Raw genomic sequence first — 114,363 nt, 5'->3', positions numbered from 1 at the left:
CCGCCCCTGCAGGTCGATCCGGCAAGCCCGGTCTTCCGCCGTGTCGCCGCCGACACCCATGCCGACTGCTTCACGCTTGAGCCGAACACCGGCGATCGCGGCGTGAAACGCATCCTGCGCGTCGAGGATGCGCGGGAGGCCGTGCGCTTCCTGACCCAGACGGCGGCCGAGGGCGGCTGGCGTGTGGTGGTGATGGATGAGGCGGAGCGCGCAGACCAGGCCGCCGTGCAGAACACGCTGCTGAAGACGCTCGAGGAACCGCCGCCGAAGACCGTGCTGCTGCTGGTCTGCTCGGCGCCGCAGAAGCTGCTGCCGACCATCCGCAGCCGCTGCCGGCGGCTGGATCTCAATCCGCTGTCAGGGCCGGATATGGAGGCGCTGCTCGCGCGCCTGCTGCCGGATGCATCAAAGGCTGAGCGGGCGCGCCTTGCGACACTGTCGGCCGGATCGCCCGGGCGGGCGATGGCGCTGATGGAGGCGGGAGGCCTTGCCCTGCAGGATGCCGTGGAATCGAGCCTCGCGGCACTGACGAAGGGAGAGCCACGGGACCACGCGCTGGCGGACCGCCTCGCGATGGATCGGACCGGCGGAGCCTTTGGCATCTTCTTCGGGTTGCTGCGCGCGGCGATTGCCGCGGCGCTGCGCGATGCGGCGCGCGGACGACCGGCGCCGCCCTGGATGGACCGCCATCCGCTTGCCGTCTGGGCGGGGCTGTGGGATAGGCTCGGCACTCTCGCGGACGATACCGAGCGGTTGAATCTTGACCGCAAGCAGGCCGTGCTCACGGGCCTTTCCTGGCTCGCGCGCCCCTGAGACGGAGCGTCCGGAGCGTTTTCAGATCCGGCGGCGACGCCGGATGACTCGGAAAACGCGACCAGCAAAGTTCCTGACCGGACATCCCATGGCGAAGCCACCGATCTACTACACGACGCCGATCTACTACGTGAACGACAAGCCCCATATCGGGCATGCCTATACCTCGCTGGCGACCGACGTGCTGGCGCGCTTCAAGCGCCTGGACGGGCATGAGGTCTTCTTCCTGACCGGCACCGACGAGCACGGCCAGAAGGTGGAGAAGGCGGCGAAGGATGCGGGGGAGGACCCGCAGGCCTTCACCGATCGCGTCAGCCAGGCCTTCCGCGACCTGACGACCACGATGGGCTTTTCCAACGACGACTTCATCCGCACCACGGAACCGCGCCACAAGGCGGCCTGCGTCGCGCTGTGGAAGGTGCTGGCGGAGAAGGGCGAGATCTACCTCGGTGACTACGAAGGCTGGTACGCCGTTCGTGATGAAGCATTCTACGGCCCGGACGAGCTGACCGAGCGGGACGGCGTGAAGTATGCGCCGTCAGGGGCGCCGGTGGAGTGGGTGAGGGAGCCGTCCTACTTCTTCCGCCTGTCCAAGTGGCTGCCCGAGTTGCTGCGCCGCTACGACCTGCCGGAGGGCCATCCGGACCGCATCGACATCCAGCCGGAATCCCGACGCAACGAGGTGCGCGCCTTCGTCGCCCAGGGCCTCAAGGATTTCGGCGAAGGATCCCCGAAGCTGGATCTTTCCGTCTCCCGCACGTCCTTCACCTGGGGGGTGAAGGTGCCGGGGGATGAGAAGCACGTGATGTATGTGTGGGTCGATGCGCTGACCAACTACATCACCGCCGCCGGGTATCCGGATGAAGGCGCGGCGCGCTGGAAGTTCTGGCCGGCGGATGTGCATTTCGTCGGCAAGGACATCGTCCGCTTCCACACCATCTACTGGCCGGCGATGCTGCTGGCGGCCGGGCTGGAGCCGGCGAAGCGCGTCTTCGCCCATGGCTGGTGGACCAATGAAGGCCAGAAGATCAGCAAGTCGCTGGGCAATGTGATCGACCCGGTGGCGCTGGTCGAGGAATACGGGCTCGACCCCGTGCGCTACTTCCTGCTGCGGGAAGTGCCCTTCGGGCAGGACGGAGATTTCTCCCGCAAGTCATTGGGGAATCGACTGAATGGGGAACTGGCAGATGCGCTGGGGAACCTCGCCAACCGGACTCTGTCGCTGATCCAGCGCAATTGCGAAGGGAAGCTGCCCGAGGCCGGTGACGCGGTGGTTGGCCGGGAGTTCCTGGAAGGCGTCGTGGCGCTGCCCGCACAGGTGCGGGAACGGCTCGACCGGCAGGAATTCCACCTGGCGTTGGAAGCCGTGATGGCCTCGGTGCGTGATGCCAATGGCTACATCACACTGGAAGCCCCCTGGGCGCTGAAGAAGACCGATCCCGTTCGGATGGCGGTGGTGCTTCGCCATCTGCATACCGCGCTGCGCTGCTACGCCACGCTGCTGCAGCCCTTCATGCCGGAGACGGCGGGGAAGATGCTGGATCAGCTCGGCGTCCCGGTCGCCGCGCGGGACATCGCCGCCCTGGGTACGGCACTGCCGGCCGGCATTGCCCTGCCGGCCCCCGCGCCGCTGTTCCGCAAGATCGAGTTGCCGGCCGCCTGACCATGCTGATCGATAGCCATTGCCACCTCGACTACTACGTCGAGGCCGAGATCGAGCAGATCGTCGCGCGCGCCAGGGAAGCCGGCGTCGCCCGCCTGGTCACCATCGGCGTGCGCATGTCCCAGGCCGCCAAGGTGAAGGAGCTAGCCGAACGCTTCCCCGAGGTCTGGGGCACCGTCGGCATCCATCCGCACAATGCCGGGGAAGGGCCGCTGCCGACCTCGGAGGAGATCGCGGCGGCCGCCGACCACCCGCGCATCATCGGCATCGGGGAAAGCGGGCTCGACTACTTCTACGACAAGGCGCCGCGCGAGGCGCAGGCTGAGAATTTCCGTCGCCACATCCGCGCCGCCCGCCTGGCTGGCCTGCCTCTCGCGATCCATGCCCGCCAGGCGGATGACGACATCCTGGCGATCCTGCGGGAGGAACGTGACGCCGGCGGCTGCTTCGATTTCCTGCTGCATTGCTTCAGCAGCGGGCGGGAACTTGCGGAAAAGTCGGTCGAAATGGGCGGCTACGTGTCGTTCTCCGGCATCCTGACCTTCCCGAAATCCCAGGACATCCGCGACATCGCCCGCGACCTGCCGGCCGACCGGCTATTGGTGGAGACCGACGCGCCCTACCTCGCCCCGGTGCCCTTCCGGGGCAAGCGCTGCGAACCGGCCATGGTCGCCCATACCGCCAAGGTGCTGGCCGAGGTCCGCGGCCTGGAGATGGCGGCACTCGAGGATCTGACCACCGCGAACTTCCAGCGCCTGTTCAAGAAGATGGCCTGAGCCCTTGCTGAAGGTGACTCTTCTGGGTTGTGGCGGGTCCGGTGGCGTGCCGCAGATCGGTGGGGAGGACGGAAGGGGCTGGTGGGGCGCCTGCGACCCGGCCAACCCGCTGAACCAGCGCACCCGCTCCTCCATCCTGGTCGAGGGCAATGGCGGCGGGCGGCTGCTGGTCGATACCGGGCCGGACCTGCGGACCCAACTGCTCGCCTGTGGCGTGGCGGGGGTGGATGCCATCCTGTTCACCCATGACCATGCCGACCACGTCATGGGCATGGATGAGGTGCGGATCCTCAACCGCATCATCGGCCGGCCGCTCGAAGCCTTTGGGATGGAACGGACGCTCGAGACGCTGAAGCAGCGTTTCGATTATGCCTTCCTGCCTTCCACCGGGCCGATCTTCTACCGCCCGGCGGTGGACCCGGTGCGGCTGCAGGCGGGGGATACCGTGGCGATGGCCGGCCATGCCGTGCAGACCTTCAGCCAGGACCACGCGGTGATGGAGACGCTGGGCCTGCGCATCGGCGGCTTCGCCTATTCCACCGACCTGGTGCGGCTGCCGGAGGAGAGCATCCGGCACCTTCACGGCCTGGATACCTGGGTCGTGGGATGCTTCCAGCGGCGGCCCCACAAGGTGCACGCCAATCTGGACCAGGTACTGGAATGGGTGGAGATGTTGCGCCCGCGCCGCACCGTGCTGACGCATATGAGCCCCGACCTCGACCACGGCTGGCTGCGGGCCCACCTGCCGCCGGGGGTGGAGCCGGGACACGACGGCATGGTCCTGACGCTGCCCTGAAACGGGCGGGGCTTTCACGCCGGCGGGGGATGCCCCACATTCGCCACGAAGACGGCGGGCTGATTCGGCCCAGCCGGGACGAAAGGACATCATCATGATTCGGGATCGCGACCCGGTCGAAGTCTACAACAATACCCTTGTTCCCATGGTCATCGAACAGACCGCCCGGGGGGAGCGCGCTTTCGACATCTATTCGCGGCTGTTGAAGGAACGCATCATCTTCCTGACGGGCCCGGTCTTCGATCAGGTTTCTTCTCTGATCTGCGCCCAGTTGCTGTTCCTGGAAAGCGAGAACCCGTCGAAGGACATTGCCTTCTACATCAATTCTCCGGGCGGCGTGGTTTCGGCAGGGCTCGCGATGTACGACACCATGCAGTACATCCGGGCCCCGGTCAGCACGGTCTGCATTGGCCAGGCGGCGTCGATGGGCTCGCTGCTGCTCACGGCCGGGGCCAAGGGCAAGCGGTATGGCCTGCCGAACAGCCGGATCATGGTCCACCAGCCCTCCGGCGGCGCGCAGGGCCAGGCGACGGACATCGAGATCCAGGCCCGCGAGATCCTGAAGCTGCGCCAGCGGCTGAACGAGATCTACGTGAAGCACACCGGCCAGCCGATCGAGGCGATCGAGCGCAAGCTGGAGCGCGACACCTACATGTCGGCCGAGGAAGCCCGGGATTTCGGCCTCATCGACCACGTCGTCGAGGAGCGCCCCGTCCCAGCCAGTGAGACGACCAAGGCGTGACCTGCCTGGCCGGCCGGCCCGTGTTTCACTTTCCCCCCGGGCCACCGGGGGCTACATTCCTGTTGCAGTTTCCCGCACTTCCGGGGAACACGGAGACCGCATGAGCAAGTCCGGCGATTCCAAGAACACACTCTACTGCTCGTTCTGCGGCAAGTCGCAGCATGAGGTCCGGAAGCTGATCGCCGGGCCGACGGTCTTCATTTGCGACGAGTGCGTCGAACTGTGCATGGACATCATCCGCGAGGAGCACAAGACAACTCTTGTGAAGTCCCGCGATGGCGTGCCGACGCCCAAGGAGATCTGCAAGGTCCTCGATGACTACGTGATCGGGCAGGACCACGCGAAGAAGGTCCTCTCGGTCGCGGTGCACAACCATTACAAGCGCCTCGCCCATGGCGGGAAGAACCCCGACATCGAGATCGCCAAGTCGAACATCATGCTGGTCGGGCCGACGGGCTCGGGCAAGACGCTGCTGGCGCAGACGCTGGCCCGCATCCTCGACGTGCCCTTCACCATGGCGGATGCGACCACGCTGACCGAGGCCGGCTATGTCGGCGAGGATGTCGAGAACATCATCCTCAAGCTGCTGCAGGCCGCGGACTACAACGTGGAACGGGCGCAGCGCGGCATCGTCTACATCGACGAGGTCGACAAGATCAGCCGCAAGTCGGACAACCCCTCGATCACGCGCGACGTGTCGGGTGAGGGCGTCCAGCAGGCGCTGCTGAAGATCATGGAAGGCACCGTGGCCTCGGTGCCTCCGCAGGGCGGCCGGAAGCATCCCCAGCAGGAGTTCCTGCAGGTGGACACCTCCAACATCCTGTTCATCTGCGGCGGCGCCTTCTCGGGGCTCGAGAAGATCATCGGCGCGCGCGGCAAGGGCTCGGGCATCGGCTATGGCGCCGACGTCCGCGACCCGGATGAGCGCCGCACCGGCCAGATCCTGCGCGAGGTCGAGCCCGAGGACCTGCTGAAGTTCGGCCTGATCCCGGAATTCATCGGCCGTCTGCCGGTTGTCGCCACGCTCGACGATCTGGACGAGAAGGCGCTGATCGAGATCCTGACCAAGCCGAAGAACGCGCTCGTCAAGCAGTACGGCCGGCTGTTCGAGATGGAGGGGGCGAAGCTCACCTTCACTGAGGACGCGCTGAAGGCCGTCGCCACCCGTGCCATCCACCGCAAGACCGGTGCGCGCGGGCTTCGTTCGATCATGGAGGCGATCCTGCTCTCCACCATGTTCGACCTGCCGGGTCTTGAGGCGGTCGAGGAAGTGGTGGTGAACCGGGAGGTCGCGGAAGGCCGCGCCCAGCCGCTGTTCATCTATGGCGAAAGGCCGGCCGAGCAGACCTCGGCGTGAGCCACCGGCAAGGCGCCCCGCCGGGGCGCCTTGTCAAGATCTTGAGCGGGTGCCGACCGGGTCCCACATCCCGGTATAACCGTGGCGCCCCACCCGTGCCGCTTTCGGGCGGGCCGGGCGCCGACTGTCCCTTGTGAGGTCACATGACGGATACCATCCGCGGCGAATTGCTTCCGGTGCTCCCCCTGCGGGACATCGTGGTGTTCCCGCACATGATCGTCCCCCTCTTCGTCGGCCGCGAGAAGTCGGTTCGCGCGCTTGAGGCGGTGATGAAGGACGACAAGCAGATTCTGCTCGTCGCGCAGAAGAACGCTGCGCAGGACGACCCGGGTGCGGATGACCTGTACCAGGTCGGCACCGTCTCAACGGTCCTGCAACTGCTGAAGCTGCCGGACGGCACCGTGAAGGTACTGGTCGAGGGCGGCCGCCGCGCCAAGATCACCGCCTTCAAGGAGACCGCGAACTACTTCGAGGCCTTCGCCGAGCCGGTCGAGGAAGCCGCCGCCGAGCCGCGCGAGGCCGAGGCGCTGGCGCGCACCGTCGTCTCCCAGTTCGAGCAGTACATCAAGCTCAACAAGAAGATCGCCCCCGAGGTGCTGGTCTCGATCAACCAGATCGAGGAGCCGGCTAAGCTCGCGGATACGGTCGCCTCGCATCTCGGGCTGAAGATCCCCGAGAAGCAGGAACTGCTGGAGACGCCGTCCGTGACGGCGCGGCTCGAGCGCGTCTTCGCCCATATGGAGGGCGAGATCGGCGTGCTGCAGGTGGAAAAGCGCATCCGCAACCGCGTGAAGCGGCAGATGGAGAAGACGCAGCGCGAGTACTATCTGAACGAGCAGCTCAAGGCGATCCAGAAGGAGCTGGGCGAGGGCGAGGACGGCAAGGACGAGGCCGCCGAGCTGGAGGCCAAGATCAAGGCCACCAAGTTCAGCAAGGAAGCGCGCGAGAAGGCGATGCAGGAGCTGAAGAAGCTCCGCTCGATGTCGCCTATGTCCGCCGAGGCGACGGTGGTGCGCAACTACCTCGACTGGATGCTGACCATCCCCTGGAAGAAGCGTTCCAAGGTCCGCAACGACATCATCGAGGCGGAGAAGGTGCTCGATGCCGACCATTTCGGCCTGGAGAAGGTGAAGGAGCGGATCATCGAGTATCTGGCGGTGCAGTCGCGCTCGCCGAAGATCCGTGGCCCGATCCTGTGCCTGGTGGGCCCGCCCGGCGTGGGCAAGACCTCACTTGGCAAGTCGATCGCCAGGGCCACGGGGCGCAACTTCGTGCGCATGTCGCTCGGCGGCGTGCGGGACGAGGCCGAGGTGCGCGGCCATCGCCGGACCTATATTGGGTCCATGCCCGGCAAGGTGATCCAGGGCATGAAGAAGGCGAAGACCAGCAATCCGCTGTTCCTGCTCGATGAAATCGACAAGCTCGGCGCCGATTGGCGCGGGGATCCGTCCTCGGCGCTGCTGGAGGTGCTGGACCCCGAGCAGAACAGCACCTTCGCCGACCACTACCTGGAAGTGGACTACGACCTGTCGGACGTGATGTTCGTGACGACCGCCAACAGCCTGCGCATGCCGCAGCCGCTGCTGGACCGCATGGAGATCATCCGCATCCCCGGTTACACCGAGGATGAGAAGGTCGAGATCGCCAAGCGCCACCTGATGAAGAAGGTGAGCGAGGCGAACGGCCTGAAGGATGCCGAGTGGTCGGTTTCCGACACCGCGATCCGTGACCTGATCCGCTATTACACGCGCGAGGCCGGGGTCCGGAACCTCGAGCGTGAGATCGCGGGGCTGGCGCGCAAGGCGGTGAAGGAGATCGTCTCCAAGCAGTCGAAGAAGGTCGCGATCACCCACAAGAACCTCGAGAAGTTCGCCGGCGTGCGGAAGTTCCGCTACGGCGAGGCCGAGGCGGAGGACATGGTGGGCGTCGTCACCGGCCTCGCCTGGACCGAGGTGGGCGGCGAGATCCTGACCATCGAATCGGTGCTGCTGCCCGGTAAGGGCAATGTGAAGACCACCGGCAAGCTCGGCGACGTGATGCAGGAAAGCGTCTCGGCCGCGATGTCCTATGTCCGCTCCCGCTCGACGACCTTCGGCATCAAGCCGACGGTGTTCGAGAAGCGCGACATCCATGTGCACGTGCCGGAAGGTGCGACGCCCAAGGATGGGCCTTCGGCGGGCATCGCGATGGCGACCTCGATCGTCTCGGTGCTGACCGGCATCCCGGTGCGGCGCGACATCGCCATGACCGGCGAGATCACGCTGCGCGGGCGGGTGCTGCCGATCGGCGGGTTGAAGGAGAAGCTGCTGGCCGCGCTGCGCGCGGGCATCAAGACGGTCTTCATCCCGAAGGAGAACGAGAAGGACCTCGCCGAGATCCCCGACAACGTGAAGAGGAACCTCGAGATCCTCGCGGTGTCGCACGTCGATGAGGTGATCAGCCGGGCGCTGGTGAAGAAGCCCGAACCGATCACCTGGGCGGAGCCGGAGGAAACCCCGGCGCCGCGCGCCGGGGAGGGAACGGCGGCCGGGACCGTGCTGCCGCACTGACCCGATTCGCGCCATTCGGGTGACCAAAAAGCCCCGGCGGAGCATGGCTTCGCCGGGGTTTTCTGTGGAAAACTGAGGCCAGCGTTGCATTCCTGCCGCATGATGCGGCGCAAATGGCGGTTTTCCGCCGCGAATCGAGCGGTCTGTCGTTGACGCTACGAAACCCAGCCTCCTAGTCTCCGCCCCGACCCGGTCGGCCGACTCGCCGGCCTGTCATCCGCACCATCGGAGGGGATACCCAGTGAACAAGCAGGACCTCATCACCGCCGTCGCCGAGGCGACCGATCTCCCGAAGGCGAAGGCCGGCGACGTCGTGGACGCCGTGTTCGAGGCCGTTCAGAAGGCGCTCAAGAAGAAGCAGGAAGTCCGCCTGGTCGGCTTCGGCACCTTCTCGACCTCCAAGCGCAAGGCCGGCAAGGGCCGCAACCCGCGCACGGGTGAGGAGATCAAGATCCCGGCCAGCACGACCGTTCGTTTCAAGGCCGGCAAGGGCCTGAAGGACGCCGTGAACTGATCCTGCCGATTCCGGCAGGCGTCACGAGAGGCCGGTCCGCAAGGGCCGGCCTTTTGTGTTAGATGCGAGTCCCCTTGTGGGCGCTTAGCTCAGCGGTAGAGCGCCTGTCTTACACACAGGATGTCGGCGGTTCGAACCCGTCAGCGCCCATTCCTCCCTGGCCTGGAAGCCTGCCGCAGGCACGAAAACCGTAGCCTCGATGCCTGCTTCCGCAGCACCCCCGACACTGCGTTCCCCCAGCATCGACCGCAGCTCCGACATCAACTCCATCCTCAGGCGGAATCACTCACTTCCCCCGCTTGACTATCCCCGCGCCGGGACGTATCCCCCGGCTCCTGTCGCGGTTACGCGGGTGTAGCTCAGTTGGTTAGAGCGCCGGCCTGTCACGCCGGAGGTCGCGGGTTCGAGCCCCGTCACTCGCGCCACGCGACGGAAACGAGAAAAGCGGCGCCCTGGAACCCCGGGGCGCCGCTTTCGTTTTCACCCCTCGCGATAAACCTGACGTAACGCAAATCCTTGAAAACAAGGCGTCGCGGACTATGGCGAAGCGCGAGAAGGGCGGCTAATGTCCGCCCGCGCTGCGCTGCGGTATACCGCCGCGTGGCGCAACCATGTCCCCGCATTGCGGGCAGGGGAGAGTAAGGTTCCGATGACCCAGCCGCTGCTGGCCGAATACTTCCCCATCATCGTGTTCCTGGGGATCGCCGGGGGCATCGCGATGGCGATGGTGGGCGGTGCCTACCTCGCGGCGCGGCAGAAGCCCTATGCCGAGAAGCTGTCGACCTACGAATGCGGCTTCGCGCCCTTCGACGACACGCGCCGGCGCTTCGACGTACGCTTCTACCTGGTCGCCATCCTCTTCATCATCTTCGACCTGGAAGTGGCGTTCCTGTTCCCCTGGGCGATCGCGCTGGGTGATATCGGCTGGCTTGGTTTCGGCTCGATGATGGGCTTCCTCTTCGTGCTGACGGTCGGGTTCGTCTACGAATGGCGCAAGGGCGCCCTGGATTGGGAGTGAGCGCCCGATGAGCAGCAACAGCACCGACGTGGCCTGGAACAGCCAGGCCCTGGCGCCCGGCGCGGCGCAGGATGCGGTGATCGGTCAGGTGACGGACGAGATCACTGAGAAGGGCTTCGTCGTCGCGAATATCGACAAGGTGGTGAACTGGGCGCGCACCGGTTCCCTGTGGCCGATGACATTCGGCCTCGCCTGCTGTGCGGTGCCGATGATCCACGCCTATATGGCGCGCTACGACCTCGACCGGTTCGGCGTGATCCCGCGTGGGTCGCCGCGGCAGTCGGATGTGATGATCGTGGCCGGCACGCTGACCAACAAGATGGCCCCGGCGCTCCGCAAGGTCTACGACCAGATGTCGGAACCGCGCTGGGTGATCTCGATGGGGTCCTGCGCCAATGGCGGCGGGTACTACCACTACTCCTATAGCGTCGTGCGTGGCTGCGACCGCATCGTGCCGGTGGACGTCTACGTGCCGGGCTGCCCTCCGACGGCCGAGGCGCTGGTCTACGGCATCCTGCAGTTGCAGAAGAAGATTCGGCGGACGGGGACCATCCTTCGTGGCTGAGAACGAGATCGTGGCGGCCGAACAGGCCGCCCCCGAGAACCCGCTGCGCACGCTCGGCGCGGCGATCGCCGAGGCCGCGGGCAGCGTGGTGACGGCATTCACACTGGACTGCGCCGGTACCGAGCTGGTGCTGCATGCGCGACGCGACTCGTTGGTCGCGCTGATGACGCTGCTGCGCGACGACCCGCGATTCGCCTTCGAGCAGTGCATGGACATCTGCGCCGTGGACTGGCCCGAGAAGGCCGAGCGGTTCGAGGTCGTCTACAACCTGCTCAGCCTGTCGCATAACCAGCGCGTGCGCGTGATCGTCACCACGGACGCCGTGACGCCGGTTGCGTCGCTCGTCGGCGTCTGGCCGTCGGTGACCTGGTTCGAGCGCGAGGTGTGGGACATGCATGGCGTGGTCTTCGCCGGCCAGCCCGACCTGCGCCGCATCCTGACCGATTACGGCTTCGAGGGTCATCCGCTGCGCAAGGACTTCCCGCTGACCGGCTTCGTCGAGCTGCGCTACGACGAGGAGCTGAAGCGGGTCGCCTACAGCCCTGTGCAGTTGACCCAGGAATTCCGCGACTTCGACTTCATGAGCCCGTGGGAAGCGATGACGACGCTGCCGGGCGACGAGAAAGTCCATCTGAACCGCCTGGAGGGCCCGGCATGAGCGCGCAGCCCCTGCAGATCGGCGAGGCGCCGGCCGAGACGGTCCAGCGCACCATCGAAGGCGACAGCCACACCATCAATTTCGGCCCGCAGCATCCGGCGGCGCATGGCGTGCTGCGCCTGGTGCTGGAAATGAAGGGCGAGGTGGTTGAGCGCGCCGACCCGCATGTCGGCCTGCTCCATCGCGGCACCGAGAAGCTGATCGAGCACAAGACCTATATCCAGGCGCTGCCGTATTTCGACCGCCTGGACTACGTCGCGCCGATGAGCATGGAACATTCCTTCGCCATCGCGACGGAACGCCTGCTCGGTATCGAGGTGCCGGAACGCGCGCAGTACATCCGCGTGCTGTTCGCCGAAGTGTCGCGGCTGCTGAACCACCTGCTGAACATCACGACCTATGTGATGGATTGCGGCGGCATCACCCCGGCGCTGTGGGGCTTCGAGCAGCGCGAGACGCTGCTGGAATTCTACGAGCAGGTCTCGGGCAGCCACTACCACGCGAACTACTTCCGTCCGGGCGGCGTCGCGAAGGACCTGCCGCCGGGGATGGAGAAGAACATCGCCGACTGGGCGAACAAGTTCCCGGCCTTCATCGCCGACCTCGAGCGCCTGGTTACCGAGAACCGCATCTTCAAGCAGCGCACCGTCGATATCGGCGTGATGAGCGCCGAGCAGGCGATCGAATGGGGCTTCTCCGGGCCCTGCCTGCGCGCTTCGGGTTGCGCATGGGACCTGCGCAAGGCGCAGCCCTATGACGTGTATGACCGCATGGAGTTCGACGTGCCGGTCGGCACGCGCGGCGACTGCTACGACCGCTATCTCGTGCGCATGCTCGAGATGAAGGAGAGCCTGAAGATCATCCATCAGTGCCTGGCGCAGATGAAGCCAGGGCCGGTCAAGACGCAGGATCACAAGATCACGCCGCCGACGCGTGGCGAGATGAAGCGTTCGATGGAATCGCTGATCCACCACTTCAAGCTCTACACCGAGGGCTACCACGTGCCGGCGGGCGCCACTTACACGGTGACGGAAGCGCCGAAGGGCGAGTTCGGCGTCTATCTGGTGGCCGATGGGACGAACAAGCCCTATCGCTGCAAGATCCGCTCGCCAGGCTATGCGCATCTCCAGGCGATGGAGGTGCTGTCGAAGGGTCACATGCTGGCCGACGCCGTGGCGATCATCGGTTCGCTCGACGTGGTGTTCGGGGAGATCGACCGGTGAGTACGCATCACGAGGAACCGGCGCATTTCGCCTTCGATGCGGAGAGCGAGGCGCAGATCGCGAAGATCGTTGCACGCTATCCGGAAGGCAAGCAGGCGAGCGCGGTCATCCCGCTGCTCTACATCGTGCAGAAGCAGATGAAGCGGCAGACCGACAGCGGCTGGGTGCCGCGCGTCGGGATGGATGCGGTGGCCGAGCGGCTGTCGATGCCGCCGATCCGCGTGTACGAGGTCGCGACCTTCTACTTCATGTTCAACACCAAGCCAGTGGGGAAGTACCACCTGCAGGTGTGCGGTACGACGCCGTGCTGGCTGCGTGGTTCCGACGAGGTTCTGCGCGCCTGCAAGGATGCCGGCGGCGTGAAGCATTATGGCGACACCAGCGAGGACGGGCTGTTCACCATGACCGAGGTGGAATGCCTCGGTGCCTGTGTGAATGCGCCGATCCTGCAGGTGGACGATGACTTCTACGAGGACCTCGACTACGAGCGCACGGTCGTGTTGATCGAGGCGCTGAAGCGCGGCGAACGGCCGAAGCCGGGCAGCACGATCGGACGGCTGAACAGCGCGCCGGAAGGCGGGCCGCTGGTGCTGACGGATGGGCCGGGGGCAGGGGAATAGTCATGGCTCTGGCCGACAAGGATCGCATCTTCACCAATCTCTACGGCGCGCAGCCCTGGAACCTGGAAGCGGCGCGCAAGCGCGGCAACTGGGATGGCACGGCGGGGATCATCGCCAAGGGCCGCGACTGGATCGTCGAGGAGATGAAGAACTCCGGCCTGCGCGGCCGCGGTGGCGCGGGCTTCCCGACCGGCATGAAGTGGTCCTTCATGCCGAAGCAGTCGGATGGGCGGCCGTCCTACCTCGTCGTGAACTGCGACGAATCCGAGCCGGGGACCTGCAAGGATCGCGACATCGTCCGCCACGATCCGCACACGCTGATCGAAGGCTGCCTGCTCGCCGGCGTCGGCATGGGCGCGCATGCGGGCTACATCTACATCCGCGGCGAGTTCTACAACGAGAGCGTGACGCTGCAGGCCGCGATCGACGAGGCCTATGATGCCGGGTTGCTCGGCAAGAACGCGGCCGGGTCGGGCTGGGATTTCGACCTGTATCTGCATCGCGGCGCGGGTGCGTATATCTGCGGCGAAGAGACGGCGCTGATCGAATCGCTGGAAGGCAAGAAGGGGATGCCGCGGTTGAAGCCGCCATTCCCGGCGGCCGTCGGGCTGTATGGCTGCCCGACCACGGTGAACAACGTCGAGACCATCGCCGTGGTGCCCGAGATCCTGCGTCGCGGGGCAAGCTGGTTCAGCAGCTTCGGGCGGCCGAAGAATTCCGGTACCAAGCTGTTCTGCATCCAGGGCCATGTGAACAAGCCCTGCAATGTCGAGGAGGAGATGAGCATCCCGATGCGGGAGCTCATCGAGCGTCACGCCGGCGGCGTGCGCGGGGGCTGGGACAACCTGCTCTGCGTGATCCCGGGCGGGTCGTCCACGCCGCTGCTGCCGAAGTCGATCTGCGATGACGTGCTGATGGATTTCGACGCGCTGCGCGAGCATCGCTCGGGCCTCGGCACCGCGGCGGTGATCGTGATGGACAAGTCCACCGACATCATCAAGGCGATCGCCCGCCTCGCGGCCTTCTACAAGCATGAGAGCTGCGGCCAGTGCACGCCCTGCCGCGAGGGCATGGGCTGGCAGATGCGCCTGATGAACCGCATGGTCGAAGGCAATGCGGAGATCGAGGAGATCGACCTCCTCGAGAACGTCACGCGGCGTATCGAAGGGCACACGATCTGCGCGCTTGCCGATGGCGGCGTCTGGCCGGTGCAGGGGCTGATCCGGCATTTCCGCCCCGTGATGGAAGAACGCATCATGGCCTACAAGGCGCGGCACACGCGCATGGCCGCGGAGTAACGCGCCATGGCGAAGGTCACGGTTGACGGCATCGAGGTCGAGGTCCCGAACGGGGCTTCCGTGCTTCAGGCCTGCGAGGCAGCGGGCAAGGAGATCCCGCGCTTCTGCTACCATGAACGGCTGTCCGTCGCGGGCAATTGCCGCATGTGCCTGGTCGAGGTGGAGAAGGCGCCAAAGCCGGTGGCGTCCTGCGCCTATCCGGTGAATGACGGGATGAAGGTCTTCACCGACAGCGCCGTGGTCCGCCAGGCCCGGCGCAACGTGATGGAATTCCTGCTGATCAACCATCCGCTGGATTGCCCGATCTGCGACCAGGGCGGCGAATGCGATCTGCAGGATCAGTCCGTCGCCTTCGGCGCTGATGCGTCGCGCTACAGCGAGGCGAAGCGGGCGGTGAAGGACAAGGATATCGGCCCGCTCATCAAGACGGTGATGACGCGCTGCATCCAGTGCACGCGCTGCGTCCGCTTCTCGGCGGAGGTCGCCGGCACGCCGGAACTCGGCGGGACCAATCGCGGCGAGAGCCTCGAGATCGGTACCTATGTCGAGAAGGCGCTGACCTCGGAACTGTCCGGCAACCTGATCGACATCTGCCCGGTCGGTGCACTGACCTCGCGGCCCTATGCCTTCGTCTCGCGCCCGTGGGAGTTGAAGAAGACCGACAGCATCGACGTGCTGGACGCGGTCGGCTGCAACATTCGCGTCGATGCGCGCGGGCCCGAGGTGCTGCGCATCATCCCCCGCATCAATGAGGCGGTGAACGAGGAGTGGATGGCCGATCGTGGCCGTTTCTCCTTCGACGGGCTCAAGCGGCAGCGGCTGGACCGTCCCTGGGTCAGGAAGGACGGCAAGCTTACCGCGGCGACCTGGCCCGAGGCTTTCTCCGCCATCGCGTCGAAGCTGTCGGGGCGGCCTGGCGACCGTATCGGTGCCGTCGCCGGCGCGCTGGCGGATGCCGAGAGCACGCTGGCGCTGAAGGATCTGATGGCGGCCTACGGGTCGGCGAACCTCGATTGCCGCGACGATTTCGCCGCGATCGACGTCTCGCGGCCCGACTTCTACCGCTTCAACACGACCATCGCGGGCATCGATGAGGCCGACGCGCTGCTGATCATCGGCAGCGATGTGCGTCGCGAAGCGCCGGTGCTGAACGCCCGCATCCGCAAGCGCTGGACGCAGGGCAAATTCAAGGTTGGTTTCGTCGGACCGCGCGGGCTCGACCTGACCTATCCCGCAACCCATCTGGGCGACGGCCCGCAGGCGATGAACGCTTTCGCCGAGACGCTGAAGTCGGCCGAGAAGCCGATGATCATCCTCGGCCGTGGCGCATTGACGCGGCCGGATGGCGCGGCCGTGCTGGCGGCCGCCTGGGCGCTGGCCGCAGAAGTCGGCGCGCTGAAGCCCGACTGGCATGGCTTCAACCTTCTGCATCTGTTCGGCGGTCAGGTCGGCGCACTGGAACTCGGCTTCGTGCCGGGGCAGGGCGGTAAGGACCTCAATGCGATGCTGTCCGGCGGCGTCGATGCGCTGTGGCTGCTGAATGCGGATGGCTTCGATCCGGCGCGCATCCCGGCCAGCACTTTTGTCGTCTATCAGGGCCACCACGGCGACGCGATGGCCGGCCGTGCCGACGTGATCCTGCCGGGCGCGGCCTATACCGAGAAGGACGCGACCTGGGTCAATACGGAGGGTCGCGCGCAGCGCGGGCGCCTCGCGATCTTCCCGCCCGGCGAGGCGAAGGAAGACTGGCGCATCATCCGCGCCTTCAGCGAGGGCGTGGGCAAGACGCTGCCCTATGACGACACCGGCGCGATCCGAGCAGCACTTGCCGACGCCAGCCCCGTCTTCGGGCGCGTGGGGGAGGTGGTCCGCGCAGGCTCTACCGGTGCCACCGGCCCGGCGGCCTCCGGCATGGTGACGGGCGCGGCCTTCGTGCTGCCGCTGCCGGTCTATCACCAGGCCGATGTCATCAGCCGCGCCTCGGACGTGATGGCGCAGTGTGCCGCGATCTACGGGCCGGCGACGGCCCTGGCGGCGGAGTGACGTGATGGACTTCTTCTTCAACCATCCGATCGGGATCCTGATCCTGACCGTGGTGAAGGCGCTGGCGCTGCTGGTGCCGCTGCTGGTTGGCGTCGCCTACCTCACCTATGCCGAGCGCAAGGTGATGGCGGCGATGCAGATGCGCAAAGGGCCGAACGTTGTCGGTCCCTTCGGCCTGCTGCAGCCTTTCGCCGACGCGATCAAGATGCTGATGAAGGAAACGATCGTGCCGACCGGCGCGAACCGTGTCCTGTTCCTGATCGCGCCTATGCTGACCTTCATGCTGGCGATGCTGGCCTGGGCCGTCATTCCGGTGACTGACGGCTGGGCGATCGCGGATATCAACGTCGGCATCCTCTATCTCTTCGCGATCAGCAGCCTTGGCGTCTATGGCGTCATCATCGCGGGCTGGGCGTCGAACTCGAAATACGCCTTCCTCGGTGCGATGCGTTCGGCGGCGCAGATGGTGTCCTACGAAGTCAGCATGGGCTTCGTGATCGTGACCGTGCTGCTTTGCGTCGGGTCGCTGAACCTGACGGAGATCGTCCGGGCGCAGCAGACGGTGTGGTTCGCCATTCCGCTGTTCCCGATGTTCATCATCTTCTTCATCAGCACGCTGGCCGAGACGAACCGCGCGCCCTTCGACCTGCCGGAAGGCGAGTCCGAGCTCGTCGCCGGCTTCTTCGTCGAATACAGCTCGATGTCCTTCGCGCTGTTCTTCCTCGGCGAATACGCGAACATGATTCTGATGTCGTCTCTGACGACCATCCTGTTCCTGGGCGGTTGGCTGCCGCCGATCGACATCGCGCCCTTCAACTGGGTGCCGGGGCCGATCTGGTTCGTGCTGAAGATCTGCGTCTGCCTGTTCACCTTCGTCTGGGTGCGCGCAACCTTCCCGCGCTACCGCTACGACCAGCTGATGCGGCTGGGCTGGAAGGTGTTCCTGCCGTTCAGCCTGGTGTGGCTGGTGCTGACGGCCGCCGTTCTCAAGCTGACCGGCTGGCTGCCGGCTTGATGGGGTCCTGACCATGGCCACTCTCGACCGCGTCGCACGCAGCCTGCTTCTCTCCGAGCTCGTCTCGGGGCTGACGCTGACGCTGAAGTACTTCTTCAGCAAGAAAGCGACGCTGAACTACCCGTATGAACGCGGCCCGCTCAGCCCACGCTTCAAGGGGGAGCACGCGCTGCGCCGCTATCCCAATGGCGAGGAACGCTGCATCGCCTGCAAGCTGTGCGAGGCCGTCTGCCCCGCCCAAGCCATCACCATCGAGGCCGAACCGCGCGAGGACGGATCCCGCCGCACGACGCGCTACGACATCGACATGACGAAATGCATCTACTGCGGCCTCTGCGAGGAGGCCTGCCCGGTCGATGCGATCGTCGAGGGTCCGAACATGGAATTCGCCGCCGAGACGCGCGCCGAGCTGATCTACTCCAAGGAGAAGCTGCTCGATAACGGCGACCGCTGGGAGCCGATGCTCGCCGAGCGGCTGCGCCTCGATGCGCCCTACCGGTAAGGCCGCACGATGATCGCCGCTCTCGCATTCTACGCCTTCGCCGCCATCCTGATCGCCTCCGCGGTCATGGTGGTGACCAGCCGCAACCCCGTGCATTCGGTGCTGTTCCTGATCCTCGCCTTCTTCAACGCGGCGGGGCTGTTCCTGCTGGCCGGCGCCGAGTTCCTCGCGATGATCCTGGTCATCGTCTATGTCGGCGCGGTCGCGGTGCTGTTCCTGTTCGTCGTCATGATGCTCGACATCGACTTCACGCAGCTGCGCGAGGGCTTCCAGCGCTATGCGCCGGTCGGCGCCATCATCGGCGGCATCCTGCTGATCGAACTGTTCATGGTGCTCACCGCCTGGCGCTTCGCGCCGGAGGCGGCGACGCTGCGGCTGAACCCGATGCCGGAAGGCGTCACCAATGCGGATGCGCTCGGGCGCATCCTCTATACGGACTACCTCTACCTGTTCCAGGCCTGCGGGCTGATCCTGCTGGTCGCCATGATCGGCGCCATCGTGCTGACCCTGCGCGAACGCCCGGGCACGCGCCGGCAGAACATCGGCGAGCAGATCGCGCGCGCGGGCAGCGTCTCGCTGCGTTCCGTGCGGCTCGGCGCCGGTCTGAAGGAGATTGGAATCGTCCGTCCGCCTTCGCCGGAGGAGGCGAAGCCGAAGGAAGTGGAACACCACAGCGGTCATGGGGGGCACCACTGATGATGGCCGTCAGCCTCGCGCATTTCCTGACCGTCTCGGCGGTCCTGCTCGTCCTCGGCGTGTTCGGCATCTTCCTCAACCGGAAGAACGTCATCGTCATCCTGATGTCGGTGGAGCTCATCCTGCTGGCCGTGAACCTCAACATGGTCGCCTTCTCGGCGGCGCTCGGCGACCTCACGGGGCAGGTCTTCACCATGTTCATCCTGACCGTGGCGGCGGCCGAGGCGGCGATCGGCCTCGCCATCGTGGTCATCTACTTCCGCAACCGCGGGACTATCGAGGTCGAGGATATCTCGACCCTGAAGGGCTGAAGCGATGTTCGTCGGCGCCGTCTTCTTCCCGCTGCTGGGTGCCAGCATCGCCGGGTTCTTCGGCCGCTGGATCGGCGACAAGGCATCCCAGGTGGCGAGCGTCATCTGCATGGTGCTTGCCGCGATCTGTGGCCTGGCCGCCTTCTGGCAGGTCGCGCTCGGCCATGCGCCGCAGACGCTGGAGATCGTGACCTTCGTCGATGTCGGCGACTTCGAGGTATCCTGGGCGCTGCGCTACGACACGCTGTCGGCCGTCATGGTCGGCATGGTCACGCTGATCTCGACGCTGATCCACATCTACAGCGTCGGCTACATGTCTCATGACCCGAGCCGGCCGCGCTTCTTCGCCTACCTGTCGCTGTTCACCTTCATGATGCTGATGCTGGTGACGGCGGACAACCTGGTGCAGCTCTTCTTCGGCTGGGAAGGGGTGGGTCTCGCCTCCTACCTGCTGATCGGCTTCTGGTACGAGAAGGAGAGCGCCTGCGCGGCGGCCATCAAGGCCTTCATCGTCAACCGCGTCGGCGACCTCTTCTTCATGCTCGGCCTGGCGCTGACCTTCTGGACCTTCGGCTCGGTCGAATTCTCGACCATCTTCGTCAATGTCCAGCAGCACCGCGACGCGACCTTCGCCGGCCTGCCGGCCTATGAGGTGATCGGCGTCCTGCTGTTCCTTGGCGCCTGTGGCAAGTCGGCGCAGCTTGGCCTGCACACCTGGCTGCCGGATGCGATGGAAGGCCCGACGCCGGTTTCCGCGCTGATCCATGCGGCGACGATGGTGACCGCGGGTGTCTTCCTGGTCGCGCGCATGTCGCCGGTCTTCGAATACGCACCGACCGCACTCGCCATCGTCACGGTCGTGGGCGCGTCCACCGCGCTGTTCGCGGCGACGATCGGCTGCGTGCAGAACGACATCAAGCGCATCATCGCCTATTCGACCTGTTCGCAGCTTGGCTACATGTTCTTCGCCGCCGGTATTGGCGCCTATCAGGGTGCGATCTTCCACCTGTTCACCCATGCTTTCTTCAAGGCGCTGCTTTTCCTCGGCGCGGGATCGGTGATCCACGCGATGTCGGATGAGCAGGATATCCGCAAGATGGGCGGCATCTGGAAGAAGATCCCGGTCACCTATGCGGTGATGTGGATCGGCTCGCTCGCGCTCGCCGGCGTGCCGTTCTTCGCTGGCTACTTTTCCAAGGACTTCGTCCTGGAAGCCGCCTTTGCCGCCCATGGCTGGACCGGCCGCTACGCCTGGATCTGCGGCATGCTCGCGGCTTTCCTGACGGCCTTCTATTCCTGGCGCCTGATCATCCTGACCTTCCATGGCGCGCCACGTGCCGACCATCACACGATGGAACATGTGCATGAGGGCCCGGCCGTGATGCTGGTGCCGTTGCTGGTGCTCGCCGCCGGCGCCATCGGCGTCGGTGCGCTGTTCGCCGACGACTTCATTGGCCATCACTGGGAGCAGTTCTGGAACGGTGCCATCGTCAACGCGCCGCACAATCACATCATGCACGATGCGCATGAGGTTCCGTCCTGGGTGCCGCTGGCGCCGACCGTGGTCGGTCTGTCGGGCATCGCGCTGGCCTACATCCTCTACATGTTCGCGCCGTCGATCCCAGGCAAGCTCGCGACGACCTTCCGCGGCATCTACCTGTTCCTGCTGAACAAGTGGTATTTCGACGAACTGTACGACGCGATCTTCGTCCGCCCGGCGCAGGCGCTCGCGCGGGTGCTGTGGCAGAAGGTCGATGCCGGCGTGATCGACGGCGTGCCCAATGGCGCGGCGTCGCTGGCGGCCGAGGTCGCACGGGGCGCGGTGCGCATCCAGACCGGGCGCGTCGCCAACTATGCCTTTGTCATGATCGCGGGGCTCGCGGTCTTCGTCTCCCTGCTTGCCTTCGGAGCCGCCCGATGAACGCCGCCGGCTTCCCGCTGCTCAGCCTGCTGACCTTCCTGCCGCTGATTGGCGCTGCCTTCATCCTGTCCCTGCGCGGGGATGATGCGGTCGTCGCCAGCAATGCCCGCTGGGCGGCGCTGTGGACCAGCCTGATCGTCTTCGCCCTGTCGCTGATCCTGTGGTTCCGCTTCGACCGGACCGATGCCGGCTTCCAGTTCGTCGAACACCTCGACTGGCTGTCGGAATTCGGCATCACCTACCACATGGGCGTGGACGGCATCTCGGTGCTGTTCGTGCTGCTCTCGACCCTGCTGACGCCGATCTGCATCCTCGCCTCCTGGGAGGCGATCCAGAGCCGGGTGCGTGAGTACATGGTCGCGTTCCTGGTGCTCGAGACGATGATGGTCGGCATGTTCTGCGCGCTCGACTTCATCGTCTTCTACGTCTTCTTTGAAGGCGTGCTGATCCCGATGTTCCTGATCATCGGGGTGTGGGGCGGCAAGCGGCGCGTCTATGCGTCCTTCAAGTTCTTCCTCTACACGCTGCTCGGCTCGGTGCTGATGCTGCTGGCGATCCTGCTGCTGTGGTATCGCGCCGGCACCACCGACATCCCGACGCTGTTCCAGCACGCCATCCCGCCAGCGCTGCAGACCTGGATCTTCCTGGCCTTCTTCGCCTCCTTCGCGGTCAAGGTCCCGATGTGGCCGTTCCATACCTGGCTGCCGGATGCCCACGTGGAAGCGCCCACGGCGGGCTCGGTGATCCTGGCGGGCGTGCTGCTGAAGATGGGTGCCTACGGCTTCCTGCGCTTCAGCCTGCCAATGCTGCCACAGGCCTCGGCCGACTTCGCGCCCTTCATCTACGTCCTGTCCATCGTGGCGGTCGTCTACACCTCGCTGGTCGCGCTGGCGCAGGAGGACATGAAGAAGCTGATTGCCTATTCCTCCGTCGCACATATGGGCATCGTCACGCTCGGCATCTTCACCTTCAACGTGCAGGGGCTGTCGGGCGCGCTGTTCACCATGCTCTCGCATGGCGTGGTCTCCGGCGCGCTGTTCCTCTGCGTTGGCGTGCTCTACGACCGTGTCCATTCGCGTGAGATCGCGCGCTATGGCGGGGTCGCGAAGATCATGCCGGCCTATGCCTTCGTGTTCATGCTGTTCAGCATGGCTTCGGTCGCGCTGCCCGGCCTCGCGGGCTTCCCCGGCGAGCTGCTGGTGATCGTCGCCGCCTGGAAGGTGAATGCCTGGGTGGCCTTCGGCGCGGCGCTCGGGATGATCCTGGGCGCGGCCTACACGCTCTACCTCTACAAGCGCGTCGCCTTCGGCAAGGTCACCAGGCAGGACCTGTTGGGCCTGTTCGACATGTCGCCGCGGGAACACCTGGTCTTTGCGCCGCTCGTCGTGCTTGCGGTCTGGATGGGTGTGCATCCGCAGACCTTCCTCTCCTTCTTCGAAGCCTCCGTGACCGCGCTGGTGGTCCGGCATGAGGCCGCACTCGGCGCCGCGCGCCTGGCGGGGATGTGATCCGATGAACTGGACCCTCGCATTGCCGGAACTCGTCCTCGGGCTGTCCGGCCTCGCCATCCTCGGCATCGGGGTGCTGCCGAAGGGCAACTCGCACTTCGCCTGCGCCATGGCCGCGATCGGCGCCTTCCTCCTGACGGCGGTGCTGGTGCTCGGCGTGCCGGAAGGCTCGGGCTTCGGCGGGCAGATCGTCTCCGACGCCTTTTCCCGCTTCACTCGCGTGCTGATCCTGATCGGCGCCGCGGCCGGTGTCGCACTCTCCCTCGACTACAATGAGAAGGAGGGGATGGACCGCTTCGAGTATCCCGTGCTGCTCGTCTTCGCGACGCTCGGCATGCTCATCATGGTCTCGGCAAACGACCTGATGGCGCTGTACATCGGGCTCGAGCTGCTTTCGCTCAGCCTTTATGTCGTCGCTGCCTTCAACCGCGACGACGAGCGTTCGGCCGAGGCGGGGCTCAAGTACTTCGTTCTCGGCGCACTGGCCTCGGGGCTGCTGCTCTACGGCTCCTCGCTGGTCTATGGCTTCGCCGGCACGACGAATTTCGACCGCATCGCCGATGCGCTGTCCGATCCGTCCAAGGCCAGCCCCGGCGTGCTGGTCGGCATGGTGTTCGTCATCACCGGCCTGGCCTTCAAGGTCTCGGCCGTGCCGTTCCACATGTGGACGCCCGATGTCTATGAGGGTGCACCGACACCGGTGACGGCCTTCTTCGCCGCCGCGCCAAAGGTCGCTGCCATCGCGCTGTTCGCGCGCGTGCTGGGCGGGCCCTTCGGGGATCTCGCCGGGCAATGGCAGCAGGTGATCGTGGTGATCTCGCTGCTCTCCATGGTGCTCGGCGCCTTCGCCGCCATCGGGCAGAACAACATCAAGCGGCTGATGGCCTACTCCTCGATCGGCCATGTCGGCTACGCGTTGGTTGGCCTCGCGAGCGCTTCGGAAGCGGGTATGCGCGGACTGCTCGTCTACATGGCGATCTACCTGCTGATGAACCTCGGCGCCTTCGCGGTGCTGGTGGCGATGCGCCGGCAGGGCAGGGCCGTCGAGACGGTGGGCGACCTCGCCGGCCTCGCGAAGACCGACCTGTCCATGGCGGTCTGGATGGCGATCTTCATGTTCTCCATGGCCGGCATCCCGCCGCTCGCCGGCTTCTTCGGCAAGATGTTCGTCTTCAAGGCCGCGATCGATGCGGGGCTGTGGACGCTCGCCATCGTCGGCGTGCTGTCCTCGGTGGTGTCGGCGTTCTACTACCTGCGCATCGTGAAGGTGATGTTCTTCGATGAATCGGCCGGTGCGCTCGATGCCCGGCCGGCGAGCACCTCCTTCGTGATGGCGGCCTCGGGCCTCTTCACCACCTTGTTCTTCCTTTACCCGGCGCCGCTGGTGGCCGCGGCGCAGGCGGCCGTCGCCTCGATCCTGGGGTGAGCCCGGCGGGCTTCCGCCTCCATGTCCATGAGGCGCTGCCCAGCACCTCGGACCTGGTGATCCGGCTCGCCGAGGCAGGCGAGCCGGAAGGCATCGCGGTCCTTGCCCACCGGCAGACGGCGGGGCGAGGCACGCAGGGCCGTGCGTGGGAAGGGCCTTCCGGAAATCTCCACCTGTCGGTGCTGCTGCGGCCGGACGAACCGCTGCGGCTGGCGCCGCAATGGGGCCTCGTCGCGGCGGTGGCGCTGGCCGATGCGCTGCTGCCGCTGCTGCCGGATCCGTCTGCGCTGGCGCTGAAATGGCCGAACGATCTGATGTTGAACGGCGCCAAGGCGGGAGGCATCCTGGCCGAGACCTCTGCCGACGGGGCAGGGGGCATCGCCTGGGTCTGCCTCGGCATTGGCGTGAACCTCGCCCGCGCACCCGATGTGCCGGGACGCGCCACGGCGAGCCTTGCAGGTCTTGGCCTCACCCCACCCACGCCCGAAGCCGTCGCCACGGATCTGCTCGCCGCACTCGCCGCCCGACGCGCGCAGCGCGAGATCGAAGGCTTCGCCCCGATCCGCGCTGCCTGGCTGGCGCACGGCCCGGCGGAAGGGACGCCGCTTGCCATCCGCCGCCAGGGCGCCGAGATAGCCGGCCGTTTCGCAGGTCTTGCCGAGGATGGCAGCCTGTTGCTCGCCACCGGTGAGCGCATCCAGGCGCTCACTTCCGGAGAGGTTGCCTGAGCCATGCTTCTCGCCGTCGACGCCGGCAATACCAACGTCGTCTTCGCCGTCCATGACGGCAAGGAATGGCGCGGCCGATGGCGCATCGCGACCCGTGCCGACCGCACCTCGGACGAATACGCGGTCTGGCTGCTGGCGTTGTTCCAGCATGCCGGGGTGAATGCCAACGACGTCACCCGCTGCGTGATCGGCACCGTAGTTCCGGCGGCGCTGTACAATCTGCGCCGGCTGTGCCGCGACTGGTTCGACACGGAACCTCTGGTCGCCCGGGCCCCGTTGAACTGGGGCTTCGAGATCCGCGTCGACCAGCCCAACGAGGTCGGCGCCGACCGTCTGTTGAACGCGCTCGCCAGCCACACCCATTACGGCGGGCCGCTGGTGGTGATCGACTTCGGCACCGCGACGACCTTCGATGTGGTCGACATCGATGGCGCCTATCTCGGCGGCGTCATCGCGCCCGGCATCAACCTGTCGATCGAGGCGCTGCACCGCGCCGCCGCCCGCCTGCCGCGCATCGGCATCGGGCGCCCGCAGGCGGTGATCGGCCGATCGACCGTCCCGGCCATGCAGTCGGGCATCTATTGGGGCTATGTCGGGCTGATCGAGGGCATCATTTCCCGCATCAAGGCGGAGTACGGGGCGCCACTGAAGGTCGTCGCGACCGGCGGCCTCGCGCCCCTCTTCGCCGAGGGAACCCTTGTCATTGAGCGGACTGACCCCGACATCACCCTTGAGGGTCTGCGCCTGCTCGCGGACCGCAATCCCGTCCCCGTCTTCCACCACAGCGCCCTGCGCGACCCCCTGCGATCGGATTCCGACTGAACACGATGAACGCCGTCTCCGGCGACCTCGCTTTCCTCCCGCTGGGCGGGACCGGCGAGATCGGCATGAACCTCAGCGTCTATCGCTGCGACGATGCGCTGTTGGCGGTCGATTGCGGCCTTGGTTTCGCCGGCCACGACAACCCCGAAGTGGATGTGATGGTCCCGGACCCGGCCTGGCTGGCCGATCGGCGCGATCGGCTGCTCGGCCTGGTGATCACCCATGCGCATGAGGACCACATCGGTGCCGTGGTGCATCTGTGGCGGCAGTTCCGCTGCAAGGTGTTCGCGACGCCCTTCGCCGCCGCGGTGCTGACACGCAAGCTGACCGAAGCCGGCATGATCCACGAGGTGCCGCTGGTGGTGACGCAGCCGCGCGCGCGCTTCACCCTCGGCCCCTTCGACCTGCAGTACCTGCCCGTCGCGCATTCCGTGCCGGAATCACAGGCGCTGGTGCTGCGCACGCGCCACGGCATCGTGCTGCACACCGGGGACTGGAAGCTCGACCCCGATCCGCTGATCGGCCCGCGCACCGATGAGGACGCCTTCGCCGCCCTCGGCGAGGAAGGCGTGCTCGCCATGGTCTGCGATTCCACCAACGCCATGGTGGAGGGCCATTCGGGCAGCGAGGCGGAGGTCCGGCGCAACCTGGCCGCGCTGATCCGCGGCATGACGGGGCGCGTCGCCGTGACCGGCTTCGCCTCCAACGTCGCGCGGCTGGAATCGATCGCGCTGGCCGGGCGCGCCGCCGGCCGGCAGGTCTCCTTGTTCGGCCGGTCGCTGCGCAACATCGAGCAGGCAGCGCGCGATTGCGGCTACCTGAAATCCATCCCGCCCTTCGTGCCGGAAGAAGAAGCCGGCTACCTGCCGGATGACGAGATCCTGCTGATCTGCACCGGCAGCCAGGGCGAACCGCGCTCCGCCATGGCCAAGATCGCCGAGGACACCCACCCCAACATCGCGTTGGGGGAAGGGGACACGGTGATCTTCTCCTCTCGCCGCATCCCCGGCAATGAGCAGGCGATCCAGCGTGTGCAAGATGGCCTCGCCCGGCGCGGCTGCCGCGTGATGACGGATGAGGACCACATGGTCCATGTCTCCGGCCATCCGGCGCGCGACGAGCTGAAGCGGCTCTATGCGCTGGTGAAGCCGCGCTACGCGGTGCCGGTGCATGGCGAATGGCGCCACATGCAGGACCACGGCGCGCTGGCACGCGATTGCGGCGCGACGCCCTTCCTGATCGAGGATGGCGACGTGCTGCGCCTGTCGGGTAACCGGCCGGAGGTCGTTGAAGGCGTGCCGACCGGGCGGTTGGCCGTGGATGGTGACCGGCTGCTGCCGATCGACGGCGCGTTGATCGCCGCGCGGCGGCGGATGATGTTCAACGGCATGGTCGTCGCCTCCCTCGCCGTCGATGCGCAGGGCCGCGTGCTGGGCGAGCCGCAGATCTCCGCCCCTGGCCTGTTCGAGATGGGGGATGCGGAACCCGCAGTGATCGCCGCCGAGTTCCGCCGCACGCTTGCCGAGATGCCGGCGGCATTGCGACGCGAGGACGACCAGTTGCGCGAGGCCGCACGCTCCGCGCTGCGCAAGGCGGTCGGCAAGCGGCTGCGCAAGCGGCCGATGGTCGAGGTGCATCTCCTCAGGCTCTGACGCGTTCTGAAGGGCGTCATCTTCGCGGCCTTGTGCTCCCCGGTGGGTGGCACATGGGTCGTGCTGGCCGCACAGTGCCGCAGGGGGATCGCCATGCCTGACTACCGCTTCCGGAACCAATGCCGCCCGCTGCTACTTCTCCTGGCGGGCCTGCTGTCAGGCTGCGCGGCATTCGGTGGCGCGTCGGTCCCGAGCCAGCCGCCGCCCGCTCCGACCGCGCAGGAGCGGGTGCGGGCCGCAGCCCTGCAACGCGATGGCCTGCGCGCCATGAACCCGCCGCGCGGCACCGCGCCCGATCCCGACCGGGCTTCCCGATTGATCGAGGCCGCCGCCAATCTCGGCGACCCGGACGCGCAATTGCTGCTGGCCGGCAGCCACCTCTATCGCACCGATGGCGGGCGCGACGCGGCCGCCGCGATCCCCTGGCTGCACCGCGCCGCACAGCAAGGTGTGCCCGATGCGCAGTATCGTCTCGCCCGGCTGGTCGAAGCTGGCGACGGCACCTCGCGGGAACCTGCCTGGGCCGCTGTCTGGTTCCAGCGCGCCGCCGAACGCGGTTTGGCCGAAGCGCAATTCGCCATGGGCCTGATGCAGGTGGCGGGCGACGGCACGGCGGCCGATGAGGCCGAGGCGCTCGCGCGCATCACGCTGGCCGAGCGGCGGGGAGTCCCCGGTGCGCAGCGCTACCGTCAGGCGCTGCAGCACCGCGTGCCGCCGGCGCAGGCGCGTCAGGCTGCCGCGCGGATTGCCGCTGAGACGGCGCGCGGTCCGGTGGTAACACCCGATCGGCCGCTGGTCCGCTTCGCGCAATCGGTGCTGGCGCGGCGCGGTGGCTGGAGCGCGCCAGTGGATGGGCGTGACGGCCCACAGATCCGCGCCGCGCTTGCGGATTTTGCCCGGCGACAGGGGATTGCTGCCGGCTCGCCTTACGACCCCGCGGTGATCGATCGGCTCAGGAGCCCCGCTCAGTGAAGGCGAGGCACCCTGGATAAGCCGTTATCGCGTTACCCCGAGCCTCGGGTCGGACGGCGGCAGGCCGAGCATGCTGTCCACGCGGGACACCACCGTCGGACTGACCGGACGGTTAGCCGCGGCGGTGAGTTCCTGAGCACGAGCCGTCGCGATCGCATGGTTGCGGACCGCGACCTCGGCCGGGGTCCGCGCCGGCAGGGACAGTGCACTCAGCATCGCCTGCTCGTAGGAAGCGATCTGCCCAACGCGGGAATTCGGCGCGGCATTGGCCCGCGCCGTCGGGGAGGCATGGGCCGCGTTCAGCGCGCCGAGAGCACTGGCGACTGCGCCGCGATCACGCCCGGCCGCGTCCCCGCCACGGCCCTGACTGGCTGAACCGCCACGGCCTTGGTTAGCGGAACCGCCGCGACCCGAGGCCGAGGCGCTGTCGCCGCGCCCGCCGCCGACGCCACCGCCCTGGCCGTGTCCCCCGGCATTGCCGGAATTGCCGGCACTGCTGCTTCCGCCGCCGCCATGCCCGCCGCCCTGGCCCCCGCCGTTGCCGCCCGCGTTGCCGCCACCATTCCCGCCGCCGTTGCCGCCACCACCGCCTCCGCCGGCACCCCCACCTCCGCCTCCTCCACCCCCGCCACCACCACCGCCTCCACCGCCGGCGGCATGGGCGCCGCCGTCAAGCACGGGCAGAAGCGACGGCAGGGTCGCGAAGGCGACGCCGCCGAGCAGCAGAAGAATGCGCGATGACGCGATGGGCCGGATCGCACGGGACATCAGGACTTCCTCCTTCCGGATCGCCTGCACGCCCGGGGAGAGGCCCCTCTGGCGCACGGACGGAAAACGATCCACCTAGGGCAGTATGACAGTTTTCACCGGTGTCGTCGTTTACCTGCTGGTCTGGTGGACCGTGCTCTTCGCCATACTGCCCATCGGCACGCGACCCGATACGCAGGGCGATCCCGCCGCAGGTGGCTGGCGCGGCACGCCCGTCGCAGCGAATCTCCTGCGTAAGGCGATCGCGACCACATTGGTTTCAGCGGTCATCTGGTTCGGGGTTTGGGCGCTGATCGAGAGCGATTGGGTCTCATTCCGCTCCGGGCCGCTGGCGTTGCCGGGGCCGTGATCGGAAAAGCAGCATGACGCTGCGGGGTTTGCTCCGCTTTTACGCAGGACGCGGTTCATCGCCGCTTTTTTCATCCTGCGCTGCGGTATTTTTCGTTGTCGCCAGGGCCGTGTGTGGCCATTCTTATTTTCAGGAAGAGATTGGTTCTCTTCCTGCCGTGTGACTGGCGTTTCCTCCCTAAACTTGGGCCGCGACCTTCGGGGCGCGGCCCTTTCTTTTTCTAGGGTGCCGAAGCGCGGCTCCGCAAGCATAAAGCATGCGTTCACACCGTCCCGACGCATTTTTCTGTCGCCACGCCTTTCGCATTCGCAGCATTCTTGCCGCTCGCCGGTGCCGCCGCAGGCCTGGGCGGGCGAACGGGGGCGGGGCACTTCCGGCTCGGCGCGCGCGCCAGTAGGTTCCCCGCCGACGATTGCCGCAAAGGACCGCCCGTGCGCCTCTCCCGCGCCTTCCTGCCCACGCTGAAAGAAACTCCTGCCGACGCGCAGATCGCCTCCCACCGCCTGATGCTGCGGGCGGGGCTGATCCGCCAGACCTCCGCCGGCATCTACGCCTGGCTGCCGGCGGGGCTGCGCGTGCTGCGCAACGTCGAGCAGATCGTGCGCGAGGAACAGGACCGGGCCGGCGCGCAGGAGATCCTGATGCCGACCATCCAGTCGGCCGAGTTGTGGCGCGAATCAGGCCGCTATGACGACTACGGCAAGGAGATGCTGCGCATCACCGACCGCCATGAGCGCGAAATGCTGTTCGGCCCGACCAACGAGGAAATGGTCACCGACATCTTCAAGTCCTACGCGAAGTCGTATCGCGACCTGCCGCGCAACCTCTACCACATCCAGTGGAAGTTCCGTGACGAGGTACGCCCGCGCTTCGGCGTGATGCGCGGCCGCGAATTCCTCATGAAGGACGCCTATTCCTTCGACCTGAACAAGGAAGGCGGGGAGCACTCCTACCGCCAGATGTTCCTCGCCTATCTGCGCACCTTCCAGCGCATGGGGCTGACGGCGGTGCCGATGCGCGCCGACACCGGGCCGATCGGCGGCGAGCTGTCGCACGAGTTCATCATCCTCGCCGAGACCGGCGAGAGCGGCGTCTTCTACGACGCGGCCTATGAGACGACGGACTGGGCTGGCGCCGAGGTGGACAATGACGACGTGGACGGCCTGAAGGCCTTCTTCAAGCGCGTGACCGCCAACTACGCCGCGACGGATGAGATGCACGACACCGCCGCCTGGGCCGAGGTGCCCGAGGCCCGGCGTCGCGAGGGCCGCGGCATCGAGGTCGGCCACATCTTCTTCTTCGGCACGAAGTATTCCGCGCCGCTCGGCCTGACGCTGGCCGGGCCGGATGGCACGTCGGTCACGCCGGAGATGGGCTCCTACGGCATTGGCGTCTCGCGCCTGGTGGCCGCGCTGATCGAGGCGAACCACGATGAGGCCGGCATCAAGTGGCCGGATGCGGTCGCCCCCTGGGCGGCGGCGATCCTGAACCTGCGCCCGGGTGATGCGGCGACCGATGCGATGTGTGAAGCCCTCTACGCGAAGCTCGGTGACCAGGCGGTCTATGACGACCGCGCGGCGCGGGCGGGCGAGAAGTTCGCCGATGCCGACCTGATGGGCTTCCCCTGGCAGGCCATCATCGGCCCGCGCGGGGCGGCCGCCGGCAAAGTGGAACTGAAGCGCCGTGCCACCGGCGAACGCGCCGAGGTCTCGCTGGAAGACGCCATCGCGAAGATCCGCGGCGGCTGATCTTCCGCATGTTCGATGCCTTCGAGCGGGCCGTCGCCTTCCGCTATCTGCGGGCGCGCAAGGGGGAACGTTTCGTCTCGATCATCGCGGTCTTCTCGCTGGTCGGCATCACGCTCGGCGTCGCGACGCTCATCATCGTCACCTCGGTGATGAACGGGTTCCGCGCTGACCTGATGAACCGGATCATCGGGCTGAACGGCCATCTGACCGTGCAGCCGGAACGCGGCCGCGCGCTGGAGGGAAGCGAGGCGATCCTCGCCCGGCTCGGCACCATCGGCGGCATTGCCCAGGCGGCTCCGGTGGTGGAAGGGCAGGTGCTGCTGACCGCACCCGGTGGCGGCGCGGCTGCGGCGCAACTGCGCGGCGCGCTGCCCGAAGCACTGGCCGCGCGCCCGATCATCCAGCGCGCCATCCGCCTCGGCGACCTCGACGCCTTGGGGGATGAGGACGCGGTCGTGGTGGGTGCGCGCCTGGCTCAGCGCATGCGCGTCCAGCCCGGGGACACCCTGACGCTGGTGCTGCCGCAGGCGCGCGGCGGGGATTTCAACACCGCGCCGCGCCAACGCACGCTGCGCGTGGTCGCGACCTTCGACCTCGGCATGCCGGAATACGATGGCCGGACCATCTTCGTCCCACTCACCACCGCGCAGGCGCTGTTTGGGCTCGGCAACGCGGTCAGCCAGGTGGAGATCCTGGTCGCCGACCCATCCCGCATCGCGCCGGTGACGAGCGCCGTGCGCGCCGCCTTCGCCGGCCAGCCGCTGCGGATCACCGACTGGCAGGGGGCGAACAGCAGCATCTATGCGGCGGTGGTGGTGGAACGGAAGGTGATGTTCCTGATCCTCACCCTGATCGTCGTGGTCGCGGCGTTCAACATCATCTCCTCGCTGACCATGCTGGTGAAGGACAAGGGGCGCGACATCGCGATCTTGCGCACCATGGGCGCGGGGCGTGGGGCGATCCTGCGCATCTTCATCCTGTGCGGGGCGACCATCGGCTGCGGCGGCACGCTGGCGGGCTTCGCGCTCGGCCTCGGTGTCGCGATGAATTTCCCGGCGCTGCGGCGCGGCCTCGCCTGGCTGGAGGAGACTGGGCTGTTCGGCGCGGAACTGCGCTTCCTGATGCAACTGCCGTCGGTCGTGGAACCGGGCGAGGTCGCGGTGATCGTCGCCATGGGCTTCGGCCTGTCGCTGCTCGCCACGCTTTGGCCGAGCTGGCGCGCCGCCCGCATCGACCCGGCCGAGGCGCTGCGCCATGGCTGAAGCCCGCATCTTCGGCGCCTTCGAACGCGCGGTCGCCGCGCGCTACCTGCGCGCGCGCAAGGGCGAGCGGGCGGTGTCGCTGATCGCAGCCTTCTCGCTCGCGGGCATCGCGCTCGGCGTCGCGACGCTGATCGTCGTGCTGTCGGTGATGGGCGGGTTCCGGCAGGAATTGCTGAGCCGCATCCTGGGGCTGAACGGCAATCTCGGCGTCGTCGCCTCCGACGGGCCGCTGCGTGACTATGAGGCAGCGGCCGCGCGCATCCGCGCCCTGCCGCAGGTCGCGCAGGCCATGCCGACGGTGGAAGGGCAGGTGCTGCTGACCACCGATGCGGGGGCTTCCGCCGGCGGGCTGGTGCGTGGCGTCGCACCCGACCAGCTGCGCGCCCGACCGATCATCGCCGGCAATATCCGCGCCGGCAGCCTTGCCGATTTCGTGGGTGAGGATGCGATCGTGATCGGCACCGTGCTGGCGCGGCGGCTCGATATCGGCGTGGGCGACCGCGTGACGGTGATCTCGCCGGAGGGACGCACCACGGTGTTCGGCACCGTGCCGCGGCTGCGTGCCTATCGCGTTGCGGCGATCTTCGAAGTGGGCATGCAGGACTATGACGGTGCCTTCGTCTTCATGCCGCTCGAAGCCGCGCAGGTCTTCTTCCAACGCCGCGGCGTGGTCAGCCAGGTCGAGGTCTATCTGCATGACCCCGGCACGGCGGGGACGGTGGCGTTCGAGATCCGCCAGGCATTGGCTGGCCGGTCCATCGCCATCATGGACTGGCAGAACGCGAACAGCGGCTTCTTCCAGATCGTGCAGGTGCAGCGGAACGTGATGTTCCTGATCCTGACGCTGATCATCCTGGTCGCTGCCTTCAACATCGTCTCCTCCCTGATCATGCTGGTGAAGGACAAGGGGCGCGACATCGCCATCTTGCGCACCATGGGCGCGGCACGCGGGGCGATCCTGCGCATCTTCCTGCTGTGCGGTGCTGCGGTCGGCGGGGTGGGAACGCTGGCGGGCCTCGGCATCGGCCTCCTGTTCTGCGCGAATATCGAGACGATCCGGCAGGCTCTGATGAGTGCCACGGGCACGACCATCTTCGACCCCGAGATCTACTTCCTGACCCGCATCCCCGCCGTGGTGGATCCGTGGGAGGTCATCCAGGTGGTGGGCCTCGGCTTCCTTCTGTCGCTGCTGGCGACGATCTTCCCGAGCTGGCGCGCCGCGCGGCTCGACCCGGTGGAGGCGCTGCGCCATGAGTGATGCCCCGCTGCGCCTCGCCGCCGTCGAGCGCCGCTACAGGAGCGAGGCGGGGGAGCTGCCCGTGCTGCGCGGCGCGGAGCTGACGCTCGCCGCCGGCGAAATCGTGGCGTTGGTGGCCCCGTCCGGCACCGGCAAGTCCACGCTGCTGCACCTGGCCGGCCTGCTGGAGAAGCCCGATGCGGGGGAGGTCTTCGTCGAGGGCCGCGCCGCCGGTTCGCTGTCGGACGATGCGCGCACCGCGATCCGGCGCACGACGATCGGCTTCGTCTACCAGTTCCACCACCTGCTGCCGGAATTCACCGCGGAGGAGAACATCGTCCTGCCGCAGATGGCCGCGGGCGTGGCACGCCGGGCGGCGTCGGAGCGCGCGCGCGAACTGCTCGCCGCCTTCGGGCTGGCGGGGCGGGAGAGCCACCGGCCGGGGAAGTTGTCGGGTGGCGAGCAGCAGCGCGTGGCGATCGCCCGCGCGCTGGCGAACCGCCCGCGCATCCTGCTGGCGGATGAACCGACGGGGAACCTCGACGTCGGGACGTCGGACAAGGTGTTCAACGAGTTGCTGGAGCAGGTGAGGGGACATGGCGTCGCTGCGCTGGTGGCGACGCACAACCCTGACCTGGCGCGGCGGATGGACCGGATCGTGACGCTCGTCGAGGGGCGGGTGGTGCCGGCCGGCTGATGCCGTAACCACCGCGCGGCGTTGAAGGCCGCATCCTCGACCCCAATCTGTCACGGTGCGTTCCCGTAACTACCGACAGGATGGCGGCGATGACGGATCTCCCGATCGTCTTCAACGACGGCGCGGCCTACCAGGAATTCATGGGCGTCTGGAGCCGCCTGGCCGGGGATGTCTTCCTCGATTGGGTGGCGCCGGCCCCAGGGCTGCGATGGGTCGATGTGGGGTGCGGCAATGGCGCCTCGACCGAACTGCTGCTCGACCGCTGCGCGCCGGCGATTGTCGAAGGCATCGACCCATCGGAAGCCCAGTTGGCCTACGCGCGGACCAAGCTGGCCGGGCGCCCGGTCCGCTTCGGGCAGGGCAGCGCGATGGTCCTGCCTTATGCCGATGGTAGCTTCGACGCCGCGATGATGGCGCTGGTCCTGTTCTTCGTGCCCGATCCCGCGCGTGGCGTGGCGGAGATGGCCCGCGTGGTCGCCCCCGGCGGCATCGTTGCTGCCTATTCCTGGGACATGCTCGGCGGCGGCTTTCCCATCGCGGCGATGCATCAGGAAGCCGAGGCCATGGGCATGGCCATCCCGAAGCCGCCTTCGATCCAGTCCTCGCGGCGCGAGACGATGGAGGCGCTGTGGTCGGCGGCCGGCTTGCGCGCGGTGGAATCGCGCCCCATCACCGTCACCCGCCGCTTTTCGGACTTCGAGGCCTATTGGGTGACCAGCATGCGTGGGCCGACGATCGGGGCAGTCATGGCTGCGGTCCCGGCGCCGCAGGTCGCGGCGCTGAAGGAGCGCGTGCGCGCCCGGTTACCGGCCGATGCGGATGGCGGGATCACCGCCAGCGCAACGGCCAATGCCGTGAAGGGCGTGAAGAGGTAGGGGGCGGATCGTCGCCCGCCCCACCGGTTCAGTAAGCTGCGGTGAAGATCGTGCCGCGATGGGCGGGCCGCTCGACCTCATCGAGCATCGCCACGGCATAGTCCTCGGCGCTGATGCGGCTCTGGCCGTTCGCATCGGTGAGTAAGGTACGGCCGCCGAGGCGGAAACGGCCCGTACGCTCGCCGGGCGCAATCATGCCGGCCGGCGCGAGGACGGTGAAGTCGAGCTCACTTGCGGCGATGCGGTCGAAGGCGGCGCGCATGGCACGCGCCTCGGCATTGTGGGGCTCGGGCACGTGATCGGCCACGGGGGTGCCGTCGGGCAGGTTCAGGGACCCGGCGCCGCCGACCTGAAGCAGACGCTTGCCCGCGAGGCCCTCGACCAGCGCCTCGGCATAGGCCAGGGCCTCGGCAGCCGGGTTGCCGGTGCTGCGTGGGCTGACGGCTGCGATGACCGCATCGGCGGGCGCCGCAGCGGCTGCCAAGGCGGAGACATCGGTGATGTCGAGGCCCAGCGGCGTCACGCCGGCCCGGGGTTCGATACGGTCGGGATTGCGCGTTGCGGCGGTCACGTCATGGCCGCGCGCCAGCGCCTCGGCCAGCAGGCGGCTGCCGATCATGCCGGTGGCGCCGATCAGAAGGATGTTCATGGTCACTGTCCCTTGCCAGGAATGATGCTGGCAGGGCAATTACGGATGGTAACCTGGTTTCGATAGATCCATTTTCACGTCACATGGTTACCCCGAGGGAACCGAGATGCCCGCTGCGCATGCCATCAACCACGCCTGCCCCGTGCGCGACGTGCTCGACCGCGTCGGTGACGCCTGGTCCGTCCTGGTCATCACCGAGCTGAACAAGGGGCCCTGCCGCTTCAACGCGCTGCGCCGCGTGGTGGACGGCATTTCCCAACGCATGCTGGCGGTCACGCTGCGGCAGTTGGAACGCGACGGGCTGGTGACGCGCCGCGTGACCGACGGGCGCCCACCGCAGGTGACCTACGCGTTGACGCCGCGCGGCGTGTCGCTCCATGCCGCGTTGGCGCCGCTCGCGGACTGGGCGGCCCGGCACCAGCCGGCGATCCGGGAATCCCGCGCGGCCTTCGAGGCCGCGCAGGGCATCGCCGGCTGAATGAACTCAGGCGAGAACGAGCAGCATCGCGCCGACCGCGGCGATCCCGGCGCCACCGGCGCGCAGCACGGCGACGCGGCCCGCGGCCGCGCGGGCGATCCCGAAGCCCGCCGCATGCAGCAGCGCCGACGCCGCGAGCATGCCCGCCACCGTCAGCAGTAGCGATCCGCCGATCTCGCTGCCATGGGCGACGCCGTGCAGCAGGCCGAACCCGGCGGCCAGCGGCAGGGCCAGGGCGGCGCGCATCGGCACGGCCAGCGCGATGACCAGGCCCAGGACCAGAACCGTCGCGGCCACCCCCGGTTCGATCCAGGCCGGCAGGGCGGTCGCGACGCCAAGGGCAATGCCGCCCGCCATGCCGCCGAGGAAGGCACCCGGCAGCCACCAGGCGCGCGCAAAGCCGGCCTGCGCCGCCCACAGGCCGATCGCCACCATGGCAACCAGGTGGTCGAGGCCCAACAGCGGATGCGCGAAGCCGGCGCCGAGCCCCTCGGCATGCCCGCCATGGGCGAGCGCCGGGCCGGCGGCGGCGAGCGTCGGAAGGATCAGGGCGCTGGTGCGCAGTAGGCGGTTGGTCATCATCGGCTCCGTACGTTCTCCGCTTCGGGGGCGATCCTGATCGCGCCGCCAAGGCCCGGCAAGGCGAGCAAAGCCCATGCCGCGACGCGCGCGCGCCGAGCAGATCCTTGCCCGGGCATGCCGCCACGGAGCAGCGCCTTTCCCGACGTTCCGCGCGCCGGGACGCTGGGCTACCCTGGCGATCGCCAGCGAGTCCTGTGATGACCGAACCGTCCTCCTTCATCCATCTGCATGTCCATTCGGCCTATTCGCTGAGCGAGGGCGCCATCAAGGCGGACAAGCTCGCGGCACTTGCCGCGTCGAATGGCATGCCGGCCGTGGCGCTGACCGACAGCGCCAACATGTTTGGCGCGCTGGAATTCGCGGAATACTGCGCGAAGAAGGGCGTGCAGCCGATCATGGGGTGCCGGCTGTTCCTGACCCGCGCCGAGGCCGATCCCGACCGCCCCGATGTCGCTCGGCAGAACCCGGACCCGCTGGTCGGGTTGGCGATGGATCCGGTCGGGCTCGAGAACCTGCAGAAGCTCTCCTCGAAGGGGTATCTGCGGGACGATCCTTCGGGGCGGCCGACGATCACGCTAGACCTGCTGCGGGAACACACAGCGGGTGTCTTCCTGATGACCGGGGGAACGCTGGGGCCCATCGCGCGGCTGCTTGGCGACGGGCGGCGCGATGCCGCCACACGCATCCTTCATGCGCTGCGGGAAGCCTTCCCCGACCGCCTGGCGGTCGAGTTGCATCGCCACGGCCTGCCGCAGGAACGGGCGATCGAGAGCGGCCTGCTGGCGCTGGCCAGCGAGGCGCGGCTGCCCATTGTCGCGGCAAACGATGTCTATTTCGCCGCCCGCGAGATGCATGAGGCGCATGACGCGCTGCTGTGCATCGCCGAGGGCCGCACCATGGCCGAGCGCGACCGCCGCCGCGTCACGCCCGAACATTGGTTCAAGCCGGCGGCGATGATGCGCAGCCTGTTCGCCGATCTGCCCGAGGCCTGCGACAACACGCTCGCCATCGCGCGCATGTGCGCCGTGATGGCCGAGAGCAAGAAGCCCGAATTGCCGGTCTGCCCCAAGGTGCGCGAGGGCATGACCGAAGCCGAGACGGTCCGTGCCATGGCGAAGGACGGGCTGGAAGGGCGCCTCGACGCCATGCAGCCGCCGCCGGACGAGGCGAAGCGGCAGGTCTATCGCGACCGGCTGGACTACGAGCTCGGCGTCATCGAGAAGATGGGCTTTCCGGGCTACTTCCTGATCGTCGCGGACTTCATCCAATGGGCGAAGGCGCAGACGCCGCCCATCCCGGTGGGACCGGGGCGCGGGTCCGGTGCCGGGTCCGTCGCGGCCTGGGCGCTGCTGATCACCGACCTCGATCCCTTGCGCTTCGGCCTGCTGTTCGAGCGGTTCCTGAACCCCGAGCGCGTGTCGATGCCGGACTTCGACATCGATTTCTGCCAGGACCGGCGCGACGAGGTGATCCAGTACGTCGTGCGCGAATACGGTGCGGACCGCGTCGCGCAGATCATCACCTTCGGCAAGCTGCAGGCGAAGGCGGCAGTGCGCGACGTCGGGCGCGTGCTCGGCATGCCCTATGGCCAGGTGGACAAGATCGCCTCGCTGATCCCGTTCAACCCGGCCAAGCCCGTGACGCTGTCCCAGGCGATCGAGGGCGAGCCCAGGTTGCAGGAGATGCGGGACGGGGACGAGCAGGTGGCCCGGCTGCTCGACATCGCGCAGCAGGTGGAGGGGCTGTACCGCAATGCCTCGACCCATGCGGCGGGTGTGGTGATCGGCCGGCGGCCGCTCGTCGATATCGTGCCGCTCTATCGCGATCCGCGGTCGCCGATGCTGGTGACGCAGTACTCGATGAAATACGCGGAAGCAGCATCGCTGGTGAAGTTCGACTTCCTCGGCCTCAAGACGCTGACGGTGATCGAACGCGCGCTCGAGATCCTGAAGGGGCAGGGCACCGAGGTCGATATCTCCACCATCCCGATCGATGACCCGAAGACCTACGCCATGCTCGCCAAGGGCGACGCGGCAGGGGTGTTCCAGTTCGAAGGGCAGGGGATGCGCGACTGCCTGCGGCAGATGCGCGCCAGCCAATTCGAGGATCTCGTCGCCGCCGTGGCGCTGTATCGCCCCGGGCCGATGGCGAACATCCCGGCCTATTGCGCGCGGAAGGCGGGCGAGAAGTGGGAGCCGCCGCACCCCGCCATCATGCACATCCTGTCCGAGACCTACGGCATCATGGTCTATCAGGAACAGGTCATGCAGATCGCGCAGGATCTCGCGGGCTATTCGCTGGGTGCCGCGGACCTTCTGCGGCGCGCCATGGGCAAGAAGATCCGCTCCGAGATGGAGGCGCAGCGCAAGATCTTCTGCGACGGCGCGGAGAAGCGCGGGATCGAGCCGGCCAAGGCCGCCGAGATCTTCGACCTGATGGAGCGCTTCGCCGACTACGGCTTCAACAAGTCGCACGCCGCAGCCTATGCACTGGTGTCCTACCAGACGGCCTGGCTGAAGGCGAACCACACCGTTGCCTTCCTGGCGGCGTCGATGACGCTCGACCTGTCGAATACCGACAAGCTCGCGGGCCACATGCAGGAATGCGCGCGGCTCGGCATTCCGATCCTGCCGCCGGACATCAACCGATCCGGCGCCGAGTTCCGCGTGGAAACGGCGGAGGACGGCAAGGAGGCGATCCGCTTCGCCCTGGCCGCCGTGAAGCGCGTGGGTGAGGCGGCGATGCGCGACCTGGTGAAGGCGCGCAATGCGGACGGGCCTTTCGCCTCGCTGGCCGACCTGGCGGCGCGGGTGGATCCGAAGCTGCTCAACAAGATGCAGATCGAGAACCTGGCCCGTGCCGGGGCCTTTGAAAGCCTGGAGAAGAACCGTGCCCGCGTGATGGCCGGTGCCGAAACGATCCTGCGCCGCGCCCAGGCGAGCGCCGAGGAGCGTGGCTCCGGCCAGATCGGCCTGTTCGGGGCGGACTCCCAACGAAATGAGCCGCTGCGGCTGCCCGACGTTCCGGACTGGCCGTTGCTGGAACGCCTGTCCCATGAATCCGAGGCGGTCGGCTTCCATCTCTCGGCGCATCCGCTCGACACCTATCGAAAGGCGTTGCAGCGGCTGGGCGTGACGCCGTCGGCGCAGATCGCCGACCGCGCGCGGTCGGGCGCGGCGCGGCTGAAACTGGCCGGGACGGTGGTGAACGCGAAGGAACGCACGACCAAGACCGGCAGCCGCATGGCCTGGGTTCGGCTGTCCGACGCGCAAGGATCCTTCGAGGTGACCTGCTTCTCGGAGGTGCTGAACCGGTCGCGGGAACTGCTGGCCGAGGGCCAGGCCGTCCTGGTGACCTGCGAGGCGCGGATGGAGGGCGAGGCGCTGCGGCTGACCGCCAACGACGTCGAGGCGCTGGAGAAGGCCGCGAGCGGTGCCGGCGGCGGCGTGCGGCTGTGGCTGGACGACATCGCGGGCGTGACACCGATCCAGGCGCTGCTGACGCGAGAGGGTCGCGGCCGCGGCCGCGTGGTGCTCGTGCCGCGCACCGGGCCGGGTCAGGAGGTGGAGATGGCGCTGCCCGGCGGCTTCAACATCGGCCCGAAGGTCATGCAGGCGATGAAGGTGCTGCCAGGGGTTTCGGCGATGGAGGAGATCTAAGTCGGCGGTGACGGCTTAAGAGGCCCTCCGCCGGCGCGCGGGATAGACAGGGGCCTTCCCTTCAGGCCCCAGCCGTCTGAACCGGGACGAGGTCGGCTCAGGCTATGCGCTTGAGCATGTGGACGAACTCCATCCGCTCGACATTGGCAGCGCCGTCTGCCTGGAAGTGCTGGATGTGCGGCCCCTGCGTGTGGTGCCTGTCGCGGCTCTCCTGCGAGGCCCAGTGCTCGACGAAGACGAACATGCCGGGCTGGTCGCGATCCTCGAACAATTCGTAGCGCAGGCTGCCTTCTTCCTTTTGCGAGGGGCCGACGACGGCGATCAGATCTCGCCTCAGCTCTTCCTCCTTTCCAGCCTTGGCCCGCAGGCCGACGGTGATGAAGAGCGCGCTCATCACAGGCATCCTTTCAGGGAGGGAAGGCGGCCCGCATCGGACGGATGCGGACCGCCCAACGGGGATCATTCTGTCTTGTCGTAGGAGAACTGGATGCCGGCGGTGCCGCCGGTCTCGATGAACAGGCTCATGAAGGCGGGGACGGTCTCGGCCCGCTTCCAGTCGCGCTGCAACTCGCAGAACAGCTGCGGCACCGAGATCATCCTGCCGCCCGCCTGTTCGATGCGGCGCAGCGCCATCTCATGGGCGGCAAGCGATGTGCCGCCAACGGCGTCGGCGACGACGTAGACCTCATAGCCCTCGCGTAGGGCGTCCAGAGCAGGGAAGGTCAAGCAGGCCTCGGTCCACAGCGCCGTCATGATCAGCTTCTTGCGGCCGGTCGCCTCGACCGCCTTGCGGAATTCCACGTCCTCCCACGAATTGATCGACGTGCGATCATAGGTCGGCAGATGGCCCAGCACCTTGCGGAGCTGCGGGATCGGCGGCTTGTTCAGTCCGGTCTTCACATTGACCGTCGAGTGAACGATCGGCAGGCCGTAGGCGACAGCGGCCTTTGATGTGCCGACGATGTTGTTGACCAGAAGCTGGCGGTCCATCGAGGCGATCGAATTCACCTGGACGGGTTGGTAATCGATGATGACGAAGGCCGAGTTCTGAGGCGTCAGCAGGTCGTCGGCCTTGGGATCACGGATCGCTTCGCTGGTCATCGTGATGTCCTTTCCGGGAGAATGCGCCGTGGCGCGGCGCGCGCATGGTGCCGGCCACGACCGAGGACGCCACCGGCGGCGTTCGGTCAGCCGCGCTGGGAGTCGAGCATCTCGTGCTCGGTCGCGACCTGCTGGGCCTTGCCGTAGCTCTCGATCAGCAGCTGATAGGGCGGGAAGATCTGGGTGTAGATCGCGGCCCATTGCTGGGCGTCGTCGCGGTGCCAGGTCTTCTGCAGTTCCGAAGCGACGGCGGCCATGTCCATCGGCACGACGCCGGCCTGGACGACGCGCGCCAGCGTGATCTCCTGCGCCATCTTGGAATAGGTGCCGGAGGCGTCGACCACGACGAAGACCTTGTAGCCTTCCTGGACCGCGCTGATCGCCGGGAAGGCCATGCAGACGCTGGTGATCGTGCCGGCGATGATCAGGGTCTTCCGGCCCGTGGCCTTCACCGCCGCGACGAAGTCGGGGTTGTCCCAGGCATTGATCTCGCCCCTGCGCGCCACATACCGGGCGTGGGGAGCATTGGCGTGGATTTCGGGGATCAGGGGTCCGTTCGGCCCTTGTGGGACCGAGGCCGTGGTGACGACCGGCAGCTTGGCCAGGGTCGCCATCGAAGCCAGGGCTGCGGCATGGCGGCGCAGCGTGGTCATGGGCATGTCGGCGACGGTCTGGAACAGGCCGCTCTGATGGTCGATCAGCAGCATGACCGCGTCGTCGGGGTCGATCACCGGACGCTGGCCGTTGAAATTGGCGGGGAGGGTGGAAGCGGACATGCGCGGATCCTTTCGAGTGGGTCGTGCACAACGGAACGCGGCAGAGGGCGGATGAGGGCTGCGGCCCGGTCCGAAGACCGGGCCTTGCGTCGTCGTGGGTGGGGTCAGGCGGCGGCGATGTCGCCGAAGCGGCCGCCGTTGAAGTCCGCGATCGCCTGACGGATCTCGTCCTCGCTGTTCATCACGAACGGCCCGTAGCCGACGATGGGTTCGTCGATCGGTTCGCCGGTCAGGACCAGCAGGACGGCGTCCGCGTCGGCGCTCAGGGTGACGCTGTCGCCCTTGCGGTCGAGCAGCAGCGCCTCGGCGGCACCGGCGGGCTGGTCGCCATTGACCGTGACGTGACCCGACAGGACGACCACGATGGCGGTGTGGCCTTCAGGCAGGTTCAGCGTCGTCTCCGCGTCGCGGTTCAGCCGCACGTCCCACACGTTGATCGGTGTGAAGGTGCTAGCCGGACCCTTGGATCCGTTCATCTCGCCGGCGATGATCCGTGCCGTCCCGGCATTGCCGGGCAGGGAGACCGCCGGAATGTCGGCGTCCATGATCGACTGGTAGCCAGGCCGCGCCATCTTGTCCTTGGCCGGTAGGTTGACCCACAGCTGCACCATGCGGAACGGCCCGCCCGTCCGCGCAAAGGCGGGCGAGTGGTACTCCTCGTGCAGGATGCCGCCGCCCGCTGTCATCCACTGGACGTCGCCGGGGCCGATGACGCCACCCTTGCCGGTTGAGTCACGGTGCTCGACCTGGCCGTCATAGACGATGGTCACGGTCTCGAAGCCGCGGTGGGGATGCTGGCCGACGCCGCGACGCTTGGTGGTTGGTTCGAAATTATGCGGACCGGCATAGTCGAGCAGCAGGAAGGGGCTGACCTGCTTGCCCACGGCGTCATACGAAAACAGCGACCGGACGGGGAAGCCATCGCCGACCCAGTGGCCGCGATCATTGCCGTAGCGTCCCAGAACCTTCTTCATCGTTCGATCTCCTTGAGGCGAGCGGGCATTGCCCGTCGCGTTGGGGAGTTATTATTCCTGCAACGATGATTGCGGGAGATTGCGAATTGGCATCATTGCGTCCTATCAATCGGACGATGCGCGATCTCAACGACCTCTACTACTTTGTCCAGGTGGTGGACCATCGCGGCTTCGCCCCGGCGGCGCGGGCGTTGGGCATGCAGAAGTCCAAGCTCAGCCGACGGATCGCGCTGCTGGAGGCGCAGTTGGGAACGCGCCTGCTTCAGCGGTCATCGCGCAGGTTCTCGATCACTGAGATCGGCCAGGCCTATTACCAGCACTGCCTGGCCATGCTGGTGGAGGCCGAGGCTGCGCAGGCCGTGATCGACAATATCGCCGCGCAGCCGCGTGGGGTGATCCGCGTGGCCTGCGTTCCGGGCCTTCTGACCTATCAGATGGGCGAACTGATCGCCCGCTTCATGGCGCTCTATCCCGAGGTCGAGGTGCACCTCACCAGTACCAGCCGTCGTGTCGATGTGATCGGCGAGGGGTTCGATCTGGCGATCCGTGTTCGCGAACCGCCGCTGGGCGAGGCCGATCTGGTCATGCGCAAGCTGGGTGAGAGCGTCCACGGCCTGGTGGTGAGCCCGGGCTTGGTCGATCGCCATGGCGCGCCGGCTGGGCCGGCTGATCTCGCCGAGTGGCCGAGCCTCGATTTTGGACCGCCGCATCGCGATCACGTCTGGGCCTTGCGTCACCGCGACGGCCTGACCGCCTCGGTCCGGCATACGCCTCGGCTGGTGACCGACGACCTGCATCTGCTGCACGAAGGCGTGCTGGGCGGCCTGGGCGTCGCGCTGCTGCCGATGCTGGCGGTGATCCGGGACGTCGAGGCGGGCAGGCTGATCGACCTGCTACCGGATTGGCGGCCGCGGCGATGGATCGTGCATGCGGTCTTTCCGTCGCGACGGGGGTTGTTGCCGTCGGTGCGCCAGTTGCTGGATTTCCTCGCGCGGGGTTGCGCCGAGCAGCAGATCTACAGCGAGCCATCGACCGGGCCCCACGCGGCGGATCCGAAGAATCGGGTTTCCGGGCTGCCCGCTGACACCTCGCTATAGAATATTTTCCATAATATACCTTATGCGGTATTTCTTGATACCGATCTGGCGCTAGGGTTCGAGCCCCCGGCGCCCCGACCCTTCCGCAGAGCGGCAGCCGGCAAGCCTCGGGAAGGCTGGCGGGCGTCATGCCGGACGCCCGCCCACCCCGTCAGTTCACCGGCGTCGCCTGGAGCGCATTGGTGTACCAGTTCGGCGACGCCTCGTAGCGCACGCGCGACCGCAGCCCGGCCCAGCTCGCCTTCAGATAGAAGACCGGGATCACCGCGACGTCGTCCATCGCGATGGTCATGGCCTGCGCCGTCAGCGCGTCGCGCTGTGTGCGGTCCATGGTCTGAAGCGCCTGATCCAGCACCCGGTCCATCGCCGGGTTGGAGTAATGCTGCCGGTTGAACGGCCCCATCCGCGTCTCGTTGTTGCGCGTCGCCACCACCTGCTGGAGCGTGATCGCCGCGAGGTTCGAGGCGTAGGTCGTCATGAACATCGCGAAGTCGCGGTTCGTGGCGCGGGAGAAGATGGTCGCCGTCGGCAGCACCTCGACCGTCGTCGTCACGCCGATGCGGGTGAAGCCCTGCGCGACGGCCTGGAGCACTTCCGCATCGCCCGGGAACCAACCATTCGGCCCGTGGATCGTCATGCGGAAGCCCTGCGGATAGCCGGCTTCGGTCAGCAGTGCGCGGGCGCGCGCGACGTCATTCGCAACCTGCGGCCGGTCCGGGATGCGGCCCACCGCGATCGGCGGCGCGAACTGCTCGGCTGGCGTCCCCTGCCCGGCCAGCAGCCGATCGACGATCGCCGGGCGGTTGATCGCCATCGACAGCGCCCGGCGCACGCGCACGTCCCGCAGCGGATTGCGGTCCAGCGGGCGGCCCTGGTTGTCGGTGACGAAGGGCGCCTGCTCTCGCACGGCATCAGGGAACAGGTAGGCGGTGCCGTTGGCATCCGTGCTGAACATCTCGATGCGCCGGTCCGACGAAAGGCGCGCGACGTCTTGCGTCGGCACGCCGTCGATCAGGTCCACATCGCCCGACAACAGTGCGGCGACGCGCGACCCGGCGCCCGTCACGAAGCGGATCTGCACGCGGGCCCAAGGCGCGGTCTGCCCCCAGAAGTTCGGGTTGCGCTCCACCTCCATCCGTTCGCCGTTCACATAGGCAACGTGGCGATAGGCGCCGGTGCCAACCATGGCGCGGCCGGTGTTGAAGTCGGCCGTGCTGGCATTCGCATGCAGCTTGCGCGACAGGATCATCACCGCCGTCAGTTCGGCATCGAGGTAGGGCGACGGCTCGCTGGTCGTGATGCGCAGCGTGCGGTCGTCCACGATCGTGACGCCGGAGATGGTGCGCACCGCCGAGGCGAAGGACCCCGGGCTGTTCGGCACGCGCGGCAGGCGCTCGAAGGAAAATGCGACGTCCTCCGCCTGCAGCGGCGTGCCGTCGTGGAAGCGGATGCCCTCGCGCAGCCGGAACTCCCAGGTGCGGTCATCCAAGATGCGCCAGGATTCAGCGAGGCGGGAGACGATCTGCCCCTGGGAATCGAAGTCGACCATCGGGTCGAACACCTGGCGCAGCAGCGCGTTGTTGCTGTTGGCGCGGTGGAAATGGGGGTCCATCGCGGTCGGAACCGATTGCGCCGCGATGGTCAGCGTCTGCGCATTCAACGTCGTCGCCGCGGCGCAGAACGCCGCAGCAAGCAGGAACTTCTTCATTGCAACCCCCGGCAAAAACTCAGCGGCAACCTGCCGCCGGGCGGGCGGATGTCAAGCCGGGGCGCTGGCGAAGGCCGGCCGGAATGGTTGCGCGCGGAGGAAGGCATCGGCGATGCGCAGCATCTTCGCGTCCTCGCAGCGCGGACCTGCGATCTGCAAGCCGATCGGCAGCCCCTCCCCGGTTCGTCCGCAGGGAACCGACACCGCCGGGCCGTGGGACAGGTCGAAGGGATAGGAGAATTCCGCCCAGACCAGCCAATCCCACACATGGTCGGGCCAATGCGCGGGGCGCTGGCGGCCGACCTCGAAAGCTGCGACGGAGGCGGATGGCGTGACCAGCGCGTCCCATCCGCCATCGGCGAACCAGGTATTGACCTCGGCGGCGTAGGCGATGCGGCGGCCGGCGGTCGCGACCGCTTCCTTCACCGTCAGTCCGCCGAATTCGTCGAGACAGGCGACCAGACCGGGGTCCATCTCGGCGCGACGGGCGGGGTCTGTCTCGATGAAGGGATACATGGCCACGGCCCAGACCAACCGCTCCAGCTCCGGCCCCTTGGGGCCCCAGGGCGGCGTCACTTCCTCCACGGTCGCGCCCAGGGCCTGCAGGACGTCGATGGTCGCGCGGACGGCCTCCGCAATCTCTGGGTCCACACGCGCATGGCCGAGGTCGGGGCTGTAGGCAATGCGCATGCCCTTGAGGTCCGGCGCCCAGATATCGGTCGCCTGGATCGTCATGGGCAATGTCGTATGATCAGAGGGATGCAGGCCAGACATGACTTGCAACATCAATGCCGCATCGCCCACACTGCGGGTGATCGGCCCGGCATGGGACACCGAATTGTTGTTCGGCACCGGCGCATAGGGCACCAGACCGAAGGTCGGCTTGTGCCCGATCGCGCCGCAGAAATGCGCCGGCAGTCGAATGGAGCCGGCCCCGTCGGTGCCGAGATGAAGCGCCCCGCAACCCGCCCCCGCCAGCGCCGCGGCGCCGGAAGAAGACCCACCCGCCGTCCGGCCGTACATCCAGGGATTGTGCGTGTGTCCGGTCAACGGCCCACTGCTGACGGCCGTCCAGCCATTCTCGGTCGCCGTGGTCTTGCCGAGGATGATGCCCCCTGCGCCACGAAGCCGGGCCACGAGCGGCGCATCGGCGGTTGCCGGGGTGGTCGGCGTCAGGCGGGATCCGCGCCGGGTCGGCAGGCCCTCGACCGCCTGCACGTCCTTGATCGTCACGGGCACGCCATGCAGCGGACCGAGCGGCACGCCCGCCATGACCATCACTTCCGCCGCGCGCGCGGCGTTCAGCGCGCCCTCGGCGTCGAGCGTCGCGAAGGCGTTGATCCGCGGTTCCCACGCCGCGATGCGGTCGAGCACCGCGCGGGTGACCTCGACCGGGGACGCCCGGCGGTCGCGGATGATCTGCGCCTGTTCGACGGCGGTCAGGGTGGCGAGGTCGGTCATGCCGCGCGCTCCCAGGCCGCGACGTCGAGGAAGGTGGATTGGTAGCAGGCGCCCTCCCCCATATCCGTCCGCCGTTCGTCGCAGAGCATGTTCACCGTGCCCGACACCGCCTCGGCATCCGGGCGCTGGCCAGGGACCAGGACGATGCCTGGCTGCACCTCGTCGCTGATGCGCAGCACGAGCCCGACCGCGCCGCGGTCGTTGAACAGGCGCACGGTGGCGCCGTCCGCCAGGCCGCGCCTGTGCGCCTCGGCAGGATGCAGGATGGCGCAAGGGGCACCCTCTCGCTTGCGCAGGAAGGGCGAGGCCGCATAGGCGGTGTGCGCCTGGAAATAGCCCGGTGCGGTCAGCAGCCGCAGCGGCCAGCGGGCAGCGTCGGCCACTTCGACGGGGTCTTCCTCCCAAACCGGCATGGGCGGCACGCCCTGACGGGCCAGGGTTTCCGAGTAGATCTCCAACTTGCCGGACGGCGTGCGGAATTCCTGGGCCGCCGGCGGCGACACCTTCACCGGCCCCGCGAAGACACGGGCGGGATCCACCTCGGCGATGATGCCCGTCGCACCCTTGAAGAAGTGCGGGACGATATCCTTCGGCGCCATGGAGAAGGCAGGATCGGTCAGCCCCATCCGCTGGCCGAGCGCCTGCGCGAGATGGAAATTCGACATGGCCTGGTGCTGCGGGGCCACCGCCGCCGGCCCCCATTGCATTCGGTAGGAGCCGTAGGAGCGGTAGAAGTCCTCGGTTTCGAGGTAGGTCGTGGCGGGCAGGACGATGTCCGCGAAGCGCGCGGTGTCGGTCAGGAACGGGTCGTGGACGACAGTGAACAGGTCCTCTCGCGCCAGGGCCCGGCGCAGGCGGTTCACATCCGGGTTGGTCACGGCCGGGTTGTTGGCGGCGATGAACAGCGCGCGGATCGGCGGGTCGCGCATCTCCTCCAATGCCTCACCCAGGGCCAGGTGGTTGACCATGCGCGCACTGGCGGGGCCAGAGGGCTTGCCCACGAAGCCGAACTGGAAATCCATCGATCCGGCGGCGAGCAGCAGCGCCCCGCCCCCTTCCCGCCCATAGGCGCCGGTCAGCGCCGGCAGGGTCGCGACCGCGCGCAGCGCCTGGCCACCCTTGGCGAGCCGCGTCATACCTTCACCGAGGCGGATCAGGGACCGCTTCGCCTCGCCATACATCGCGGCCAGCCGTTCCACGTCATCCACCGAAAGCCCGGTGATGGCCGCCACGCGCGCCGGCGGGAAGTTCGGCAGAACCTCCGTCGCCCAGCGGTCGAAGCCCAGTGTATTCACCGCGACGTAATCCCGGTCGAGCAACCCGTCGCGCAGCAGGATATGAGCGATGCCGCAGGCCAGCGCCGCATCGGTCCCGATGCGGATCGGCAGGTGCCAGTCGGCCCGCGCCGCGGTCTGGCTGCGGCGCGGGTCGATCACCACCAGCTTCACGCCGGTCTTCCGGACCTTCTCCAGCAGCGCCCAGAAATGGACGTTCACCGCCATCAGGTCGCAGCCCCAGGCGATCACCAGGTCGGAATGGATCACGCTCTCGGGGTCGGTCCCGCCGACCGGCCCGCAGGTCATGTCCCAGGCGGTTTCGCAGCAGGTGTCGCAAACCGTGCCCGCCTGCAGCCGCGACGTCCCGAGCGCATGGAACAGCCCCGACACCAACCGGCGGTTCATATGCCCCTGATGCGCGGAGTAGGCGTAGCCGAGGATCGCCTCCGCCCCGCTCTCGGTGATGATCGACTTCCAGCGGCTTGTGATCTCGTCGAGTGCGGCATCCCAGGTGATCGGCTCGAACTGGCCGCTGCCCTTCGGCCCGGTGCGGCGCAGCGGTGTGCGGAGCCGGTCGGGCGAATGCACCGTCTCCATGTCCCGGTTCACCTTGGCGCAGGCGAATCCGGCCGTGTAAGCCTCGTCCGGATCGCCTTGGAGCCGGACCACGCGACCATCCTCGACCTCCGCGACCAGGGAGCACATGTCGGGACAGTCATGGGCGCAGACGACGCGGACCTTGGTCATGGGCAGGCAGGTTCCTTCGGGCTCGGCGGCAGTCTCGGAAAGGATGGCCCGGCGCGCAACAGGCCGCAGGGGCTTGCCAGGGCGCCGCGGTCGCGGGACGACAATGCGCCCTCCGTATCGGACCCGCCATGACCGACGCCCGCGCCGCCATCACCCATCTGATCGACGTCATGGCGCGGCTGCGCGACCCGGACACCGGCTGCCCCTGGGACCAGGTGCAGGATTTCGCGACCATCGCCCCCTACACCATCGAGGAAGCCTACGAGGTCGAGGACGCCATCGCCCGCGGAACCCCGGCGACCCTGCTGGATGAGCTCGGCGATCTGCTGTTCCAGGTCGTCTACCACGCCCGCATGGCGGAGGAGCGTGGCTGGTTCGCCTTCGCCGATGTCGCGGCGGCGATCGCCGACAAGATGGTCCGCCGCCACCCGCATGTTTTCGGGGAGGCCGAGGCCCGCACCGCCGAAAGCCAGACCGCCGCCTGGGAAGTGCAGAAGGCCGCCGAGCGCGCCACCCGTGCGGAGACCGGAACCCTTGCCGGCATTCCCACCGGCCTCCCCGCTCTGACGCGCGCGGCCAAGCTGACGCGCCGCGCCGGGCGGGTGGGCTTCGACTGGCCGGACGCGGTGGCAGTGCTCGACAAGCTTGAGGAGGAGGCTGAGGAGTTGCGGACTGAACTTAGCAGTTCAGAAAATACCCTTGATCCTGTGGCAATCCGTGATGAGGTCGGAGACCTGCTTTTCGTGCTGGCGAACCTCGCGCGCAAGCTGGACCTCGAGCCGGAGGATTGCCTGCGCGGGGCCAATCGAAAATTTGAGCGACGCTTTGGGTATATCGAACAAACGCTTCATATTGAAGGAATTTTACCGGCAGATTCGACGCTGGAGCGTATGGAAGCATTGTGGCTGGAGGCGAAGCGTCACGAGCGAACCAAGGGCTGATGGTTGATGCGAGTATCAATGTTTAGTTTGCTGATTTTATGTTTATTCTCATTGAATGAGCTATCCGCTCAGCCTCATCGAATTCTCCTGGATGTCGGCGCCGCCGGCCGGGTCAGCGCCACGCCGCATGGCATGGGCGAGGCGCTGCGCCTGACGCGTGGCGGCCAGACCCTCTGGCAATCCCGTGACCAGCGCTTCGAACCCTTCCGCGATGGCGCCGCCATCCCAATCGGGGAGGGTCTCACCGCCACTGGCGTCACCGGCTGGACCGGCGGGGCCTATTGCTGCTGGACGCTGCACCTGTTCCGCCAGGGTCCGGGCGGGGTCGCCCATATCGCTTCCCTGCGCCTCGGCAAGCGGGAACCGGGCATCATCCGGCTCTCGCCGCCCGCGGGGCCGCCCATCCTGCTCGCCGATGCGACCTTCGACTTCTGGGAGGCCCCCATCAGCCGGGCCACCGACCTGCATCCCACCCTTCCCCTGCGCTGGACCGGCCGGAGGCTCGAACCCGATGTCGCGGCGATGCGGCGGCCTGTCGCGGCCGCGCTCGGCACCGCCTGCGTCGATATGGCCGCCCCTGACGACATGCCTCCGCCAGAACAGCGGGTGACGACCTATGCCGATCTCGGCGCGGCGATCGCCGCTTTGCGGGCGCAGGATTGGGGCGCATCGGCCGGTCGCCATCCTGGCGTCGAGGCTGCGCGCCTGGCCGCCTGCCTGATCTTCACCGGTCACGCCGCCGAGGCGCGGCGCCTGCTGCAGGAAGCCTGGCCGGCCGCCACGCCCGGCCTTGCCGAGACCGAGCGGCAGTTGGCCGCCCGGCTCGCCTGCAGCCCCTTCATCGCCGCGCTGCGCGCCGCCAACGTCGTCGGCGCGCCCTATCTTGGCGGGCGCTGCGCACGGGGAGGGCGCGACCAGACGGCCGTCTTCGCTCTGGGGTGGCGGTGACGAACCCGCTGCCCGGCTTCAGGCCGGGCGCGTTTCCGCTTTCACCGCGACGCGGCCCTCCGGCAGCGGGATGAACTCCGTCTCATCCCCCGGCACCTTCGGGAAGGCGCCGGTCTTCCAGTCAGCCTTCGCCTGCTCCAGCCGGTCGCGGGAGGACGCGACGAAGTTCCAGTAGATGTAGCGCGGCCCATCCATCACCGCCCCGCCCAGCATCAGCAGTCGGGCTCCCTGCGGCCCGGCGGTCAGGGCCAGCGCATCGCCGGCGCGGAACACCAGCATCCGCCCGGCGTCGAAGACCGTGCCGGCGACCGAGACCGACCCCTCCACGACATAGGCGCCGCGTTCCTCGTGCTGCTCCGGCAGGGGCAGCCGCGCCCCGGGCTGCAGCACCGCATCGGCGTAGAACAGTGGGGAGGAAACCTTCACCGGCGCGCGCAGCCCCCACCCCTCCCCGGCGATCAGGCGCAGCGACAGCCCGCCATCCTCGACCTGCGGCAGGGCCGCAGCATCGTGATGGACGAAGCCCGGCGCGGTGTCCTCCACGTCCTTGGGGAGCGCCACCCAGGATTGGATGCCGAACATCCTCCGCGGGCGGTCGCGCAGCGCCGGATCGGTGCGCTCGGAATGCACGATGCCGCGCCCGGCGGTCATCCAGTTCAGGGCGCCGGGTTCGATCGATTGCGCGCTGCCCAGGCTGTCGCGGTGGAAGATCTCGCCTTCGAACAGGTAGGTGACGGTGGACAGCCCGATATGCGGATGCGGGCGGACATCGAGGCCCTTGCCGGTGAGGAATTCGCCCGGCCCCATCTGGTCGAAGAAGATGAAGGGACCGACCATCTGCCGCTCGCGCGCCGGCAGGGCGCGGCGCACCTCGAAACCGCCAACGTCGTGGGCGCGAGGGATGATGACGGTCTCGAGTCCTGGCGGCGGCGGCGGGCAGACCGGATCGGCTTCGTCGAGAGTGCTCATGGCGAGGATCTCCTTCGTCCGCAGATGTCGGCCGAACCGTGGTCCCGCGCCAGTGCCGGCAGGTGATGACGGCCATCAGCCCGGCGGATCAGCGCCCGGATCCACGAGGCGGGATGCAGGCCCGCGCCTGTCCCGATGCGCGCGTCGCACCGCGGGTGACGATGGCCAAGGTCGGGGTCTGCCGGTATTCGGCAGCGGTGGTACCTTTAGGGCGTGCCGCCAGGAGCAGGTTCAAGGCCTGCCGGCTGGCCGGATCGCCCAGCAACTCGACCAGCCTGGCCAGGGAGGCGAGCGCGAGTTGGGCGTATTGTGGATCCGCGCCGGCCCAGCCGCCCGGCGACACCCAGCCGCGACGGCGTGTCTCGGCGGCGATCTGCGCCCAGGTCGTGAATCGCGGCTGCGCCTGTCCCTCGGGTCTTACAGCCAGCCAGTATCCCATGCCGTCCGGAGCGGCGAAGCCGGCGGCTTCGCTGAGGAAGCGGCGCGACAGGAAGTTGCCCGCCCAGGCGAGGACGGCGCGCGCATCCGCGTTGCCCCGCGCGGTGGCCGCTGCGGCGGTGGATGCGAAATAATCCTGCTGCCAGGGAGCGATCGCGGCCAAGTCAGCATTCGTGCCGGGCAATTGCCCGTGCGCGTCGCCCTGCAGCGCGGTCCAGCGCGGTAGCTGGCTGCGCAGCCAGGCCCAGTTGCCCGCCGCGGCCTGGCGCAGGAATGGTGTGTTCGCGTCATCGTCGGGGCCGATCCAGGCGGCGTTGTCGACCTCCCGCAGCGCCCAGGCTGCGCTACGGACCTGCGGGCCATTGGCAATGATGACATCCCCGAGCCGCGGTTCCGGATTGCGTCCGTCGGGATAGGTCGAAACGACGGCCCGCGCCGCCTGGGCCTGCAACTCGTCCAGGAACGCGCGGCGACCTGTCAGCAGGGCGGGCACGAAGGCCAGCGCCGGCTGATGCGCATCGTCAGGTGTCCAACCCGTGTCCTCCGGGATGCGCTGCGCCAGGCTGCGCGGCGGAGAACCGCCCCGTGGATCCGACCAGAAGCCCGGCCATCGACGCGTGTCGAGCCAACCGCCCGTGCCCGCCGCGCCGCCGCCCGGGTCCCAGAAATGCCACGGGATGGCGCCGGCCGCCTCCGCCTGGCCTGTCGCATAGGCCGCCGCGCGGACATCGCCGCTGATCAGCCACGCGGCCTGCCAGCCAGTCGCCGGGCCGATATCGAGGCGGCCACCCGTCGTGGGCATGTACTTCGCCAGCCCACGATTGCCGAACGGTGCGTGCCAGGCCGGCGCAGCCATTTCAGTGGCCAACCGCGCGAGCACAGCCTCATCGACGCCGTTGGCGACGTCATAGCGCGCGATGGCACCGGTATCGGCCAGATAGGCAACGTCCGGATGGACCAGCGGCAGCGGCGCCGCCGCAGCGCCCCGCAGCCGATGCACCGCCCGGCCCAGCGCCGTGTACTGAAACTGCCGGATGCCATCGAAACGGAGCACCTCCTGCCCGTCATGCTCCAACCGGGCGGTGTATGTGGCGGTGCCGCCGCCCGGGCGCATCGCAACGTCGTTGCGCAGCCAGATATCGGCCCAGAGCGAGCCGTCACTGCGCAGCGCGAGATCGGCGACCAGCCGCATCGAGGTCGCCCCCCCGACGGCCGCCGCCGGCACCGGCGCTTCGATGCGAATCTGCCGCGCCAAGGCGCCGGCCTGCCAAAGGCGCATTCCGCGCGACGCCGCGGTGCGGGCCATCGCCTGCAAATCCGCCCGCCACGGCACCGCGCCGGGGGCCGCGATCTCGAGCACCAACCGCCCCAGCCCGTCCCAATTCGCCGCCTCCGGCGCCGCGGGTGGGTTGGCGCGGAGCAGCATGACGCCTTCGGTTTCGCCGCGCCGCAGCGCCGGCGCGGCGAGCGCAAGCACCGCGAAGCGCGCCGAGCCGTCCACGTGGCGCGTGGCGACGTCCATTTGCAGCGGCAGCGGCGCCCCGCTGGCGCGCCGTGCCGACAACCCGGCGCCGCGCGGCACATCGCCCGGGCGGAACGCCTGGCCGAAGACGATGATGCTCCCCTCGGGCGCTCCGCTGCCGGTCAGCACCATCCCCACCACCTCGCCCGCGCCGGCGGCGCAGGGCGGCGGCGTCGCCGCCACGAAACGGCCGGCCGCGCCCTGGGCCGACGCGCCGTGGCAGAGGGCCGAGGCGGCGAGGACACCGGCCGCGCGGCGGCCGATTGCCGGACCGATCATGCGCGTGCCGCCAGGACGCGGCGGAACAGGTTGACCTGGCCCGCCGTGGTCGGCTCCCAGCCGAAGCGCTCCGCATGCTGCCGTGTCGCGGCGCGGTCAGGCGGGTTCGCCAGGAGGCTTCGCACTCCGGCCACGATGGCCTCGGGCGTCACGTCATCCAGCACCAGGCCGGCGGCGGGGCCGTTGATCGCCTCGGCGCTGCCCCAAGCCGGCCCCGCCAGGGCTGGTGTGCCGCAGGCCATCGCCTCCAGCAGCACATTCGCCCAGCCTTCGCGCAGGGATGCCAGCACGAGCGCATCCGCCGCCGCGTAGAAGCGCGCCAGCGCGGCATGCGGCTGCGGCCCGAGCAGCCGGACGCGGTCCGCAACGCCGAGGCGCGTCGCGAGTGCCAGCAGCGCCGCCCGTTCCGGCCCCTCGCCTGCCACCAGCAGCGTGCAGCCAGGCAGGTCCGGCAAGGCAGCGATGATGCGGTCATGGCCCTTGCGCGGAATCAGCAGCCCGACCGAGAGCAGCGTCGGTCCGGTGAGGCCGAGTTCCGCCCGCAGCGCGTCCCGGTCATGGGTCGGGCGGAAGGTGTCGAGATCGACGCCGTTACGCAGCACCGTGACCTTCTCCGCCGGCGCGCCGAGATCGAGCAGCCCCTGGCGCAGCCCCTCACTGACGGCGATCAGCGCGTCCGCCCCGGCAACCACGCGCGCGATCAGGCGCCGGGGCAGACGGTATTGCGGCAGCAGGCTGGTATCGGAGCCGCGCGCCGTCACCACCACCGGCAGGCCGAGTTCCTTGCCGAGCCAGAGTGCGGCCACCCCATCGGGATAGAGATAGTGCGCGTCGATCGCATCGAAGCGCTGTCCGTCGCGGATCAGGCGCTGAGCCTCGGTACGGATGGCGCGATACAGCATCCATGGCCCGCTGAGCAGGCCGATCCTTGGCAGCGCGAGAAAGCGCGGGTGATGCACCACGAGGCCGTGGCGATGCTCCAGCGGCGGTATGCCGGCATAGCGGCCCCAGCCGCCGAAGAGCGGGCTGGAGGAGGGGAACCATGGTACGGGCGCGATCACCTCGCTGCCTGCCGCGCCGCTGGCCACGAGGTGACGCAGGCGGTTCTCCACGAAGACACCGTGATTGGGCTGGCGCGCATTCGGATAGAGCGTCGTGATGGTGAGCAGGCGCAAGACATGCGCATCCGACCGCGCAGGCAGGCGCCGCGGTGCAATGCCATCGGCAATGCCGTGGCTGGCGTCCTTGAGCGCCACCTGGCGTTCCATGCCAGTTCTCCTGTGGCGGCCCGGTCAGTTGGCCGGCGCGCGCGGCGCGCATCCTGGCAAGTCATGGCCGTCGTTGGAAGCCGCAGCTGCGCTGCATGCCCTGCGATACTTGCGCGACAGGGCGAGCGGGACGCATCCTGCATGGAGCTGGGGCGCTCCGCAGGGAATGGGCATGCGAGCTTGGTTGAAGTCGGTATTGTTCACACTCGGAGTAGCACGCCTGGTCCACCGGTTCCGCAACCGGTCGGTGCTGACAGTGGTGATGTTCCACCGCGTTCTGCCACCCGAGGATGCGCGCTTCGCCGGAGCAAACCCGACCTACACAGTGACGCCGGACGAGTTTGCGCGGTGCCTCGATTTCTTCGCGCGCTTCTACGGCGTGGTGTCGCTGGCAGATGTGCAGCGCGCGGCCGAGGGCGGATCGCTGCCCCCCTGCCCGCTGCTGATCACGTTCGACGATGGCTGGCAGGACAATGCCGCCTATGCGCTGCCGCTGTTGCAGGCACGCGGCATGCCCGCCGTGCTGTTCGTCGCCACCGGCCATGTCGGGCAGGAGGAAGGTTTCTGGCAGGAGGAGATTTTCGATCGCATCGCCGCGCGCGCGGTGGACGGCCAAGGCATACGTGAAGCCGATGCGACGGTGGCGGCACTTCTGGACCGCCCGGCAACGGAACGCGAGGCGCGCCTTGCTGCATTGCCGCCACGCGACCTTCCGCGCCGCATGGCCGATGCCGACGAGTTGCGCCGGCTGGAACAGGCGGGCGTCAGCATCGGTGGCCATGGCCATTCCCATGATCCGCTGAACGCGGTCGTCGATGCTGGCGCCGAGTTGGCGCAATGCCGCGCGAGCCTCGCAGCACTTGGCCTGGGCGGCGCGCGGCCGGCCTTCTCCTTCCCGCATGGGCGATGGTCGCCCGCGCTTGTTCTGGCCGCGCGCGCGGCGGGCTTCGGGCTTTGCTTCACGAGTGAGGCGGAACTTGTGCCGACCGAGGCGCTGCGCACCGACGGCGTTGCCGGGCGTGTGTCGGTCGAGCTCGCCGGCCTGCGCAACGCGGATGGCTTCGACCTGCCGGCGTTCGCCTTCTCGATGCTGACCCGGCGGCATGCAGCAGGGTAGCAGCGCGCCATTCGCCGCGACGATCAAGCGTCCCTCCGAACTCGATGCGGAGGAGACCGAGGCGTGGCTTGGCTTCATGTCGTCCACCGAACCCCTCGGGCGGGCCTTCTTCTCACCTCGATTTGCGCGGGCCTGTGAGCGTGCCTTCGGCCGGGTCCACGTTGCGGTGCTGCGCGACGACAAGGGCCCTTGCGCCTTCCTGCCTTTCCGCTTCCCGAGCGCCGGCCATGCGGCGTTCCGCGTGGCAGAGCCGGCTGGCGGCGACCTGGCCGACCACGCTGTTCTCGTGGCCAGGCCTGGCCTACGGGTCGAGCCGTCGCGCCTGCTGCAGGTCTGTGGCCTCGGTTCCCTGTTCGTGCCGCAACTCTCGCCGGGGCAGGACATGTTTGGCCTTGCGGCCGAGCCGGTACGCATCGGTCATGTGATCGATCTAGCGGCGGGCCCCACGGCCTATATTGCCGCGCTCTCGGCGCGCGACCGCGCTTTCGTCCAGGACACCGAGCGTCGCGCACGCCGCATCGAGAAGGAATTCGGCCGTGCCGAGCTGACGGTCCTCGTCGATCCGCCGGCCGACGCGATCGAAGACCTCATCGAGGCGAAGCGGGCGCAGTATTGTCGCACCTCCGTCGGCGATCCGCTCGCTTCGGAGGCAAGCCGGCGTCTGCTGCTCGAACTCGCCCGCGACGGAGGCGAGGATTGCCGCGTCATCCTCACCACGCTCGCGGCGGGAGGAAAGCCGCTCGCGCGCCACCTCGGCCTCATGCACCACGGGACGCTGAGCTACTGGTTCCCGGTGTATGATGAGGAAGCGCGTCGCGTCTCTCCCGGCCGGATGCTGCTCTGGCACACCATCCTGGCCGCCGGGGCGCACGGGATCACATTCATCGATCGTGGCGGGGGCGATACGCAGGCGAAGCGCGACTTCTCGACCGGCACCGTCACCTTCGGGATGGCGCAATGGCAGGCGCCTGGGGTCGTGGGATGGGCGGCGCGGATCTGGCAGTCGGCGCATTGGCGGCTGCGCGGATAAGCATGGCGGTTCCGGGCGCGGTTTCCGTCATCATCCCAGCGCGCAACGCCGAGGCGACGATCTCGCGCGCCGTCGTCTCCGCTCTCGATCAAACGGCGCCGCCGCGCGAGATCATTGTCATCGACGATGCCAGCACCGACCGGACGGCGGAGTGCGCGATGGCGGCGGGTGGTCCCCTCACCCGTGTCATAACCGAAGCCGGACGGTTGGGTGCCGCCGGCGCGCGCAATGCCGGCATCAAGGCGGCGGTGGGTGAATTCATCGCCTTCCTCGACGCCGACGACAGTTGGGACGCGACCAAGACGGAACGCCAGATCGCGGTGATGGCCAGCCATCCCGCCATGACATTCTGTGCCTGCCGCGCTCGCCATATCGCCGAGGATGGCAGCCCGATCGGCCCGATCCACGGTGGCGTGCCGATCGCGACCGGCCCGGAGGCTTGGCGTGCGCTGCTCGCCGAGAACTTCGTCGCCACGCCCTGCGTCCTTGCCCGGCGGGATGCGATCCTGGCCGCCGGCGGCTTTGATCCGGCCCTGCCGGTGGCGGAGGACCAGGACCTGTGGATCCGCTTGGCTCTCGCTGGCGAGGTCGGCTTCGTGGAGGATGTGCTGGTCACGGTGCAGGACCGGCCGGGCAGCCTGTCGCGTGAATATGCAGGCAGCACCGCTGCGGTGACCCTCGACATGGTGCTTGGCCATATCGAACGGCAATCGGCGCGATTGAGCCGCGCGGAGCGCCGATACGCGCTTGGCGCGCGCTACACGCAGAACGGGCGGCGCTTCTATCGCGGGGGCGGCTGGCGGGAGGGCTCGCGCTGCCTGTTGTTAGCCATGGTGCATGGTCACGCTGTCGGCGCGAACCTCTGGTACCTGGTGACCGCGGCGCCAGGCGTGGCAGTGGTGAAGCGTTGGCTGCGCCGGGCGCTCTCAGGACAGCAACGCTGACGTTGACCGGTGTTCCGTCGTCGCGGAACGGAATGCGGTGACGCGTGCCGCCGATTGAAATCACAAACAGCGTCACGATGCCGCGGCGCGACCCAGTCGGCCCGCGTCGGGCCGAATGCGCCATCGTGCCAGAACTGGCCGAAATACTTAAATATTCGTTATCGAACCCGAAGTACGACCGAGCGGAAACGCTAAACAGTACTTCATAAAAACTGAATCACGACGGCGCGATATCGTGCTTGCGGCCGACGAAGATGGGGATGTTCGCCGCCAACACCGCCTGCCCCTTCGTCATCGCATCGGGAGATGGTGGGACCGGACAATTGCTGGTCGTCGGCCAGGGTGGCTTGAGGGATTCCATCCAGGGTTGTATCAGCGCGCTTCCTATCCCGCGGCCTAGCCGCCGATTCCGCAGCCTGCACGCAGGCAACCACCGGAATAGTTCAAATTTTCAATGAACATCGGATATTCCGACGTTTTCTGCTCGACTCACTTGAGCTGACGCGGTTCAAAAAACGTATCTTTTGCGTAAATACCCATCATACCCGTTCAGAAATCCTTGACTTGAGACAGGTGTGTGGCCAGCCAATGGACAACCATTGGTGGAGTGTTTCGTGTCCGGTACTGTCAGCTTGCCGTCGTTCGCCTCATTGCCGCCCGGCGGCATCGTCAGCCTGCGCCTTGAAAATGCTGGTCTGGGCCCGCTCGCTGGGGGTATCGCGACCTTCGGACAGGTCTTTCAGCCGGGTGAGCTGCCCGCAGGCAGCGGACTTGCCGCAACCGTCGCGGGTAGCGCCGCGGGTATCCAGTTGGATGTGAAATCCACCTACCCGGACGGCTCGGTGAAGTTTGCCGTCGTCTCAATCGAGCGACCCGACCTCGCCGCCGGCAGCGCAGTCGATGTCGTGCTGTCGCGCGGCACTTCGGCCGGCGCGCCGGCGATCGACCTCGCCAATGCCCTCGCCAGCCATGACTTCACCGTGGATATCGTCACCGCGGGCGGCACGACCCATGTCGATGTGCTGCAGGCCCTGACGGATGCGCTCGCCGCCGGCACCGCATCGGTCTGGCAGCAGGGCGCGCTCGCGACGCAGGCGCGCGTCGAGGTGGCCCTGCAAGGGTCCCAGCGCCTCGTCTTCGACGTGACGGCCTTCAAGGGCGGTGGGTTTGAGGTTGAGGCCCAGTTCAACAACGATCGCACGATGGAAGCGGTCGGAGGGCGCGTCGCCTATACGGCGATCGTCACCATGGACGGGCGCGAAGTGGCGCGGGAGGCGCTCGACCAGGCCCAGTACCAGAACTGGCACGAGAGTTTCTCGTCCAACGGGCGCGACGGCGGACAGGGTCTTGGCGATCCGAAAGCCGGCTGGCTCAACATCCAGCACGATACCGTGCATCTCGAGGCAACCGGCGCGATCTCGGCCTACGATTTCGACCAGGGCGTCGCCGCCTCGAAGCTCGACAGCTGGTACGCAGCAACCACCCAGGCCGGTTGGGGCGACCCCTTGGCCGCCAATGGCCTGATCCAGTACATGCCGATGACCGGCGGGCGCGAAGACATCGGCATCACGACAGCCGCGAATACCGGCTGGATCCTGACGCAGGATGCGCGCGCCGCTGCCTATGCGATGGGCCAGGCGGAGGCGGCGAGCGGCATTCCCTGGAATTTCTGGGATGCGGCGCACGGCACCTGGCTCAGCACCGACTACTATGCAGACCTTTGGACCGATCCACGGGGAGGCACTGGCCGCCCCGGCGATTCAACATCGACGGGACTGACGCAGCAGGTCCCGCTCGACACGGGGTGGACGACGGAAGCGGCGCATCCGCCGAACCTTTCCTACATCCCCTATCTGCAGACGGGCGAGCGGTGGACCCTCGATAACCTGAACGCCGAGGCGGCCTGGTCGATCATGACGGTCTGGCCGACAATGCGCCAGGGCGCCTCCGATCTGCTGGCGTCCGGTGGGCAGGTGCGCGCCGCGGCCTGGGCTCTGCGCGAAGTGCAGGAAGCCGCGTTCGCCAATCCCGAGGGCTCGGCCGAGCAGGCCTACTTCCAGAGCGTTGCCGACGAGAACTGGTCCTGGCTGGTGTCACAGATTCCGACCTGGACGGCGCAGCAGGGCGAGGCTCATGGCTGGGTGCCTGGCGATTACCGCGAGGCAGGCGGGATCGCGACATGGCAGCAGGATTATTTCGCCTCGGTCACCATCCTGGCGGCACGCCAGGGCAACGCGGACGCGCTCGAATTCCTTGAGTGGCAGTCGAATTTCCTCGTCGGTCGTTTCCTCGTCGCAGACCAGGGGTTCCTCCCGGCCGACGGCACGGCCTACAGCCTTGCCGTCGCGGACCCGAACACCGGGGTACGCTATCAGACCTGGGAGGAGATGGCCGCCGCCATGAAGGCGCGCGGCTGGTCCGGCGATGGGCAATATACCGACCAGAACTACGCCCAGCTCGCCCTCGCGACGCTCGCGGGCATCTATGAGCTGACCGGCTCGCGCGACGCCGCCACGGCCTACTGGAAGATTGCCGATGCGGTGCCCGCCTTCGCATCCGATGCCGCCTATTGGAACAATCCGACGAACGCCTTCGTGCCGCCGCCGAGAGACGGCTCGCAGGAGGAGATCCCTCCGCCTTCCGGCGGCGGGGTCTCGGGGACGGGTAGCGCCGATACGCTGATCGGCACCACCGGCAACGACACCATCCTCGGGCTTGGCGGTGATGACAGCATCGATGGCGGCGGCGGTCACGACAGCCTCATCGGCGGCATGGGCGACGACACGATCCGCAGCGGAGCCGGCAACGACACGCTCGACGGCAGCCAAGGTTCGGATTCCCTGATCGGCGGCGCGGGCAACGATACCTACCGGGTCGATTCCGTCGGCGACGTCATCGTGGAGCTGGCGAATGCGGGCGACGACGTCGTCTTCGCGAGCCTTTCCTGGACATTGAGGGCCAATCTCGAGCGACTGGTACTGCTTGGAAGCGGGGCCTTCGCCGGCACGGGCAACGCGCTCGACAACTGGATCGAGGGCAATGGTGGGGACAACGTCCTCTCGGGCGGTATCGGCAACGACACGCTGATCGGCGGCGCCGGCAACGACAGGCTGAACGGCATCCCCGGTACCGACAGTATGGTTGGCGGCGCCGGAAACGATATCTACTACGTCGATGACGGCCTCGATCGGGTGGTCGAAGGCGTGGGTGCGGGTATCGACCGGGTCATCGCCACGGTCAGCTATACCCTCCCCGCGAATGTCGAGAACCTCACCATCGGCAACGGCGCAGCCTATTCGGGCACCGGCAATGCCCTGGCCAACGCCATCACCGGCAATGATGCTGGCAACGTGATCTCGGGCCTCGACGGCAATGACGTGCTGTTCGGCCAAGGTGGCGTGGATACTCTGTACGGCGGCAATGGCTCCGACCAGTTGAATGGCGGCACCGGGGCCGACAGCATGCTCGGCGGCGCCGGCGACGACGTCTACGCGGTGGATGACGCATTCGATCGGGTCGTGGAATCCGCCAACGGCGGCACGGACCGTATCGTTGCAACGGTCAGCTACACGCTTCCCACGAATGTCGAGAACCTTACCCTTGGCAGCGGCGGCAACTATGCCGGCACCGGCAATGCCCTCGCCAACAGCCTGGTCGGCAATGATGGAGCCAACCTGCTCTCCGGTCTCGATGGCAACGACGTGATCCGGGGCCTTGCGGGCATGGACACGCTGCTGGGTGGTGCCGGCAACGACAATCTCGCCGGACAGGACGGCAACGACGTGCTGGTGGGCGGTGCGGGGTACGATGTCCTGACCGGTGGCGCCGGTCGAGACATCTTCCACTTCGGCGCCCCGGCGACAGATTGGGATCGCATCACGGATTTCACATCGGGCGTGGACCGCATCGAGATCCTGCGATCGGCCTTCGGGGCGACCTTGCCGCCCGGTGCCGTCGCCGCCGATAACTTCCGCCTCGGCACCTATCCGGCCGGCAGCGGTCAGCAGTTCCTCTACGACACCGACACCGGCGTGCTGCGCTGGGATTCCGATGGCGTCGGCGGCGAGAAATCGATCATCGTCGCCGTGTTGGCCGGTGCACCGGCCCTGAGCGCGCACGATCTCTGGTTGGTCAGCGCGGTGGGTTCGGCCGTGCCGGATGCGGGCCTTATCGGCTGACGGCGATCTGTAATGCGATAATCTCCGCATACCGGATGCCGGGAGCGGAGAATGCACGCAGGGTTCACCATGCTGGCCGGGGTTGCATTTTCTGTGGCGCTTTCCTGCCCCGCACCGGCTGAAACGCTGCGCGTCGGCCCCGGCGCGCCCATCACCACCATCGCCGAGGCCGCCCGGCACGCGCGCGACGGCGACGAGGTGCTGATCGCGCCAGGCCGCTATCGCGACTGCGCGGTCTGGACCGCTGCCCGCCTGCGCATCGCCGCCGTCGGCCCCGGAGCTGTCGAGGTCTCCGGCCCGGTCTGCCAGGGCAAGGCGCTGTTCGTCATCTCCGGCGCCGCGGTCACGGTGGAAGGCATCACCTTTCGCGACGCACGCAATGCCGAAGGCAATGGCGCGGGCATTCGTGCCGAGGGCGATGGGCTGACCATCCGTGGCAGCCGTTTCCTCGGCAACCAGAACGGCATCCTCACCGCCGCCGCCCTTCCCGGTGGCGTGCTCGAGATCGAGGACAGTGCCTTCATCGGCAATGGCGCACTCGTGAGCCAATGCGCGCACGGGCTCTATGCCGGCCGGCTGGCGCTGGTCACGATCCGGCGAACGGTCTTCGAGGGCACGCGGACCTGCCATCATGTGAAGTCCCGTGCGCTCCGCACCGAGATCCTGGACAGCCGCATCATCGACGGGCCGGAGGGCGACGCCAGCTACCTGGTCGATATCCCGAATGGCGGGGGGCTACGGCTGTCCGGCACGGAGCTCAGCAAGGGGCCGCGCACGGGCAATCCCGAGGCCGCCGTGGTGATCGGCGCCGAGGGCGTCACCAACCCCGCCGCACCGATCGAGATCACCGGCAACCGGATGACCAACCTGCTCGGCCAGGGCACGGTCTTCATCCGCAACCGAACGACGACGCCGGCGGTGTTGGCGCGTAACCGCCTCACAGGTCCGATCACACCCCTTGAAGGGCCGGGGCGGGTAGCGCCGTGAGAAGCCCCCTCACCCAGCGCCATCGTAGAGCGCGCGCCAAGCCTCGAACATGCGATCCTGATCGAAATGCGCTTCGGCCTGCACCCGGTTCGCGGCACCCAGCCGGGCGCGCAGCGCAGCATCATTGACCAACCGCGCAAGGCTGGCCGCGAGCGCGGCGTCATCCGGCGGCACCACGCAGGGTGCATTCTCCGCGCTCAGCATCGCACGCACGTCGCCGACATCGGTGGCGGCCAGCGGCAATCCGCTCGCCATCGCCTCCAGCACCGAGAGCGGCATCTGTTCGGTATCGGAGGACAGCGCGAAGAGGTCGAAGTCGCGATAGGCCGCGGCAGGATCGCCGACCGCGCCGGCAAAGCGTACAGCGGACTCCAGGCCGAGTTCTGCCGACATCGCCCCCAGCCGAGCGCGCTCCGCACCGTCGCCAACCACGACCAGGCGGCAGGCCACGCCGTCGGCGCGCAGCCGAGCCACGGCGCGCAGCAATCGCGCGAGGTTCTTCTCCGCTCGCAGAGTGGCGACGGCGCCGATCACCGGCGCCTCGGAATCGGAGCGCTTCGCCGCCGGGGTAAAACGGCGCAGGTCGATCCCGTTGGGAATGTGCCGCAGGCCTGCCTCCGGCAGCCGCCAGGTCCCGCGCGCGATGCCGAGCAGCGTCGCCGAAGGCAGTACGACAGTGCTTCGCCGCAGCACGAGACGGCGCGTCAGCACCCGGCGTCGCTTCTGCCCGGCCGCTTCATCCGGCCCGAAGCCGTCCTCCGAGTGCAGATGCGGCAGGCGTGGACCAAAGCGGTTGGCGATCGCCCAATCCATGCTGCCCCAGTTGCTCGTCACCAGTAGGTCGGGCCGAAGCTCCGCAAGCATCGCCCGGATGCGGCCGAAATCGCGTAGCACGCCATCACCGCGGCACGGGCTGGCATGCAGCGTGACAGGAACCTCGGGCCGCAGGCGATCGGCGCAATCCTGCCGGCCATCCAGCGCGACGACGACATGACGCCAGCGCGGTCCGAAGTGGTTGGCGATGGCGCAGAAGCGCATCTGGGCCCCGCCCACAGCGAAGGTCGGAAAAACATGCAGCAGCAGGCGACCGGCTGGAGGCGTCATTGCGCCCCGCTCGCCGCGCGCGTGCCGAGCGATACCGCCATCTCCGCCACGCGCCGCGCATTGCCGGCCCAGGTGAAATCGCGCCGGATCGCCTCGGCCCGTGCCGCTGCGCCCAGCGTCTCGCGCAACGCCGGATCCTCAGCGAGCCGCATCACCGCCGCCCACATCGCCGCCGCATCGCCGGGTGGAAACAGCAGCGCCGTGCGCTCATGCGTCAGCACCTCGCGGATATTGGGCTGGTCGGGGGCGACGATGGCGCGCCCCGCAGCCATGTATTCGAAGACCTTGAGCGGTGACGCATAGCCGACCGCCGCCGGTTGCAAGGCGACGTCAAAGCCCGCGACCAGGCCGGGGATCCGGTCCCGTTCCGCCAGGCCGGTGAAGCGGACCCGCGCTTCGATGCCGAGTTCCGCGGCCAGCCGCTCCAGCCCCGGCACCGCCGGCCCTTCGCCGACCACCTGCAGCACGATGCGCGGCCCGCCTTGCGACGCCGCGATCGATCGCAGCACGGCGTCGAGCCCGTGCCAGTCGCGCACGAAGCCGACGAAACCGAGCACGATTTCCGCCCGCTCCACCGGTCGATTGTCGAGCCCCGGCGGGAATGCCGCGAGGTCGATCCCGTTCGGCACCACGGTGATGCGATCCCGCGCCACGCCGGCCGCCGCGATCATGTCGGCGAGCACGTCGGTGACTGGCAGCACGCGATCCGCGCGCCGCCAGATGCTGTGTTCGGACCAGCGCGCGAGACGCCGCAGTCGCAGCCGCCCGAAGGCCGCGCGTTCCTGCGCTAGCGGCGAATTCACCTCCAGCAGGAAGGGCAGCCGCTGGCGCCGGGCCAGCAGCGCGCCGGCCAGGTAGAAGAGATTGGCGCGTTCATAGAGCGCATCGGGCTGGAACGCCCGTGCCGCGCGGGCCAGGCGCAGATACCCGGGAACCGTGTAGGCGAGCTCCGCGAGTTCCGCCACGAAACCCGGCAGCAGGCGCCGGATCCGCGCGATGCCGTGGCTCTCCTTGCCGAGGCCCGCCTTCGCATAGGCCGGCGGGCCGACCACCAGCACCTCATGGCCCTGCGCGCGCAACGCGGTGACCAGGGATTCCAGATGCACGCCCTGCCCGTCATGCGACTGGATGCGATGGCTGTAGAGGATCCTCATCCGTGTGCTTTCTCCGGCAGCAGGCGTCGTCGCACGTGACCTGCCGCATGGCGCAGCAGCGCCACCAGCCCCGCCGGATGGCGTGGATCGACAGCGAGCACGCCGATGCGCTGACGCCGCGTCCCCACCCAAAGGCGCTTATACGCATCGTCGCCGCGACCGAAGTCGAGCACGTGCACGCGGTCCGTCTCAATCAGATGTCGGATCATCATCGCGGTCAGCACCGTGCCGGGCGACGCCGTCCGCAGCGCCTCGACATGGAACAGCTTGGGCACGATGGCGTGTCCTGCGGAGACCGCCCAGTATTGCGCGGCGACCGGGCTGCCGTCGGCGCGGTCCCGCAGCAGGCCGAGCCGCAACTCCCCGGTCATGGCCAGGCCGCGCATCAGTGCTGCATCAAAATCCGGGAAGGGTTCGGCGGGCTTCCAGCTTCGCGCGCGCACTGTCTCAAAAGCCGCGATGCCCGCTTCCAGGGCTCGACCGGGCGCGGCAATGACCTCGAAGGTCAGGGACGCGGCGGCACGGGCGAGCTTGCGCGTGACGGTGTTGCGCAGCGCCGGGGGGCGGCTGGCGAGATAGCCCTCCCAGCCCGCGCCTGCCGGCACGTCTTCCTGCCGGAGCCCGAAATGATCAAAGCGCAACAACCGCAGCCCCTGCCCACGCATCCCGTCCAGCAGCGGCGCGGTGGCCAGCGCGTCCGGATCCATCGCATCGAAGCGCGAGGGCGTCGCGAGACGCAACCTCCGGCCAAGGTCACACCCGGCCTCACGCATCGCCGCGACGTCGCCGAGCGGCCGCCAGGCCTGGCTGTAGGGCGTGGTGAGGCTGCCCAGGCTGCCGCCCTGCTGCATCAACGGCAGCAGCACGACCCCCTTCACCAGACCCAGCACGGGGGTCGCGCCCGCGGGCATGGCGTGGCGCAGCGTCGCCTCCAGCCACGCGCGCCCGGCGAAGACATCACCGCTGCGCGGCGCGGCGAGGAAGGGGTCACAATCGGCGGGCAGCCGGCCATCGAGGATGGGCAGTACCTCCATGCACCTAGCCGCCGAGGCGGCGCACAACCCGCCCTGCCCATTCACGGATCGCCCACCAGCTATCCCCCAGCCGATCGGCGCGCGGCAGGAAATCCGAGAACCTGCCGCTTGGCACAAGATCGACCCGCACCGGCGCCGGCACCACCGCCAGGCCGGTACTGGAGAATTCCTCCTGCGCTCGCGGCAGGTGCCAGGCGTGGGTGACGAGATGCACCGCCCCGACGCCCGCCATGGACAGCATCGCCGTGGACAGGATCGCGTTCTCGCCGGTGGTGCGGGAGACATCCTCGACCCAGCGGACCGGCACGGAGAAATCCTCCGTGAGGCTGCGCGCCATCAGCCGCGCGAGTTGCATCTCCCCAGGCGCGAGCGGTCCGCCTGAAACCAGCAGCGGCAGCCCCGTGCGTCGCTGCAACGCCGCCGCGGCGCGCAGCCGCTCCAGAGTGAGTGGCCCGACCTCCGGCCCCGCGGTGCCGCGCGCCACGTCGGCACCGAGCACGATGATTGCCCCCGGGTGGATGGCGGGCATGGGGGCGGCGATCTCCCGCTCGAGCGAATCGCGCAGCAGCCCGGCCGCCATCGGTGTCGCCAGCACCAGCAACAGCACGGCCGCACCCCCGGCGAGGATTGCCCCGGCACGCCGGTACCACGGCACCAACAGCGCGCCCGCCAGGGCGAGCAGGACGAACAGCAGCGGCGGCAGCAGCAGCGCGGGCAGCGCACCGCGGAGGCTTACCTCCGGCATGGGTCGCACCCTCGCCGCGATGGCGCAGATCGCATTTGCCCGCGACCGCAGTCCGTGATGCGGTGGCGCCATGCCCATCCGCATCGAGGCCGGACGCGTCTCATCCCTCGCCTCGCTCGAGGCGGAGTGGCGCGCGCTCGAGGCGCGCGCGCCCCAGGCCTCGATCTTCCAGGGCTGGACCTGGATGGGCTGTCTTGCCGCCGAACGCTTCCCGAACCCGATGCTGGTGCGCGCCGAGGTGGACGGCGTCGTGGCGGGGCTCGCGCTGTTCAATCGCCGGGCCGGCCGTCTGTTCCTGTCCGAGAGCGGGCAGGCTCGCTTCGATGCGCCCTTCATCGAGCACAACGCGCCACTGATCGCCGCGGATGCGCCGCCCGGGCTGCTGTCCGGGATGATGCGCGCGGCGTGGCGATGCGGCCCTGTCTGGGGCATGACCCTTGGCGGCGTGCCGGCCGAGGTCGCGGCCGCGGCCGACGGCTTCACCTGGCGGCGGCAGGAGCGCGTCGCGCCCTATGTCGATCTCGACGCGGTGCGCGCGGCTGGCGGCGATTACCTCGCGACACTCAGCGCCAATACCCGCCAGCAGATCCGCCGCTCGCTGCGATCCTATGCGGCACGGGGCGCGGTGCGGCTGGAACGCGCCTCGGATGTGCCCGAGGCGCTGGCCTGGTTCGGGGAACTGTCGCGGCTGCATGGCGAGACCTGGCGCCGGCGCGGCAAGCCTGGTGCCTTCGTCGAGGCGTTCGTGCTGCGGTTCCACCAGGCGCTGATCGCGCGGGGCACCGCGCGCGACGAGGTCGATATCCTGCGCGCGAGCGCTGGGGATATGCCGTTCGGATACCTCTACAACCTGCGACGCGCGGGTTGGGTGTGCGCCTATCAGTCCGGTCTCGTGGTGTCGGAGGGTGCGGAGCGCAGGCCGGGCATCGCTGCCCATTTTCTTGCGGTCGAGCAGGCACTGGCCCTGGGCGCGCGGAACTATGACTTCCTGGCCGGTGACGGACGATACAAGTCGAGCCTCGCCAAGGCAGCGCGGCCACTGCTCTGGCTCACCACCTTCCATCCGCTTTGGGGTGCGATGGACCGGGATCATGGACGGGGCACGAACAGCGCGTCGTACTGAATGCAGTCACCGTGGTGCGGATGATTCGACCTCCGGATCATCGAAACAACCTGCTCGACATAGCCATGTTCCGCCATCAGGGCGGTGAGCTCCTCTCGCGAATCACCAGCGTCGCGGAGACTGCCTTCGGAGACCTCGATCAGAAAGCGCGGCCGGTTTGGCGCTGTCAGCAACCCCTTCATACCGCGCAGCGCGTGCAGTTCGAAGCCTTCGACATCCATCTTCACAAGTGACGGAGCCGGTACTGGATGCCGAGCGGCATAATCGTCCCACGTCGTCGTCCGGACAATCGTGGCAGCGCCCGCCGTTACGCGCGGCAGCAGCGATGACGCGCCGGAATTGCCTCTTGCATCCGCGTAAAGTGAAGCCGTGCCGCAATCATCCGACAGCGCCAATTCCACAGCGGACACATGATCCCACTGGTTCAGCGCGATGTTGGCGCAAAGTGCGGCGTAGGTGGCGGGGTTGGGCTCGAAGGCAAGCACATGCCCACCGGGGCCGACGCAGCGCGCAGCCATCAATGTGTAGAATCCAACATTGGCCCCAAGGTCGACGAAACAATCGCCCAATCGCAGGTTTGCCCGAATGCAGTCACTGACTTCGGGTTCAAAGTCCCCGGTCAGGAAGAGGCTGCGCTGGACGAAGTCAGAGGTATCGAGGAGCATTTGCGCACCGCCGGAAACCCGCGAGTAGCGGGTCACGGGATTCGCCTTGAAATGCGCGTCGAGCGCCCGCGCCAAGCGCCAGCGCCCGCGTGCCAGGGGGTAATGGCGAAGCAGGGCGAGCGCCGCCGGAGCGAGGTGCGGAATCATGGCATAGCGCCCTTCCATCGATCGGTATGCCCAGCCTGAGATTCTGGAATATCGCCGTTCACACGCGTTTCTCCGCGATATTGCCCTGCTTCATCGATCCGAACTCGCCATGCCTGGACCGGACACCCGTGTCTGGCGCAGGGCGCCGGATAGGCGACGAAGCGCGTCCAGCGCATCCGATTCCGCTCCTGCCTTCATGCCGGCCGCAAACCAGAGGGCAAGTAGTGCGAAGCCGTAGATCGCGATCCCCGACGGGATCGCGACGGCGAGCATACGAAGCGCGGCCGCCGCATCTGGCGGCGGTGCCGTCCAGCCCAGCCCAAGGCCCGCAAGCAGCGTCGCCATGCAGACCGCCGCAGCGAGCGGCCGGTATGCCGCCTGCCACACGCTCGCCAATCCGATGTTGAGGCGGCGCGCGACGATGATGAAGATCACCACTGGCTCAGCGACCATGTTGATGGCCACGGCAAGCGCCGCCCCCCACAAGCCGTATTGCCCGGTGAGGACAAGTAGCAGCCCGAAGCGAAGGCACGCGCTGCCCATGACCGCTATCAACAGGGTGCGCAGGGCCGCCTGCGCCCGGAGCCAGCCAACTCCCACCGTATCGAGCGGAGAGAATGCCCCGGCGAGCGCTGCGATGGCGACCACGGGTATTGCGTCGAGCCAGCGGGAGCCCAGCATCGCCACGACCGCCGGCGCTGCGACCAGCGAGACCCCGATCCCGAGCGGAAGCGTGAAAAGCAGCATCAGGCGTACGATACGCAGCAGCGCCTCACGTTCCGCTTCCGGGGTATTGTTGCGCCGAATGTCAGCGAGGCCGGGCATCACCGCCCGGCTGGCGGCCATCGCCAACTCTGATGTGGCGACTGTCGCCAGTTCGAGCCCCGCCATGAAGGTGCCGAACTGCGCTGGCCCGCTCATGCGTCCAATCACGACGGCGTCCGATCGGTCGCGCACCATGATCGCCAATCCGATCGCCCAGGCCCAGAAGGATACGCCGACGAGGTCACGCCAGGCGGTGAGGCTGAGGCGCGGCCGAAAGGGATGCATCGCGTAACTCATCGCGATGACCCCCGCCCGATGCAGCAGGATGCCGACCACCAGGGCCCAATAGGTACGGAACAGGATCGCGGTCGCGATCGTCGCGATCACGCTGACGATCCGCGGCAGAAGCATCAGCTTGAACTCAAGGTGGAAATCGAGATGCCGACGGAAATCCACCGCCCCGATATTGGCAAGGCCGCTCGCCGCCAAGGCCAACGCGAGCGCGAACAGAATTGCCGTCAGCCGTTCATCGTCGAAGAAAGCGGCCGCGAAGGGCGCACAGAGCGCTACGAGTACACCGACGGTGACGCCACGAATCAACGTTATGGTGAATGCCGTATCGTAGAGTGCGCGATCGGGGTCCCGTGCCCGAATGATCTGGTCCTCGACCCCCACCAGGAAGCAGGCATCGAGCGCGAAGGCGAAGCTCGTGGCCAGCGCGACCAGGCCAAAATCCGCCGGCACCAGCAACCGGGCCAGCACGAGGGTCGAGACCAGTCCGAGCAACCGCGTCGCCATCCGCCAGGCGACCACCCAGCCTGCTCCGCGTGCCGTCCGCGCCAGGATGCCAGGCTCAGCCTTGGCCATCATTCATCCTTCCACCAGGGCGGGCTCGTCCCGCGCGATGGCGCCGCGGCCTTCATTCGCCAGGAAGCCCTCAACCACCAGCAACTGCCACAATGCCTGGCTGTGATCGAAGCGGCCCGAGGCATGCTCCTCCGCCATCGCTACCAGTGCCGTGGCATCGAACAACCCGCTGTCACGCATCGCTTCGCCCGTCAGCCGCGCTGTCACTTCCCCTGCGCGGCGCCGCAACTCACCGGCGATGGCGTCGGCGAAGCCCTGCTTGGGCCGCCGCAGGATGGCCGGCGGCAGGTCGCCGGCCACGGCCTGCCGCAGCACATGCTTGCCGCGGCCGTCACGGATCTTCCAGGCGGAGGGCAGCGCCAGCCCCCAGGCGACCAGCGCGGGGTCGAGCAGCGGCGGCCGCACCTCGAGCGAGACCGCCATGCTGGTGCGATCGACCTTGGCCAGGATATCCCCGGGCAGATAGGTGTGCAGGTCCGCATACTGCGCCTGCAGGAGCGCATCGTCGGGATCGCATTCGCCCATCAGCGCGACGAAGCGCGCAGCCGGGTCGTGGCCATCCACCGCGCTCCGCTGCGCCGGGGAGAACAGCGCTCGCCGCCGCTCCGCCTGCACCCTGTTCACCGTCGCGTAGTAGCCGAGCGCACTGTCGAGGCTGAGCTCCGTCAGGGTGTTCTTCGCCCGCAGCCAGCGCGGCGCGCGATCGAGCTTCGGATAGGCGCGCGCCAGGCCGCCGATGACGCGGCGGCGCAGCGGTGCCGGCAAGTGACGACGTATGCCCTCGACCAGCGCATGGAAGCGGTAGCGCCGATAGCCGCCGAACACCTCATCCCCGCCGTCGCCGGATAGCGCGACCGTGACGTGCCGGCGTGCCATGCGACAGACGGCCAGCGTCGGCACGGCCGAATGGTCGCCGAAGGGCTGGCCGAAGATGCCCGCCACCTGCCGCGCCGCGCCGAGATAGTCGGCGCTGCCCTGTTCCGCCCGGTGCCGGGCGCGAACCATCGAGGCGACCTCGGCAGCCGCCCCACGTTCATCCCCCGCGCCGGGGAAGCCGATGGTGAAGGTGTCGAGGGGCGTGTCGCGCGCCGCCGCTGCGAGCGCGACGACCGCCCCGGAATCGAGCCCGCCCGACAGGAAGGCGCCGAGCGGCACATCCGCCATCAACTGTGCCGCGACCGACTGCGCGAGACGCTCGCGCAGGACTGCCGGAGGGTCCGCCGGTGCCGCAATGGCCGAGACAGGCAGGCGCCAGTAGCGGCGCGGCACGGCGCGGGCAGCCTCCCCGCGTCGCAGGACCAGGCAGTGACCAGGCGGCACTTGGCGGATGTCGCGGTAGATGGCCGCCGGATCCGGCACATATCCAAGGGCGAGGAAGTCATCCAGCGCGACCGGGTCGAGCGCCCGGCTGACGCCGGGCACCTGCAGCAGCGCCACGATCTCCGAGCCGAAGGCGAAGGAGCCGTCGGGCAGCCAAGCATAGTGCAGCGGCTTCTCTCCGAGCGGGTCGCGCGCCAGGGCCAGTTCGGACCGCTCGCGGTCCCAGATGGCGAAGGCGAATTGGCCTACCAGCCGGTTGAGAGAGCCAGCGCCCCATTCGCGCCATCCATGCAGGATCGCCTCGGTGTCGGATCGCGTGCGGAAGCGATGCCCCGCGGCCTCGAGCTCGCGGCGCAACACGGCATGGTTGTAGATCTCACCGTTGAAGATGAGGACGAAGCGGCCGTCCTCGCTTGCCATCGGCTGTGCGCCACCGGCCACATCGACGATCGCCAGGCGCCGATGCCCCAGCGCAAGCCCCTCTTCCGCATGGAAACCCTCACCGTCCGGGCCGCGGTGGCGCAGCGCGTCCGTCATCCGCCGGACAATGGCCGTGATGGGCTGTGCGCCGTCCCGGTTCTCCAAAATGCCGGCGATTCCACACATTCTCAGGCTCCCAAGGTCGCCGCAGGGCAGTTCGGGAAATCCATGCCGTCACACATTTCTGTGATCTTTGCGCAACAGGAGGCGGAAAAGGATACAAGTTGACAACCACTGCTTGCATCTAATAGGCATTGACCAATCTCCTAAGCACTATCAGTCGTGGTAGCGACTCGCCTCTGGGTAGCGCCCTGGCGGGTCCGACAACGGGATCGAAAAACGTGCTCAACCAACCCGACAGGATACCGGCGACCGAGGCGATGAGCCTCTCGGTTGTGCCTGAGGCGCAGCGCTTGGCTTGGCCGGCGGCTGCCGCGGTGATCCTGGGCATGTCGATCGGACTGTGGGCTCTCATCTCCCTCGGGCTCTCGCGTCTCGGGCTGTTCTGAGCGCGCCGGCCGGCGCCGCGTTCCGCGCGTCCGGCATCTCCTGATCCATCCAATCGAGCACCTTCCCGAGCCCGTCGCGCAATGGCGTTAATGGACCAAGGGCCAGTGACGCCCGGGCCAGCCGTGGCGACCCGAGGGAGTGCCTGATCTCGCCCTGCCGCGCCGCCTCCTGCACGGCCAGCAGGGGCCGGTTGCACAGCGCCGCGATCTCCTGCGCCAACTCCCTCACCGTGCAGGCGACCCCGCGGCAGACATTGAAGACCGGTGCGTCGCGCGCGGCGATGGGAAGTGCTGCGAGCAGCGCCGCCACCACGTCGGCCACGAAGACGAAGTCGCGGGTCTGCTCGCCATCGCCGTAGATGCGCACCGGCTGGCCGCGACGGATCCGCTCGCAGAAGATGGAGATCACGCCGGAATAGGGCGAGGCCGGGTCCTGGCGTGGCCCGAAAACGTTGAAAAACCGCATCCCGGCGGTCGGCACGCCATGCACCACGCCGGCGACGCGGGCATGCAACTCGCTGCCGAGCTTGTCCGCACCATAGGCCGAGAGCGGGCGCGTCGGCGTCGTCTCCTCGATCGGCAGGGCCGTCGCGTCGCCATAGACGGCAGCGGAGGACGCATAGACCACCGGCACCGGCCGGCCCGTCGCGGCCGCTTCCCCGCGCGCCGCGTCGAAAACGGCGATGCTGCCCGTGAGGTTGGCGCGATGGGTGCCGAGCCAGTCCCGCACCCCCTTCTCCACCGACGCGATGGCGGCCAGGTGGAAGCAGCCATCCACCCCTGTCATTGCCTCGCGAACCAGAGCGGCGTCGGCGACATCGCCGCGCAACAGTTCCGCGCCAGGCGGCAGGTTCTCCAAGCGCCCGGTCGACAGGTTGTCGAGGATGCGTAGCCGCACTCCGTCCGCGGCGAGCGCAGCGCAAAGGTGCGATCCGATGAAACCGCATCCGCCGGTGACCAGGATGGTCCGAGGCTGGCCTTCGTGTCGGGTGATCGTCATGTCGGATGTGCAATCCTGGCGGTGGGTGCGGAGACGCCGCGCGACCCGGCCTGGCCATGGCGGGACGGGGGCGATGATGCCACGGCGCCCGGCAGGTCGGCCTCCTGGCCGAGGATGCACTGGCGCAGGGCGATAGGGCTGATCGGTGCCCCGCCCATGCGGCCGAAGAAGTGTTCGAGGAAGCCCTCGATGCGCCGCAGCAGGCCAGCCACGTCAGCCGCGCTTGCCGCATAGGGTGTGCCCCCGGGCATCAGGGACGGGCTGTGCAGGGACAGCATGAAAACCTTGGCGCCAGCCCGGCGCTGCGCATCGGCAAGGCGGCACATCTCGGCCAGCGAGGTGCCCTCTGGCGTCAGCATGATGCGTTCCAGCAGATGGGTGCGGGCCAGGATGCCCGGCAGGTGCAGTGCGCGCAGCGCCGGGCCGAACACCACTCGCCCGCCCCGGCCGCGCGCCATGGAGCGCATCGGACCGACCAGGGACTGGCTGACCGGCAGGTAGAGCACGCGCTGCTCGGCGCTGCTCCAGAAGGGCTGTTCCGGGTAGCCGAAGAAATCCGGCCCGCCGCCGCTGCCCGCGAAACTGCGGTTCGGCACCACGCTGGTGTCGATCAGATAGCCAAGCCCGGCGAGCATGGCCTCGCGCCCGATATCGAGCCCATAGCGCCCCGCCTTGTAGATCACCGGCCGCACGCCGAGCGTCTCCGCCACTGCGTCGGTCAGCGCCTCCAGCTTCCGGCGTTCGAGTTCGGGCGGCAGGTTACAGGGGAAGGAATGGTAGGGGCAGACAACTTCTTCGAAGGGCGGGTTCACCCACGGATGCAACTGGGTGCCGACCAGGCATTCCCCGGCTGCCAACCAGGGGCCGAAGGTGTCGCGTGCCTGCGGCGCGGTCGCGACCGGGTAGTCCATCAGATAGGCCGGCTGCAGCCCGTAGCGGTGGAACAGCCGATGCCCCTCCCCCAACCAGCCAAGGGCTGTGACCGAGGTATTGTCGCGCGCGAAGGGGGCGTTCCAATCGAATTCCTCCTCCGTGTCGATGACGACGCACAGGACCGGGCCATGCAGCGCCGAAAGGTCGGCCGGGATGAAGCCCGCCGTCACAGCCCGAGCCTCCCCTTCACATGCCGCTTCACGTGGCGCAGGCCCGGCGCGGTGAAGGCCAGGTGACGCAGGCTGTCCACCGGGCGGTAGCCCGAAAGCGCCGCGACCAGCAGGTGGCGGCTGCTGTCCAGGAACCGGCCCGGCTGGGCGCTGAGGGATTTGCCGATCTGGCTGTGCAGGCTGCCGCGCACGCGCAGCCGGTCGAGCGGGGTCAGCGCATCGGCGAAGTTGGCGAGGTGGCGCTCGACCATCGGCCAGGTGCAGCGCAGCACCAATTCGGTATGCCTCGCCATGAAGCTGCCTGGCGAGACCAGGATGCGCGCCATGCAGGGCTGAACCAGGCCGACGGCGCCGTTGCTCGCGAGCTTGATCCAGAGGTCGCGATCCTCGCCGACGCGCAGTTCCGGATCGAACGGCCGGATCCCGAGATCGGCGCGGCGGACCATCGCGCAGGGCGTGGCGACGAAGCAGTTCCACAGCAGCCGCCGCCAGCCATCCGGCAGCACCTCGGGCAGGTCCTCGAACAGCGGGCTCACGGTCCGCCCCGTGCCATCCACCCAATCCGCCTGGCACCCGCACAGCGTAACGCGCGGATGTGCATCGAGCAGCGCAACCTGCAATGCGAGCTTATCCGGCATCCAGACGTCGTCGGCGTCCAGGAAGGCGACATAGTCGCCGCGAGCTTCCGCGACACCGGCATTGCGCGCGACCGCGGGGCCGCCATTGACCCCGAGCCGCAGCACGGCATGCACCAAGCCATGGCTGCGCAGCAGGCCTTCCGCCGCGTCGGCCGTGTCGTCGCCGCTGGCATCGTCCACCACCAGCACTTCGATTTCCCGCATCGTCTGCGCCGCCACCGAGGCGATCGCCTGGGGCAGCAGCGCAGCGGCCTTGAAGGCGGGGATCACCACGCTGACCTTCGGCACCGGCCCCGCAGGGCATGGCATGAGCATCGCCGTCCCCCGTCAGCGCCGAACGCGGGACGGGGCGCGACGTTGCCGCAGCGCCACGCGGGCCGGCTCGGGCGCCTGTTCGGCTGGGGCGCCGCCATCCGGCTCGCGCATGTCGAAGAGCCACCATCCGCCGCCCTGCCAGGGGCGCGGCAAGGCGGACCAGATCGCCAGCCAGACGATGGCGATCAGCATTGCCAGGAAGAACAGGCCACTCATGGCGCGACCTCCACTCGCCCGTGGTCGGTCATGTGACTGGCTCCCGCCTGGTCACCAGGCGCGACGACGCCGCGTTTCGCTCCGCGCGCAGCCGCCAGGACGGCAGCGCCGCCTGCTCCGCATCGCTCACCGCCACCTGGCGCGCGACCGCGTAGGCCGCCGGAGCGATGACCAGCACGGCCCAGAACACGTCCCAGTAGCTGAGCGAGAGGAACGAACCACCAACGCAGTAGGCGACGATGGCGACCTGACTCATCCGCGCGAGGTCGTAGGCCCAGAGCAGTTCCGGCCGCCCCCGCGCGAGCCGCGCCAGCCGGAAGGTGTAGACGACCCCGCCCAGGATCATGCCAAGCCAGATCGCGAAGGCCGGGAACCCGTGCTCGCCCAGGAACTCGAACCAGATGCTGTGGATCGCCCGCGCCGGCACATCGGGGGCGACGCGGTCCATCACCTCCCGCGTGTAGGGGCCACGGAAGCCCGAACCGACGAGCGGCCGATCAAGCGCCAGCTTCCACGCCCCTTCCCACAGGCGAAGCCGATCGGTTGCCGATGCATCCTCCTCGTAGGTCGATATGGAGTTCATGCGATCCCACCAGCTCTGGGGCATGAAGTTCAGCGTGCCGGCCAGTGCGACGCCGAGGATGATGGCGCCGATCACCTTGCGTTGGCTGCGCCACCAGAACACCGCCGAAACCGCCACGAGGCCAAGCAGCGCCCCGCGCGAATAGCTGCCGACAACCGAAAGCAGCGTCAGCACCATCGCCACGACCAGACCGATGCGCACCAGCCGATGCGCCGAATGCAGGCGCAGGTAGTTCATCAGCGGCAGGATGATCAGGAAGGCAACCGCCGCGTGGTTGTTGTCCGCGATCATCGAATCCGCCGGCCCGTAGACGCGGTAGTTGCCGGCCGTTTCCAGGGTGAACAGGCCACCCTTGACCGAGTAGTAGCCGATCGACAGCACGATCACCCAGACCAGCCCGTGGATCCGCCAGCGGTCGGTCAGCAGTTGCGCGGTGAGCAGCAACCCAAGCAGCGCCTTGAAGGTCAGGTCCCATTTCCGCCAAACCGCATCGGGCGGGGCCAATGCCGTGAAGGAGGTGACGGTAATCGCCACCATCAGCGCCACGGCCAGGCCGGTCACGACATTGAGGCGCCACGACCGCGGCTCGCGCGCGAACACACAGCCAAGCACCGTCGTCCCGAAGATGATCGCCGCCCAGTGGATGTCCGCGGCAAACCCCCAGATCTCGCGATGCGGGTTCATGAAGGACAGCCAGCACCACAACAGCACGCCGACAAAGGGACGTGCCGCCGCCAATGGCAACAGCCCCAGCATCGCGGCGGTGAAGAAAAGGTCACGCAAGACGCTGCCTCAACGACCGGCGCCGAGTTCCGACATCAACCGCTCCGCTTCCGCCCGCTCGGGGAAGGCCCTGCCGCCGGCCAGCACGGGGCGCAGCACATCGGCCGCCTCATCCCGCCGGCCGAGCGCCTTCAGCCCGAAGGCCAGGCGGTAGGCCATGGAAGGGTCCGGTCCCTGCTCGCCACGGCTCGCGTCGGTCGCCTGGCGCAGCAGCGCGACGCCACGATCGAGCCCGCCCTGCCGGATCAGGACCCAACCCAGCGTGTCGGCCGAGGCAGCGCTCGGCGCGAGGAAGAAGGCGCGTTCGGCCAGCGCAAGCGCCCGCTCGGCATCGGCCCCCCGCATCGCCAACGACCAGGCCAGGTTGTTGAGCGCAGCCGCGTCCCCCGGCCGCCGGGCCACAACCGTTTCAAGGCGACGCTCGGCATCCGCGTAGCGCCCGGCCTGGAGCTCGAGTTGCGAGAGCATCGACAGCGCCGCGAGATCCTCGGGGTCGCGTGCCAGCCACTCGGTCAGGGCGGCGATGGCGTCGGCCTGCCGGCCCGCCCCGGCCAGCATGGTCGCTCGCCGCAGCGCGAGCACCGACGACGGCGCGAGGGCGTAGGCATCGGCGAAGGCCTGGGTTGCACCGGCAGCGCGTCCGGCCGCAGCCAGCAGGTCGCCACGCAGCGTCAGGGACGCCGGCTGCGCCTCGGTCCGCCGCGCGAGCTGCTCGGCAAGCGCCAGGGCGGCATCGAGGCCCCGCGCCTCCCGCACCACGGCAACCAGCGTGCCTTGCAGCAGCGGGTCGGCTGGCTGGGTGATACGTCCTTCCCGCAGGATCGATTCAGCCGCCGCCGCATCGCCCTTGCGGGTCAACAGGATGGCCAGTTGCCGCCGCACCACGACGTTGCGCGGATCCTCGGCCAGCGCGGTACGGCTCGCCGCCTCCGCGCCTGCCAGGTCGCCCGCCGTGACCCGCGCTTCGGCCAGCAGCATGGGCATCTCGGCGCCGCGGCCGCGCACCTGCAACGCCGGAACCTCCAGCAGGGTGACGGCGCGCGCCGCTTCGCCGCTGAGGATCAGGACGCGGGCCGCGAGCCCCGCGAGCGCCGCATTGTCGGGTGCCGCGGCCTGCGCCACCAGCAGCACCTCCCGTGCCGCGGCGGCGCGTGGGCCGCGGGACAGGGCGATCGCGGCCAGCTGCTGCCCCGCATCGGCATTGCCGGGATCGGCGGCCAGCACTTCACCGAGCAGACGCTCCGCCTCCTCCGGCTTGCCCTCCGCATAGGCGATCCTCGCGAGCGCGGTGCGTGCCGGCTGGAAGGCCGGTACGTCCCGCAGCAGGCCCTCGAAGCTGGCGCGCGCCGCGGGCAGGTTCATCCGTGCGGCCTCGAGCGTGCCGTCCAGCAGCCGGCCGCCCGGGGTGTTCCGCGCTTCCGGCGTCATCTGGGCACGTTCGGCCTCCGCTGCGGCGACATCGCCGGACAGCAGCGCGCCAACGGCGAGCATCGCGCGTGCGCCACCCTGATCGGGGGTGAGGCGCAGCGAGCCCTCGGCTGCCTCGGTGGCGCCGGCCAGGTCGCCCGCCGCGAGGCGTGCCGCGGCAAGGCGGGCGAGCACATCGGCATTGCTTGGCGCCAGTTCAGCCGCGCGGCGCAGCGCATCGGCCGCCGCCCTTGGCTGGCCGGCCGCGGCTTCGAGCCGGCCAAGCATGTCGAGCGTTTCAGCATCCGCACCACCGCGGCGAACCAGGTTCTGCAGCGTCGCGATCGCGTCCGCGGGCCTTCCCGCGGCGATCTCGAGCGCGGCGAGCAGGCGCACGCCGCGCGGGTCCTCGGGCTGGCGTGCGACGTAGCGGCGGGCGGCATCCTCGGCCTGCGCCGGTTGACCAAGTGCACGCTTGGCCAACGCCACCAGCAGCAAGCCGCTCGGGAAGTTGGTCAGTTGACCGCCGATCTGCTGCAAGGTTGCATCGGCGGCGCGCCAGTCATTCACACGGGATTCCAGCACCGCGCGGACGAACAGCGCGGGGGCCGCACCGGGTGCGCTGCGCAGCGCGGCATCGATCTCCTGCCGCGCTTCCGCATCGCGACCGAGCCGCATCAGCGCCTCGGCGCGCAGGGTCCGTGCCAGCGCCTGGCCAGGCTGCAGGCCGATCGCCGAGGCAAAGGTCGCCGCCGAGGACGCGAAATCACCACGGCCGAACTGGAACTGCGCCTTGCGCATCAGCGCATCGACCGATCGTGGATCGGCCGCGATGGCGCGGTCCACCGCCGCTTCGGCAGCCGCAGCATCACGTGAGGCCAACTCGACCGCTGCCATCGCCAAGTGCGGCTCGGCCGCACCGGGGGCGAGGCGGACAGCCTCTGCGGCGGAGGCGCGCGCTTCATCCACTCGCCGGTTCGCCAACTGCGCCATGGCGCGTCCGGCCGCCACTTGGCCGCCAAGGGCGGGCGGTTCGCCGACCGCCGGGAAGTCCCGCAACAAATCGTCGTAGCGGCGCAACCCGAGATAGGCGCGCAGCAGGATCGAGGTGCCGGCGGCGCGGTCATAGCCGCGCTCCAACGCGGCGCGCGCTTCCTTCTCTGCGGTGTCGAAGTCACCGACGTCGAGGCTTGCCTCGGCGAGCGCCGCACGTGCCTCCGCCGAATTCGGCGAGGTGCGGACTGCGTTGCGGAGTTCGATCTGCGCCGCGCGTAGATCTCCGCGCGCCTGTGCCTGCCGGGCGCGCTCCATCGAGGCAAGAGCGGGCGTGGCGAGCAACGCCGCACCGACGACCCCGGCGAACAGGCTGAGCCGAGCGTATTTCATCGAGGGTGCCATGGGTCGCTCCTCTAGACTGCATCAAGAATGTCGGTGGCCGGACCCGAAGTTTCATCACCGGCCCGCGCCGCGGCGAGGCCGTGGGTTTCGAGCAGGCCATAGAGCGTCGGCCTGCTGACGCCGAGCAGCCGCGCGGCGCCGGCAAGGTTGCCCGGGCTGCGGGCCAGCGCGCGTTCGACCGCCGCGCGTTCCGCCCGCGCACGCGCCGTGCGCAGGTCGAGATCTTCGTCGTCCTCGCCCGCGGCATCGGCCGCGGCAAGTTCGAGGTCGGCGGTGGTCACAAGCTGCCCGTCGGCCATCACTGCGGCGCGCCGGATGCGGTTCTCCAACTCCCGCACATTGCCGGGCCAGGCATGATGGGCGATCGCGTCGGTGGCGGTCGGGTCGAAGCCGCGGAAGCGGCGATCGAATTCGCGCCCGAAGCGGGCAAGGAACCAGTTGGCGAGCAGCACCGCATCGCTGCCGCGTTCGCGCAGCGGCGGGATGCGGACCGTCACGGCGTTGAGTCGGTAGAGCAGGTCGCCGCGGAAGGCGCCGGTCTCGGCCAGGGCATCGAGCGGCTGGTTGGTCGCCGAGACGACGCGCACATCGACCTGAATCGGTGTGCGGCCGCCGACGCGCTCGACCACCTGGTCCTGCAGGAAGCGCAGCAGCTTGGCCTGCAGCGCGACCGGCATCTCGCCGATCTCGTCGAGGAACAGCGTCCCGCCATTCGCCGTCTCGATCTTGCCCGGCGTCTGGCGCACAGCGCCGGTGAAGGCGCCGCGCTCATGGCCGAACAACTCGCTCTCCAGCAGGTTCTCCGGAATGGCGGCGCAGTTGATCGCGACGAAGGGCTTGCGCGCGCGCGGGCCGAGCGCGTGCAGCGCGCGCGCCAGCGCTTCCTTGCCCGTGCCGCTTTCGCCCAGCAGTAGCGCCGGCACCGAGACGGCCGCGAGCCGTTCCACGGTGCGGCAGACCTTCAGCATGCCTTCATCGGCGGTGATGATGTCTTTCACCGGGCTCGACCGCGGCGTGGCGGCGAGGCGACGGTTCTCCTCCTCCAGTGCCGAAAGCCGGAGCGCGCGGTCGATCACCGTCCTCAGCACCGCGAGATCGACCGGCTTCTCGCAGAAATCATAGGCACCGAGGGCAACGGCCCGCAGCAGGTTCTCCCGCTGCCCCTGCCCGCTCGCGACCACCACGGGCAGGGTGGGATGGGCGCGGCGCAATGCCTCGAGCGTGGCGAAGCCCTCGGAGACGCCCTCGGCGTCCGGCGGCAGCCCGAGATCGAGCAGCACGGCGGCCGGCTGTTCCTTGCGCGCCATCGACTCGGCATGCCGGCGGTCATTGGCGATGACCACGCGGCAGGCGGGGAAGGCCCAGCGATACTGGGCGCACAGGCCCGGATCGTCCTCGACGACCAGAAGGGCCGGCTTGGTCATGCTCGGTCCTCCTGCGGGTCAGACGCCGTCGCGACCACGAGCGGCAGGGTCACGCGCATGGTGGTGCCGGCGCCGAGCTGGCTGAGCACGACGAGGTCGCCGCCGGCTTCGCGCAGGATCTCGCGCGCCTGCCAGGCACCGATGCCGGTGCCATCCGGCTTGGCCGTGCCAAAGGGACGGAACAGCTCATCGCGAATGAATTCCGGCGTCATTCCTGGACCGCTGTCGGTGATGTCGATGACAAGCCGGTTGCCCTGGGCACGCAGGCGGATCCGCACCGCTTCATCCGGCGCCGAGGCATCGCAGGCGTTGTTGAGCAGGTGCAGGATGGCGGTGTCGAAGCGCTCGGCGCGCATCGCGATGTGGGCGCCGGGGGCACCGTCCTCCTCGATCCGCACCGGGCGGCGACTGCCGGCCGCCAGCAACCGCAGCCGTTCCTGCGGCAAGGTGCCCGATGGCGCGGAGGGGCTTGGCGCCTCGTCCTCGGGCTGGCGCAGCCGGGCGATCAGGCCATTGATGCGTTGGGCCGAGGCGCGGACCGTCACCAGCATGTCGTGCTGGAACTCCGGGTCGCCGATATTCTCCTCCGCGTTGGCGAGCAGCAGCGTCAGTTGGCTGGAAACGGTCTTCACGTCATGCGCGACGAAGGCGAAGCGCTTCGCGTAGTCCTGCAGGCGCCGCTGATCCACCAGCGTCTCCGCCGCTCGCCGCTCGGCGAGGAACATCGCCACCTCGCGGCCCAGCGTGCGCAGCAGGTCGAAGACCTCCCGATCCGTCGCGAAGGCGGCGCGCGGCGGCTTGAGCAGCACGACGCCGAACAGCCCTTCGGCATGCAGCGGCAGTGGCACGGCAAGCCAGACCGGACCGAAGGCCTCGGCCAGGTCGGCAGGCGTGTCGCCGTCATATTCGGCAACCCAGGCGCCGTCGCGCAGGGCGGCGACAAGCGCGTGGCCCGGATCGAGGGCGATCGACGCATTCGGGCTGTTCCAGCTTGCCGCCCAGGCGAGGCGCAGCCCGCCCGCCTCGCGCAGGAACAATGCGCCGCCAGGGCTGTCGACCGCATCGGCGATGGCGCGGATGGCGCGCAGCGAAGCGGGAGCCTCATCGGCCGGGGCCGAGAGCGTGGCGACGCAGCGCAGCCATTCGCGCCGGTAGTCGTAGCGCGCCGTGAAGAAGTGATCGACGACCAGGCGCCGCAGCCGCGACCGCGCCGAACGCGTCGTGGCCGCGACCGCCAACGCCACCACGGCAGCGGCGAGCAGGCTCGCCTGCGCGACAGGGCTCCAATCGGCATCGAGCCGGCGCAGCAGCTCCGCCACCGCGCCCACCAGCAGCAGGAACCCGCCGGCGAGCAGCAAGGTCGCGCCATGGAACACGACATCGCGCGACACCGGCGGGTCGCGCCGGATGCGGCGGTCGCGGACGGCGGCGATCAGCAGCAACGGCAGGACAAGCCCGGCCAGGGCCGCCCGCGCGTCCAGCATGCTGGACGCGAAGCTCTGGGATATCGCGGCCTCGGCATAGAGCAGCACGTCAAAGGCCGCGAGGCCGCCCAGCGCGATGCAGGGCAGGTTGACGTGCCAGCGCGCCGCCTCGCTGGCATTACGATAGAGATTCTCGGCCAGCAGCACGACCAGCAATGCGAGTGCGATGCGCGCCAGGATGGCGATGGAACCGAAGCTCGGCGCGGCCAGGACGCCTTGCGCCACCGGCAGTTCGGAAACGATGGCGATGCCGGCCACGATCGCTCCGCCCACGGCGAAGCGGCGCAGCAGCGGTCGCGCCCGCAGCCCGGCGAAGCGCCAGGCGAGGCCGAACAGCAGGGCGAACCACAGGACCGTGCGCAGAACCTCGAACATCCCGGGCAGGCCGTTCAGCGGTGCGTCAGGCTGCAACGCTACGGCAGTGGCCCAGGCGCCGGTGCCAGCGGCGGCCACTGCTGGCAGCAATGCGGCCCGCCCCCTGCCCGCGACCAGGATGAGCGCCGTCAGCAACAGGCTGACGACGGCACAGCCGGCATGCAGCGCGGCCGAGGCAGCGGCCGTCATGGGCGCCGTCCGGCGGCGTGCCGGGTCACCGTGCACCCTCCTGCAACAGGATCACGCGGATGGTGCCGAGGATGATGGCGAGATCGAGCGCGAGGCTGCGGTGACGCAGGTAATAGAGATCGTAGGTGAGCTTGTTGCGCGCATCCTCGACCGAGGCGCCGTAGGGATAATTGATCTGCGCCCAGCCAGTGATGCCGGGGCGGACCGCCGCGCGGCTGGCATAATGCGGAATGACGGCGGCGAGGTGCTCGACGAAGGTCGGCCGCTCCGGCCGCGGGCCGATCAGCGCCATGTCGCCGCGCAGGACGTTGATGGCCTGCGGAATCTCGTCGATCCGGGTCAGACGGATGAAACGGCCGACGCGGGTGACCCGCGGGTCGCTCGGCACCGCCCAGCGTGGCCCGCTCTTCTCCGCATCGACGCTCATGCTGCGGAACTTGAACAGCCGGAAGACGCGGCCGTGCTGGCCGACACGTTCCTGCCGGTAGAAGACGGGGCCCGGGCTCTCGAGCCGGATTGCCAGCGCGGTCAGCAGCAGAACCGGCAGCGTGAGCAGCAGCAGGCCGATGCTGCCCACGATGTCGAAGCCACGGCGGAACACGCCCGCCACCCTGTTCGCCCGCGTCACGGCTGCGGTGGACAGCCAGTCCTCCGCCAGGGTGTCGAGATCCACCCTGCCCTCCCGCAATTCCCGGAATTCCTGCGCGCTGAGGACCCGAACACCGGCCGCGGCGCACTCACCGCGGATCGCGAGGGACACCGCTTCGTGGTCCGCGGCGATCGCCGTGCGGATGCCGCTGCGGCGCAGTTCCTTCACGGCAAGGCCAGCGCCGAGGCTGCCCGGATCGTTCATCGCAATCGGAAGCTCCTGCGGCGAGACCCCCAACTCGGTCGGCAGGCCATCGAATGTGGAAGCGCGATTTGGCGCATCCGAACGGATCAGCGCGAGCCGCGGCCTGACCAGCCCGGCGCGCAACGCGGCGGCGAGGCCGAGGCGCAAGGCAACGGCCAGCGCGACATACAGCGCCGGAATGGTCCAATACTGCAGTTGCGGACGCGGCGGCCCCGCGCCAGCCATCGCGGCCACCACCACCGTCCCGAGGACCAGCAGCAGCACCGCCATGACGGCACGTCCGGCCAGCCGTCGCAGGGCGAACCAGGCATGCGCCTGATACAGCCCGCAAGCCGCCAGAACGACAGCGAAAGCAAGCCCGATCGGCAGTGAATACAGCGCAGAGCCGTTCACCGCCATCAGACCGGCGCCCTCCATGCGCCCGCCGGATAGGAGGATCCCGGCAACCACCGCAGCCAAAAGGTCGACCAGTACAAGAACGACCAAGCCTGGCTGAAGGCTCCTCCCGAAGGGTGACTTCATTCCCGTCCCCTCAACGCCCCCGCTGAAGGTGCAACAAGCCTGCCGGCGCAGGACACCACGCCGGAACACGAGCCGACACAGAAAAAAGGACAAGGTAGCGCCCTGCATTCGCATGGCACTCTCTGCCTCAATTTTCGCTCCGCTTCTCACGGACAGCCAGACCCTATCGCCCAATACCTTCGTCCGTAAAGTTAAATCTTGCCCCACACGATGCAAATACCCGACCTATGGTAGTAAAATCAGTTTGCATGAAAATTCCTGCAACTAGAACGGGAAAACCAGGCACGACCTGTGAGTCTTCCACGAGAATGTGTCGGAGCTTTTGACCCGTGGCGTTCTACTGCCATCTATTAAATGATCCTGTTGCTTGTTTCGTTGATCTGCCGGTTGCCGAAGCATAGGCTTGGTACAGCCAGCATCGACTGCGGGTGCCGCTGGACCGCTGTCTGTGCCACCGTTGCCCGACGACTTCGATCCGACGGATCGCGGCCATCGGCACCCTGGAGATGCGCGAATGAACGCCAAGCGCCGTCCGATGATCCTCGCCGCCGCCTTTGCCCTCGTGGTTGGCGCCTGTGCCGAGCGCGCCAGCGTCCCCGCGGATGCGACCGCGCCGGCAGGCCCGGCCCCTGAATATGTCATCGGCCCGGGCGACAGCCTCGACATCTATGTCCACCGTTCCCCCGAACTGACGGTCAATGGGCTGCCGGTGCGCCCGGATGGGCGGGTCTCAATCCCTCTCGTCCCCGACGTCGAGGCGGCGGGCCGCACGCCAACCCAACTGGCGCGCGAGATGGAGGAGCGGCTTCGGCGTTTCGTCATCGATCCTAACGTTACTGTGATCGTCCGCTCTTTCATTGGCACCTCGAGCCAGCAGGTGCGCGTCATCGGCGAGGCGACGCAGCCGCGTGCCCTTCCCTACCGCGATGGCATGACCTTGCTCGACGTCATGATCGACGCCCGCGGCCTGACCCGCTACGCGGCAGGCAACCGGGCGGAGATCATCCGCCGGGAGACCCCCACCACGCCGCCGACCGTGATCCGCGTGCGGCTGTCCGACCTGTTGCGAGACGGCGACATGACGCAGGACATCCGGATGCGCCCGGGTGATACGCTGGTGATCCCGCAGGGCTGGTTCTGAAGTCATGCACCTCACGTTGCAGATGCGCCGTTATGTCTCGGCTGCGTGGCGACACCGCTGGAAGGCGCTCGCCCTGACCTGGCTGGTCTGCATCGCAGGCTGGATCGCGGTCTACCTGATGCCGAACCAATATGTGTCGACGGCACGGATGTATGCCGACGCCGATGCCATTCTTGGCACGCTGTTGCGAGGCATCGCGGTGGAGGGGACGCCGGCGAGCCAGGTGGACGTGCTGCAGCGAACCCTGCTCAGCCGGCCGAATCTCGAGCGTGTCGTCGCGCGCACCGACCTTGATATGCGCATCACCGACCAGCAATCGCGCGAGCGGCTGATCGAAGATCTCGGCCGGCAGATCCGCATCACGCCGCAGACGCGCAATCTGTTCAGCATCGAATACCGGGACTATGACCCGCGTGTCGCGCGCGACGTGGTGCAGACGCTGCTCACGCTGTTCGTCGAGGCGGCGACCGGCACCGACCGCCGTCAGCTGGAGACGGCCCGCAACTTCGTCGCGCAACAGATCGCGGCCTATGAGGCCCAGCTTCGCGAGGCCGAACGCCGCCGGGCCGAATTCCGTACCCGCTATGGCGACCTGCTCGCGCTCGACGGCAATCTCTCGCGTCTCGAGACGGCGCGCGGCCGCGTTCAGGAATTGCGCGGCGAGCTGGCGGATGCCCAGGCGCGGCGCGACCTGACGCGCCAGCAGATCGATGCGCTGCAATCCGCCCCGCAGCCGACCGGCGGCGGTGGCGGCTCGCCGGAACTGGCGCAGGCCGAACAGCAACTGCGGCAACTGCGGATGCGCTACACCGACCAGCATCCCGATGTGGTGGCGACGCGCAACATGATCGCCGAACTGCGGCGCAGCGGCGGCGGAGCGCGTGGCCCCGGACGGCCCGCGGGGCCGAGCCAGCCCGTCCTGCGCGAGCAGCTGACGCTGCGCCTGGTCGATGCGGATGCGCAGATCGCCTCGCTGGAGCGCGGCCTGCGCGACGCGGAGGCTGATCTGACGCGCATGAACGAGATGGCGCGCAGCGCGCCGGAGGTCCAGGCCGAGTTCACCAATCTCGACCGCGACTACAACGTGCTGCGGCGGAACTACGAGGAATTGCTGGCCCGCCGTGAATCCATCCAGATCGGCGAGGCGGCGCGCACCAGCTCCGATCGCGTGAAGATCGAGATCATCGACCCGCCGACCCTCTCGAGCATTCCCGTCGCGCCGAACCGCCCGCTCTTCGCAAGCGGCGTGCTGGCGGCGGGGATCGGTGCGGGCATCGCGCTGGCCTTCCTGCTCGTCCAGATCGACACGACCTTCTATTCGGTCAATGAGCTGCGGCGGCTTGGCCTGCCGGTCCTGGGTGGCATCTCGGCACCGGCAATGCCGATTCGCATTGTCCCGGCCATCGCCTTCGCGTGCGCCGCGGCACTGATCTTCGTCGCCTACGGCGCCATGATGGCCGACATGCCTTACCTGCTCGAACGAATGGCACGGTTCATCGCATGACCCCCCCCAATGACCAGCGTCCGCACCTCGTCGAACGCCTGCAGCGCGCGCGGCAGGAGGAAGGCCGCACGCACCTCGTGGAGCGCGCCGCCGAGGCGCTCGCCGCCGCCGCGCCGGCCGTGGTGGCGGCCGCGCGCGATGTGGCGGAGGCACCGCCGCGCCCATCGCCCGCCCCAGCCCCTCCACCCGCGCCTGCCCTCGCCGAGGCCACGAAGATCACCCTCGCGACCCTGGTCGATGCGGGTCTCGTCGCCTCGGCCGAACGTGCCGCACGGGCACGCGTGTTGGAGGAGATCGCCATCGCGCAGACCCAGCTGCTGCGTGCGATCCCGAAGCGGCATGCGCAGGACAGCCGCCCGGCGGACACGGTGATGTTCACCTCCGCGCGCCCCGGGGAAGGCAAGACCTTCTGCTCGCTCAACATCGCGGCCGGGCTGGCGCGGTCGAGCGGCCGGCCGGTGCTCCTGGTCGATGCGGACGGCAAGCACGGCTCACTGAGCATGGCGATCGGGCAGACCAAGGCGCTGGGGCTGATGGCCTATGCCACTGACGCCTCGCTTCCCGCGGCGAAGGTCGTCGTGCCGACCGAGATCGATCGCCTGACCCTGCTCCCCTACGGCGCCCCCAATGCTCGGGAGGGCCAGCCGGCCGGCCCGCGCCTGGCAAGCGCGATACAGCGACTCGCCGCGGCGATGCCGCAGCACATCATCATCGTGGATACCCCGCCCTGCCTCGCGACCAGCGACCCGAGCACCCTTGCCCCGGTGATGGCCCAGGCCGTTATCGTCGTACAGGCGGAACGGACCGAGCGGCGGGAGGTCGAGGCGGCGCTCGACCTTGTAGAGGCGTGCCCGACCCTGCACCTTCTGCTCAACCAGTCGCACCTGACCGTCAGCGACAGCTTTGGCGCCTATGGAGGCTATGATGGGTATGGTGGCGTCGGCGCCTGACGGGTTTCGTATCCGACGCCATCTCACCGCGGCGGCCGGCATCCTGTGCCTCGCCGCGCAGCCGCTCGCCGCGCAGGAAGCGGGCAGCGGTGCCGCGGCAGCGGGCCGCAGTTCTGGTCCGTTCGGGATGCCCGTGGGCGGGTCCTCGCTCGGCACACCTCTGGAACCCTTCGGACCTCAGACGCCTGCCGCACGAGGACAGCAGGGGGCGCCTGAATCGGGCGCATCTGCAGCGTCACCAGCCTTCCCGAACGCGTCGCCGGGGACACCGCCGGTGCGCCTGGGCGCCTTCGGCGCTGCGTTCGCTGCACCCGGTGAAGCGGCAGGGCCCGACGATCCGGGGCGCGCCTGGAACATCGTACCGAGCATCGCCATCGACTTCGGCGCCACCGACAACGTCTTCCAGACGCACAGCGACCGGCGGCGCGACGCCTTCACCATCATCACGCCGGCCATCCTGATCGATGGTGCGACAGAACGTCTGCGCGCCATCATCAACTACGCACCCTCCGCAGAGCTCTACGCGACCTACACCAGTCAGAATCAGATCTCGCAGAACGGCAACGCGCTGATCCTGGCGGAGCTGATCCCCGGCGCGCTTTATCTCGACATCCGGGGCTCGGCGGGCGTCGGCACCAGCACGGGCGGCTTCGTGCCGGGCAATGTGCAAGCGGCCAACCGCAACGACCTCGTCCAGACCTACAACTTCCAGGTCTCGCCCTACTACGTGCACCGCTTCGGCAGCGCGGCCACCGCCCAGCTCGGCTACGTCTTCCAGTATTCGGCGCAGGAAGGCACCACGCAGTTCCAGCCCGGCGCCGCCCTGCCCTCCTTCACCAACCAGGACTACATCGGCAACCGTGGCTACCTGGTGGTGCGCAGCGGCGAGGATCTCGGTCGCCTTGCGCTGCAGGGCCGGGTCGACGGCACGGTCTTTTCCGGCACCGGCGTCTATGACGGCGCGCATGTCTTCGTGGCGGCGCTGGAAGCACGCTACGCCATAACGCCGGCGGTCGCCGTGCTGCTCGAAGGCGGCTACGAGAATATCGAATATGCCGGCACCAACCCGGACCAGATCCGCGATGCCATATGGACGGTGGGCGTCCGGCTGACGCCGACGCGCGACAGCTTCCTGACGGTCCGCTACGGCCATCGCGGCGGCTTCGACAGCCCGTCGCTCGAGGCCGGCATTCAGCTCGGCGGCTTCACGCGGCTGACGGCGAGCTATGTGGAGCGGCTCGCGACCGCCGCGACCGCGGCGCAGGACCTGCTGGCGACGACCACCCTCGACGAACTCGGCAATCCGATCGATTCCAATTCGGGCGCGCCGGTGCTCTACGCCAACTCGTTCTTCCCCGCGCAGAGCGGCCTGTTCCGCATCAAGACCGGCGTTGTCGCGCTGACGCAGTCCTGGCCGCGCGACAGCGTGGTCCTGTCAGCCTACTACCAGGAACAGGAGCCGATCTCGGCGGCGCAGGGCACGCAGATCGCACAATCCACCGGCTACTACGGCGGCATCAGCTGGACGCATGAACTGACGCCGGACACCGCGATGAACCTTGGCCTGCAAGTCGGGCGCAGCGAATACGGCAACCAGCCGGCCACCACCGTCTACTACGCCAACGTCGCGCTGCAGCACCGCATCACCGAAAGGCTGAGCGGCGTGGTGCGCTTCATCTACACCAACCAGACCGCCAACGTGACCTCGAGCGAATACTCGCAATCGATCATCCTGGCCGGTCTGCGCCAGAGCTTCTGAGGGATCGCCCATGCAGATCGACTGCTACGGGCTGCGTCAGCACCCCTTCCAGATGACGCCCGACGCGCGGCTGTTCTATGCCAGCCGCGCGCATAGCCGTGCCTATGCGCATCTGCTGTTCGGCCTCGCGCAGCAGGAAGGCTTCGTCGTCGTGACCGGGGAGGTCGGCGCCGGCAAGACGACGCTGATCGAACGGCTCTGCGCGGAACTGGCGCCGGCCGGCCACGCCGTCGCGCGGGTGATGACGACGCAGGTCGAGGCCGAGGACCTGCTGCGCCTCGTCGCCGTCGCCTTCGGCGCCGAGGCCCACGGGACCAAGGCGGAGATACTGCGCGCCATTGTCGCGCAGTTGTGGCAAGGCGTGTCGGAGCGCGGCCTGCGCCACATACTGATCGTGGACGAAGCGCAAGCCCTGCCCGTCAGCGCGCTCGAGGAACTGCGCATGCTCTCCAACGTGACGGAGGGCGAGAAGGCGCTGATGCAGGTCGTTCTCATGGGCCAGCCGCAACTTCGTCGCACCCTCGCGCGGCCGGACCTGGACCAGCTTCGCCAACGCATCCTCGCTGCCTACCATCTCGGCAGCCTGACGCGGGAGGAGACGCACCTCTACGTCCGCCACCGCATGACCGCCGTCGGCTGGACCGGCCACCCGGCCTGGGAGGAAACGGCGCTCGACGTCGTGCACCGCCATACCGACGGCATTCCGCGCCGAATTAACCGTCTCTGCTCGCGGATCCTGCTGTCCGGTTCGCTCGAACAGCGTTCCGTCCTGACGGTCGATCTCGCCGAGGCGACGGCGCTCGAACTCGAACAGGATCTGGGCGAGATCGTCGCGACGTCGGAATCCCCTGCCGAGCAGCGCGCGACCGACGAGGCGATCCAGGATCTCACCGATCGCGTCGCCGACCTCGAACGCATGATGGCGCAGCGGGAGCGCGCGCTCCGCCGTATCCAGGACCTGCTTGACACCGCCACGGCGGAGCGCGCGCGCCGATGACCCGCCCCGTCATCCGCAACGCCATGAGCGTGGACGTGGAGGAATGGTTCCAGGTGCAGGCCTTCACCGGGGTGATCCCGCGCGCCGCCTGGGACGGCTTCGACACGCGCGTCGAAGCGAGTACCGACCGCATCCTGGCGCGCTTCGCCGAGGCCGGGGTGCAGGCCACCTTCTTCATCCTGGGCTGGGTGGCCGAACGCCAGCCGCGCCTGGTGCGCCGCATCGCCGCCGCGGGGCATGAGGTCGCAAGCCATGGCTATGGGCATGAACTCGTCAGCCGCATCGGCGAGGCGCGCTTCCGCGCCGATATCCGCCACGCGCGACGCATCCTTGAGGATGTCTCCGGCGTGGCGGTGCGTGGCTACCGCGCGCCCACCTTCTCGATCGGCCCCACGATCACGCCCTGGGCGCATCGCGTGCTGGCCGAGGAAGGCTACACTTACAGCAGCTCGGTCTTCCCGGTCGGGCACGATCTCTACGGCGCACCCGAGGCGCCGCGTGCGCCGCATGTGCCGGACCCGGACGGCGTGCCGGAACTGCCGATGACGACGCTGCGGCTGATGGGCCGGAACCTTCCCTGCGCCGGCGGCGGTTGGTTCCGCCTCGCCCCCTATCCCCTGTTCCGCGCGGCGCTGCGGCGGGTGAACGGGACGGAGCGATCATCCGGCGTCTTCTACTTCCATCCCTGGGAAGTCGATCCCGGACAGCCGCGCCTCACCGACGCCCCGGCGCGTGCGCGCTTCCGCCACTATGCCCGGCAAGGCAGCATGGAAGCCCGCATCGCGCGCCTGCTGCGCGACTTCGCCTGGGGCCGGATCGACGAGGTCTTCGGTCCGACGATCGCGCTCGACCCGCCCGCCAGCCGCGCCGTCGCGGCGTAGGGACCCGGTCATGGCAGTCCGCATCCGGGAACTCGACGACAATGCCGCCCCTGCCTGGGACGCCTTCGTGCGTGCGAATCCAGAGGCGACCTTCTTCCATCTCAGCCCCTGGGCGCGGGTAATCCGCGAGTCCTTCGGCCACAGCACCCACTACGCCTATGCCGAGCAGGACGGTGCCGTGGTCGGCGTATTGCCGCTCGCGCGGATGCGCACGCGGCTGTTCGGCGACCTGCTCGCCTCGACGCCCTTCTGCGTCTATGGCGGTGCAGTCGCGGCCACGGCCGAGGCAGCGGAGGCGCTCGCCGCGCATGCCGAGGCGTTGCGCCAGCGGCTCGGCGTCTCCTGCCTGGAGTTCCGTCGGCGGGAGGCGCCCGACAGCGGCTGGCAGACGCGCCCGCCGCTGTACTTCACCTTCCGCAAGCCGATCGCCATCACGGGCGACGATGACCGGGACCTCGCGCGCAACATCCCACGCAAGCAACGCGCCGAGGTGCGCAAGGCGATCGCCCGCGGCCTGACCGCGGTGACCGACGGCGACGTGGACCGCCTGCACCGCATCTATGCCGAGAGCGTGCGCAACCTTGGCTCCCCCGTCTTCCCGCGCCGCTACTTCCGCCTGCTCGCCGAGGCCTTCCCCGACGCGCATGACGTGACGACCGTGCTGCATGACGGCCGACCCGTCTCCGCGGTGCTGAACTTCCATTTCCGGGACGAGGTGCTGCCCTATTACGGCGGCGGCACCCGGGACGCGCGCGGCCTTGCCGCCAACGACCTGATGTACTGGGAGGTGATGCGCCGCGCCGGGCAGGAGCGCGGCGCGATGGTCTTCGATTTCGGGCGCAGCAAGCTCGGCACCGGGGCCTTCGCCTTCAAGAAGAACTGGGGCTTCGCGCCGCAGGAGTTGCACTACTGCTATCGCCTCGGCCCCGGCGCCCAGGTGCCGGACAACAATCCGAACAACCCGAAGTACCGACTGCTCATCGCGGCCTGGAAGCGGCTGCCGCTGGCGGTCGCGAACGTGATCGGGCCGCGCCTCGTGCGCGGGCTCGGATAGGCGCGGCCATGGCCGGCCGGCGCCTGCTCTTCCTCGCGCACCGCATCCCCTATCCGCCGGACAAGGGCGACAAGATCCGTGCGTGGCACATGCTCGACCACCTGGCCGCGCGGTGGGACGTGGATCTCGGCTGCCTGGTCGATGACCCGGCGGACCTCGTGCATCTCGACTGGCTGCGGCAGCGCTGCGCGGTGGTGGAACACGCCCTGCTGACGGGGCGCGTCGCACGGACGCTGGCCGGGCTGCGGCCGGGCCAGCCGCTCAGCCTCGGCTGGTTCCGCGACGCGCGGCTGGCCGCCTGGGCGCGGGCGGGCCTCGCCGCCGGCCGCTACGATGCGGTCGTCGCATTCTCCTCGGCCATGGCGCCCTATGCGATGGGGCCGGCGCCCGCGACGACGCGGCGCGTCCTCGACATGGTCGATGTCGATTCCGAGAAGTGGCGCGCCTATGCCGCCGATGCGCGGTTGCCGATGCGCCAGGTCTGGGCACGGGAGGCGCGCACGCTGCTCGCCTTCGAACGCCGCGCCGCCGCGGCCTTCGACCGCACGCTGCTGGTCTCGCGCGAGGAGGCGGCACGCTTCGCCGAACTGGCCCCGGAAGTCGCCGGGCGCGTCGGCTGGGTGGACAACGGCGTGGATCTCGCGCGCTTCGACGCTGCCCAGCCCTTCGCACGCGTGCTCGGCGCCGGATCGCTCGTCTTCACTGGGCGAATGGACTACCGGCCGAATGCCGAGGCGGCGATCTGGTTCGCCGAGGCTGTCCTGCCGCTGGTCCGTGCCCGCTTCCCATCGGCAGCCTTCGTGATTGTCGGCGCCAAGCCATCGCCGGAGGTCCAGGCCCTTGCCGGGCTGCCCGGCGTCCAGGTCACCGGCGAGGTGCCCGATACGCGCCCCTACATCGCGGCGGCCGCGGCCTGCGTCGCCCCCCTGCGCATCGCGCGCGGGATCCAGAACAAGGTGCTCGAGGCCATGGCGATGGCGCGACCCGTCATCTGTTCCCCCCAGGCCTTCGAGGGCGTGCACGCGCTCGCCGGGCGCGACCTCCTGGTCGCCGACAGCCCGGAGGACTGGGCCGACAACGTCGCTGCGGTGTTGACCGGACAACACCCGGGTCTTGGCGAGCGCGCGCGGCGGGCGGTCGAGGCCGGGCATGACTGGTCGGCGACGCTGCGCGCCCTCGATGCTGCGCTGGAGGCCGATCCCGCGCGCCGGACGCAGGAGGTGGCGGCATGAACATGATCGACCGCCCCTCCGCCGGTCCCGCGCCGCAAGCGACGCTGGGGCCGGGCGGCGGCTGGAGGGTGCCGCTGGCCGCGCTGGGCGTGGCGCTCGCGGCCTGGGGCGCGCTGTTCGCGCGGGAGATCGGCGCCGCCGTCGCGGTATGGGAGAGTTCGACCGCCTACAACCACTGCTGGCTGATCCTGCCGATCGCCCTGTGGCTCGGCTGGCAAAGGCGGGGCCGGCTGGTCGGGCTGGTGCCTCGGCCGGCACCGGGGCTGGCACTGCTGCTGGTGCCACTCGCCCTTGGCTGGCTGGTGGCGGAACGGCTCGGCATCATGGAAGGGCGCCAACTTGCCGCCCTGGCCATCGCCGTCGCGATGATCGTCGTCATCCTGGGGCTGCGCTTCGGCCGCGCCATGGCGGCACCGCTCGGCTATCTGGTCTTCCTGGTGCCCTTCGGCGCCTTCGCGGTGCCGGCATTGCAGCGGGTGACGGCGCGGATGATCGAGTTCCTGCTCGGCTTCACCGGCATCCCGCATTATGTGGACGACATCACCATCGAGATCCCGGCCGGCACCTTCCTGGTCGCTGAAGCTTGCGCCGGGCTCCGCTTCCTGATCGCCACGCTCGCCTTCGGCGCGCTCTATGCCCTGGTGATGTTCCGCAGCCCCGGGCGGCGGCTGGTGGTGATGGCGCTGTCCGTCCTGGTGCCGATCGTCGCCAACGGGCTGCGTGGCTTCGGCCTTGTCATGCTCGGCCATTTCAGCGGCAGCGCGGCGGCGGTCGATGCGGACCATGTGCTGTATGGCTGGGTGTTCTTCTCGATCGTGCTGCTGCTGCTGATCCTGGCGGGGCTACCCTTCCGGCAGGATGGCGCGGCACCGGCGACACCGCCCATGCCAGCCTTCCCTCTGCCGGCGGCGCGCGGCCCCCTCGCCTTCGCCGCGGTGGCGGCACTGGCCATTCTCGGCGCCGCGGCGGGGCCGGGTGCGGCGCGGGTGCTGGACGAAGCTGGCGCGGAGCCGCCGGCGGTGCTGGCCGTGGCGCTCGATCCGCCGGAGGGATGCCTGGCGGAGGCCGACGGTGCGCGCCTTCGCTGCGGGACCATGGTCGTCACCGCGCGGGTCATCGTCTTCCCCGCGCGCGCGAAGTGGTCGGCTGTGGTCGCCCAGCGCCACCGCCTGGCTGGCGGCAGCGACGTGGACCTCACCTATCGCGTGGTCCCGCCCGGTGGGGCGGCTGTGTGGAACGTGCGGCAATCCAATGACGGGACCGGCGCCCGGGCCGTCGCGACCTGGCTGGACGGGCGCCCGGCCGGGGAAGGCCTGCGGGACCGGGCCATGCAGGCGTGGAACGCGCTGCGCGGCGGCGGGGCGCTGCCGGTGGTGGCGGGCATCGCCATTCAGGGCGAGCAGCCCGATCCGGCGATGATGCGTCGTGAGCGCGACGTCCTGACGCAGGTGCTGACCGCGCAGACGGAGGAACTGGTGGCGCGAGCCGTGGCGCTCTCGTCCCCGCGGCCCTGATCGCCCGGCGGCGCGCCGGTCAGGGCGCCGCGTAGGCGATCGCGACCACCTCGACTTCCTCCGCCCCGGCCGGCGTCCTCACCCGCCGCAGATCGCCCACCCGGGCGCCCAGCAGGGCCCGGGCGACCGGCGCCACCCAGGACACATCGCCGCGCTCGGCATCTGCCTCATCGACGCCGACGATGCGGATGGTCATCTCGGCATCGTCGGACATCCGCGCATAGGTGACGGTCGCGCCGAAGAAGACCTGGTCGCGCTTCGCCTGCGCCGCTGGATCGACCACCTGCACGCGGTCGAGCCGCTTGCGCAGGAAGCGCACGCGGCCGTCGATCTGGCGCAGCCGCCGCTTGCCGTACTGGTAGTCGGCATTCTCCGACCGATCGCCCAAGGAGGCAGCCCAGGAGACGATCTCGACCACCTTGGGCCGTTCGTCCTCCCACAGGGCGCGCAGTTCCTCGCGCAGCGCCGCCGCGCCCGCGGGAGTCATGTAGAAGGGCGTGCCGGGGGGCAGGCCGGCTGGGCCGTCCTCCCCATCCTCGTCATCCTCGCTCACGGATCGAGCAGGGCGTGCCGGACGGCTTCCCAGGATGCATGGTCGGGGGCGCAGATCAGCCCGCCATCGCGATGGGTGGGCAGGTAGGGGCTGCCGTCGAAGCGGGCGGAATGCCCACCGGCTTCCCGGTGCAGCAGCCAGCCAGGCAGGTGATCCCAGGGCATCAGGCGATTGTAGAACAGCGCATGCCCATGCCCGCCCGCCGCCCAGCGGTATTCATGCGCGGCGCAGCGATACCCGACCACGCCGGCGAAGCGCGGGAAGCGCGACGTCACCTGCCCGCGCAGCGCCTGCGGCAGATAGGTCCAGGAGATCGCCCCCACCATCTGTTCGACCGGCGCCGGCGCCGCGACGCGCAGATCGGCCATGTGGCGGCCTTCTGGATCGGCGATCCAGGCACCCTCCCCGCGTAGAGCGATGGCGGTGTCGTCGCCGAGCGGATCATGGATCCAGGCGCCGATCACCTCCCCCTTCACCACCGCCGCGGCCATGGTCGCGAACAGCGGCAGGCCGGCGGCGAAATTCGCCGTGCCGTCCACCGGATCGACCACGAAGGCGAGATCCGCATCGGCAAGGCGATCCATCACCGAAGGATCGGCTGCCGCCGCTTCTTCACCGACCACGGCGCAGCCGGGGAACAGGCGCCGCAGGCCGGCGTCGATGACGCGCTCGGCGGCTTCGTCGGCATCGGTGACAAGGTCGAGCGGACCGGATTTCGTGCGCACCGCGCCCTGCGCCAGGCGGCGGAAGCGCGGCAGGATCTCGGCGCGGGCCGCTGCGCGAAGCAGGGCGGCGACCTCGGCCGCACGGGCAGCACCGATCATGCCCCGCGCCCTTCGAAGCGTGCGCGGTCAGCGGGGGACAGGCGCACCGTCAGGTGCACGCCATCCTCGCGGTCGTCGCGCGACAGCACCTCGCCATGCTGATGCAGCCAGGCGAGACCCGCCCCGTCGCTTCCAGGCAATGTCACTTCGATCGTCTCCATGCCAGCGGACAGCCGCGCATCGATGGTGCGGCGCAATTCCTCCAACCCCTCGCCGGTCAGGGCGGAGACCGGCACGGCGCCGGGGGCGCGGCGCGATACGGTCTCGATGCCGCCAAGGAGATCGGCCTTGTTCAGCACCTCGATCATGCGGTCCTGCCATCCGGCTTCGAGCGTGGCATTGGCACCTTCCGCCATCTCCTCCATCACCCCGATCACATCGGCGCGCTGCGCCGCACTGTCGGGATGCGCGATGTCGCGCACATGCAGGATGATGTCCGCGGCGGCCACTTCCTCGAGCGTCGCGCGGAAAGCTTCGACGAGTTGCGTCGGCAGGTCGGAGATGAAGCCGACCGTGTCCGACAGGATGCAGGTTCGACCCGAAGGCAGCCGGATGGCACGCATCGTCGGGTCGAGCGTCGCGAACAGCTGGTCCTGCGCATAGACGCCCGCGCCGGTCAGCGCATTGAACAGCGTGGACTTGCCCGCATTGGTGTAGCCGACCAGGGCGACAACCGGGAATGGGACACGCTCGCGCGCCTTGCGGTGCAGGCCGCGGGTGCGGCGCACCTGGTCAAGTTCCTTCTTCAGCCGGACGATGCGATCGCCGATCAGGCGGCGGTCGATTTCGATCTGTGATTCGCCGGGGCCGCCAAGGAAGCCGAAGCCGCCACGCTGGCGTTCGAGGTGAGTCCAGGACCGCACCAGCCGCGTGCGCTGGTATTCCAGATGCGCCAGTTCGACCTGCAGCGACCCTTCCTTGGTCCGCGCGCGCTCGCCGAAGATCTCGAGGATCAGGCCGGTGCGGTCGATGACCTTGCAACCCCAGGCGCGCTCCAGGTTGCGCTGCTGTACTGGTGTCAGCGAGGCGTCCACGACGACGACGACCGCTTCCTGTTCCTTCAGCGCACGGCCGACGATCTCGACCTGCCCTTCCCCCATCAGCGTTGCGGGTCGGCGCTCGCGCAGCGGATGCACGGCGGAGTGAACGATGGTGACGCCGATCGAGGCAGTCAGACCGACCGCCTCGGCCAGCCGTGCCTCGGCCGCGCGCTGGCCGCCCGCATCGCCGATGGCGACGCGGCTCGGCTTTTCGAAGGGCAGGATGACGGCGGCCCGCGTCGGCAGGCCGCCGGTCTCCTCAGTTGCCGCCGTCAGGGGGAGCCTCACTTCGTGTCAAGGTCATGCGGGTCTCCGACGCCGGGGCGGCGGCCGCACCAGCGGCCTGCGCGCCGGCCTGCGCCGTCGCGTCAAACAGCATGATCGGGGCGCCAGGCATCACCGTGCTGATCGCATGCTTGTAGACCAGCTGGGTGTGACCATCCCGGCGCAGCAGCACCGAGAAATTGTCGAACCAGGTGATGATCCCCTGCAGCTTCACGCCGTTCACCAGGAAGATCGTCACGGGGGTTTTGGATTTGCGAACGTGGTTCAGGAACACGTCCTGCACGTTCTGGGACTTCTCAGCGGCCATGGGACCGGTCCTTCTTTTTGCTGGTCACCGACCAGTCAGCGGTCCGGCGAAAACCATTTCCGGCCGCCGGCCCGCACGTTTTCGCCGCCCTGTCAGCCCTTGGCAAGGGCAAGCAGCGCGGCGGCGAGCGCATCGCCGTCGGCGAAGTGCAGATCGGGTGCCGCCGTGGCGATTCCGCCATCATGGCGGGCATCGCCCAACAGCACGGCGCGGAAACCGGCCCGGCGCGCCGCCTGCATATCGAGCGCGGTATCCCCGACATACCAGATGGATGGCGACGGCCGGACATCCATCGCGCCGAGTGCCATCAGCATCGGTGCCGGATCGGGCTTGTCGGCCGCCGCATCGCCCGCGCCGACCAGCGCGCCGAAGTGCTGCGCCCAGCCGAGATGCACGGCTTCCGCCCGCAGCAGCGGCCCTTGCTTGTTCGACACCACGCCCTGCGGCGCCACCCGGCCCGCCGCCGCGATCGCCGCCGCGGCCCCGGGCATGGGGTTGAGCACGCCGAGATGGCGGGCCGTCACCTCGGCGTAGAAGATGTCCCGCGCACGTTCCCACTCCGCGCCGAACATGCCGGGGAAGGTATCGCGCAGGGACCCGCGGACATTCGCCAGCACCTCCGTGCGGTCCCACACCCGCATGCCGAAGGCGCGGAATGTGGCGGCGAGGCCAGCCTCGATCGCCGCCCAGCCATCGACCAGCGTGTTGTCCCAGTCCCACAGGACCGCGTCGGGCCGCGTCATCCCTTGAGTTGCCCGAGCAGCCCCAGCATGTCGCCCATCACCCAGAGATGACGGATGCGCGCGCCGTCCAGCCTGAAGAATCCGACACCCTCCCAGGCGAGTTCCCGCCCGCTCGGCGGGACGTCGAGGAACGGCCCGGCATCGTGCAGGCCCGAAAAGCCGATCCGCGCCGCGACACGATCATCCTGCGCCAGCAGGTCGCGCACTTCGCAGCGATAGGCGGAAAACGCCAGCCGCACGCTGCGGACATAGGCGCCGAAGGCGTCGTGCCCGCGCATCACCTGGCCGAAAGTGCCCTGGAAGGCAACGTCGTCATGCATCATGGCCGGCAGGCGCGACAGGTCGCCGTCCTCCCACAGTTCCACATAGAAGGCGCGGACGGTGGCGGCATTGGCCGCTTCCTCCGCGGTCACGCCGCGTTCTTCAGGCCGCCCTGCACATGGCGGGCGAAGATGTCGAACAGGCGACGCGCGACGGGGCCGACCGCGCCATCCCCGACCGGAGCGCCGTCGATGCGCAGGATCGGCTTCACGAAGGAGGTGGCGGAGGTCAGGAAGGCCTCCCGCGCGCGGCGCATCTCCTCGAGGCTGAAGGGGCGGTGCTCGACCGTGATGCCGGCCTCGGCCAGTTCGGCGAGCAGCGCGGCGCGGGTGCAGCCGGGCAGGATGGAATGGTCGAGCGGCGGGGTGCGGATCACGCCATGCTCATCGACGATCCAGAAGGACGTCGCGGCCCCTTCCGTCACCATGCCGGTGTCCGGGTCGAACAGCACGGCCTCGATCGCGCCCTGCTCGCGCGCCGCCTGGCGGGCGAGGCAATTGGGCAGCAGGTTCACCGTCTTGATGTCGCAGCGCGCCCAGCGCAGGTCGGGCTGGGTGATCGCCACCCCACCCCAGTTGTCCACCGAAGCCGGATAGGGCGGGATGCGCTTCACCGTCACGACCAGCGCCGGGGGCACCGGCACCTTCGGGAAGGCATGGTCGCGCCGGGACACGCCGCGGGTGACCTGCATGTAGACCAGCCCCTCGGTCACGCGGTTGCGGCGCGCGACTTCCCGCAGCACCAGGCGCAGCGCGTCGCGCGCCATCGGCATGGGCAGGCGGATCTCGCGCAGCGAGCGTTCCAGCCTGTCGAGATGGCGGTCCTCATCGACAGTCCGGCCGCCATACAGGTGCACGACCTCGTAGATACCGTCGCCGAACTGGTAGCCGCGATCCTCGATGTTCACGCTGGCGTCGGGCTGCGGCAGGTAGCGGCCGTTGACATAGGCGATACGAGACATGAGCGGACTTTCAGGCGTTGCCGACGGAACCAGGCGGGCTCGCGCGATCCTCGGCCTGGACGCCGAGGAATTTCAGCTTCCGGTGCAGCGCGCTGCGTTCCATCCCGACGAAATTCGCGGTGCGGCTGATGTTGCCGCCGAAGCGCAGCAGCTGGGCTTCGAGATATTGGCGTTCGAACAATTCGCGCGCCTCGCGCAGCGGCAGGGTCATGATCTCGGATGACCGGTCGAGCTTCAGCACGGCCGGCGCCGCGGCCCCGACCTGCGGCGGCAGCATGTCCGGCCGGATCGCTTCCTTCGCATCGCCGGGCGCCATGATGAGCAGCCAGTCGATCAGGTTGCGCAGCTCGCGCACATTGCCCGGCCAGTCATAGGCCTGCATGGCCGCGAGCGCGTCCTCGGACAATTCGCGCGGCGGCATGCCCGTGGTCTCGGTGGACCGCGACATGAAGTGCCGGGCGAGCACCGGCACGTCCTCCCGCCTCTCCCGCAGCGCGGGCACGCGCAGCGGCACCACGGCGAGGCGATAGAACAGGTCCTCGCGGAAGCGCCCGGCCGCGATCTCAGCGGCAAGGTCGCGATTGGTGGTGGACAGCACGCGCACATCCACCTTCACCCGCGTGCCGCCGCCGATGCGCTCGAAGCCCTGTTCCTGCAGCGCGCGCACGATCTTGCCCTGGGTTTCCAGCGGCATGTCGGCGATCTCGTCGAGCAGCAGCGTGCCGCCATGGGCGCGTTCCAGCACGCCGGCGCGACGCGGCTGGGCGGCAGGGTCGTTGCCGGCCTCGACGCCGAACAATTCCTCCTCGAACCGGGCGGGGTTCAGCGTGGCGCAGTTCAGCACCAGGAAGGGGCCCTCAGCGCGGCGCGACCGCGCATGGATCATCCGCGCCGCGACCTCCTTGCCCGCACCGGCCGGGCCAGTGATCAGCACGCGGGATCCGGTGGGCGCGACCTTCTCGATCGCCCCGCGAAGCTGACCCAGCGGAGCCGACCCGCCGACCAGCTCCGTCTCGGCGCCGGCCCGCAGCTTCAGCTCGCTGTTCTCACGCTTCAGCCGCGCCGCTTCCAGCGCGCGGGAGACGATCAGCAGCAGCCGGTCCGACTTGAAGGGCTTCTCGATGAAGTCGTAGGCGCCCTGCTGGATCGCCTGCACGGCCGTCTCGATGGTGCCGTGCCCGGAGATCATCACCACCGGGACCTGCGGTTCCTCGACATGCAGCGCCTCGAGGATGCCGAGGCCATCCAGGCGCGAATTCTGCAGCCAGATGTCCAGGACGACGAGCGAGGGCCGCCGCTGCCGGAAGGCCGCGATCGCCGTGTCGGAATTATGCGCCTGGCGCGTCTCGTAGCCCTCATCCGACAGGATGCCCTCGATGAGGGTCCGGATGTCCGGCTCGTCGTCGACGATCAGGATCTCATGCGCCATGCGCAACCTTCGCTCCCTCGGCGGCCCGGGTCGAATCCGATCCCGAGTCCGGTCCCATCGCCGCGGCCCTGAGAGGAAGTATCAGGGCAACCCGCGCGCCGGGGCCGTCTTCGCGATCCTCCAGGGCCAGCCTTCCGCCATGGTCCTCCATGATCTTCTTCACGATGGCAAGGCCAAGCCCGGTTCCCTTTGCCTTATGCGTGACATAGGGCTCGGTCAGCCGGTCGCGGTCCTCCTCCTTCGGCAGCCCGACTCCGTCATCCTCGACGATGAAACGAACCTCCGTCGGGGTCGATTCGACGCGCGCGCCGATATGGCCGGCCCCCTCCCCCGCCCGCATCGCCACCGCGTCGGCGGCGTTCTGCAGCAGATTGGTCAGTGCCTGGCCGATCAGCCGCCGGTCGCAGGGCATCACCGGGGCAGGATCGGCATACACGGTCTCGTAGGCGATCTCGGGATGGGCATCGCGCTGCAGCACCAGCGCCTCGCGCAGAAGCTGATTGGCGTCCTCCGGCTTGATCACCGGCTGCGGCATGCGCGCGAAGGCGGAGAACTCGTCGACCATGCGCCCGATGTCGCCGACCTGGCGCACGATGGTGTCGGTGCATTGGCGGAAGGTGTCGGGATCGTCGCTGATCTGCTTGAGGTAGCGGCGCTTCAGCCGTTCGGCGCTCAACTGGATCGGAGTGAGCGGGTTCTTGATCTCATGGGCGATGCGCCGCGCGACATCGGCCCAGGCCGCCTTGCGCTGGGCCGAGACCAGTTCCGTCACGTCATCGAAGGTCAGCACATAGCCATCGACACGTCCGGCCTGCGTCTCGGCGCCGAGACGGGCGATCAGGGTGCGCCGCGCCGCCGGTGGGCCGGAGCGGATCTCGGCCGTCTGCGGGCGATCGGGCTGGTTGCGCACCGCCTCGATCAGCGGCGCGAATTCCGGTGCGACGCCGGCAAGCGGCAGCCCCATCGCCGCATCCAGATCGACGCCGAGCAGCGCCGAGGCCGACCGATTCGGCAGGTTCACCCGCCCTTCCGCATCAAGGCCGATCACGCCGGCCGACACGCCCGACAGCACGGTTTCGGTAAAGCGGCGCCGTTCGTCGATCTGGCGATAGGCTTCCATCAGTTCGCCGCGCTGGGCGCCGAGCTGGCTGGTCATCCGATTGAAGGCGCGCGACAGGGAGGCGACCTCGTCATCCGCGTCACCTTCCTGCACGCGGGTGGACAGGTCGCCGGCGCGCACGCGCTCGGCCGCGGTGATGAGGCGGGAGATCGGCCCCGCGATGCGGTTGGCGATCAGCAGCCCCAGCAGCACGGCAGCGAGCAGCACGAGCAGCGTCGCGATCCCGAAGATCAGCACGAAGGTGATCTGCAGGTCGCCCTGGTTGCGGTCCAGCCGGTCGTATTCCTGGAAGGCCAGTTCCGTCGTGCGCATGTGCTCCAGCACGCCGGGATCGACCGGGCGGCTGATCATCAGCATCAGCCCCGGCGAGATGTTCAACTGCACCAGCGCGCGGACGCGGCCCTCCCCGCTTTCCGAGGGGAGCACCACGACCTCCCCCGCCCGGGCCGATTCCATCGCCCAGGATGGCGGCACGTCCACCACCGTCCCGGTGGTTAGCCCGGCCGAGGCGATCACCTGACCGAGCGTCGGTTCCACCACCAAGGATTCGGTCAGTCCGCGGATCGCGGTATGCGTCGCCAGCAGCCGGGCGAAGGCGATGCCGTTGTCGGGCAGCAGCACCGGTGCGGCCCGGTTCAGGTCGTTGGCGATGGCGAGGATGTCAGCGCGGATCGTGTTGCGGTGTTCCTCGAGGTAGGCGCGGGAAGCGACCAGCGAGGCTTCCAGCGTGTTGCGCACCCGATCGGAGAACCAGGACTGGATGCCGAGGTTGAAGAACACCGCCGAGAAGCCGGCGACGAAGATCGCCGGCACCACCGCCACCACGCCGAACAGCAGCACGAGCCGCACATGCAGCCGCGACCCCGCCGAGCCGCGCCGCCGTTCCACCCACATCCGCACCAGCCGCGCCGCCAGCGAGGCGGCGAGCAGCAGCAGCACGGACAGGTTCGCGAGGATGATGCCGACCACCTCGCCCGGCCCTGTCGGCCCGAGCGGCGTGCCGCCCGACAGCACCATGAAGGTGGCGAGGCCCAGCACGAGCGCGACGATCGCCAGCCCGATGGTGACTCCGCCGCTCTGGAGCAGATGCGCCGCGCGCCCCGCCCAGGATTTCGGCGCGGCCTCTGGCTGCGGTTCCCCGGCGGCGGCGGATCTGCGCGCGACGGGTCGCGCCCCGCCACGGCGCCGGAACAGGCCCAGCATGTCAGCGCTTCCTATGCCCGCACCGGACCGCACCCCCGCCCGGTCGTCCGGCGACACTATCCGGCATGGCTGGCCGGACGGGGGTGCGGGCCGGCGTCGGCACTGTCATACGCGCCCGCGCATGATCAGGACAGGCCGCGCACCACGGGCAGTTCGAGCTCGCGGATCTTCTTGCGCAGGGTGTTCCGATTGAGGCCGAGCATCGCCGCTGCCTTGATCTGGTTGCCCCTTGTAGCACCAAGGGCGAGTCGGAGCAGCGGTCGTTCCACTTCCGCCAGCACGCGCTCGTACAGGTCGCGCACCGGCATGCCATCCTTGTGGGCGGCCATGAATGTCTGGAGATGCCGCTCGACCGCCTGTTCCAGCGTCGCCGGCTGGGACTGGCCATCCGGGCCGGCGGGCTGCACCGCCTCGGCCAGTTCGGCCGCGACCGCGTCGCCGCCGATCACCTCCTGCGCATACAGCGCGGCAAGGCGGCGCATCAGGTTTTCCAGCTCGCGCGCATTGCCCGGCCAGGCATGGGCCTTGAGGCCGTCCAGCGCCTCCGGGCTCAGCTGCTTGCCCGGCAGCCCGGAAGCGCGTGCACGGTCGAGGAAGTGCCGCGCCAGCAGCGGGATATCCTCAATGCGTTCGCGCAGCGGCGGCAGGCGGATCGGCACGACGTTGAGCCGGTAGAACAGGTCCTCGCGGAACAGCCCCTGGCGGATCAGCTGACGCAGGTCGCGATGCGTCGCGGCGACGATCCGGACATTCGCCTTGATCGGCTGGCGGCCGCCGACAGTGGTGAACTCGCCTTCCTGCAGCACACGCAGCAACCGCGTCTGCGCCTCGGGCGGCATGTCGCCGATCTCGTCGAGGAACAGCGTGCCGCCGGCCGCCTGCTCGAAGCGGCCGATGCCACGGTTGAGCGCGCCGGTGAAGGCGCCGCGCTCATGGCCGAACAACTCGGCCTCGATCAGTTCGCGTGGGATCGCGGCCATGTTGATCGCGACGAAGGGCCCGGAACGACGCTTGCCGTAGTCGTGCAGCGCGCGCGCGACGAGTTCCTTGCCGGTGCCGGACTCGCCGGTGATCATCACGGTCAGGTCAGTGGTCGTGAGCCGCGCGACGGTGCGGTAGATCTCCTGCATCGCGGCCGAACGGCCGACCAGCGGCAGCTTCTCGCCCTGGTCGTGATCGTCATGGGCGGCGGGTTCCGCTGGGGCGGCGAGCGCGCGCTCCACCACCGACAGCAGTTCCTTCAGGTCGAAGGGCTTGGGCAGGTATTCGAAGGCGCCGCGCTGCGTCGCCTTCATCGCGGTGGCGAAGGTCGATTGCGCGGACATCACCACGACGCGCAGTTCGGGCCGCACGCGCTTGATGCGCGGCACGAGGTCGAGGCCGTTCTCGTCGGGCATCACCACGTCGGTGATGACAAGGTCCCCTTCCCCATCCTCCACCCAACGCCAGAGCGTGGCGGCCGAGGAGGTCGCCCGCACCTGATAGCCCGAGCGCGCGAGCGCCTGGCTGAGCACGGTGCGGATCGCGCGATCGTCATCGGCAATCAGGATGGTTCGCGGATCGGTCATTGAGCAGTTCCGAGGCTTCCCGGCGGGGGCGCAGGCATGGAAAGACGGAACACCGTTCGACCGGGCCGGCTGTCGCATTCGATCAGCCCGCCCTGGTCCGCCACGAGTTTCGCCGCGAGCGCGAGGCCGAGCCCTTGTCCCCCCCGCTTCGTGGAGACGAAGGGTTCAAAAAGCGTGCCGCGCACTTCTTCCGCGATTCCGGGGCCATTGTCGCGGACGCTCACCTGCAATGGCAGGTGAACGCGGTCGGTTGAACCGGGCACGGCGATCCGCATGCCGTGCTGGTACGCGGTGGAAAGGATGATTTCACCATGCCCCGGATCGACCGCTTCTGCCGCGTTTTTGACCAGATTGAGTAAAATCTGAACAAGCAGGTCCCGATTGCCCCAAACCGCCGGCAGGGAGGGGTCGTAATCCTCGGTGATCCGCAGATGGGACGCGAAGCCGGTCACCGCGATGCGCCGCACATGGTCCAGCACCCGATGGATGTTCACCGGGCCGAGTTCCGTCGGCCGGTCGGAGAACATGTCGAAGCGGTCCACCAGGCCGCGGATGCGGTCCGCCTCGTCCTGGATCAGCAGGCAAAGTTCCCGGTCGCTCTCACCCGCATTCTGTTCCAGCAACTGCGCCGCGCCGCGGATGCCTGAGAGCGGATTCTTCACCTCATGCGCCAGCATCGCCGCCATGGCGGAGGCACCCCGCGCCGCGCCGCGGAAGTTCAACTGCCGGTCCAGCATCTGCGCAGTCGAGCCATCCTCGAGCGTCAGCACCACCGCGCCAGGCAGTTCCGGCAGGGGCGCGGCGTGGACGGTGACACCGCGCCGCGCGAGGCGTGGGCTCTCCAACGACAGGTCATGGTCGGAGATGCGCGCATCGGAATGCCGCACCTGCGCGATCAGCGCGAAGATGCGCCCATCCTCGGGCAGCAGGTCCGACAGGCGCATCTGCGCCAGCGAGGCCGTGGAGGCCTGGAAGAACTGTTCGGCCGCCGCATTGGCGCTGACGAAGCGGTTCTCGGCATCGAGCACGACGACGGGCATTGGCATGGCGCTGAGGATCGCGGCCGCCTCGGGCAAGGCGCGACCCTTCCATCCGATCGGGCGCACGGCGCGGCGCAACAGGCCGGCCTTCATGCTGCGATCCGCTCCTCGCCCGCCTCGCGGAAGGCGTCGCGCACGGCCTCGACCCCGCGCTCGACCAGCGGGTCGTAGAAGGCGTGCACCAAGTCGGTGACCGCTTCCGGCGTCTCGCAGCGGTTCACCTGGACGCGGAACTCCGCCGAACCCGGCAGGCCCTTCGAGTACCAGGCGACATGCTTGCGCGCGAGGCGCACGCCCGGATTGCGGCCGTGATGGTCCAGCATGTCCTCGTAATGCGCGAGCAGGATGCGCTTCTGCTCAGCGAGTTCCGGCTCGGCCGCCGCCTCCCCGCGCAGTCGCGCGGCGACCACGGCAGGGAACCAGGGCCGGCCGTAGCAGCCGCGCCCGATCATCACGCCATCCGCGCCCGACCGGCGCAGCGCCTCCTCCGCGTCCTCGATGGTGATGATGTCGCCATTGGCGATGACGGGGATCGAGACGGCGTCCTTGACGCCGCGGATGAAGTCCCAATCCGCCGTGCCCGTGTAGAACATCTGCCGGGTGCGGCCATGGACCGTGACCATGCGGATGCCCGCTTCCTGCGCGATGCGCGCAAGGCGCGGCGCGTTCAGGCTGTTGTGGTCCCAGCCCATGCGCATCTTCAGCGTGACCGGGACATTCACCGCGCGCACCGTGGCTTCCAGGATGCGCGCGGCGGCGATCTCGTCGCGCATCAGGGCGGAGCCCGCCGACTGCCCGACCGCGACCTTCTTCACCGGGCAGCCGAAATTGATGTCGACGATCGCCGCACCACGATCGACGACAAGGCGCGCGGCCTCGGCCATCGTCTCGGGATCGCAGCCGGCGAGTTGCACCGAGGCCGGGCCGCCGAAACCATCGACCTCGGCCATCTTCAGCGTCTGGCTGTTGGTCCGCACCATGGCCTGGGAGGCGATCATCTCACTGACCACCATGGGCGCGCCGAGCGCACGGGCCAGGCGGCGATACGGCAGGTCGGTCACCCCGGACATCGGCGCGAGGATGACCGGCGTGTCGATGGAGACGCCACCGAGGTCGATCGGTGCCAGGCTGTTCGCGCAATGGTTGCTCATGATTTGGGCAGATTAGGCGCTGGGCGCCCATTCGGCAACAGCGCGGCGCGGATATTGCCCCGGAACCGCGCAGCGTCGTTGCGCGATTGCCGGAAGTGGATGGATCGGCATACTGCATTGCAACACAACGCCGGGATTCTTCGTATGCCGTCTCTCGACCGCTGGGCGCCGTATGCGCTTGGATTGCTGCGCATCGTCGCGGCGCTGATCTTCCTCGAACACGGCACGCAGAAGCTGCTGGACTTCCCGGCACGTCCAGGCGGCGGCGCCGGTCCCGCCCTGTTCTCGATGTACGGCATCGCCGGCATGCTTGAGATGGTGGGCGGCGCGCTGCTGGTGGTTGGGCTGTTCACCCGCCCCGTTGCATTCGTGCTGTCAGGGCTGATGGCCTCGGCCTATTGGATCTCGCATGCGCCGCGCAGCATCTACCCGCTGCTGAACGGCGGCGATGCGGCGATCCTCTACTGCTTCCTCTTCCTCTATCTCGTCTTTGCCGGCGGCGGCGCCTTCGCCTTGGATAACCGCCGTAAATAGTCTATGCGCCGGCCCCTTCCGGGGCCGGAGCCGCCCATGACGATCGATGCCCTGCTGATGGCTGCCGGTGCCGGCACCCGCTTCGGTGCGGATGAACCGAAGCAGTTCCTGCCCCTGCTCGGGCGGCCGGTGCTGCGCCATGCGGCCGAGGCGCTGCTGCGTGACGGACAGGTGCGGCGAATCCTGCCGGTCGTCGCACCGGGGGAAGAAAGCCGCGTCGCCGCACTGCTCGACGGCCTGCGCGCCCTTCCCCCCGTACCGGGTGGCGCGACCCGCGCAGCCAGCGTTCGCGCCGGGCTGGAAGCGCTTGCCGCCGATGCACCGCAGTACGTGTTGGTGCATGACGCGGCGCGGCCGGTGATCCCGGCCGGGACGGTCGCCGCGCTGGTCGCGGCGCTGGGAACGGCCCCCGGCGCCATCCCAGCCCAACCGGTTACCGACACGCTGAAGCGCGGCGCGCAGGGGCGGATCGTGGAAACCGTGGCGCGCGACGGCCTGTTCCGCGCCCAGACGCCGCAGGCCTTCCGCTTCGACGTGCTGCTCGCCGCGCATCGCGCCGGCGATGGCGCCGCGACCGACGATGCCGCCCTGCTGGAGGCCGCCGGCCTGCCTGTCGCGCTGGTGCCCGGCGGCGAGGCGAACATCAAGATCACCTGGCCCAAGGACCTTGCCCGCGTGGAAGCCCATCTCGCCGCCCGTCTGATACCGCGCATGGGCACCGGCTTCGACGTGCACCGGCTGGAGGCCGGCCGTCCGCTGGTCCTGTGCGGCGTGACGATCCCCTCCCCGCTCGGCCTGTCGGGGCATTCGGATGCGGATGTCGGCATCCATGCGCTGTGCGACGCGATCTATGGCGCCCTGGCGGAAGGCGACATCGGCCGCTGGTTCCCGCCATCCGAGGCGCAGTGGAAGGATGCCGACAGCGCGCGCTTCCTGCGCCACGCGGCAGGGCGGATCGCGGCGCGCGGCGGCGTGCTCGCCAATGCCGATGTAACGCTGATCTGCGAGCGCCCGAAGATTGCCCCGCATGCCGAGGCGATGCGGGAGCGACTGGCGGAACTGCTCGATGTGCCGGTCGGCTCGGTGTCGGTGAAGGCGACGACGACCGAGCGGCTCGGCTTCGCTGGCCGTGGGGAGGGCATCGCCGCGCAGGCCGCGGCGGTCGTGCTGGTGCCGTCCGTTCCGTGAGAGTTCGTTAATTTTTTTCGATTTTTTCCTTGTTCCGAGACGATCCAGCGGACTACCCTCCCGCCGCGCCGTATCGGCGTCGATGGCGGCGAGAATGGAGCGACTGATCTCACCCTTGCCCGAGGGGGCTCTGGTTTGTTCGGCTTGCGCGCAGGATCCTGCGGCGGCCAGCGGAATCGCCGCGCGCCTGCCCTGCCTCTGCGAAGCCCATGACGCCGCCCTCGAAGGCCTGGTGGCGCGCGCCTCCCTGGCCGACCCGGAAGGGCCGGACCATCCGAAGCGGGTCGGGCGCATCGCCGCCATCCTGGCCGAGGCGATGGGCCTGCCGCAGGACCTGCGGGAGCTGCTCGAGCGCGCAGCGGCGCTGCACGACATCGGCAAGATGTCCCTGCCGGAAGGCGTGCTCGGCCACCGCCACGTGCTGGACCCCGAGGCGCGACGGCAGATGGAACGGCACACCCTGCTCGGCGCCAGCATCCTCGCGCATGCGCGCGCGCCCTGGATGCGACTCGCCGCCGTGATCGCGCTGATGCATCACGAACGCTGGGACGGCAGCGGCTATCCGGTCGGCCTGCGGGGGGAGGAGATTCCGCTGGCGGCGCGGCTGGTGGCCGTGGCGGATGTCTATGACGCGCTCCGTTCGGACCGCCCCTACAAGGACGCCCAGGACCACGACCAGGCGCTCGCGGGCCTTTTGCAGGGCGACGGGCGGATCGGACCGTCCCAGTTCGACCCGCGCGTGCTCGACGCCTTGCGCGGACGGGAAGCGGAGATCGCGGCGGTTCCGCGGTAGCATCAGCCTGGGTTGGCCCGCGCCAAGGGGCCCGGCGCCAGCCCGGCGATCACCTCGCCCAGCATCGCGGCCGGTACGGGGCGGCCAAACAGATAGCCCTGCGCGGCATCGCAACCTTCGGCGCAAAGCCGCTGCAACTGTTCCTCGGTCTCCACCCCCTCGGCCGTGACGGCGATGCCGAGGCTGCGGCCAAGCCCGGCCACGGCACGCACGATCGCCGCCGCATCGCCGCCGGCCGGCAGGTCCTGCACGAAGGACCGGTCGATCTTCAGCCGGTCGAAGGGAAAGACCCGCAACTGGGTCAGCGACGAATGGCCGGTGCCGAAATCGTCCATGGCGATGCGCACGCCGGCGTCGCGCAGGTCGAGCAACTGGCGCAGCGCGGCATCCGCATTGGCGAGCAGGACGCCCTCCGTTACCTCCAACTCCAGCCGCGTGGCGGGCAGGCCCGACGCCCGCAGCGCGGCGGCGACCTCATCGGGCAGGCATCCTTCCTCCAACTGGGCGGGGGCGATGTTCACCGCCACGCTCAGCGGCGCCGGCCAAGTGGTGGCGATTCGGCAGGCCTCATGCAGCACCCAGGTGCCGATCCGACCCATCAGGCCAAGCCGTTCGGCAACCGGCAGGAAAACTGCCGGGCCCAGGATCCCGCGTTCGGGGTGGCGCCAGCGGATCAGCGCCTCGAAGCCGGTCAGCCGGCCCTCCGGCAAGGCGACCTGCGGCTGGAAATGCAGTTCGAAGGCGGCCTGTTCCTCCGCTTGGCGCAGCGCCGCCTCCAGCAAGCGCTGTTCCTGCCAGCGCCGATCCATCTCGGGGCTGAAGCGGCGGAAGCCGCCGAGGCCTTCGGCGCCCGTCTCGTTGCGCGCCATGGCAGCGCGACGCAGCAACTCCGCCGCGTTGCCACCATCGGCCGGCGCCACGGCGATGCCCACACGAGGCGTGACGACGATCGACTCCCCGGCGATCAGGTATGGGCGGCCGAGCAGTTCAACCAGACGGCCCCCGAGCACCGAGGCCCGTTCCGGCTCCTCCACCTCGCTTTGCAGCACGGCGAATTCCTCGCCGGCCAGGCGGGCGACGAGGTCGGCATCGCGCACCGCGGCCTGCAGGCGGCGCGCGGCCGCGCGCAGCAGGTCCTCCCCGATCGCGTGGCCGAACATCTGGTTTACGGCGCGGATGCCCTCGATGTCGCACAGCAGCACGGCGCTGCCGCCGCGCCGGCGCGGCGGACGGTCGAGCGACGCGGCGAGCCGCGCTTCGAACATGGCGCGGTCGGCAAGGCCGGTCAGCGGGTCGAAGCCCGCGGCACCGGAGGCCAACAGCGTTTCGGCGGCCATCGCCATGACCCAGGATCCGCCCGAGGCGCGCCGGATGGCGAAGCGCAGCCCCGGCGCGCCGGGCATGCGCAAGGACAGCACATCCTCGCCACCCGGCAGGGTCGCGCCGAGGCAGGCGGCGACCAGTCCCGCCGAAGCATCGCGATCCAGACGGGGGCTGGCCTCCAGCAGGTCGTGCAGGCCGCGGGCCTGCCGCCCCGCGCGAGACAGGCCGAGCAGCGCGGCCGCGGGGCCGCTGACCAGCCCGACATGCAGGTCGGCATCGAAACTCAGCAGACCTTCCATCACGCTCGCGCCGCCATCCGGGGGGATCGCACCCCGCGTCCGGCCTGCCTCGGCATCCGCCATCCCGTCCATGCTGACCCGCCTGTCCTCCCCAGGGCGGAGCGGGGCCGCGCCTTGCGGCACGGACACACATCCATGGTCCTGGGAGGTAGCGGAAATGCGTAAAGAAAGTATGGATCTTGCCCGGCAGCG

The 114,363-nt window shown here is 68.8% G+C and carries 97 protein-coding genes and 2 tRNA genes (1 of these 99 only partly in view); 57 read left to right on the top strand and 42 right to left on the bottom strand.

Going from position 1 to position 114,363, the window contains the following annotated elements:
* From AC2YHJ_RS07785 to AC2YHJ_RS07650, 28 genes are all read left to right on the top strand, one after another.
* A protein-coding gene (locus AC2YHJ_RS07785; protein WP_487395136.1) for a DNA polymerase III subunit delta' crosses the window boundary here: on the top strand, positions 1–813 show its 3' portion. The gene continues 186 nt to the left of window position 1, outside the view; only the last 813 of its 999 coding nucleotides appear in the window; the start codon falls outside the window, past its left edge; it ends in the stop codon at positions 811–813.
* 88 nt (positions 814–901) lie between these two features.
* The gene (gene metG, locus AC2YHJ_RS07780; RefSeq protein WP_487395134.1) at positions 902–2,476 is read left to right on the top strand and encodes a methionine--tRNA ligase; all 1,575 of its coding nucleotides are present in this window, start codon (positions 902–904) and stop codon (positions 2,474–2,476) included.
* A gap of 2 nt (positions 2,477–2,478) precedes the next feature.
* Positions 2,479–3,252 (top strand): TatD family hydrolase, encoded by a 774-nt coding sequence (locus AC2YHJ_RS07775; RefSeq protein ID WP_487395132.1) that lies wholly within the window; start codon positions 2,479–2,481, stop codon positions 3,250–3,252.
* Positions 3,253–3,259: 7 nt separating this feature from the next.
* Positions 3,260–4,048 (top strand): MBL fold metallo-hydrolase, encoded by a 789-nt coding sequence (locus AC2YHJ_RS07770; protein WP_487395285.1) that lies wholly within the window; start codon positions 3,260–3,262, stop codon positions 4,046–4,048.
* A 94-nt stretch (positions 4,049–4,142) separates the two neighbouring features.
* On the top strand, positions 4,143–4,790 hold the full coding sequence (clpP, locus tag AC2YHJ_RS07765) for an ATP-dependent Clp endopeptidase proteolytic subunit ClpP (RefSeq protein ID WP_487395130.1): 648 nt from the start codon (positions 4,143–4,145) through the stop codon (positions 4,788–4,790).
* A 100-nt stretch (positions 4,791–4,890) separates the two neighbouring features.
* Positions 4,891–6,147 (top strand): ATP-dependent Clp protease ATP-binding subunit ClpX, encoded by a 1,257-nt coding sequence (gene clpX, locus AC2YHJ_RS07760; RefSeq protein ID WP_487395129.1) that lies wholly within the window; start codon positions 4,891–4,893, stop codon positions 6,145–6,147.
* Positions 6,148–6,290: 143 nt separating this feature from the next.
* Complete coding sequence (gene lon / locus AC2YHJ_RS07755) at positions 6,291–8,696, top strand: endopeptidase La (RefSeq protein ID WP_487395128.1); 2,406 nt, start codon at positions 6,291–6,293, stop codon at positions 8,694–8,696.
* Between the two features lie 133 nt (positions 8,697–8,829).
* On the top strand, positions 8,830–9,210 hold the full coding sequence (locus AC2YHJ_RS07750) for an HU family DNA-binding protein (RefSeq protein WP_487395284.1): 381 nt from the start codon (positions 8,830–8,832) through the stop codon (positions 9,208–9,210).
* A gap of 78 nt (positions 9,211–9,288) precedes the next feature.
* Positions 9,289–9,360: transfer RNA gene (locus AC2YHJ_RS07745), tRNA-Val, on the top strand.
* 198 nt (positions 9,361–9,558) lie between these two features.
* Positions 9,559–9,635: transfer RNA gene (locus AC2YHJ_RS07740), tRNA-Asp, on the top strand.
* A 224-nt stretch (positions 9,636–9,859) separates the two neighbouring features.
* The gene (locus tag AC2YHJ_RS07735) at positions 9,860–10,228 is read left to right on the top strand and encodes an NADH-quinone oxidoreductase subunit A (protein WP_487395127.1); all 369 of its coding nucleotides are present in this window, start codon (positions 9,860–9,862) and stop codon (positions 10,226–10,228) included.
* Positions 10,229–10,235: 7 nt separating this feature from the next.
* A complete protein-coding gene (locus tag AC2YHJ_RS07730) occupies positions 10,236–10,793 on the top strand; it encodes a NuoB/complex I 20 kDa subunit family protein (RefSeq protein WP_487395126.1) in 558 nt (185 codons plus the stop codon).
* A complete protein-coding gene (locus tag AC2YHJ_RS07725) occupies positions 10,786–11,451 on the top strand; it encodes an NADH-quinone oxidoreductase subunit C (RefSeq protein WP_487395125.1) in 666 nt (221 codons plus the stop codon). The genes AC2YHJ_RS07730 and AC2YHJ_RS07725 overlap by 8 nt, the downstream gene beginning before the upstream one ends.
* Positions 11,448–12,674 (top strand): NADH-quinone oxidoreductase subunit D, encoded by a 1,227-nt coding sequence (locus AC2YHJ_RS07720; protein WP_487395123.1) that lies wholly within the window; start codon positions 11,448–11,450, stop codon positions 12,672–12,674. Before AC2YHJ_RS07725 ends, AC2YHJ_RS07720 begins: the two co-directional genes overlap by 4 nt.
* Positions 12,671–13,294, top strand: coding sequence for a complex I 24 kDa subunit family protein (locus AC2YHJ_RS07715; RefSeq protein WP_487395122.1), 624 nt, complete (start codon positions 12,671–12,673; stop codon positions 13,292–13,294). Before AC2YHJ_RS07720 ends, AC2YHJ_RS07715 begins: the two co-directional genes overlap by 4 nt.
* A 2-nt stretch (positions 13,295–13,296) precedes the next feature.
* Positions 13,297–14,592: an NADH-quinone oxidoreductase subunit NuoF gene (gene nuoF, locus AC2YHJ_RS07710; protein ID WP_487395121.1), complete on the top strand. Its 1,296-nt coding sequence runs from the start codon at positions 13,297–13,299 to the stop codon at positions 14,590–14,592.
* Positions 14,593–14,598: 6 nt separating this feature from the next.
* On the top strand, positions 14,599–16,635 hold the full coding sequence (nuoG, locus tag AC2YHJ_RS07705) for an NADH-quinone oxidoreductase subunit NuoG (RefSeq protein ID WP_487395120.1): 2,037 nt from the start codon (positions 14,599–14,601) through the stop codon (positions 16,633–16,635).
* A gap of 4 nt (positions 16,636–16,639) precedes the next feature.
* Positions 16,640–17,650 (top strand): NADH-quinone oxidoreductase subunit NuoH, encoded by a 1,011-nt coding sequence (gene nuoH / locus AC2YHJ_RS07700; protein ID WP_487395118.1) that lies wholly within the window; start codon positions 16,640–16,642, stop codon positions 17,648–17,650.
* 13 nt (positions 17,651–17,663) lie between these two features.
* Entirely contained in the window at positions 17,664–18,152 is a 489-nt protein-coding gene (gene nuoI / locus AC2YHJ_RS07695; RefSeq protein WP_487395117.1) for an NADH-quinone oxidoreductase subunit NuoI, read from the top strand.
* A 9-nt stretch (positions 18,153–18,161) separates the two neighbouring features.
* The gene (locus tag AC2YHJ_RS07690; protein WP_487395116.1) at positions 18,162–18,848 is read left to right on the top strand and encodes an NADH-quinone oxidoreductase subunit J; all 687 of its coding nucleotides are present in this window, start codon (positions 18,162–18,164) and stop codon (positions 18,846–18,848) included.
* Positions 18,848–19,159 (top strand): NADH-quinone oxidoreductase subunit NuoK, encoded by a 312-nt coding sequence (gene nuoK / locus AC2YHJ_RS07685; RefSeq protein ID WP_487395115.1) that lies wholly within the window; start codon positions 18,848–18,850, stop codon positions 19,157–19,159. Before AC2YHJ_RS07690 ends, nuoK begins: the two co-directional genes overlap by 1 nt.
* A gap of 4 nt (positions 19,160–19,163) precedes the next feature.
* A complete protein-coding gene (gene nuoL, locus AC2YHJ_RS07680; RefSeq protein WP_487395114.1) occupies positions 19,164–21,080 on the top strand; it encodes an NADH-quinone oxidoreductase subunit L in 1,917 nt (638 codons plus the stop codon).
* Positions 21,077–22,588 carry an NADH-quinone oxidoreductase subunit M gene (locus AC2YHJ_RS07675; protein ID WP_487395113.1) on the top strand — a complete coding sequence of 504 codons (1,512 nt, stop codon included), beginning with the start codon at positions 21,077–21,079 and terminating at the stop codon, positions 22,586–22,588. The genes nuoL and AC2YHJ_RS07675 overlap by 4 nt, the downstream gene beginning before the upstream one ends.
* A gap of 4 nt (positions 22,589–22,592) precedes the next feature.
* Positions 22,593–24,014, top strand: a complete 1,422-nt coding sequence (gene nuoN, locus AC2YHJ_RS07670) for an NADH-quinone oxidoreductase subunit NuoN (protein ID WP_487395112.1) — start codon at positions 22,593–22,595, stop codon at positions 24,012–24,014.
* The gene (locus AC2YHJ_RS07665; protein ID WP_487395111.1) at positions 24,011–24,742 is read left to right on the top strand and encodes a biotin--[acetyl-CoA-carboxylase] ligase; all 732 of its coding nucleotides are present in this window, start codon (positions 24,011–24,013) and stop codon (positions 24,740–24,742) included. The genes nuoN and AC2YHJ_RS07665 overlap by 4 nt, the downstream gene beginning before the upstream one ends.
* Before the next feature lie 3 nt (positions 24,743–24,745).
* Positions 24,746–25,564 (top strand): type III pantothenate kinase, encoded by an 819-nt coding sequence (locus AC2YHJ_RS07660; protein WP_487395110.1) that lies wholly within the window; start codon positions 24,746–24,748, stop codon positions 25,562–25,564.
* Positions 25,565–25,569: 5 nt separating this feature from the next.
* Complete coding sequence (locus AC2YHJ_RS07655) at positions 25,570–27,216, top strand: ribonuclease J (protein ID WP_487395108.1); 1,647 nt, start codon at positions 25,570–25,572, stop codon at positions 27,214–27,216.
* Between the two features lie 93 nt (positions 27,217–27,309).
* Complete coding sequence (locus tag AC2YHJ_RS07650; protein ID WP_487395107.1) at positions 27,310–28,188, top strand: hypothetical protein; 879 nt, start codon at positions 27,310–27,312, stop codon at positions 28,186–28,188.
* Between the two features lie 24 nt (positions 28,189–28,212).
* Here AC2YHJ_RS07650 and AC2YHJ_RS07645 read toward each other — a convergent pair whose 3' ends face one another.
* The gene (locus tag AC2YHJ_RS07645; RefSeq protein WP_487395106.1) at positions 28,213–28,956 is read right to left on the bottom strand and encodes a hypothetical protein; all 744 of its coding nucleotides are present in this window, start codon (positions 28,954–28,956) and stop codon (positions 28,213–28,215) included.
* Positions 28,957–29,041: 85 nt separating this feature from the next.
* On the opposite strand from AC2YHJ_RS07645, the gene AC2YHJ_RS07640 reads away from it, so the two are divergent.
* From AC2YHJ_RS07640 to AC2YHJ_RS07615, 6 genes are all read left to right on the top strand, one after another.
* Positions 29,042–29,305: a DUF1467 family protein gene (locus AC2YHJ_RS07640; RefSeq protein ID WP_487395105.1), complete on the top strand. Its 264-nt coding sequence runs from the start codon at positions 29,042–29,044 to the stop codon at positions 29,303–29,305.
* A 431-nt stretch (positions 29,306–29,736) separates the two neighbouring features.
* Complete coding sequence (gene proS, locus AC2YHJ_RS07635) at positions 29,737–31,053, top strand: proline--tRNA ligase (protein WP_487395104.1); 1,317 nt, start codon at positions 29,737–29,739, stop codon at positions 31,051–31,053.
* An 8-nt stretch (positions 31,054–31,061) separates the two neighbouring features.
* Positions 31,062–32,315 (top strand): lipoprotein-releasing ABC transporter permease subunit, encoded by a 1,254-nt coding sequence (locus tag AC2YHJ_RS07630; protein WP_487395103.1) that lies wholly within the window; start codon positions 31,062–31,064, stop codon positions 32,313–32,315.
* A 7-nt stretch (positions 32,316–32,322) separates the two neighbouring features.
* Entirely contained in the window at positions 32,323–33,573 is a 1,251-nt protein-coding gene (locus tag AC2YHJ_RS07625; protein WP_487395282.1) for a lipoprotein-releasing ABC transporter permease subunit, read from the top strand.
* A complete protein-coding gene (locus tag AC2YHJ_RS07620; RefSeq protein ID WP_487395102.1) occupies positions 33,566–34,249 on the top strand; it encodes an ABC transporter ATP-binding protein in 684 nt (227 codons plus the stop codon). Before AC2YHJ_RS07625 ends, AC2YHJ_RS07620 begins: the two co-directional genes overlap by 8 nt.
* Before the next feature lie 89 nt (positions 34,250–34,338).
* Positions 34,339–35,124 carry a class I SAM-dependent methyltransferase gene (locus AC2YHJ_RS07615; protein ID WP_487395101.1) on the top strand — a complete coding sequence of 262 codons (786 nt, stop codon included), beginning with the start codon at positions 34,339–34,341 and terminating at the stop codon, positions 35,122–35,124.
* Positions 35,125–35,152: 28 nt separating this feature from the next.
* Here AC2YHJ_RS07615 and AC2YHJ_RS07610 read toward each other — a convergent pair whose 3' ends face one another.
* Positions 35,153–35,773: an NAD(P)-dependent oxidoreductase gene (locus AC2YHJ_RS07610; RefSeq protein ID WP_487395100.1), complete on the bottom strand. Its 621-nt coding sequence runs from the start codon at positions 35,771–35,773 to the stop codon at positions 35,153–35,155.
* Between the two features lie 106 nt (positions 35,774–35,879).
* On the opposite strand from AC2YHJ_RS07610, the gene AC2YHJ_RS07605 reads away from it, so the two are divergent.
* Positions 35,880–36,251, top strand: a complete 372-nt coding sequence (locus AC2YHJ_RS07605; protein WP_487395099.1) for a winged helix-turn-helix transcriptional regulator — start codon at positions 35,880–35,882, stop codon at positions 36,249–36,251.
* A gap of 6 nt (positions 36,252–36,257) precedes the next feature.
* Here AC2YHJ_RS07605 and AC2YHJ_RS07600 read toward each other — a convergent pair whose 3' ends face one another.
* Positions 36,258–36,833 carry a HupE/UreJ family protein gene (locus AC2YHJ_RS07600; protein ID WP_487395098.1) on the bottom strand — a complete coding sequence of 192 codons (576 nt, stop codon included), beginning with the start codon at positions 36,831–36,833 and terminating at the stop codon, positions 36,258–36,260.
* Between the two features lie 197 nt (positions 36,834–37,030).
* Between AC2YHJ_RS07600 and dnaE the strand changes: the two genes are divergently transcribed.
* Positions 37,031–40,492, top strand: coding sequence for a DNA polymerase III subunit alpha (gene dnaE / locus AC2YHJ_RS07595; RefSeq protein ID WP_487395096.1), 3,462 nt, complete (start codon positions 37,031–37,033; stop codon positions 40,490–40,492).
* Positions 40,493–40,589: 97 nt separating this feature from the next.
* Here the strand turns inward: dnaE and AC2YHJ_RS07590 are convergent, their stop codons facing one another.
* From AC2YHJ_RS07590 to AC2YHJ_RS07575, 4 genes are all read right to left on the bottom strand, one after another.
* Positions 40,590–40,886: a putative quinol monooxygenase gene (locus AC2YHJ_RS07590; RefSeq protein WP_487395094.1), complete on the bottom strand. Its 297-nt coding sequence runs from the start codon at positions 40,884–40,886 to the stop codon at positions 40,590–40,592.
* Between the two features lie 65 nt (positions 40,887–40,951).
* Positions 40,952–41,593, bottom strand: coding sequence for a hydrolase (locus tag AC2YHJ_RS07585; RefSeq protein WP_487395093.1), 642 nt, complete (start codon positions 41,591–41,593; stop codon positions 40,952–40,954).
* Positions 41,594–41,679: 86 nt separating this feature from the next.
* Positions 41,680–42,369, bottom strand: coding sequence for a hydrolase (locus AC2YHJ_RS07580; protein WP_487395092.1), 690 nt, complete (start codon positions 42,367–42,369; stop codon positions 41,680–41,682).
* A 104-nt stretch (positions 42,370–42,473) separates the two neighbouring features.
* A complete protein-coding gene (locus tag AC2YHJ_RS07575; protein WP_487395090.1) occupies positions 42,474–43,343 on the bottom strand; it encodes a pirin family protein in 870 nt (289 codons plus the stop codon).
* A gap of 65 nt (positions 43,344–43,408) precedes the next feature.
* On the opposite strand from AC2YHJ_RS07575, the gene AC2YHJ_RS07570 reads away from it, so the two are divergent.
* A complete protein-coding gene (locus tag AC2YHJ_RS07570) occupies positions 43,409–44,440 on the top strand; it encodes a LysR substrate-binding domain-containing protein (RefSeq protein ID WP_487395089.1) in 1,032 nt (343 codons plus the stop codon).
* Positions 44,441–44,591: 151 nt separating this feature from the next.
* Here AC2YHJ_RS07570 and AC2YHJ_RS07565 read toward each other — a convergent pair whose 3' ends face one another.
* From AC2YHJ_RS07565 to AC2YHJ_RS07555, 3 genes are read right to left on the bottom strand one after another with little or no spacing between them, the layout of a single operon-like run.
* Complete coding sequence (locus tag AC2YHJ_RS07565) at positions 44,592–46,148, bottom strand: ABC transporter substrate-binding protein (RefSeq protein ID WP_487395088.1); 1,557 nt, start codon at positions 46,146–46,148, stop codon at positions 44,592–44,594.
* Positions 46,149–46,199: 51 nt separating this feature from the next.
* A complete protein-coding gene (locus tag AC2YHJ_RS07560) occupies positions 46,200–47,609 on the bottom strand; it encodes an amidase family protein (RefSeq protein ID WP_487395087.1) in 1,410 nt (469 codons plus the stop codon).
* The gene (locus AC2YHJ_RS07555) at positions 47,606–49,633 is read right to left on the bottom strand and encodes a molybdopterin-containing oxidoreductase family protein (protein ID WP_487395086.1); all 2,028 of its coding nucleotides are present in this window, start codon (positions 49,631–49,633) and stop codon (positions 47,606–47,608) included. Before AC2YHJ_RS07555 ends, AC2YHJ_RS07560 begins: the two co-directional genes overlap by 4 nt.
* Before the next feature lie 128 nt (positions 49,634–49,761).
* Between AC2YHJ_RS07555 and mazG the strand changes: the two genes are divergently transcribed.
* Positions 49,762–50,574, top strand: coding sequence for a nucleoside triphosphate pyrophosphohydrolase (gene mazG / locus AC2YHJ_RS07550; protein ID WP_487395084.1), 813 nt, complete (start codon positions 49,762–49,764; stop codon positions 50,572–50,574).
* A gap of 132 nt (positions 50,575–50,706) precedes the next feature.
* Positions 50,707–51,522, top strand: coding sequence for a hypothetical protein (locus AC2YHJ_RS07545; protein WP_487395082.1), 816 nt, complete (start codon positions 50,707–50,709; stop codon positions 51,520–51,522).
* Between the two features lie 18 nt (positions 51,523–51,540).
* On the opposite strand, the gene AC2YHJ_RS07540 is transcribed toward AC2YHJ_RS07545, so the two are convergent.
* From AC2YHJ_RS07540 to AC2YHJ_RS07530, 3 genes are all read right to left on the bottom strand, one after another.
* Entirely contained in the window at positions 51,541–52,491 is a 951-nt protein-coding gene (locus tag AC2YHJ_RS07540) for a pirin family protein (RefSeq protein WP_487395080.1), read from the bottom strand.
* Between the two features lie 88 nt (positions 52,492–52,579).
* Positions 52,580–54,730 carry a hypothetical protein gene (locus tag AC2YHJ_RS07535; protein WP_487395079.1) on the bottom strand — a complete coding sequence of 717 codons (2,151 nt, stop codon included), beginning with the start codon at positions 54,728–54,730 and terminating at the stop codon, positions 52,580–52,582.
* Entirely contained in the window at positions 54,727–55,998 is a 1,272-nt protein-coding gene (locus AC2YHJ_RS07530; RefSeq protein WP_487395078.1) for a glycosyltransferase, read from the bottom strand. The genes AC2YHJ_RS07535 and AC2YHJ_RS07530 overlap by 4 nt, the downstream gene beginning before the upstream one ends.
* A gap of 172 nt (positions 55,999–56,170) precedes the next feature.
* Between AC2YHJ_RS07530 and AC2YHJ_RS07525 the strand changes: the two genes are divergently transcribed.
* The 5 genes from AC2YHJ_RS07525 (at position 56,171) to AC2YHJ_RS07505 (ending at position 64,254) form a co-directional block, all read left to right on the top strand.
* Complete coding sequence (locus AC2YHJ_RS07525; protein WP_487395077.1) at positions 56,171–57,115, top strand: polysaccharide deacetylase family protein; 945 nt, start codon at positions 56,171–56,173, stop codon at positions 57,113–57,115.
* Complete coding sequence (locus AC2YHJ_RS07520; RefSeq protein WP_487395076.1) at positions 57,102–58,145, top strand: GNAT family N-acetyltransferase; 1,044 nt, start codon at positions 57,102–57,104, stop codon at positions 58,143–58,145. Before AC2YHJ_RS07525 ends, AC2YHJ_RS07520 begins: the two co-directional genes overlap by 14 nt.
* A gap of 2 nt (positions 58,146–58,147) precedes the next feature.
* A complete protein-coding gene (locus tag AC2YHJ_RS07515) occupies positions 58,148–59,089 on the top strand; it encodes a glycosyltransferase family 2 protein (RefSeq protein WP_487395074.1) in 942 nt (313 codons plus the stop codon).
* Positions 59,090–59,703: 614 nt separating this feature from the next.
* Positions 59,704–63,267, top strand: a complete 3,564-nt coding sequence (locus tag AC2YHJ_RS07510; RefSeq protein WP_487395073.1) for a calcium-binding protein — start codon at positions 59,704–59,706, stop codon at positions 63,265–63,267.
* 51 nt (positions 63,268–63,318) lie between these two features.
* Positions 63,319–64,254 (top strand): right-handed parallel beta-helix repeat-containing protein, encoded by a 936-nt coding sequence (locus AC2YHJ_RS07505; protein WP_487395072.1) that lies wholly within the window; start codon positions 63,319–63,321, stop codon positions 64,252–64,254.
* A gap of 9 nt (positions 64,255–64,263) precedes the next feature.
* Here the strand turns inward: AC2YHJ_RS07505 and AC2YHJ_RS07500 are convergent, their stop codons facing one another.
* The 4 genes from AC2YHJ_RS07500 to AC2YHJ_RS07485 are packed head-to-tail and all read right to left on the bottom strand — an operon-like array spanning position 64,264 to position 68,291.
* Positions 64,264–65,358, bottom strand: a complete 1,095-nt coding sequence (locus AC2YHJ_RS07500; RefSeq protein WP_487395071.1) for a glycosyltransferase family 4 protein — start codon at positions 65,356–65,358, stop codon at positions 64,264–64,266.
* Complete coding sequence (locus AC2YHJ_RS07495) at positions 65,355–66,512, bottom strand: glycosyltransferase family 4 protein (protein ID WP_487395069.1); 1,158 nt, start codon at positions 66,510–66,512, stop codon at positions 65,355–65,357. Before AC2YHJ_RS07495 ends, AC2YHJ_RS07500 begins: the two co-directional genes overlap by 4 nt.
* The gene (locus AC2YHJ_RS07490) at positions 66,509–67,546 is read right to left on the bottom strand and encodes a GNAT family N-acetyltransferase (RefSeq protein ID WP_487395068.1); all 1,038 of its coding nucleotides are present in this window, start codon (positions 67,544–67,546) and stop codon (positions 66,509–66,511) included. Before AC2YHJ_RS07490 ends, AC2YHJ_RS07495 begins: the two co-directional genes overlap by 4 nt.
* Before the next feature lie 4 nt (positions 67,547–67,550).
* Positions 67,551–68,291 (bottom strand): YdcF family protein, encoded by a 741-nt coding sequence (locus tag AC2YHJ_RS07485; protein ID WP_487395066.1) that lies wholly within the window; start codon positions 68,289–68,291, stop codon positions 67,551–67,553.
* 70 nt (positions 68,292–68,361) lie between these two features.
* Between AC2YHJ_RS07485 and AC2YHJ_RS07480 the strand changes: the two genes are divergently transcribed.
* Positions 68,362–69,414, top strand: a complete 1,053-nt coding sequence (locus AC2YHJ_RS07480; protein WP_487395065.1) for a GNAT family N-acetyltransferase — start codon at positions 68,362–68,364, stop codon at positions 69,412–69,414.
* On the opposite strand, the gene AC2YHJ_RS07475 is transcribed toward AC2YHJ_RS07480, so the two are convergent.
* The 12 genes from AC2YHJ_RS07475 to AC2YHJ_RS07420 form a co-directional block, all read right to left on the bottom strand.
* Positions 69,381–70,244, bottom strand: a complete 864-nt coding sequence (locus tag AC2YHJ_RS07475) for an FkbM family methyltransferase (protein ID WP_487395063.1) — start codon at positions 70,242–70,244, stop codon at positions 69,381–69,383. The genes AC2YHJ_RS07480 and AC2YHJ_RS07475 overlap by 34 nt on opposite strands.
* A gap of 72 nt (positions 70,245–70,316) precedes the next feature.
* On the bottom strand, positions 70,317–71,858 hold the full coding sequence (locus tag AC2YHJ_RS07470) for an oligosaccharide flippase family protein (RefSeq protein ID WP_487395280.1): 1,542 nt from the start codon (positions 71,856–71,858) through the stop codon (positions 70,317–70,319).
* Between the two features lie 3 nt (positions 71,859–71,861).
* A complete protein-coding gene (gene asnB, locus AC2YHJ_RS07465; RefSeq protein WP_487395062.1) occupies positions 71,862–73,784 on the bottom strand; it encodes an asparagine synthase (glutamine-hydrolyzing) in 1,923 nt (640 codons plus the stop codon).
* Between the two features lie 345 nt (positions 73,785–74,129).
* Positions 74,130–75,167, bottom strand: a complete 1,038-nt coding sequence (locus tag AC2YHJ_RS07460) for an NAD-dependent epimerase/dehydratase family protein (protein WP_487395061.1) — start codon at positions 75,165–75,167, stop codon at positions 74,130–74,132.
* Positions 75,164–76,270, bottom strand: a complete 1,107-nt coding sequence (locus AC2YHJ_RS07455; RefSeq protein WP_487395060.1) for a polysaccharide deacetylase family protein — start codon at positions 76,268–76,270, stop codon at positions 75,164–75,166. The genes AC2YHJ_RS07460 and AC2YHJ_RS07455 overlap by 4 nt, the downstream gene beginning before the upstream one ends.
* Positions 76,267–77,223 carry a glycosyltransferase family 2 protein gene (locus AC2YHJ_RS07450; protein ID WP_487395058.1) on the bottom strand — a complete coding sequence of 319 codons (957 nt, stop codon included), beginning with the start codon at positions 77,221–77,223 and terminating at the stop codon, positions 76,267–76,269. The genes AC2YHJ_RS07455 and AC2YHJ_RS07450 overlap by 4 nt, the downstream gene beginning before the upstream one ends.
* Before the next feature lie 12 nt (positions 77,224–77,235).
* Positions 77,236–77,439 (bottom strand): hypothetical protein, encoded by a 204-nt coding sequence (locus AC2YHJ_RS07445; protein ID WP_487395057.1) that lies wholly within the window; start codon positions 77,437–77,439, stop codon positions 77,236–77,238.
* A gap of 28 nt (positions 77,440–77,467) precedes the next feature.
* Positions 77,468–78,805: a putative O-glycosylation ligase, exosortase A system-associated gene (locus AC2YHJ_RS07440; protein ID WP_487395056.1), complete on the bottom strand. Its 1,338-nt coding sequence runs from the start codon at positions 78,803–78,805 to the stop codon at positions 77,468–77,470.
* A gap of 9 nt (positions 78,806–78,814) precedes the next feature.
* Positions 78,815–81,610, bottom strand: a complete 2,796-nt coding sequence (gene prsT, locus AC2YHJ_RS07435; protein ID WP_487395055.1) for an XrtA/PEP-CTERM system TPR-repeat protein PrsT — start codon at positions 81,608–81,610, stop codon at positions 78,815–78,817.
* 11 nt (positions 81,611–81,621) lie between these two features.
* Positions 81,622–83,034, bottom strand: a complete 1,413-nt coding sequence (prsR, locus tag AC2YHJ_RS07430) for a PEP-CTERM-box response regulator transcription factor (protein WP_487395054.1) — start codon at positions 83,032–83,034, stop codon at positions 81,622–81,624.
* Positions 83,031–85,082 carry an XrtA/PEP-CTERM system histidine kinase PrsK gene (gene prsK, locus AC2YHJ_RS07425; protein ID WP_487395053.1) on the bottom strand — a complete coding sequence of 684 codons (2,052 nt, stop codon included), beginning with the start codon at positions 85,080–85,082 and terminating at the stop codon, positions 83,031–83,033. Before prsK ends, prsR begins: the two co-directional genes overlap by 4 nt.
* Before the next feature lie 25 nt (positions 85,083–85,107).
* Positions 85,108–86,631, bottom strand: a complete 1,524-nt coding sequence (locus AC2YHJ_RS07420) for an exopolysaccharide biosynthesis polyprenyl glycosylphosphotransferase (RefSeq protein ID WP_487395051.1) — start codon at positions 86,629–86,631, stop codon at positions 85,108–85,110.
* A gap of 361 nt (positions 86,632–86,992) precedes the next feature.
* Between AC2YHJ_RS07420 and AC2YHJ_RS07415 the strand changes: the two genes are divergently transcribed.
* The 9 genes from AC2YHJ_RS07415 to xrtA all read left to right on the top strand — a co-directional run bounded on the left by AC2YHJ_RS07415 (position 86,993) and on the right by xrtA (position 97,489).
* Positions 86,993–87,598, top strand: coding sequence for an XrtA/PEP-CTERM system exopolysaccharide export protein (locus AC2YHJ_RS07415; RefSeq protein WP_487395050.1), 606 nt, complete (start codon positions 86,993–86,995; stop codon positions 87,596–87,598).
* Positions 87,599–87,602: 4 nt separating this feature from the next.
* Entirely contained in the window at positions 87,603–89,102 is a 1,500-nt protein-coding gene (locus tag AC2YHJ_RS07410; RefSeq protein WP_487395049.1) for an XrtA system polysaccharide chain length determinant, read from the top strand.
* Entirely contained in the window at positions 89,099–90,052 is a 954-nt protein-coding gene (locus AC2YHJ_RS07405; protein ID WP_487395047.1) for a P-loop NTPase family protein, read from the top strand. The genes AC2YHJ_RS07410 and AC2YHJ_RS07405 overlap by 4 nt, the downstream gene beginning before the upstream one ends.
* Positions 90,053–90,326: 274 nt before the next feature.
* Positions 90,327–91,811 carry a TIGR03016 family PEP-CTERM system-associated outer membrane protein gene (locus tag AC2YHJ_RS07400; RefSeq protein ID WP_487395046.1) on the top strand — a complete coding sequence of 495 codons (1,485 nt, stop codon included), beginning with the start codon at positions 90,327–90,329 and terminating at the stop codon, positions 91,809–91,811.
* Between the two features lie 10 nt (positions 91,812–91,821).
* Positions 91,822–92,808: an ExeA family protein gene (locus tag AC2YHJ_RS07395; protein ID WP_487395044.1), complete on the top strand. Its 987-nt coding sequence runs from the start codon at positions 91,822–91,824 to the stop codon at positions 92,806–92,808.
* The gene (locus tag AC2YHJ_RS07390; RefSeq protein ID WP_487395042.1) at positions 92,805–93,689 is read left to right on the top strand and encodes an XrtA system polysaccharide deacetylase; all 885 of its coding nucleotides are present in this window, start codon (positions 92,805–92,807) and stop codon (positions 93,687–93,689) included. The genes AC2YHJ_RS07395 and AC2YHJ_RS07390 overlap by 4 nt, the downstream gene beginning before the upstream one ends.
* A 10-nt stretch (positions 93,690–93,699) precedes the next feature.
* Positions 93,700–94,743: a FemAB family XrtA/PEP-CTERM system-associated protein gene (locus AC2YHJ_RS07385; protein WP_487395040.1), complete on the top strand. Its 1,044-nt coding sequence runs from the start codon at positions 93,700–93,702 to the stop codon at positions 94,741–94,743.
* Between the two features lie 8 nt (positions 94,744–94,751).
* The gene (locus tag AC2YHJ_RS07380; RefSeq protein ID WP_487395038.1) at positions 94,752–95,975 is read left to right on the top strand and encodes a TIGR03087 family PEP-CTERM/XrtA system glycosyltransferase; all 1,224 of its coding nucleotides are present in this window, start codon (positions 94,752–94,754) and stop codon (positions 95,973–95,975) included.
* Complete coding sequence (gene xrtA, locus AC2YHJ_RS07375) at positions 95,972–97,489, top strand: exosortase A (protein ID WP_487395037.1); 1,518 nt, start codon at positions 95,972–95,974, stop codon at positions 97,487–97,489. Before AC2YHJ_RS07380 ends, xrtA begins: the two co-directional genes overlap by 4 nt.
* 19 nt (positions 97,490–97,508) lie before the next feature.
* Here the strand turns inward: xrtA and greB are convergent, their stop codons facing one another.
* The 12 genes from greB to dusB all read right to left on the bottom strand — a co-directional run bounded on the left by greB (position 97,509) and on the right by dusB (position 110,034).
* Positions 97,509–97,976, bottom strand: coding sequence for a transcription elongation factor GreB (gene greB, locus AC2YHJ_RS07370; RefSeq protein WP_487395279.1), 468 nt, complete (start codon positions 97,974–97,976; stop codon positions 97,509–97,511).
* A gap of 62 nt (positions 97,977–98,038) precedes the next feature.
* On the bottom strand, positions 98,039–98,866 hold the full coding sequence (locus tag AC2YHJ_RS07365) for an inositol monophosphatase family protein (protein WP_487395034.1): 828 nt from the start codon (positions 98,864–98,866) through the stop codon (positions 98,039–98,041).
* Positions 98,863–100,182, bottom strand: a complete 1,320-nt coding sequence (gene hflX / locus AC2YHJ_RS07360; protein ID WP_487395278.1) for a GTPase HflX — start codon at positions 100,180–100,182, stop codon at positions 98,863–98,865. The genes AC2YHJ_RS07365 and hflX overlap by 4 nt, the downstream gene beginning before the upstream one ends.
* Entirely contained in the window at positions 100,166–100,498 is a 333-nt protein-coding gene (gene hfq / locus AC2YHJ_RS07355) for an RNA chaperone Hfq (RefSeq protein ID WP_487395032.1), read from the bottom strand. The genes hflX and hfq overlap by 17 nt, the downstream gene beginning before the upstream one ends.
* Positions 100,499–100,590: 92 nt before the next feature.
* Positions 100,591–101,241, bottom strand: a complete 651-nt coding sequence (locus AC2YHJ_RS07350) for an HAD family hydrolase (RefSeq protein ID WP_487395030.1) — start codon at positions 101,239–101,241, stop codon at positions 100,591–100,593.
* Complete coding sequence (locus AC2YHJ_RS07345) at positions 101,238–101,654, bottom strand: ester cyclase (RefSeq protein ID WP_487395028.1); 417 nt, start codon at positions 101,652–101,654, stop codon at positions 101,238–101,240. Before AC2YHJ_RS07345 ends, AC2YHJ_RS07350 begins: the two co-directional genes overlap by 4 nt.
* Positions 101,651–102,523, bottom strand: coding sequence for a D-amino-acid transaminase (locus AC2YHJ_RS07340; RefSeq protein WP_487395026.1), 873 nt, complete (start codon positions 102,521–102,523; stop codon positions 101,651–101,653). The genes AC2YHJ_RS07345 and AC2YHJ_RS07340 overlap by 4 nt, the downstream gene beginning before the upstream one ends.
* Positions 102,524–102,533: 10 nt before the next feature.
* Positions 102,534–103,952 (bottom strand): nitrogen assimilation response regulator NtrX, encoded by a 1,419-nt coding sequence (gene ntrX, locus AC2YHJ_RS07335; RefSeq protein WP_487395023.1) that lies wholly within the window; start codon positions 103,950–103,952, stop codon positions 102,534–102,536.
* Positions 103,942–106,275 carry a sensor histidine kinase NtrY-like gene (locus AC2YHJ_RS07330; protein WP_487395021.1) on the bottom strand — a complete coding sequence of 778 codons (2,334 nt, stop codon included), beginning with the start codon at positions 106,273–106,275 and terminating at the stop codon, positions 103,942–103,944. The genes ntrX and AC2YHJ_RS07330 overlap by 11 nt, the downstream gene beginning before the upstream one ends.
* 125 nt (positions 106,276–106,400) lie before the next feature.
* The gene (gene ntrC / locus AC2YHJ_RS07325) at positions 106,401–107,843 is read right to left on the bottom strand and encodes a nitrogen regulation protein NR(I) (RefSeq protein ID WP_487395019.1); all 1,443 of its coding nucleotides are present in this window, start codon (positions 107,841–107,843) and stop codon (positions 106,401–106,403) included.
* Entirely contained in the window at positions 107,840–108,976 is a 1,137-nt protein-coding gene (locus tag AC2YHJ_RS07320; RefSeq protein WP_487395017.1) for a two-component system sensor histidine kinase NtrB, read from the bottom strand. Before AC2YHJ_RS07320 ends, ntrC begins: the two co-directional genes overlap by 4 nt.
* Positions 108,973–110,034, bottom strand: coding sequence for a tRNA dihydrouridine synthase DusB (gene dusB, locus AC2YHJ_RS07315; RefSeq protein ID WP_487395015.1), 1,062 nt, complete (start codon positions 110,032–110,034; stop codon positions 108,973–108,975). The genes AC2YHJ_RS07320 and dusB overlap by 4 nt, the downstream gene beginning before the upstream one ends.
* A gap of 144 nt (positions 110,035–110,178) precedes the next feature.
* Between dusB and AC2YHJ_RS07310 the strand changes: the two genes are divergently transcribed.
* The 3 genes from AC2YHJ_RS07310 to AC2YHJ_RS07300 all read left to right on the top strand — a co-directional run bounded on the left by AC2YHJ_RS07310 (position 110,179) and on the right by AC2YHJ_RS07300 (position 112,549).
* A complete protein-coding gene (locus AC2YHJ_RS07310; RefSeq protein WP_487395013.1) occupies positions 110,179–110,568 on the top strand; it encodes a DoxX family protein in 390 nt (129 codons plus the stop codon).
* A gap of 36 nt (positions 110,569–110,604) precedes the next feature.
* Complete coding sequence (locus AC2YHJ_RS07305; protein ID WP_487395011.1) at positions 110,605–111,756, top strand: bifunctional 2-C-methyl-D-erythritol 4-phosphate cytidylyltransferase/2-C-methyl-D-erythritol 2,4-cyclodiphosphate synthase; 1,152 nt, start codon at positions 110,605–110,607, stop codon at positions 111,754–111,756.
* A gap of 94 nt (positions 111,757–111,850) precedes the next feature.
* Positions 111,851–112,549 carry an HD-GYP domain-containing protein gene (locus AC2YHJ_RS07300; protein ID WP_487395009.1) on the top strand — a complete coding sequence of 233 codons (699 nt, stop codon included), beginning with the start codon at positions 111,851–111,853 and terminating at the stop codon, positions 112,547–112,549.
* Positions 112,550–112,551: 2 nt separating this feature from the next.
* Here the strand turns inward: AC2YHJ_RS07300 and AC2YHJ_RS07295 are convergent, their stop codons facing one another.
* On the bottom strand, positions 112,552–114,243 hold the full coding sequence (locus AC2YHJ_RS07295) for a putative bifunctional diguanylate cyclase/phosphodiesterase (protein ID WP_487395007.1): 1,692 nt from the start codon (positions 114,241–114,243) through the stop codon (positions 112,552–112,554).
* Between the last annotated feature and the right edge of the window lie 120 nt (positions 114,244–114,363).

This window comes from Roseomonas sp. SRI_022, from assembly GCF_057586215.1.
This window is presented reverse-complemented; position numbering and strand designations above follow the sequence as displayed.

Bases quoted from the DNA above. Each gene is read 5' to 3' on its own strand.
- metG (WP_487395134.1), top strand. From the start codon at position 902: ATGGCGAAGCCACCGATCTACTACACGACGCCGATCTACTACGTGAAC.
- AC2YHJ_RS07775 (WP_487395132.1), top strand. From the start codon at position 2,479: ATGCTGATCGATAGCCATTGCCACCTCGACTACTACGTCGAGGCCGAG.
- clpP (WP_487395130.1), top strand. From the start codon at position 4,143: ATGATTCGGGATCGCGACCCGGTCGAAGTCTACAACAATACCCTTGTT.
- clpX (WP_487395129.1), top strand. From the start codon at position 4,891: ATGAGCAAGTCCGGCGATTCCAAGAACACACTCTACTGCTCGTTCTGC.
- lon (WP_487395128.1), top strand. From the start codon at position 6,291: ATGACGGATACCATCCGCGGCGAATTGCTTCCGGTGCTCCCCCTGCGG.
- AC2YHJ_RS07735 (WP_487395127.1), top strand. From the start codon at position 9,860: ATGACCCAGCCGCTGCTGGCCGAATACTTCCCCATCATCGTGTTCCTG.
- AC2YHJ_RS07730 (WP_487395126.1), top strand. From the start codon at position 10,236: ATGAGCAGCAACAGCACCGACGTGGCCTGGAACAGCCAGGCCCTGGCG.
- AC2YHJ_RS07720 (WP_487395123.1), top strand. From the start codon at position 11,448: ATGAGCGCGCAGCCCCTGCAGATCGGCGAGGCGCCGGCCGAGACGGTC.
- nuoF (WP_487395121.1), top strand. From the start codon at position 13,297: ATGGCTCTGGCCGACAAGGATCGCATCTTCACCAATCTCTACGGCGCG.
- nuoG (WP_487395120.1), top strand. From the start codon at position 14,599: ATGGCGAAGGTCACGGTTGACGGCATCGAGGTCGAGGTCCCGAACGGG.
- nuoH (WP_487395118.1), top strand. From the start codon at position 16,640: ATGGACTTCTTCTTCAACCATCCGATCGGGATCCTGATCCTGACCGTG.
- nuoI (WP_487395117.1), top strand. From the start codon at position 17,664: ATGGCCACTCTCGACCGCGTCGCACGCAGCCTGCTTCTCTCCGAGCTC.
- AC2YHJ_RS07690 (WP_487395116.1), top strand. From the start codon at position 18,162: ATGATCGCCGCTCTCGCATTCTACGCCTTCGCCGCCATCCTGATCGCC.
- nuoK (WP_487395115.1), top strand. From the start codon at position 18,848: ATGATGGCCGTCAGCCTCGCGCATTTCCTGACCGTCTCGGCGGTCCTG.
- nuoL (WP_487395114.1), top strand. From the start codon at position 19,164: ATGTTCGTCGGCGCCGTCTTCTTCCCGCTGCTGGGTGCCAGCATCGCC.
- AC2YHJ_RS07675 (WP_487395113.1), top strand. From the start codon at position 21,077: ATGAACGCCGCCGGCTTCCCGCTGCTCAGCCTGCTGACCTTCCTGCCG.
- nuoN (WP_487395112.1), top strand. From the start codon at position 22,593: ATGAACTGGACCCTCGCATTGCCGGAACTCGTCCTCGGGCTGTCCGGC.
- AC2YHJ_RS07660 (WP_487395110.1), top strand. From the start codon at position 24,746: ATGCTTCTCGCCGTCGACGCCGGCAATACCAACGTCGTCTTCGCCGTC.
- AC2YHJ_RS07655 (WP_487395108.1), top strand. From the start codon at position 25,570: ATGAACGCCGTCTCCGGCGACCTCGCTTTCCTCCCGCTGGGCGGGACC.
- AC2YHJ_RS07650 (WP_487395107.1), top strand. From the start codon at position 27,310: ATGCCTGACTACCGCTTCCGGAACCAATGCCGCCCGCTGCTACTTCTC.
- AC2YHJ_RS07645 (WP_487395106.1), bottom strand. From the start codon at position 28,956: ATGTCCCGTGCGATCCGGCCCATCGCGTCATCGCGCATTCTTCTGCTG.
- AC2YHJ_RS07640 (WP_487395105.1), top strand. From the start codon at position 29,042: ATGACAGTTTTCACCGGTGTCGTCGTTTACCTGCTGGTCTGGTGGACC.
- AC2YHJ_RS07630 (WP_487395103.1), top strand. From the start codon at position 31,062: ATGTTCGATGCCTTCGAGCGGGCCGTCGCCTTCCGCTATCTGCGGGCG.
- AC2YHJ_RS07620 (WP_487395102.1), top strand. From the start codon at position 33,566: ATGAGTGATGCCCCGCTGCGCCTCGCCGCCGTCGAGCGCCGCTACAGG.
- AC2YHJ_RS07615 (WP_487395101.1), top strand. From the start codon at position 34,339: ATGACGGATCTCCCGATCGTCTTCAACGACGGCGCGGCCTACCAGGAA.
- AC2YHJ_RS07610 (WP_487395100.1), bottom strand. From the start codon at position 35,773: ATGAACATCCTTCTGATCGGCGCCACCGGCATGATCGGCAGCCGCCTG.
- AC2YHJ_RS07605 (WP_487395099.1), top strand. From the start codon at position 35,880: ATGCCCGCTGCGCATGCCATCAACCACGCCTGCCCCGTGCGCGACGTG.
- AC2YHJ_RS07600 (WP_487395098.1), bottom strand. From the start codon at position 36,833: ATGATGACCAACCGCCTACTGCGCACCAGCGCCCTGATCCTTCCGACG.
- dnaE (WP_487395096.1), top strand. From the start codon at position 37,031: ATGACCGAACCGTCCTCCTTCATCCATCTGCATGTCCATTCGGCCTAT.
- AC2YHJ_RS07590 (WP_487395094.1), bottom strand. From the start codon at position 40,886: ATGAGCGCGCTCTTCATCACCGTCGGCCTGCGGGCCAAGGCTGGAAAG.
- AC2YHJ_RS07585 (WP_487395093.1), bottom strand. From the start codon at position 41,593: ATGACCAGCGAAGCGATCCGTGATCCCAAGGCCGACGACCTGCTGACG.
- AC2YHJ_RS07580 (WP_487395092.1), bottom strand. From the start codon at position 42,369: ATGTCCGCTTCCACCCTCCCCGCCAATTTCAACGGCCAGCGTCCGGTG.
- AC2YHJ_RS07575 (WP_487395090.1), bottom strand. From the start codon at position 43,343: ATGAAGAAGGTTCTGGGACGCTACGGCAATGATCGCGGCCACTGGGTC.
- AC2YHJ_RS07570 (WP_487395089.1), top strand. From the start codon at position 43,409: ATGATTGCGGGAGATTGCGAATTGGCATCATTGCGTCCTATCAATCGG.
- AC2YHJ_RS07565 (WP_487395088.1), bottom strand. From the start codon at position 46,148: ATGAAGAAGTTCCTGCTTGCTGCGGCGTTCTGCGCCGCGGCGACGACG.
- AC2YHJ_RS07560 (WP_487395087.1), bottom strand. From the start codon at position 47,609: ATGACCGACCTCGCCACCCTGACCGCCGTCGAACAGGCGCAGATCATC.
- AC2YHJ_RS07555 (WP_487395086.1), bottom strand. From the start codon at position 49,633: ATGACCAAGGTCCGCGTCGTCTGCGCCCATGACTGTCCCGACATGTGC.
- mazG (WP_487395084.1), top strand. From the start codon at position 49,762: ATGACCGACGCCCGCGCCGCCATCACCCATCTGATCGACGTCATGGCG.
- AC2YHJ_RS07545 (WP_487395082.1), top strand. From the start codon at position 50,707: ATGGGCGAGGCGCTGCGCCTGACGCGTGGCGGCCAGACCCTCTGGCAA.
- AC2YHJ_RS07540 (WP_487395080.1), bottom strand. From the start codon at position 52,491: ATGAGCACTCTCGACGAAGCCGATCCGGTCTGCCCGCCGCCGCCGCCA.
- AC2YHJ_RS07535 (WP_487395079.1), bottom strand. From the start codon at position 54,730: ATGATCGGTCCGGCAATCGGCCGCCGCGCGGCCGGTGTCCTCGCCGCC.
- AC2YHJ_RS07530 (WP_487395078.1), bottom strand. From the start codon at position 55,998: ATGGAACGCCAGGTGGCGCTCAAGGACGCCAGCCACGGCATTGCCGAT.
- AC2YHJ_RS07525 (WP_487395077.1), top strand. From the start codon at position 56,171: ATGCGAGCTTGGTTGAAGTCGGTATTGTTCACACTCGGAGTAGCACGC.
- AC2YHJ_RS07520 (WP_487395076.1), top strand. From the start codon at position 57,102: ATGCAGCAGGGTAGCAGCGCGCCATTCGCCGCGACGATCAAGCGTCCC.
- AC2YHJ_RS07515 (WP_487395074.1), top strand. From the start codon at position 58,148: ATGGCGGTTCCGGGCGCGGTTTCCGTCATCATCCCAGCGCGCAACGCC.
- AC2YHJ_RS07505 (WP_487395072.1), top strand. From the start codon at position 63,319: ATGCACGCAGGGTTCACCATGCTGGCCGGGGTTGCATTTTCTGTGGCG.
- AC2YHJ_RS07500 (WP_487395071.1), bottom strand. From the start codon at position 65,358: ATGACGCCTCCAGCCGGTCGCCTGCTGCTGCATGTTTTTCCGACCTTC.
- AC2YHJ_RS07495 (WP_487395069.1), bottom strand. From the start codon at position 66,512: ATGAGGATCCTCTACAGCCATCGCATCCAGTCGCATGACGGGCAGGGC.
- AC2YHJ_RS07490 (WP_487395068.1), bottom strand. From the start codon at position 67,546: ATGGAGGTACTGCCCATCCTCGATGGCCGGCTGCCCGCCGATTGTGAC.
- AC2YHJ_RS07485 (WP_487395066.1), bottom strand. From the start codon at position 68,291: ATGCCGGAGGTAAGCCTCCGCGGTGCGCTGCCCGCGCTGCTGCTGCCG.
- AC2YHJ_RS07480 (WP_487395065.1), top strand. From the start codon at position 68,362: ATGCCCATCCGCATCGAGGCCGGACGCGTCTCATCCCTCGCCTCGCTC.
- AC2YHJ_RS07475 (WP_487395063.1), bottom strand. From the start codon at position 70,244: ATGGAAGGGCGCTATGCCATGATTCCGCACCTCGCTCCGGCGGCGCTC.
- AC2YHJ_RS07470 (WP_487395280.1), bottom strand. From the start codon at position 71,858: ATGGCCAAGGCTGAGCCTGGCATCCTGGCGCGGACGGCACGCGGAGCA.
- asnB (WP_487395062.1), bottom strand. From the start codon at position 73,784: ATGTGTGGAATCGCCGGCATTTTGGAGAACCGGGACGGCGCACAGCCC.
- AC2YHJ_RS07460 (WP_487395061.1), bottom strand. From the start codon at position 75,167: ATGACGATCACCCGACACGAAGGCCAGCCTCGGACCATCCTGGTCACC.
- AC2YHJ_RS07450 (WP_487395058.1), bottom strand. From the start codon at position 77,223: ATGCTCATGCCATGCCCTGCGGGGCCGGTGCCGAAGGTCAGCGTGGTG.
- AC2YHJ_RS07445 (WP_487395057.1), bottom strand. From the start codon at position 77,439: ATGAGTGGCCTGTTCTTCCTGGCAATGCTGATCGCCATCGTCTGGCTG.
- prsT (WP_487395055.1), bottom strand. From the start codon at position 81,610: ATGGCACCCTCGATGAAATACGCTCGGCTCAGCCTGTTCGCCGGGGTC.
- prsR (WP_487395054.1), bottom strand. From the start codon at position 83,034: ATGACCAAGCCGGCCCTTCTGGTCGTCGAGGACGATCCGGGCCTGTGC.
- prsK (WP_487395053.1), bottom strand. From the start codon at position 85,082: ATGACGGCCGCTGCCTCGGCCGCGCTGCATGCCGGCTGTGCCGTCGTC.
- AC2YHJ_RS07415 (WP_487395050.1), top strand. From the start codon at position 86,993: ATGATCCTCGCCGCCGCCTTTGCCCTCGTGGTTGGCGCCTGTGCCGAG.
- AC2YHJ_RS07410 (WP_487395049.1), top strand. From the start codon at position 87,603: ATGCACCTCACGTTGCAGATGCGCCGTTATGTCTCGGCTGCGTGGCGA.
- AC2YHJ_RS07405 (WP_487395047.1), top strand. From the start codon at position 89,099: ATGACCCCCCCCAATGACCAGCGTCCGCACCTCGTCGAACGCCTGCAG.
- AC2YHJ_RS07395 (WP_487395044.1), top strand. From the start codon at position 91,822: ATGCAGATCGACTGCTACGGGCTGCGTCAGCACCCCTTCCAGATGACG.
- AC2YHJ_RS07390 (WP_487395042.1), top strand. From the start codon at position 92,805: ATGACCCGCCCCGTCATCCGCAACGCCATGAGCGTGGACGTGGAGGAA.
- AC2YHJ_RS07385 (WP_487395040.1), top strand. From the start codon at position 93,700: ATGGCAGTCCGCATCCGGGAACTCGACGACAATGCCGCCCCTGCCTGG.
- AC2YHJ_RS07380 (WP_487395038.1), top strand. From the start codon at position 94,752: ATGGCCGGCCGGCGCCTGCTCTTCCTCGCGCACCGCATCCCCTATCCG.
- xrtA (WP_487395037.1), top strand. From the start codon at position 95,972: ATGAACATGATCGACCGCCCCTCCGCCGGTCCCGCGCCGCAAGCGACG.
- greB (WP_487395279.1), bottom strand. From the start codon at position 97,976: ATGACTCCCGCGGGCGCGGCGGCGCTGCGCGAGGAACTGCGCGCCCTG.
- AC2YHJ_RS07365 (WP_487395034.1), bottom strand. From the start codon at position 98,866: ATGATCGGTGCTGCCCGTGCGGCCGAGGTCGCCGCCCTGCTTCGCGCA.
- hfq (WP_487395032.1), bottom strand. From the start codon at position 100,498: ATGGCCGCTGAGAAGTCCCAGAACGTGCAGGACGTGTTCCTGAACCAC.
- AC2YHJ_RS07350 (WP_487395030.1), bottom strand. From the start codon at position 101,241: ATGACGCGGCCCGACGCGGTCCTGTGGGACTGGGACAACACGCTGGTC.
- AC2YHJ_RS07340 (WP_487395026.1), bottom strand. From the start codon at position 102,523: ATGTCTCGTATCGCCTATGTCAACGGCCGCTACCTGCCGCAGCCCGAC.
- ntrX (WP_487395023.1), bottom strand. From the start codon at position 103,952: ATGGCGCATGAGATCCTGATCGTCGACGACGAGCCGGACATCCGGACC.
- AC2YHJ_RS07330 (WP_487395021.1), bottom strand. From the start codon at position 106,275: ATGCTGGGCCTGTTCCGGCGCCGTGGCGGGGCGCGACCCGTCGCGCGC.
- ntrC (WP_487395019.1), bottom strand. From the start codon at position 107,843: ATGACCGATCCGCGAACCATCCTGATTGCCGATGACGATCGCGCGATC.
- AC2YHJ_RS07320 (WP_487395017.1), bottom strand. From the start codon at position 108,976: ATGAAGGCCGGCCTGTTGCGCCGCGCCGTGCGCCCGATCGGATGGAAG.
- dusB (WP_487395015.1), bottom strand. From the start codon at position 110,034: ATGAGCAACCATTGCGCGAACAGCCTGGCACCGATCGACCTCGGTGGC.
- AC2YHJ_RS07310 (WP_487395013.1), top strand. From the start codon at position 110,179: ATGCCGTCTCTCGACCGCTGGGCGCCGTATGCGCTTGGATTGCTGCGC.
- AC2YHJ_RS07305 (WP_487395011.1), top strand. From the start codon at position 110,605: ATGACGATCGATGCCCTGCTGATGGCTGCCGGTGCCGGCACCCGCTTC.
- AC2YHJ_RS07300 (WP_487395009.1), top strand. From the start codon at position 111,851: ATGGAGCGACTGATCTCACCCTTGCCCGAGGGGGCTCTGGTTTGTTCG.
- AC2YHJ_RS07295 (WP_487395007.1), bottom strand. From the start codon at position 114,243: ATGGACGGGATGGCGGATGCCGAGGCAGGCCGGACGCGGGGTGCGATC.